Here is a 101,826-nt window from a genome sequence, read left to right as displayed (position 1 = left end):
GCCGCCTCGTCGAGCTCAACGTGATGGAGCAGGTGCGCAACCTGGCCAAGACCAATATCATCCAGAACGCCTTGCGCAGCGACAAGCCCCCGCGCCTGCACGGCCTCGTCTATGACATTGCCGACGGCGTGCTCAAAGACCTGCAAGTCAATGTCGAAGTCGTTATTCGGGACCTGGCGTATGTCTACGGCACCGAGGCCGAGCCAGTAGCCGACAGCACTCCGGCCTCGCCCACCCAGGAAGAAGCCACCAGCCACTACACTGGCCCCCAGCACGACCCTAGCCAGGAGCCAGCCTTTGAGGCAGTTACGGCGTAAACACAGCTTCGTGCTAGCCCATCAAAAAGGCCCGGCTGCTTCGGTAGCCGGGCTTTTTGATAGGATGGCTACTGCCCGGCGGCACTCGTAGCGGGGGCTGGCTTTAAGTTTTTGTACCAGCGGGCGTGCAAACGGTCGCGGCGAGCGGCCGCCCGCAGCAGCGGCGGCAACAGCTGCTGGCACAGGCGGTTCACGGTCAGGTCTTCGCTGGTATAAGTGGGCAGCTTAATAGCCTCTTGCAGCATGGCAATAGCCTTGCGCCGGTGGCCCTGGTACTTATACATACGGGCCAGGTCGTAGCAGTACTGCACCCGGCCGGGGTCGAGCTGGTGCGCTTTTTCGAGAGCATCAATGGCTTTCTTCGAGCTGGCACCGTGCGGAAACCCACCTAAAAAAATGCGCGAAAAGGTCTTTTCCAGCACGTTATAATGCGCCACGCGGTAGTACCAGCGGCCCAGTAGCTGCCAAGCTTCGGGCAGGTCGGGCCGACGCTCGGCAGCCAGAAACACGTGCGACCGCAGCTGCTTGAATAGGCGCAGCCGGTCGCGGGCACTTATCAGCCCGGCCTCGCTGAAGAGGGCGAGCGCCATCGCATAATTGCTTTCGCCGCCTTCGGGCTGGAGGGCTAGCGCGCGGTCGGCATACTGGTGGGCAGCGTCGAAATAGGCCTTTTTGCGGGTTTCGTCCGAGTAGCGGTTGCCGATGGTTACGCTCAGCACCGCGGCGCGCCACAGGCTTTCGTAGTGCTGGGCGTTGAGCTTGAGCACAGCCTGGTATTCGGCCAGCGCCTCCGAGTCTTTGTACTTGGTTTGCAGGCTAGCGGCCTGCCGCAGGTGCTGGCGCAAGGCCACCGAATCGGGTGCGGGCGAGGCGTTAGCCTTGGTTTTCGGCTTAGTGCCCAGCTCGGCGGCCTCGGGCCTGGCGGGCGGCGAAGGTTGGGCAGTGGTCGTTTTCTGTGCCCGGGCCACGGGCAGGCCCGCTAGCCCGGTCAGGCTCAGCAAGGCTACTACCAATGTCGGGCGAACCACAGCCATAGTATTTGGCGATTATTGCGTGGAACAAATTGCTGGTTTAGAAACAAAGCAGCAATTTGCTTCACGCAATAAGCAGGTTAAAACAGGCCTAGCTGCGCCTTGGGCCGCCGCAGCAGCGCTTGGGATTGCGCTACTTCTTCATCTGTTACTTCCACATTGGCGGGCGCGGCCGCCGGCAGCGGCTCGGCACCGGCCTCGCTCCCACCGTCAGCCTTGGCCGCGCCGCGCCGCTTGGCTTCGCGGCGGGCGGGCTCGGGGCCCTCATCGGTGAGCAGTGTGAGGCCGTGGATTTTGAAGTAGTTGAGCTTGTTGCCCATCGCCTTCCAACCCTTCACCTCGATAAACTGGTCGAGGCGGACTTTCTCAGTTTCCTTATCGGCCTTTTTATCGCGCTGCAGCTTCACCTCTATCTCGGGCTCGGCAAAGGTGCTCACCGCCAGCAGCTTTGAGCCTTTGCTTTCAGAAATAAAAGTAAATGGCTTGTCCATAGTCGTCGTTTCGATATGGAAACGCTTGACATAGTGAATTTTAGTTTCACCATCCACGTACACCGCGTTCACCACGGTGTCGGGCTCCAGCTTGCGCAAAATCAAGATATTCGGCACGTCGAAGTGCAGCGTCGGGCTGGGCGATTTCAGCTCGTACGAGCCGTCCTTGTACACCACCAGCACCACATGCTCGGTGTCGAACGCGCCCAGGTAGCGGCCGTGGCCGGCGTGGTTGAGGCGGCCCACCACCGGGTCGAAGAACACGTCGCGCCCCCCTAGCGTGCTGTCGCCCACCGACTTCTGCGTGATTTTCTTTATCGGCTGCTTGGTTACGATGTTGCCCATCGAGCCCTTGCCTTTGATGGCCAGCTCGGCAAAATCAAACTCAAACTGCTTCACCCGAGCCGGCGCCTTGTCCGAAAGCTGAATGGCAACCGTTTCGCTTTCTGAATTGGGGTTAGCCGTGAGGTACAACGTTTTCGTGCCCTTCGTACCCTTGGTGAGGTCGTAGGTTTTGTCGCGCGTGATGCCCGTAACGAGGAAGCGCTTCGCGAAGCTGATGCCGCTCGCCCCATCTACGTACACCATATTGTACACAAGGCGGTCATCATTTTTATTATAAACGCCCACGTGCAGAATGTCCTTGCCCACGAAGGTTTTCTCTGCGATTTTAGTCACCATAAAGGTGCCGTCGCGCTTGATGGCGATGATATCGTCGAGGTCCGAGCAGTCGCATACAAACTCGTCTTTCTTCAGCCCGTAGCCTACGAAACCGTCTTGGCGGTTCACGTAGAGCTTTTGGTTGGCTATCGCAACCTTCTGTGCCGCAACTACATCAAACGTACGGAGCTGAGTTTTGCGCTCGCGTCCCGTGCCATATTTTTTCAGTAGGTTTTCGAAGTACGCAATGGCGTAGCGCGTGAGGTGCGCCAGGTTGTCGGCCACTTCGGCCAGCTCGGCATCGAGGCGCTGAATGTATTCCTCGGCCTTGAAACCGTCATATTTTGAAATACGCTTGATGCGAATCTCGGTTAGGCGCGTCAGGTCATCTTCGCTCACCGGGCGGCGCAGCACGATGCGCGCGTCGTTCGCCTTCATTTTCTCGCCCTCTACCCGCACAAACTTTTTCAAGCCCGCGTCGATGGTTTCGAGAATCTGCTCCCAGGTTTCGCACTCTTCTATTTTGCGGTAGATGCGGTTTTCGATGAAAATCTTTTCCAGCGAAGCCGAATGCCACTTCTCCTGCAGTTCCTGCTGCCTGATTTCGAGCTCGCGCTCCAGCAGCCGCACGGTTTTGCCGGTGCTCAGGCGCAGCATGTCCTCCACACTCACGAAGCGCGGCTTGTCGTCGATGATGACGCAGGTGTTGGGCGAAAGCGAGATTTCGCAATCGGTGAAGGCGTAGAGCGCGTCAATGGTGAGGTCGGGGCTGATGCCGGGGGGCAGTTGCACCTGTATCTCTACATCCTTGGCCGTGTTGTCGACTACCTTCTTAATCTTGATTTTATTGGCCTCGCTCGCCTTCACGATGCTCTCCATGAGCGCCGTAGTAGTAGTGCCATACGGAATGTCGCGGATGACGAGCAGCGTTTTATCGACCTTCTCAATCGTGGCCCGCAGGCGGATTTTGCCGCCGCGCTGCCCACTCTGGTAGTTGCTGATATCGGCCAGGCCCCCAGTCGGAAAGTCGGGGTACAGCTGAAACTCGCGGCCCCGCAGCACAGCCACACTAGCCTGGCACAACTCGCGAAAGTTGTGCGGCATAATCTTGGTGCTCAGGCCCACGGCGATGCCTTCTACGCCCTGCGCCAGCAGCAGCGGAAACTTGACGGGCAGCGTAGTCGGCTCGCGCTTGCGGCCGTCGTAGCTCATCTGCCACTCCGTGATGTCGGGGTTGAACACCACTTCGAGGGCAAACTTGCTGAGACGCGCCTCAATGTAGCGCGGCGCGGCGGCCGAGTCGCCGGTGCGCACATCGCCCCAGTTGCCCTGCGTTTCGATGAGCAGGTCTTTCTGGCCCAGGTTCACCATTGCGTCGCCGATGCTGGCATCGCCGTGCGGATGGTACTGCATGGTTTGGCCGATAACGTTGGCCACTTTGTTGAAGCGGCCATCGTCCATCTCCTTCATGGCGTGCAGGATGCGACGCTGCACGGGCTTCAGGCCATCTTCTACAGCCGGCACGGCACGCTCCAAAATCACGTAGCTGGCGTAGTCCAGAAACCAATTCTGGTACATGCCACGCACGTTGTTGAGGTCGTGAATCACCTCGCCGGGAGCAAACTTGGTATCCGCGTCTTCGCTTTCCTCGGCGGCTTCCTGGGGCGAATCAGGCTCCGCCTCGGTGTCGGCAAACAGCTCGGGGCCAGCATCTTCTGCCCCGCCAAACAATACACCTGCTACTACCTGCGCAGCTTCCTGAGCCGCACCTTCTACTGCCGCAACAGTCGCTAGGTCGGCTGTAGCGCTCAGGTCAAAGTCGAGCGAGTCGCCCGTCTGCAAGTAGTCGGGTTCGGAAGCGTCGGGAGTAGAAGAATCGAAAATAGCCACTGGAGAAAACGTAAAATCGGCAAGCTGCCGTCAAAAGTACCGTAAAAATTGGCGCCAAGCACCAAATAAAAAAGGCAGGCTGGGGGCGCAAAGTTCCCAACAATATTAGTCACACTCCAAACCCCATCTACTAACTTGAGTAGCAAATAAAACCTGAGCACTACTACGCATAAAGCCCTCGCTTGCCTACTCAAGCGAGGGCCTCACATACGTTGCTAACCTTATACCAATTCTATTTCGGCCACCGGCAGCACGTCGCTCGTCACAAGGTCTTTTTCGAGGCGCAGGTTGTCGATGATGAACTCCTGGCGGGCGGGCGTATTCTTGCCCATATAGTAGGCCAGCACTTGCTGGATAGAGCGGTCCGACTGCAAGATAACCGGCTCTAGCTTAATATTTTCGCCGATAAACTTACCAAATTCATCCGGCGAAATCTCCCCTAGCCCCTTAAAGCGCGTCACCTCGGGGTTGCGGCCCAGCTTGCGCATGGCGTCCTGCTTTTCCTGCTCGTTGTAGCAGTAAATGGTTTCTTTCTTGTTGCGCACCCGGAAGAGCGGCGTTTCTAGAATATACACGTGCCCGTTGCGCACCAAGTCGGGGAAGAACTGGAGGAAGAACGTGAGCAACAGCAGCCGAATGTGCATGCCGTCGACGTCGGCGTCGGTGGCTACCACCACGCGGTTGTAGCGCAGGCCTTCGAGGCCTTCTTCGATGTTGAGCGCGTGTTGCAGGAGATTAAACTCCTCGTTCTCGTACACAATTTTCTTCTTGAGGCCGAAGCAGTTGAGCGGCTTGCCGCGCAGGCTGAACACGGCCTCCAGTTCCACATTGCGGCTCTTGGTAATACTGCCGCTGGCCGAGTCGCCTTCGGTGATGAAGAGCGTGGTGAGTTGCTCTTTTTCGGCGCTGTCCTTCACGTTTTCACCCAGGTGAAAGCGGCAGTCGCGCAGCTTGCGGTTGTGCAGGTTGGCCTTTTTAGCGCGCTGGTTGGCTAGCTTTTTCACGCCGGCCATATCCTTGCGCTCGCGCTCGCTTTGCTCGATGCGCTTGCGTAGCGCCTCGGCCGCTAGGGGGTTTTTGTGCAGGTAATTGTCGAGGTGCTCCTTCACGAAGTCCACGATGAAGCCGCGCACGGTGCGGCTGCCCTCGGGCTCCATGTTGATGCTGCCGAGCTTGGTTTTGGTCTGGCTCTCAAACACCGGCTCCTGCACGCGCACCGAGATGGCGCCGATAATGCTAGCCCGAATGTCGGAGGCGTCGTATTCCTTCTTGTAGTGCTCGCGCACCGTCTTCACCACTGCTTCGCGAAATGCAGCTAAGTGCGTGCCACCCTGCGTGGTATACTGGCCATTGACGAAAGAATAGTACTCTTCGCCGTAGTCGTTGCCGTGGGTGAGAGCTAGCTCAATGTCCTCGCCTTTGAGGTGGATAATGTCGTAGCGGCGGCTTTCGGCGTCGGTTTTATCCTTCAGCAAATCAAGCAGTCCGTGCTCCGACACGTACTTCTGGCCGTTGAAATAAATGGTCAGGCCCGCGTTGAGGTAGCAGTAATAGCGAATCTGATTTTCGAGAAACTCCGGGATAAAGCGGTAGTTCTTGAAAATGGTATCGTCGGGCTGGAAGGTGATAAGCGTGCCGTTGCGCTGGCTGGTCTTAACGGGAGCCGGGTCATTCAGGAGCTGCCCCTGCGAAAATTCAGCAGATTTAAGCTGGCCTTCGCGCACGCTCTGCACCACGAAGTTGCTGCTGAGCGCGTTCACAGCCTTGGTGCCCACCCCGTTGAGGCCCACCGACTTTTGAAACACCTTGCTGTCGTACTTGCCGCCGGTGTTGATTTTGCTCACCACATCAACCACCTTGCCCAGCGGAATGCCGCGGCCGTAGTCGCGCACCTGCACCCGGCTTTCCGATATTTTAATCTCGATGGTGCGCCCGTAGCCCATCACGTGCTCGTCGATGCAGTTATCAATTACTTCTTTAACAAGCACATAAATACCATCGTCGTAGGCCGAGCCGTCGCCGAGCTTGCCAATGTACATGCCCGGCCGCAGGCGAATGTGCTCGCGCCAGTCGAGCGAGCGAATGCTGTCTTCGTTATAGTTGTGGGCGGGGGCGGCAGGTAGGGTAGCACTCATGAGTAATAATCCGTAGAAGGCACAATGGCTGGGTAAAATAACGCCAGAAAACGCGGTCAGCCAGCATAGCGCCAGCCAGAAAATTTAGTTTTTTCAGCCAATTTAGTTAGCTAACACTGCCTGACGGCTCACAGTTCGACTCCATTCAGGCTTCAACGCGCCCAGCCAATTTGCGTAAGCGGGCCAACCTTTCGCACCCCAATCAGCACCTCCGTTTATTCTCCTAATGTTACCTCCTGCTAATCAGTTTAATGCGCCGCGCAATGTGCCGTCGCCTACCCTCAACCACACGCCGGCGCAGGTCAAGCAGTCGCCGGTGGTGCACTACACGTTTCTGCTGATTGGCTTCTCGCTGCTGGTGTTTGTGCTGCACAAGCTCCACGACCTCTTTTTGCCCCTCATCTACGCCGTGCTGCTCTCCTTGCTGCTTATGCCGCTCGTGACCCGCCTCGAAGCCTGGAAGTGGCCCCGAATGCTGGCTATTGCCACGTCCATCTTACTGGTTATCATCGGACTAGGATTACTCTTCGGTTTTTTTGGTATGCAGATAGTGGACTTGCGCAGCGAGCTGCCGCTCATCCAGGAAAAGCTAGGGGTGCTTTTTGACCAAACGCAGCAGCAACTGGCCTTGAAGTTTCACTTTAAGCCCATGAACCACGAGCAAGTCATTGATAATACGCTCGATACGTTGCAAAAGCAGGGTAGCAAATACGTAACCTCGACGCTAAGCACGACGCTAGGGGTGCTTAGCGTCGTGACGCTGGTGCCCATCTACATCTTCTGCTTTCTGTATTACCGCGACCACCTGCGGCAGTTTATGTTTCGGTTTGTGGAGCCCGACAAGCGCACGACGGTGCTCCATACCGTAGATAACATCCAGAGCGTGGTACAGGGCTACATGATTGGCTTGCTGACGGTTATTGCCGTGGTATCCGTCATGAACGCCGTTGGACTGCTACTGCTGGGCGTTAAGTATGCGCTATTCTTTGCCGTTTTTGCTTCGGTGCTTGCCGTCATTCCTTATATCGGCATCACGGTGGGCTCCATCATTCCGGCACTTATCACGTTTGTGGAGACCGGCTCAGTGGCGCACGGGCTGGGGGTGATTGGCGTATTTATGTTCGTGCAGGTTATTTCCGACAATATCCTGGCGCCCCTCATCACGGCTTCCAAAGTGAGCCTGAACCCGCTCACGGCCATCATCGCCCTTATTCTGGGAGCGCAGCTGTGGGGCACGCCGGGCATGATTTTGAGCGTGCCGCTGTCGGCCGTCATTAAAGTAGTGCTCGATGCCAACAAGGGCACCGAGGCCTGGGGCTTTCTGCTCGGCGACGTGGGCGATGGCGAAGCCACCAAAAAAGACCCTAGCGACGACCGCGGTTTTATGGCTCGGCTCTGGGACCAGCTGCGCGGCAAGCGCCCGCCGGTGGCCCCCGAGCCGCACCTGCCGCCCATCCCGGGCACCCGCTAGCCCCAAATCTTATACGAACCCTAGCTTGGCTATTGCCCGTATAGACCCAACACCTGCTGCTAGTTGAGCAGCAGCTTCCTTTTCCACACAACCAGCTACCCATACTAACCATGGCTAACGAAACCATCTCCCGCGCCCTCACCGACATCCTGAACCTAAACCGCACCTCGGTAAAAGGCTACCAGGAAGCTGCCGAAGAAGTAAAAAGCGCCGACCTGAAAGCCAAGCTGAGCGAGTTTTCGCAGCAGCGCGCTCACTTTGTATCGGACCTCGAAGGCTATGCCCGTCAGTACGGCATTAATGCGAAAGAAGAAAACACCCTCGAAAGCGTAGCAACCCACGCCGCCGCCGCTGTGCACCGTGGCTGGATTGACATCAAGTCGGCCATTACGGGCCAAAGCGACTCGGCCGTGCTCGAAGCCGCCGAAACCGGCGAGGCTACGGCTTTGAAAGCTTATGAAACGGTGCTGTCATCGAACGACGTGCCGGCCGGTGCCAAAACCGTATTCCAGCAGCAGCACGATGCCATTTTGCAAGCCAAAAACTGGCTGGCAATGAACAAGAACAAGTAATTGCTAGCCCCTTACTAGCAAGGAAGGCCCGCCAGAATCGTCTGGCGGGCCTTTTTGCGTGCTAGCGGCAACTAACCTCCACCCTAACTTTGTTAGCATTGCTCGTCCTCCTATTCTAGCGCCTTTGTACGCCATCATTGACCTTGAAACCACCGGCGGCCAGCCGGCCAACGACCGCATCACGGAGCTCGCCATTTTCGTGCACGACGGCCAGCGGGTGGTTGACTCTTATACGACGCTAGTAAACCCCGGCCGCGCCATTCCGCCGTTTATCACCCAGCTCACAGGCATCACCAACGACATGGTGGCCGATGCACCGCGCTTTCACGAGGTAGCCCGCAAGGTGGTCGAAATGACCGAAGGCTGCGTGTTTGTGGCCCACAATGTGCGATTTGACTATTCCTTTTTGAAAAAGGAATTCGCGGACCTGGGCTATAACTACTCGCGCAAAACGCTGTGCACCGTGCGCCTTTCGCGCTCGCTGATTCCGGGGCAGCCTAGCTACAGCTTGGGCAAGCTGTGCCAGAATATCGGCATCCCGCTGGAAGGCCGGCACCGCGCCGCCGGCGACGCCGAAGCCACGGCCATCCTCTTCGACCGCCTGCTGAAAATAACCCAGGCTAGCGATGCCCAGGAAGCCAGCGCCGCCGACGCCCTGGCCCGGGTAGATGCCCTGGCGCCCGCCGGCCGCAGCGCCACGGCCGAGAAGAAGCCCAGCCCGCGCCGTGTGGCGGCCATGGCCCAGGCCATTAAAACCGCGCTGCTGCCGCCGCTTATCACGCCCGAAAAAGTGGCTTCGCTGCCTCAGGAAACGGGGGTGTATTACTTCCACAACGAAGCGGGCGAGGTCATCTACGTGGGCAAAAGCATTAACATCTACAAGCGCATTCAGCAGCACTTCGCGGTAGATGTGAAATCGCGCAAGAGTCTGGATTTCAAAAACTCTATTGCCGATATTACCTGGGAGCTGACCGGTTCGGAGCTGGTGGCGCTGCTCTACGAGTCGCACCTCATCAAGCTGCTTAAGCCGGCCTACAACCGGGCGCAGCGGCGCTCGGTGTTTCCGGCCGGCATTTACCTCAAGACCGATGAAAACGGCTACAAGTGCCTGTACTACGGCCGCGCCGATGCCCGCAATTCCGAGATTCCTATCATCGCGCTAGGCAACCAGTATAAGGCGCAAGGCTTTCTGTACCATAAGGTTGCGAAATACAACCTGTGTCAGAAGCTCTGCGGCCTCTACAAAACCCAGGGTGCGTGCTTCGATTATCAGGTGCACCGCTGCCAAGGCGCCTGCGTGGGCCAGGAGCCGCCCGAGAGCTACAACCAGCGCGTAGACGAGGCCATCGACAGCATCACCTACGAGCACGAGTCGTTTGTGGTAATAGGCCCCGGCCGGCAAGCCGATGAAAAGTCCCTAGTCGTGATTGAGAATGGGCGCTACGTAGGCTTTGGCTACGTCGATGGGACGTTCTCGGCGCGCAAGCTGCGCGACTTCCGCGACGCCGTACAGCCCTACGCCGATAACAAAGACGTGCAGCAGATTATTCGCAACCACGTGCGCACCAAGCGCAAGGGGGAGCAAGTGAAAGTATTCGGCTGAGCGTAGGGCGAAAGCAGAAGCCTCGCGCTACTTCGCCTGCCAGCTTGCGCATACCCCTAGCCCACCGCCGGGCAGCATGGTGGGGCTCAGCTGCCATTCGCCTTTAGTGGGCTTAGGTAGGGCTAGCCCCACGCCGGGGCGGTCGGCGGGGTGGCGGCCCCAGCGGTGGCGGTGGCTGAGGTAAGCCAGGTGGGCCGAGAGAATGCCGTAGCCAGCGCCCGCCAACACGTCCGACTCCCAGTGCTTGTTGTTGAGCATGCGGAAGGCGCCCACGGTGGTAGCCACCGCGTAGGCGCCCACGCCATACCACTGGCTTTTATCGCGCAGCTCGGTGTGCACGATGCTGGCAGCCAAAAACGCCTGTGAGGTGTGGCCCGACGGAAATGAGCGGTAGTCGGAGCCATCGGGTCGCAGGTGGTGGGTGGCCCGCTTCGTTATTTCGACCAGGCCCAGCATCAGCAGCTCTGACTTGGCCACGATGAGCGCCAGGTTTACGCGGTCGTTGCGACCATCTACGCCGAAGGCCAGCACGGCCCCCAGCTCGAGGTAGGGCGCATACTGGCCGTAGTCGTCGAGGTGGCTGCTGAAGGTGGGAAAATTGCGCTGCAAGTCGGCCTGCGCCCGCCGCGAGGAGTAAAATCCGTGGTCGTCATATACACTCACCCCGTAGCCAATGAGCAGCGCCGGCACGATGCTGGCCCGCACCAGCTTGCCCCGGTACCAGGGCTGACGCGCTGCGCCAAGCGGCGTTTGGAACTTGTGCAGCGTGGTATCAGCTGGGCTGGCGGGCACAGTTTGGGCCCGAGCCGTACTGGCCAACAAACTGAGGGCTAGCAAGAAATTTCGTATCTGAGCTACCATTGATAATTGCAAAAAAGAACGTCATGCTGAGCGGGAGGTTGTGCAGCAGCTGCTTTTATTTGCTGCCGTTGTCAGCCAACGCCTCTTTACTGAGGCTAGCGGCGTCTTTCACGACCACATAGGCCCCATCTTTCAGCGTTTTCGACACGGCGCGGAAGGGGCCACTCGCCACCTGCGTGCCCGCCGTGATGCCGCTCACAATTTCAATATTCTGAAAATCACTAATGCCGGTTTTAACGGGCGTCAGCACCGCTTTGCCGTTCTTCACCACGAACACTACCTCTTGAATAGCAGCCTTGGGCGCGGGCTTGCTGTCATCAACCACCTGGGCCGAGCCGGTGGCCCGGCCGCCGGGGCCACTCCGGCCACTAGCGACATCCTTCTTCGTAGCGGCCGAGTCGGAGCGCGTCGTCACGGCCGCTAGGGGCACGCTCAGCACGCCCGCCTTGCGGTCGGCAATAATGTCGACGGAGGCCGTCATGCCCGGCCGGAAGGGTACCGTGCTGTGGCCGCTGGCGTTGGTTTTGATGAGGTGCTTGTAGCTCTCCGGTAGCAGCCGCACGCGCACTTCAAACTCGGTTATGGCTTCGGCCGTGAGAGCGTCTTTAGCGGTGTTGGCGATGGCCGTTACGATGCCCTTAAATTTCTCATTCTGCGTGGTGTAAGAGTCAACCTCCACGTCGGCCGAGTCGCCGAGCGTTACCCGGATGATGTCGTTCTCGTTCACGCTCACCCGCACCTCCATATTGTTAAGGTTGGCAATACGCATAATCTCGGTGCCGGCCATCTGGCTGGTGCCCACCACGCGCTCGCCCTTCTTCACGTTGAGCTTACTCACCGTGCCACTTACCGGCGCGTAGATGGTGGTTTTGTTGAGGTTTTTCTGAGCTTCCTGCAAGCCGGCCTGGGCCGAGCGCACAGTGCTTTGGGCGGCCGTTATCTGGGCCCGAATGGCTTTAAGCTGCTCCTGCGAGGCATTGTAGGCGGCCTGGGCAGCTTCGTAGTCGGCCTGCGAAATCACCTTTTGCTTGTACAGGGAAGCCTGACGGCGGTAGGTTAGCTCGGTTTGCTTGGCATTGGCCGTTTGCTGCTCCAGCTGGGCCTGGGCCTGGCCCACGTTGGCGCGCTGGGTACCCACAGCAGCGCTTTGCTGGCTCACCATGGCCAGGTAGTTATCGGGCCGAATGCGCAGCAGCAGTTGGCCTTTCTTTACCGAATCGCCCTCCTGCACATAGAGTTCAATGATTTCGCCCGATACGTCGGGCGAGATTTTCACTTCCGTCTCGGGCTGCACCTTGCCCGAGGCGCTCACCTTCTCCACAATGGTAGCCGGGCCCGCCGTAGCGGCCGTGATTTCGGTGCCGGTGGGCTTGCCTACCCAGCCTTTCTTTTTGGCGAGGGCGTAGCCACCGATGAGCACCACCACAGCAACTGCCAGAATAATAAGTAAACGGTTGTTCTTCATTTTTTCAGCTGTTAGCTGCTAGCTAGTAGCTCTTTAATTGATTATTTCCTAGTTGCACATGTGCTACCAGCCAGTAGCTAGTAGCCAACAGCCCAACATTACAGCGCCAGCGGCTTGCCCTGGTAAAAATCCAGCACTTTGCGGCGGAAAATAAAGGTGTACTTGGCCTGCAACTGATTGGAAACAGCGTAGTTGAGGTTGTTTTTGGCGATGTTGAACTCAGTGCCGTTGAGCAGGCCGTTGTTGAAGCGGATTTCCGAGTTGCGCTGCGTGAGCGTTAGGGCCGCTACCTGGCGCGTGGCCGCGGCGTATTGCAGCTGAGCGGCGCGGGCATCGGCGTAGGCTTGCTCGATGCTCTGGCGCAGCGTGAGGCGAGCCTGCTCGGCGCGCACGCTCTGGGCCTGCTCATTTATGATGGCGCGCTGCACGGCCGTGCGCACCTGCAAGCCGTTGAGAATGGGTACCGACAGGCCGAACTGGAGCGACTTACCCAGGTTGTTGTTCAGCTGGTCGAAGTACTTAACGGGCAGCACATCGTAGGTAGGCTGGCCGGGTAGTATCACGTTGTAGCCCGTGTTTACGGTGGCGCCGGTGGGGTCGATAACGGTGAGCGGGAAGTTGGTACCAGCCGAGGTGCCGGTGAGCACCCGCGACACCGACGATGACGAGTAACCCGTGAAAACCGACCCCGTGAGGGCTAGCCGCGGGTAGTAGTTGCCACGCGCCAGGTCGATGCTGCGGCGGGCACTCACCACGCGCAGCTCGGCCGCCTTGATTTCGGGCAGCGTGCCGGCGGCCGTTTGGTAGGTCTGGTTCAGGTCGATAACGTAGGCTTCCTCCTGGTCGGGGTCAGGCAGGTTGGGCACCTCAATCTGAAAATCCCGCACCGTGGCCGGGTCGATGTTGAGCAGCTGGAGCAGGGCTAGCTGGGCCAGGTTGGCTTGGTTTTGGGCCGTTATCACGTTCAGCTCGTCGGTGGCGAGCTGGCTCTGGCTGTCGAGCAGGGTACTTTCGGGAATACTGCCGGCTTTGAGCAAAATCTTAGAGCGCTCAATCTGGGCGTTGTCGCTGGCCACGCGCGTTTGGTTGGCGCGCACCAGCTCCTGGGCCAGCACCAGCTGCAAAAACTGCGAGGCCACGTTCAGGCTCAGGTCGTTTTTGGCCTTCTCAACATCCAGCACGCTAGCCCGGTAGTCGAGGTCGTTGCGCTTGATGGTATTGCGCAGCGTGAAGCCCTGGAACAGCACCAGCTGCGACACCGCCGAGAAGTTGTTCGAGCGAACCGTCTGGCTCTGAAACTCATACGTGAGCGGGTTTACGCTCGTACCGAAGTTCCAGGCCTGGGTGCCATTCAGGTTGGCAGTGGGCAGCAGCGCGGCCTTGCTCTGACGCAGCACTTGCGCGTTGCTACTGGCCTGGAGCTGATTGAGGCGCACGCCAAGGTTATGCTCCAGGGCATAATCGACGGCGCGCTGCAGGCTCCAGGGGCCAGTGGGCGCAGCAGCGGGGCTAGCCAGCGCGGCCGCCGGGGCCGAGGCCGGGCGGGCAGCCTGGTTGGTTTGGGCGGCCAGCGGCCCGGCCGCCAGCAGGCCCGCCAGCCCCATCGAGGCCCGTAGCAGGCGAGTACTTTGTGCAGTCATAGGAAAGAATGATAGGGCTAGCAGGTGTAGTCAGCAGAGGCCGCCTGGCTGGAAAACGTGGCAGGCCAGCCAATATTTTAGTGAAGCCACCCGGCCAGACCGGCCGCGCTGGGCGTAGCTATCGCCAGCCAGCCCAGCGCATTACGGACTTTCACCAGGTTTTCACCAAAATCGACGGGCGAAAGTAGTGCGCCTTACTCCAAGGTGGGAATATAGGTGATGCGCTGCACCCAGCTCAATTGACGCAAATACTCCATTGTCAGGGGCTTAATCGCAGTATCCATTTCGATAAACTGCCGCGCCGCCTCGTTTTTACCCTTGCGCGATACGAACATGGTAGCGATGTTGCAGTCGTCGTGCGCAATAACCGAGGCAATGAACGCGATGGAGCCCGGCACATCTTTGGCATCGACGATGAGCGTGTGCAAGGAGCCCGAGAAGTCGCAGCCAAAGCCATCGACTTCCACAATGCGAATGACGCCGCCGCCCCGGCTCTGGCCAATTACCTCAACTTGGTGGCCGTCGGGGCCAGTCAGATTCAGCTTGATGGTGTTGGGGTGCAGGGTCGAGGCATTGCCCACGCTCTGAAACGTGTAGTGCAGCCCGGCCTCGGCAGCGTGCTCGAAGGCAGTGCGGATGCGCGTATCGTCGGGGGCATAGCCTAGTAGGCCCGCCACAATGGCGCGGTCGGAGCCGTGGCCCTCGTAGGTGCGCGCAAACGAGTTGTAAAACGTGATAACGGCCTCCGTAGGCAGCGCGCCCAGAATGCGGATGGCCGCCCGCGCAATGCGCACCACGCCGGCCGTGTGCGACGAGCTGGGACCTATCATCACGGGCCCTATCATGTCAAAAATGCTGGATTTTTCGGCCACGTTTTTACTAAGCTTAATGCACTTAAATCGGTTGTCGTTGCGAGCCTGCAAAGCAATCACATCAGAACGAGTCGTGCTAGCCTCGTTCGAGTATCGTGCCGGTGCGAGTGCTTCGCTATGCTCGCAAGGACAAGTAGTTTGTTATTCGGTGGTTCGCAACGCCCCAAAAGTAGCGGCCGATGCGCCTTCGCCCCGCGCCTGGCTAGCCCTGCCGATATTTGCGGCGCACCCCACCCCCCTGCCGATGGCTACTTCGCCCAATCTGCCTACCTCGCCCGAGGCCGAGTTCTCTCCCGCCGTGCTAGACCAGCTGCGGCGGCTGCAAGCCCGCTACACTCAGGATGGCCAGGACCTGGCGGCCTACCTCGAAGGCTTGTACCACGCTGATTACGTGCACTATTGGGACTACATTGAGCTCGACACGCTGCTGAGTTTGCAGCGCCCGCTCACCAAGTTTCCCGACGAGAAAATCTTCATCATCTACCATCAGATTACGGAGCTGTACTTCAAGCTTTGCCTCGAAGAATATGAGCAGCTAGGGGCCCTGAAAGAGCCCACGCTGGGCGAAGTGGTGCTGCGCCTGGGCCGCGTAAACCGCTACTTCGAGGCGCTCATCACCTCGTTCGACGTGATGGTGGACGGAATGGACAAGCAGCAGTTTCTGCAGTTTCGGATGAGCCTGATGCCGGCCTCGGGCTTTCAGAGCGTGCAGTACCGCTTTATCGAGCTAGCCAGCACGGCCCTCGAAAACCTGGTGCCCGAGGAGAAGCGCCGCCTGCTCGGCGACGCGCCCACCCACGAGGAGTTTATGGGCTGCATCTACTGGCAGGCCGGCGCCACCATCGAAGAAACTGGCGCTAAAGCTCTGACCCTGGTGGAGTTTGAGCGCAAATACACCGGGCAGCTGGTGGCCCACGCTCGGCACTACGAGCACCGCAATGCCTGGGCCGTGGTGCAGCGCCTGCCCGAGGCCGACCGCCGCCACCCGCGCCTGGTGCGCGCCCTCAAGCAGCTCGATGTAAACGTGAACGTGAACTGGCCGCTGATGCACTACAAGTCGGCGGTGCGCTACCTGCAGCGCGACCCCACCGACGTGCCCGCCACCGGTGGCACCAACTGGCGCAACTACCTGCCGCCCAAGTTTCAGCGCCGCATCTTCTACCCGCAGCTATGGAGCGCCCAGGAGCTCGAAGACTGGGGCAAAGGCTGGGTAGAGAAGGTGCTGGAGGAAGTAAGATAGGCTTTCTATTCTCTTGACAATATATGGGGAAACGTATTTCTACTATCGGATTTTTGGACGGGATACCGCCATTTCCTGAAGTCCAAGCTATTTTTTTCAAGCAGACTGGCTTACACTTAAGCCTACAAGCCAGTTTGCATATTTCCTCCTTAACTACGGACACCGCCGATATAGCCCGACTGTTGCAAAAGGATGCTGACGAAGTTGAACGATTGGAGAAAGTCTTTAGGAACTTTGTTAAAGAGAACCCTGAGAACTACGAGGGAATTGCTTCATTTGCTAGTACTAACTACACTAATAAACTGAATCAACTAAATCACGTCGATTTTCTTTGTTTTCATATTGGTGGCTTGTACGAAGTATTTTTTCAGACTGAGGGTAACAAAATAGAACTGCATTCTTTTATCGGCCAATACTACGGCATCGCAGCCCTCGAAAACACACTTATAGAGTTAGGCGGCAAATTTGAGCCATTTAATGATTTACCGACCGTAGGCATTCAAAAAGGCTCACAAAGGCTCAAGCAGTGGCATCAATACAAATGGTATAATCGCCCAAGAAGGTAGCGGTCTTTAAGGCCCGAATGCCATCAGTTTGATAACTCGTTAGCTTTGCTTTATAGCCTCCACGGCCGGCTCCCAGTTGTCCACACCGCATTTAGGGCAGGCGGTGGCGGGCGCCTGCGGAGCCTCGGCCACCCAGCCGCAGCTACAGCAGGCAAATCGGCCAGCAGCCGTAGGTTGCAGCTTCCGGAAATCTTCGTCCCAGCCTGGCACCAGCGAGAGGCCAGGCGGCGGGTTTTCTTCCACCTCTACCAGGCTGAAAGTACCGTTAGCCTCCATGTAGAGGCGGCGCACCTGGCCCAGGTGCTCGAGGTTTTCGCCGCGCAGCTGGGCGTAGAGGCGCTCATGCGAGAGCACGGCGTGCTCGAGCGCGTCCAGCTTCAGCACGCCATCGGCCACCAGCGTGATAACATTGGCTTGCAAAACGTGCTCTACCTGAGGGTGGCGGGCCGCCCAGTGCACTACCAGCCGCTGCATCAGCACAATTATCGCCGCAATGAGCAAGGGCGCCACCAGGCCGCGGTCGGGCGAAAGAATGGGCAGGCCCACCGTAGCGGCCAACGATACTAGGGCCGCCTGCTCGGTGCGGCTCAGCTGCCCGGCCATGCGCTTGCCCATGAGGCGCTGGCCCGTAAAGAGCACCAGATACAGGATGACCATACGGATGGCGACCTCCAGCAGGAAGCTCCACGGGGTATCGCCCATCAGCAGGCGCGGGAGCTCAATAATAGACGACATAGCTTGCGAGAAACGAATAATAAGGAGCCCTAGCCAAGCGCGCACAAGTGGCTACCAACGGCGGCCGAGGTGCGGGCTTACTGTGTGGCGGGCAGCCAGTTATCGGCCGAGCAGCGGGGGCAGCGCGTGCCGGCATGGTCGGTGGCCGAGGCCAGGTGGCCGCAGGTGGCGCACACGCGGCGGCCGTGGGCGGGGCCGTCGGGGGCGGGCGGCGGAGCATCGGCGCGGGGCAGCACGCTCAGGCCGGGGCGGGGCTCGGGCAGCTTATAAAAGCTGAGGCGACCGTTGGCTTCGAGGTATACCCGGCGCAGCTCGCCCAGGTGCGCAATCTTCTTATTACGCAGTAAACCAAATAGCTGCTCCTGCGACAGCGCGTGCTGCTGCATGGTGGCCAGCTCCAGCAAGCCATCGCGTACTATCAGCGACATATCGCCTTGCTCCAGCAGCTCGACCGGCCGGTATTTGAAGGCTAGCCAATTCACCATGCGGTGCATGAATAGAATAACGGCCAGCGCTACCAGGCTGGGCAGCAGGCCCATAGCCGGGTTTTGGAGGCCACCTCCGATAATAGCCCCTAGCGTGAGTATCACCGCTAGCTCGCCAATAGAGAGCTGGCCTTTCATGCGGCGGCCTAGCAGGCGCATCATCAGCAGCATGCAGGCAAACAGGAGGATAGCCCGCACCGCTACTTCGCCCGTAAACGCAGGTGGGGCCGTGCCAAACAGCCAGCGATGCCAATCGCTGAAAATGATGTCTTCTTTCTTCATAACCCGCTGGCAAGTGCCCTGCGCTAGCTCAACGGCCGCCCCGAAGCCAGGGTTGCGCTTGATACTGAAGCCGTAACAGCTGCTTTTGAGTACGCCTGCGCAACCTCGACCGGCTTTTTGCCGAACAGGCTGAACCGCTGACAGGCCCGGCCTGCCCGGCGCCACCTCATTTTTGTTCTGATGATTTTTCGAAAGCCCACACTGCTTCTTGCGCTGCTAGCCCCCACCCTTTCCCTGGCTCAGGCCGTCACGCCCGATTCGCCGCTGCCGCGCCTGCTGGCCGAGCGCAAGGTGCTCACCCGCCAGTATGCCGAGGCCAATGCGCAGCGTCACGGTTTGCTTGGCCTCAGCAACAAGCCGAGTAAGAAGGACTTGCAAGATGTAGTGGACGCCCTGCAAGGTATTGTAAATAAGGATGAGGAAATTGTGGCGGCGCTCAACCAAACCGCTCAGCAGGCTCAGACTACCGCCGCGCAGCTTCAAACCACGACCACCACGCTCCAAAATACCAGCCGCGACGACCGCAACCTGACCGCCGAGCGCCTCAACGAGCTGCAAAATGAGGAGCAGAACCTGCAGGAGCGCCTGCGCCAGGCCACCGAAAAACAGCGCACCCTCGAAGCCGACCTGCACGAGGCCCAGCAGGGCCGCACCGTGCGCGATGGCCTGCTGGTGGCCCTGGCACTGGCTTGCGCCGGGCTGGTTTTCTGGCGCCGCCGGCGCTAGGCCAGCCGGATGCCGGCCCTAACTTAGGCGGCCAAGTACGCTCCCTGGTTGCCTTGCATGATTACCTTTTCTGAAGACCAAGCCACGGCCCTCGTCGCCGACCCCGGCACCCTGAAGCGCGGCCAGGAGCTGGCTAGCCCCTCTAAATGGGCCAACCTGGGCCGCACCGACACGGCGGCCTGGGGCGAGTGCGCGGGCAGCGGCAGCCGGCCCTACCTCACGGGCATCGACCTCACGGAGCCGGCTTTCAAGTGCTCGTGCCCGAGCCGGGTATTTCCGTGCAAGCACGGGGCCGGGCTGCTACTGCTGCTAGCCCGGCAGCCCGCGCTGCTGGCACCGGGCGCCCCACCCGCCTGGCTGGCCGAGTGGCTAGCCAAGCGCCAGAGCAAGGGCGAAGAGCAAGCCAGCAAGGTCGCCGCCAAGGCTGCCAGGCAGCCTGCCGCCGAGGTTCCCGGCACGCCTGATATCTCTCAACCCACCGCGGCCGCCGCTAGCCCTACCAATGCCGCCCAGCAAAAGCGTGAGGCCCAGCGCCTGGTCCGCATGCAGGCCGGCGCCGAAGACCTCGAAACCTGGCTGCTTGACCTGCTGCGCGCCGGCCTGGCCGACCTGGCCAGCAAGCCCGGCAGCTTGTGGGAAAGCCAGGCAGCTCGCCTCGTTGATAATCAGCTACCGGGGCTAGCTGCCATATTGCGCGAGTTGGCCGACTACCCTACCGCCGGCCCCACCTGGGTCGACCGCCTGCTGGGCCGCCTCGGCGAGCTCTACCTGCTGCTGCGCGCCTTTCTGAACCGTGAAAACCTGGCGCCGGCTGCCTGGCAAGAAGTAGCGCTGCAAGTAGGCCTCACGCTTAAAAAAGACACGCTGCTAGCCGACGCAAGCGCCCTGGCCATTGCCGATACCTGGCTGGTGCTGGGCCAGCACACCTGGCCCGAAGAGCGCCTGACCGGCCGCCGCACCTGGCTCTACGGCCAGCACTCGGGCCGCTTGGCGCTGCTGTTGGAGTTTGCGTTTGGCAGCCTGCCCTTTGCTACGACGCTCGTGCCGCAGGCGCGGTATGCGGGCGAACTGGTGTTTTACCCCGGCTTGCTACGGCTGCGGGCAGTGCCCAGCAATGGCCTCGCGCGCCGGGGCGATGCCGCCGGGGGCTCGCCGGCACCCCGCACCCTCACCAGCCTGCTCGATGCCTACGCGGCCTCGCTGGCCCGCCAGCCGTGGCTGCGCGAGCTGCCGGCCACCATGTGGGCCGTGGTGGGCCGCAACGCAGCGGGTACCTGGCTGCTGCACGACCCCGACTCGGGCGCGGCCCTGCCCCTACGCCTGCCCGACGAGCAGCGCGGCTGGCACCTACTGGCCCTGAGCGGCGGGCAGCCCCTGGCCCTGTTTGGCGAGTGGGATGGCCAGGCGTTTCGCGCGCTGAGCCATTGGCAAGTAGCTGCTACTGAGGCATTGGTACCCGCCGCTAGCCACGCCCCGAGGGCCCAGTGCCAGCCAGCGCCCGCCCCGCCGCCCGCCAACCCCTGGGCTCCGCTGCTGCGGGTGGCGCTGCTGGGCACCCGGCAGGGCACCGAGGCCCTACCCAACCTGGACTTAGGTGATTTCCCGAAGGCCGACAGCCGCGAGCAGCAGCTGTTGCTGAGCGCCGGCACGCTGGCGCTACTGCGTAAAGCCGGCTTTCAGCTAGTGGCTAGCCCCCTCCCGGCCCCGGCTCGGCCCGAAGCCCGGACGCTGCTAAGCCCCTCGGGCCACGCCCTGCTGCACCAGCTGCTGAGCCGCCCGCATTACCGCTCGCTGCTTAGCGACTATTTGCAGGCTATGAGCCAGCACCAGCGACTAGTGCCCCCGGCGCTGCTGGTCAAGGTACTGCGCTGGGTAAAAGAGCAGCCCTGGGCAGCCCCCTTTGTGGAGGAAGCTTTGGGCGAGCGCGGCCGCTGGCTGGCAGCTCAAAACCCCGATTGGCAGCTTGCCGTGGATGCTGCAGCCCGGCACCAGCTTACCGAGGCCGATTGGCTAACCGGCACGCCAGCGCACCGCCGGCTTTTCCTCGAACAGCAGCTACTCGCTGGCCCCGCCCGCGCTGCTCAGCTGCTCGCCGAAGCCCTGCCCCAGGAGCCCGGCGCCGCACAAGTGGCCCTGCTAGGGGCCTTTGAGGTATTGCCGCTGGCTGCGCCCTTGCCCGCCGAGCTTGGCCCCGTATTGGAGCCGCTGCTCGCCAGCCGGGCTAAGGAGGTGCGCCAAACGGCCGCCCGCTGGCTGGCCCGCACCGCCGATAATACCCTGCTGCCGCGCCTATGGGCGCGGGCCGAGCCGTTGCTGCACGTCAAGCGCAAGGTGCTTGGCCGCAATACCTTGGAAGTAACCCTGCCCAATTGGTCGGCCGAGTGGCAGCGCGAAGGCATCGAGCAAAAAAGCGCCGACTACTCCGGGGGCGAAAAAGCCGCGCAGCTCGGGCAGCTGCTAGCCCTGCTGCCGCCAGGCCGCTGGGCTGCTGCCTGGGGCGTATCGGCCGCCGAGGCAGTGGCCCTGGCGGCAGCCACCGAGTGGGCAGCGGTACTGCTGCCCGCCTGGCTGCGCGCCGCGCGCCTGCACCACGATGCTGAGTTTGCGCTGGCCCTGCTGCTGCACGAGGCTGGCCGGCCCACCCTGCCGCCCAAGTCGCGGCTGCTCGTCGAAGCCTCGTGGGTGCTAACGCCCGCCCAGCAGGAAACCTGGCTGCTGGCGGCCCTGCCTGCCTCGGCCGCTACGCTGCCCGCCGGCAATGGCTGGGCCCACTGGATGCCGCTGGCCGCGCAGCCCTGGTCCGAAATCCTGTGGCAGCGGGCGCTGCCGCTGCTGCGCGCCGCTCTGCGCCAGCCGGCCTCGTGGGCGCCCGAGCAAACCGACCTCGACCAGGCCGTGCGTAGCCTGTTATTCGCGCTAGGGGCTAGTGCCGAGCCCGGCCTGCTGGCCCGGCTCACCGCCGGCCTGGGCGAGCTTTCCGACGTGCAGCCGCGCTTTGCCGAGGAAGTGACGCAAATGCTGGAGTTGCTGGAGCTGCGGCCCCGGCTGGCGGCTAGCCTGCTGGAATAATTTACTGTTTGGTTTTACTATACCTTTCTTGGTAATCTCTCCTAGCCTGCATAGAACGTCCTGCTGACGTAGGAAGCATCTCGCCCGAAGCGTTGGGCTAGCAACCCTGGCAGCGCAATCGAGATGCTTCCTGCGTCAGCAGGATGTTCTTTTTTTGCCCCTCACCTCGTCCTTTACCTGCTCACTGTTAACTATTAACTGTTCACTAATAAAATGACCGCCCTCCGCCCCCACGCCGAAGACCTGTATGCCGAAGAGCTGGCCGCCCTGCGCGCCGCCGATGACCGCCCCAAGCCGCCGGGCTGGCAGCTGTCGCCCTGGGCCGTGGTCACGTATCTGCTGGGCGGCCAGCTCGACAATGGCTTTGAAATCGAGCCCAAGTACATTGGCCAGCGGCGGCTCATCGAAATTGCGGTGGCTACCCTGGCCACCGACCGCGCCCTGCTGCTGCTAGGGGTGCCCGGCACGGCCAAAAGCTGGGTGAGCGAGCACCTGGCGGCCGCCATCAGCGGGCACACCAACCTGCTGGTTCAGGGCACCGCCGGCACCGCCGAAGACAGCCTGCGCTACTCCTGGAACTACGCCCGCCTGCTGGCCGAGGGCCCCTCGCTGGCTGCGCTGGTGCCCAGCCCGCTCTACCGGGGCATGCAGGATGGCCAGCTCGTGCGCATCGAGGAGCTGACCCGCATCCCCAGCGATGTGCAGGATACGCTGCTCACCATGCTATCCGAAAAAGTGCTGCCTATACCCGAGCTGAGCACCGAGATTCAAGCCACCCAGGGCTTCAATATAATTGCTACGGCCAACGACCGCGACCGCGGCGTGAACGAGCTGAGCAGCGCCCTGCGCCGCCGCTTCAATGCCGTGGTGCTGCCCCTGCCCGCTAGCCTCGACGAGGAGGTGCGCATTGTGCAAACCCGCGTCGAGAAGCAGGGCCGCTCCCTGCAGCTGCCCGCCGAGGCGCCGGCCCTGGCCCAGATTCAGCGGCTCGTCACGGTGTTTCGGGAGCTGCGCCAGGGCCGCACCGACAACGGCAAAACCAAGCTCAAGAGCCCCAGCGGCACGCTCAGCACCGGCGAGGCTATTTCGGTGATGAACGCCGGCCAGGCCCTAGCGGCCTACTTTGGCGATGGTACCCTGCGCGCCGCCGACCTGGCCGCCGGCCTCACCGGCGCCGTCATCAAAGACCCCGCCCCCGACCGCGTGGTATGGCTCGAATACCTCGAAACCGTGGTGAAAGAGCGTGAGGGTTGGCAGGATTTGTACCGGGCGTGCCGGGAGGTGGTGGAGTGAAACTTATGCAATTAGTGCAGGCTCGGCATCAGGGAGGCGGGTATGGTGCCCGTTCAGTAGTCATTCCCACATGCCATCCATGAAACCAAGTTTACACTACCTGGCGCGTTGCCTAGCATTCATCTTGCTGGTTGTAGCATTACCCTGGCTGCCGGGCTGCGCTATGGCCTCTACGCCGGAAAAAAGCTATCGTGAATTGCTCGTCGTCAAGCACTTTGCCTGGCTTTTAACATCTACCGGCAAAATTGAGGTATACAATGCGCAGGGCACCCTACAGCAGTTACCCTTGGTCGCCGCAGTTACTGCCCAGCATTTAGCCAATGATGGTGATAACGTCCTGGCTCAAATTGGCAGTCGGCTGGAACGCTGGAACGTGGCCAAATCGGGCTGGGAAACAATAGGCAAGATGCCAGCTGTCACTTTTGGCATCGCGGCCAACCGCCAGCACCACGTGTTTGCCATCACTGGCAAGGGAGTACTTGATGTTGAAACGGGCAAAAGCTACCTGCCAGCTTCTTCACCCAATAGCCAACTGCGGCAGCTGACCGGATTTGGCCAGCCCGCTACCTACTTTATGGATAGCGAAGACCGGCTATGGATAGGCTTTGGCTATGGCGAGTGGGGCGGCAATATCTTTACCTTCGACACGAATAAACACGAATACATCAATCTGCGATTCAACAAGTTCAACATAGAGCTAAACCCAATTAAGTCGTTCTTTCAGCTTCGAGATGGAGTAGGAGTTTCGTCGGGCCTACAGCATATGATGACCTCTGGCACACTAGCTGAATTCACTAACACCGGGGCCCGTATTATCTACAATACCTGGGCCGACCGCGACACGATACCGACCAAGCAGCCAACCTTTACGGAGCAACCCTACATTGGACCTGCCACCTACGATGCTGCCACGAACCAGCTTTATTTTTATTCGCAGCTAGGGGTGTATGCAGCCACCTACGGGGGCTCGCTTGCCAAGCTGGCTAGCTGGCACAAGGTATTTGAGCCTAAGCTTCATTGGCGCTATGGCCAGCCCGATGCAGTTGGGTCGCCCATGAACGTCCTAGCCATGCTGCCGCTTGGCGAGGGCAAGCTGGTTTTACTGACGCAGAACGATGGCGCGGGCATTTGGAACGGGCAGTCATTTGAGCTGCTACAGCCTTAGTGTGTGCCAGGCTAGCTACAATTTCACAAACTCGACGCGCCGGTTTTGGGCTTTGGCAGCGGGCGTGTTGCTGGGGTCAAGCGGCTTGGTTTCGCCCAGGCCCCTAGCGGTGAGGCGGTCGGCGGCGATGCCACTTTTGAGCAGGGCGGCGCGCACGGCCTCGGCCCTGGCCTGCGAGAGCTTGAGGTTGGCGGCGGCGTCGCCATCGCTGTCGGTGTGGCCTTCTACGCTGAAGCGGAGCGTGGGCTGGCTCTGCAGGAGGCTGGCCAGCTGGTCGAGGGCGGGCTGCGAGGCGGGTTTGATGACAGCCTGGCCAGGGTCAAATAAAATGTCGTGGCTTACGATGCGGCCATCGGTCATGAGGCGGGCGTAGAGGTCTTTGCCACCCTCAGCCAGCCGCACATTGCGAATGAGCAGCGGCTTGGTTTCGCCATACGTGGGCCGGGCCCCTAGCGTGAGCGAGGTAGGGCGGCCGTTTACATCGGGCACGTTGAGGGTGCGGTTCTGGTCGAGGTAGCCCTTGAGGCTGCGCTGGTTGAAGGCCAGCGCCACGTGGTGCCAGTGGCCCTCCGTGCTGGTGGGCTCGGGTAGCTCCTGGCCCAGCTGGCGGTCGGGCATCGTGATGCCGCGCTCCGTCACTTCCAGCGCGGCCAGGTCGCCGTTGGTGGGCTGGTGGTGCTGGCGCTCATCCCAGAAAAACACATCCATGTGCTGGTGAGGCACTAAAAACACGTCCATTTCGAGCGTAAAAACTGCCGGCAGATAATTAGTCTGCTTGATGAGCGGACTGATACGAGTGTCTTTTTGCAGCGCAATGGCCAGCTGCCCGCTGGTGCTCACCAGCTCGGCGCTGCCCTGCTGTAACTGCCAGCGCGCCGGAAACTCACCCACCGGCTCGCCCGCCAGCTTATCCTCAAACAGCACCTTGGTGCCGGGCACAAAGTCGTAGCGCGTGCCGGTGCGCTCGCCCCCGGCTGGGTCCGTGCCGGGGCTAGCGGGGCTGTTGGCGCTGGGGGCAGTGCCCGCGGCGTTTTTGGCGGCGCCCTCTGTTTTATCGAGGGCCTTATTGATGGCCTGGTCGGTGCGCTGGTTCAGGCGGTTATTTACCGCGTTTTTGGCGCGATTGCCGAGCTCCGATAAGTTGAATTGGGCGTGGGCGCTGGTGGCGCCGAGCAGCAGCGCGAACAGCAAAGCGTAGTAGGTTTTCATCAGAAAAGTGTCGTAATAAGGGTGAGAGCCGCGTAGCGCGGCAGGAAAAAGCAGTAGCAAAGACCTTCGCCATCAAGCTGTAGCATCGCCACCTGGCGTGGTGGCGCAACAATGGCCCTGGCAGCACGGCCGCCCGAACGCCAGGAGGCGCTGCTGCACGCGCTTGTACAGGGGCTTAGTTGATATCGGGGAGGCGGGGCAGGTCGAAGCTGCCGTTGCGCACCGTCACTTCTTCGCCACTGTCGGTGATGAGGGTGCCGGCAAACGTGCCGCGCAGGCGGCCCTTGGGCGCGGGCAGAAAGTGCGCGCTCAGCGTGCCCCGCTTCAGGGGCGGAAGAAATAGCTGCCCAAAAAACGCCTGCTGCTTCGGCTCACCGCCATTATACACCAGGGCCGGCTCGGCGCTGGCGATGCGCAGGCTAGCCGACTCTGGCGAGCCTTCGAGCAGCAGCTTCATACTCCACAGCTTGGGGCCTTGCTTTTCGGTGCGCAGCTCCACCAGTGGGCCCGGCACACCCTGCATCATGCCTTCGTGGTAGAAGACGGCATGGGGGGCGGGCACTTCCGGATATATATCGCGCAGGTGCACCTGCTCATTGGTATGCCCGGCGCCTGAGAAAGTAAAATCGACCTTGGTAGCCGGGTCGCCTTTGTAGGGAGGAGCCGGCCGGCTGGCTGCCGGCCCCAGCGCCGCTAGCAGCAGCGCCGCACCAGCCACCGGCCGCAGGATGGTCAAAAGTGAGCCAAGAGAGGCGGGCAGCTGTTTCATAGCGAACGAGTTAAGTACGCTGCAAACCTAGCTATTTGCCCCAGGGGCTGTCAATAGAACAAACGTTAGGGGGTAGGCCCTAGCGGTCGAAGAATTTGTTGAGCGCTTCGGTACGGTTTTGCACGTGAAGCTTCTGGTAAATGCGATGAATGTGCTGGCGCACGGTGTGCACACTTATGCCCAGCTTGGCGCCAATCTCCTTGTAAAGCAGGCCTTTGGCGAGGGCCGCCAGCACGTCGTGCTCGCGGGGCGAAAGCTCGCCGGGTGTCTCGGCGGGCGCGGGCGCCGGCTGAAACGTGGCCACCAGCTTGCGGGCAATGCTGGCGCTCATGGGCGAGCCACCGTCGCGCAGCTCTACCAGGGCGTCGACCAGCTTGTGGGGTGGCGTGCGCTTGAGCAGGTAGCCGCTGGCCCCGGCCGCCAGGGCCGCAAATACTTGCTCGCTGTCCTCAAACACGGTGAACACCACAAACTCGACGGCCGGAAAGCGCCGCTTGGCCTGCCGGATGCATTCGATGCCGCTCAGCCCCGGCAGGCTGATATCCATGATAACCAGCTCGGGCAGGCAACCGGGGCGCAGGTCGGCCAAGGCCTCTTCGGCCGAGGCGTAGGCGGCCAGGCAGGTAAACTCGGTGGTTTGATTGAGCAAGAACCGCAGGCCCTCCCGAATGTCGGGTAAATCCTCGACCACGCTGATGCGGGTTTTTTCCATGCCGTGAAGTTGAGACGTTTACGCGGGTCCGGCAATAGCACGAACGTTGGATGGGAATAAAGCAGGGAGCAGGGCCGGCCCCCGCCCGGCGGGTGACTAATGCGGGATGAAGCGGTTCACTCGCCTACAGTATCGGAACCGACAGGCACACCTGCGTGCCCGCATTGCTCGTGTCGAAGCGCAGCCGGCCACCGAGCTGCGCCACGCGCTGGCGCATGTTGGCTAGCCCATTGCCGAAGGGCCTAGCCGCCGGGCCGTCGTCGCCAACGGGCAAGCCGCGACCATCGTCGCGCACGCATACTTCCAGCTCACTGCCTTGCATGTGCATGCTGATGGCCACGCACCGGCCGCCGGCGTGCTTTATAGCATTGTGCACGGCCTCGCGCACCACCAGGTACACATTGCGGCGCAGTTCCTTGGGCACGTGCATGGCGGGCAGGTCGTCGTCGGTTTCAAACTGATAGTCGAGGCCGGCGTTGTCGAGCAGCTCGGCCATCTGCAGGCGCAGGTACTGCACCAGCGACTCCAGGGTATCGTGCGCGTCGTTCAGGGTCCAGATAACTTCGTTCATCTTGGCCGAAAGCTGGCTAGCCGCCTCGCCAATGCGTGCCGCCGCCGGGGCAGCCTGCGCCGGCGGCCCCTGCAAGGCGTGGCTCAGGTACATGATGCCGGTGAGGCCGGCGCCGAGGTCGTCGTGCATTTCCTGGCTGATGCGCTGGCGCTCCTGCGTTTGGCCGTCGAGCAGGGCCTGCAGGCGCTGGGCTTCGGCCTCGGCGTGCAGGGTTTGCAGGCGTTGGGCATCGAGCTTGTGGCGCTGCCGGAAGTAGCGGTAGGTAGTAAAAAGCAGCAGCCCGAGCAGCCCCACGCCCGCGCCCGTGGCCAGCAGCCAGCGGCGCTGCTGGGCCAGGGCCTGCTGCTGCCGGGCCACCACGGCGCGCTGCTGCTGCACGCGGTAGCGGGTTTCTACCTCTTGGGCGCTGCGCACCACGGCTGTATTCAACATGCTGTCGCCGAGCGCGTCGGCCCGGCGGCGCAGCTGGCGCCCGGTGGGTAGCTGGCCCTGGGCCACGGCCACGTCGGCCAGCAGGTCGTAGCAGTCGAGGACCACTTTATTAGCCCCTAGCTGCCGCGCCGCAGCCAGGGCCCGATACCCATACTGCCGGGCCGGGCCCAGCTGCCGCAGCTCAAAGTAGGCCCGGCCCAGGCCCTTCCAGGCGTCGGCCTGGCCTTCGGCATCGTGGAGCGAATCGGCCAGCTGCTCGGCGGTTTGGTACAGCGGCACCGCCTGCGCAGGCCGGCCCTGCTGCACCTCAATATCGGCCAGGTTAATGGCAGCACTTTTTTGCGCATCCACATAATGCAGGCGCTGGCCCAGCGCGTAGCTGCGCCGCAGCGCTTGGGTAGCTTCGGCCAGGCGCCCCAAGCCTTTGTAGGCATTGCCCAGGCTGTTATTAATCATGGCCAGCGTCAAGTCGTTGTGCAAGGGCCGGGCCAGCGCGAGGGCCTGCTGGCCGTAGCGCAGGGCAGCAGCATCCTGGTGCAGGTACTGGTAGCACACGCTGATATTATTGGTGAGCATAGCCAGCGAGGCGGTGTCGTGAATGGCCTCAAAGGCGGGCAGCGCCTTGAGCTGGGTGGCAATGGCCAGCGGATACTTTTCCTGCCGCAGGTACACATTGGCCAGGTTGCCATATGACACGGCCAGGTAGCGTCGGAAATGGTGCTGCATGCTCAGCGCAATACCTTGCTTGTTAAGCTGCTCCGACTCGGCAAACCGCCCCTCCGTGTTCAGTACGCTCGTGTAGTTGGCAATATATTTTACCACACCCAGCGGGTAGTGCAGCTGCTCGCTGAGGCGGCCGGCTCGCCGGTACAGCGCCTTGGCCGAATCGTGCTGACTGGCCTCGTACTGCTGGCCTAGCTGAATGAGCAGCAGCACCCGGTTGGTATCGGCGGGCAAGGTGCGTAGCTGGGCGCGCAGGCTGGCGCGCTGGTCGGTGGCGGGCAGCTGGGCCCGGCCACTCAGCGGCAGCAGCCCCAGCAGCAGAACTCCCCAAAGCAGGCGGCTAGCGAATGATACGTACATAGGCGAAAGCTACTGACTAGCCCCCGATTTTCCGCGTAGGTACTGCCAAATCAATCTTTTACCTACCGCGCGCCCCACCGCAGGCAGGGCCTGGGCTCTTTCGGTGCCTACCTCTGCCCTAGCCAGGCATTGGCTGCGCCCTCATCTACGAAGCGCGCGAACTGCACTGGGCTGCCGGGCGGGGCCGCAGTGGCGGCGGTGGGTAGGCTGGCCAGGTAGTCGGGCAGCACCAGAAAGCACACCCGCAGCGGCTGGCCCAGCGCCTGCTGCGCCTGAGGCAAAAACTGGGTAGTCACCCACTCGGGGCCGTTGAGGCGGCGGTTGGTTCGCCGGCGCGAGTCGATAAGCCAGCGGCCGCACTGGTAGTGCAGGGCCGCGCGGCGCAAGGCCGTGTAGCCATCGCGCAGCTCAGCCTCTGACACCGAGCGCAGCCAGCGGGCAGTAAGCTGGCCAAGGTCGGGCCGGTAGGCAATGTGTAAGGATTCAGTAGAAAATAAAGGTATCTCCATTACATAAGTGGAACCAGCAGCCTTATAAAGCCGGACGCCGACAGGCAGCCTACTGCCTAAATTTAGCGCAAAACCACACTAAACCTGCCACCTGCTACGCATGTCTTCGGAAAATACCTCCTACCGGGCAGCCGTTGCCAATAGTATCCCCGAGCGGCCCTACGGCCCCGGTGGCACCGAAACCCGCTATGGCACTAAGCATTTTGCGCCCGGCGCCAAGGTTTATATAATCGACTGGTACGCTGGCACGTGCGAACGCATCATCGTTGTATGCCAGCAGCGTAAATCCAAGCAGTTCATCACGCTGGTAATCGATGTAAAGCTGGCAGAAAATCTCCGGGCTACTCAATTCACCTCCAACTCCTCCCTTCTTTAACAGGATTCTACAAGGCATTCGTTTTTTATTAAAAGCTGACAAATAGCCTTTTGGTCAACCGGCCACCCAGGTATGCCCACCGATTTTCGTCTTTTTGGTATTCGCCACCACGGCCCCGGCAGCGCCGCCAGCCTCGTAGCCGCGCTCGATGCCTACCGGCCCGACATCGTACTGCTCGAATGCCCGGCCGATGGCGAGGCCGCGCTAGCCACCCTTGCCGACCCCGAGCTGCTGCCTCCGGTGGCGTTGCTACTATACAACCCCAAACAGCAGGGCCAGGCGTCGTTTCTGCCGTTCGCCGAGTTTTCGCCCGAGTGGCAGGCCGTGCGCTGGTGCCAGCGCACGGGCGCGCACGTGCGCTGCTTCGACCTGCCGCTAGGGCTGCGGCAGCCGAAGGAAGCGCTTTCAGTACCCTTGGAAGAACAAGCGAAAACCGAGCCTACAGATTCTTCGCCTGACAATGCCACGGCATCAGAAGCCTTTGACTCAGAAGCAGAAGCGACTGCCAACACTGGGGCTGGCCTTCTTATTCCTGATTCGCCGCTTGCGACGGACCCCGTGGCCTACCTGGCGGGGCTAGCCGGCTACACCGACCCCGAGCAGTGGTGGGAAACCTACCTCGAACACGCGCCTGGCAATGCCGACACGTTTGCCCTGGTGCTGGAGCTGATGACTGCCCTGCGGGAAGAGTCGCAGCGCCCCGAAACTGCCGAAACCCTGCTGCGCGAGGCCTACATGCGCGAAACCCTGCGCGCCACCCTGGCTCAGGGCTACGCGCGGGTGGCCGTGGTGTGCGGCGCCTGGCACGCGCCGGTGCTCACCAACCCCGATTTTCAAAAGAAAGAAGACAAGGCCCTGCTAAAAGGCCTGAAGAAAACGCCCATCGCCGCTACCTGGATACCCTGGACCTACGAGCGCCTGTCGGTGAGCTCGGGCTATGGGGCAGGCGTGCTCTCGCCGGCCTGGTACGAGCTGCTCTTTACCGAGCCGCGCGCCACGGTCGTGACGCAGTGGATGGTGCGCGCCGCCCGCCTGCTGCGCGGCCAGGACCTCGACGCCTCGTCGGCCCACGCCATCGAGGCCGTGCGCCTGGCCGATACGCTGGCCACCGTGCGCGGGCTAGCCCTGCCGGGCATCGCCGAGCTGCAAGAGGCGGCCGTGGCGCTGCTAGGCGGTGGCTACGCCGAAGGCTTAGCTGTGGTGCAAAAGGAGTTGGTAATCGGCGAAAAGCTGGGCGCCGTGCCGGCCGGCCAGCCCGCCACGCCCTTACAGCAAGACCTGGCTCAGCAGCAGAAAACGCTGCGCCTTAAGTCCGAGCCCGACCGCAAGCCGCTAGCCCTCGACCTGCGTCAGGAAACGCACTTGCTGCGCAGCCACCTGCTGCACCGCCTGCGCCTGCTCGACATCAGGTGGGGTAAGCCGCAGACCGTGGCGGGCGGCAAAGCCGGCACCTTTCACGAAGAATGGGAGCTGGCCTGGCCGCCCGAAATGACGCTGGCCGTGCTCGACGCCGGCCGCTGGGGCAATACCGTGCTGGCCGCCGCTGCCGCCCGTGCCACCGCCCGCGCCGCCGAGGCCCCCACCCTGGATGCCGTGAGCAGCCTGCTCGAAGAAGCCCTGCGCGCCGACCTCGGCCCGGCCATCGGGGCGCTGGTGGCCCGCCTCGAAACCCTGGCCGCCGACACCCGCGACGTGACGCACTTGCTCACCGCCCTGCCCCCGCTGGCTCAGGTGCTGCGCTACGGCAACGTGCGCCGCACCGACACCGCCCAGGTAGCCCAGGTGGTGCAGCAGCTAGTGCCGCGCCTGGCCATCGGCCTGCCCGCCGCCTGCACCGGGCTAGACCTCGATGCCGCCCGGCCCCTGCTCGAAAAGATAGAGGCTAGCCACGAGGCCATCCGGCTGCTGCAAGACGCTGGCCACGAAGCCGATTGGTACGCGGCACTGGCGGCCGTGCAGCACAGTGCCGCCAGCCAGGGCCTGCTGGCCGGGGCCGCCGCCCGCCTGCTCTTCAATGCCCGGCGGGCCGATGCCGAGGCCACGGCCACCACCCTGGGCCTGGCGCTAGCCTCCGCCCAGCCCACGGCCTACGCCACGGCCTGGATAGAGGGCTTTTTGCGCGGCTCGGGGTTGGTGCTCATCCATCACCGCGCCCTCTTCGACCTGCTCGATACCTGGCTGGGCAGCCTCACCGAAGACACTTTCCGCGAAACTGTGCCGCTGCTGCGTCGGGCTTTCGCCGAGTTTTCGCCGCCCGAGCGCCGGCAAATTATGGACCTTGCCGCGGCTGGCCCCACGGCGCCCCTAGCGGCGGCCGAGGCCTTGGATTTTGACTGGGAGCGCGGTGCCCGGGTGCTGCCGGTGCTGCGCATGCTGCTGGGCGCGCCGGCTGGGTAGTAGCGTGGACTTTCAGTCCGCGAGTAACAAATGCGCTCGTTCGCGGACTGAAAATCCGCGTTACTATCCCCATCTACTTACCTTACCGCATGTCCCCGACCTACCCTTTCAAAGTGGCGGCCGCCAAAGCCCCAGCCGATACTGCCCGCCAGTTCGTCATTCTGGCCGATTTAAGCGAGTTGGATGACTATTGCCACGTATTCGAAAACCACGGCTACGGCGGCAACGGCCCCAGCTGGCGCGAGCATATTGAAACCATTATCGAAGAATTTCAACCTGAGCTGCTTGACCACTTAGAATTCGACGAGGAAGGCGCCGCCTTTCTCGCCTACGCCGACAGCTTGGTTGCCGTGCGCCAGTTTATGGCTTTGGTGCTGCCGCAGTTCGGCGATTTAGGCAAACTGCACAAGTACCTCAGCCAGACCGACCCCGGCGATTTTTTCGCCTAGCATCGAACATGTATCAATTTCTTGCGCAGTTGAAATATTTTCTCGGTGGTCAAACTCGCATTCAGCCGCTCCCCATGCATCAACTAACTGAGCAGTTAAAGCTAGTCTCAATAACTGGCCGAATGGCTTATGCCATTACCTGCTTAGAAATAATAATCCGGGATGAAAAACTCAATGAAGTAGAGTTTCAGCCGCTACTTGATGCGCTTTGGGACTTCACGAGTAACCCTGATTTGAGTGATTGGGAAGAGCTTATTATGCCTTTCATACCCGATTCGGAAATTCCTGGTCAGAAATATGATTATAAACCTTACCAACACTTATCGCAGGAGTTGCTGGCCTGCATAGATGAGATAATTGAAGTTGGTCGGGGTAATCTGTATGCTGGGGTGAGAACCCACAGTCCCGCAACGCTCGAATCAACGCTGCAAGTGGTTCGCTATATGCTAGCGAATAATCACCCGTTGCCCTTGATTGAAAATTTCCAGCGTTCTCCCTTCACGCTACAAGACCAGCATGGGTGGGGGAAGCGGCTAAACCGCGATTTCTTCCAGTAAGCTATTACCCATGCCCGACAACCCCACTGCCGCCCGCTGGAAATTGGTGCTCGGCGCCGCGGCCGATGCTGAAAACGCGGTGGAGATGCCCGCCGACTACGGCGCCCTCGACCAGGTACTCACCGCCCTCTACGATGGCGAGCGCAAAGGCGGCCTTGGTGCCTCGGCCCCGCGCGTGAGCCGCTGGCTGGGCGACATCCGCCAGTATTTCCCTACGGAGGTAGTGGCGGTGATGCAGCAGGACGCCATGGACCGTCTGGGCCTCAACCAGTTGCTACTGGAGCCCGAAATCTTGCGCACCGTGCAGGCCGATGTGCACCTCGTGGCCACCCTGCTCTCGCTAGGCCGCGTAATGCCCGCCAAGGCTAAGGCCACCGCCCGCGAGGTAGTGGCCAAGGTGGTGCGCGAGCTGGAACAAAAGCTGGCCCAGCCGCTGCGCCAGGCGGTGCAGGGCGCGCTGAGCCGCGCCGTGCGCAACCCCCGCCCGCGCTACCACGAAATTAACTGGGGCGCAACTATCAAGGCCAATCTCAAGCACTACCAGGCCAGCCACCGCACGATTATTCCGGAGCGGCTGGTGGGCCACGGCCGGCGCGGGCAGGCCCTCAAGGAAATCGTGCTCTGCCTCGACCAAAGCGGCTCGATGGCCGCCTCGGTGGTATACGCGGGCGTGTTTGGGGCGGTGCTAGCCTCCTTGCGAGCCGTGAAAACGCACATGGTGGTCTTCGACACGGCGGTGGTAAACCTTACCGAAGAGTTGCGCGACCCGGTAGACCTACTCTTCGGCGTGCAGCTAGGGGGTGGCACCGATATCAACTTGGCGCTCAGCTACTGCCAGCAGCTCATTACGCGGCCCACCGATACGATTCTGGTGCTCGTGACCGACCTCTACGAAGGCGGTGATGCCCGCGAAATGCTCAAGCGGGCCGCCGCCCTCAAGGCTAGCGGCGTGAACCTGGTGGTGCTGCTAGCCCTCTCCGACGAGGGCGCCCCGAGCTTCGACCGCCGCCTGGCCGAGCAGCTGGCGGCGCTGGGAATCTCCAGCTTTGCCTGCTCCCCGGCTAAGTTTCCAGAGCTGATGGCAGCCGCCATTCAGGGCCAGAAATTAACTGAATAGCAACCAAACTCGCCTGTCTTTGCGAGCCTGCGAAGCAATCGCCCCAGAACGACCCTAGCCGAACGATTGGCGCGGGTATCATTCGGATGCGATTGCCACGCTGCGCTCGCAAGGACAAACGATTTTTAGCATCGCTAGCCTTGCCTAACTAGTCGCGCAACGGCTGGGCCCCGATGGGCATTTTAAACAAGTGCACCGGGAAGGCCACCGTTTCGACGCCCTTCTGGAAGCCGGCGGTGCGGTTCATCTGCGGCACCGGAATCCAGAGGTTGCCGCCGTGGTCTATCCAGAGCGCATCGGCCCAGATGAGGCGCGGGTCCTGCACCAGCACGCTGCTTTTGGCATCGGGCGTCACTTTCAGGATGCGCTTTTCGTTGGCGTCGGCCACGTAGAGGTTGCCGGCCGAGTCGATGGTGGTGCCGCCACAGGTGGGCGAGTTGAAGAAGTATTGCACCTGCTTGGCCAGGTCGGCTGAGGTGGTTTTGGGGTCGTCTAAGTATTTCGTTTCGACGCGGTACATAGGGCCGGCGGCGGTTTGGAAATAGTAGTACTGGCCATCGGGCGATACCTCCATCTGGTCGGCGTGCAGCTTCACGTCACTGCCGTCGGGCTTCACCATTTTCTTGCCCTCGCCCAGCATGGGGCGGCGGGCGGTGGTGGTACTATCATCGTCGAGCAGGCGGCGGCCCTGGCCGGTTTTCTGGTTGAGAATGATAAGGCCCGGCGCGCCGGCATCGGTCACGTAAATCATGTCGCCGTGAAAGCGCAGGTCGTCCACAAAGCTCTTGCGCTTCACCAGCTTATCGAGCCCTATCGTCTTCACCAGCTGGCCTTTGGCAATATCGAAGGCCAGCAGCTTGGGCCCGTCGGTGATGGGCGGTGCATCGCTTTTGGGTGTGCCGGTGTCGACAATCCACAGCAGGCCGTCGGGGCCGAAGCGCAGCGAGTTGGCGCGGACAAAGGCTTGCTTAGCAGGGTCGCCTTCTTTCTTCCAGGTATTCCAGGCGCGGGTGGGCCAGGGCGTCACCTTACCGTCCTTCAGCTCGCCGATGCGCGTGCCGGGGCTGCCCTCGTTGTGCGGAAACAACACGAACACCCGGTCGTTGTCACTCACGGCCACGCCGTTCCAGATGGTATCGGAGGTGGCCACCGACACAAGCTGCTTGGCGCTTTCGGAAGTGGGCACGGGCGGCGGAGTGGCTACGCTGGTCGATTTTTCGGTGCCGGGGCCGCCCGTGCAGGCGGCCAGCAGCGCCAGCCCGGCGGGCAGTACAAAGCGAATAAAATGCATGAGTTCAGGAGGAAAAGGATTGCGCTGCTTACGCGCCAACCTCGGCAGCAGGTTACTGTTTGCCGGGCCGGCGAGTCAGCCTCGGTCTGTAGGCAACGACCAAAGGAGCGTTTGAAGCTTCTTAACTCCCTCTTTTCCTGCAAAAAACAAAAAATAGTACGCAACGCCCTTGTTTTTTAAGCGCAATAACCGGTGGAGGGTAGCTGCCCTGGCTGGCTGCTCCGACTTGGTGCTTGCCACACCTTGGGCGGGCTGGTGGTGAAGTAAGCGCCCCGGCCGTGCGCCTTAACCGTTAAGGCGTTCAAAATATGGGACTTGCGAGCTTCCAAACAAGTTTTTTTGCCTGAGCAGGACCGCTACATTTGCCCGCTGCCGCTTGCTTTTGGGCCCTTGCCGGGGCTAGCAAACGGTGGCAGCTCTGGCCAGGGCACGATTGAGAATTCCGGGTTTTGCGCAGGTAGCCGCGAGGCTGCCGGGGTTAGCTGCGCGCAGCTGGCCGGGCCGGGTTCTGCATTTCATACCATTCCCACCCAACTCCTTTTCCATGAGAAAACCTTCACTCTTTGCCCTGCTAGGGCTGCTTTTACTGAGTATACTGCTGCCGCAGCGCAGCCAGGCCCAGGGCAACGGCAACCTGCCGTTCACGATTAACAACAACTCGACCACCGCCGACGCGGACCTCTACGTGGCCATCGTGGGCATCGACCCCAACAACAACCACGTGTGGGTGAACGCGGCCAACAGCCAGGTGCTGCCCATGAGCAGCAGCTACAACACCGTGACCGGCCCTACCATCAACGGCAATACCGGGCCGGGCGCCAACTCGAAGTATGCCGCCTGCTTTACCAAGCTCAGCAACATTCCGAATCACACCTTCAACCTGCCGTTTATTGCGGGCTGCCGGGTGTACATCTCGCGGGGGCAGCAGCTGTATTTCTATTTTTTCGGGGCTAGCGGCTCGCCCTCGGGCTACACGGCACCCAATCCGCAAAACTCGACCGACCCCAACACGGGCATCATCTACGAAACCATTGAGCTGACCAACAACTCGGGTGGCTTCTTTGGCAATACCACCCGCGTCGATGCCTTCAACTTCCCGATGGGCCTGGAGCTGACCGGCAATGGCTACTATAAGAAAACGGGCGAGCTGAAATCGGCCGCCGATATTGTGAGCGCTTACAAGGCCAACGTGCCCACCGAGTTTCAGGGCACGGTGAACAGCACGACCGGCGTAATCTCGTTTCCGAGCAAGACGCCCGATTTTCAGGATGGTACCAACGGCACCACGGCCGGCGCCTACGGCAACTACTTTAAGGGGTACCTCGACGCCATCTGGGCCAAGTACAAGAACGAGGACTTGATTTTCAATGCGGGCAATGCCGGCGTATTTAAGGGTCGCGTGGGGGCCGACAACCGCCTCGTGGTGGTAGGCCAGTCGGGCGCCTACAATGGCCGCACCGGCATCATCACCCGCGAGCCCACCACGCAGGAAGCCTTCGAGGGTAAGGGCGTGCTAGCCACCCGCAATAGCGACGGCGACTGCGACCTCGTGGTGCAGGCTCAGCTTACGGCGGCCGTTAACCGTCACGCCATCAGCGTGGCTAGCGCCGTGGCCGGGCAGCAGGATTTTTACAACGTGGCAGGCTTTTACCAGACGGCGCCCATGAACTACTATGCCCGCTTCTGGCACCTGCCCGGCATCAGCGTCGATAACCTGAGCTATGGCTTCGCCTACGACGACGTGGCCGACCAGTCGAGCACGCTCCAAACGCCGCAGCCCACCAAGGTGGTAGCTACCTGGGGCGGCTTCGTGGGGCAGTCTACCAGCCCAACGGGCACGGGCGTGGCCACGTTCTACAAGGACTGCAACTATGGGGGTACGGCCGTGGCCTTGCCCGTGGGCGACTACACCTTGAGCGCCTTGCAAGCCAAGGGCATCCTCAACGATGACATCTCCTCGCTGCAAATCAACAGCGGCTACCAGGTGGTGCTGTATGAGAACGATAACTACAGCGGCGGGGTGCTCACGCTCACGGCCAGCAACAGCTGCCTGGTAAACAACGTCCTGGGCACGGGCAACTGGAACGATAAAACCTCTTCGCTGCGCGTGCAGGCCCTTGCCTCGGCCTTCAGCAAGCAGCTCGAAGCCGAGGCGGCTAATGTCAACAACGGCATGGTACTCGAAACCTGCTCAGAAGGCGGTCAGGATATGGGCTATATCGACCCGGGTGACTACCTAGTGTGGAACAGTATTGCCATTCCTACTACTGGTACCTACCTCATCGAGTACCGGGTGGCCAGCGGGGCTAGCGGCGGCACTATCTCGTCGGACCTGAACGCGGGTGCCATTCAGCTGGGCAATACGACCGTTCCGGCCACCGGCGGCTGGCAAAACTGGACTACCGTATCGAATACCGTAACTATCAACGCGGGCACCTACAACTTCGGGGTGTATGCCCAGACGGGGGGCTACAACCTCAACTGGGTGCGCATTACCAAGCAGGGCACCGCCCGGATGGCTGCGCCCACCGCCGCGGCCGCTAGCCCCCAAAACGACGACCCGCTCGGCCTATACCCCAACCCTGTGGCCGACCAGCTGCGCTTGGCTACTGCGCCAGCGCTGGCCGGCAGCAGCTACCGCGTGCTGAACTCGGTGGGCCAGGCGGTGCGCACCGGCGCGCTGGGCACCAGCCTCGACGTGGCCGCGCTGCCCGCCGGCCTCTACCTGCTCGTTGTCACGACTCCTGACCAGCAGACGCTGAGTCGCCGCTTCACCAAGCAGTAGTATCGGGTGGTATTACTGCACCTTTCGAAAGGCTGCCCGGCGTCCGGGCAGCCTTTTTTCCTGGTGTTTGCTAAAAGATTTTAGCGCATCTTTGCCCACTCCTACCCAATTGCTTTTTCTTATGCATCGCCGCTCGTTTGTGCGGGGCGCGAGCCTGCTGGCCGCTAGCCCACTGCTGCCATTTTCGTCTTTAGAAGCCCTAGCGGCCCCGGTTTTTCCGGTGGTGCGGCCGGCGGCCGGCCAGCGGCACTTTCGCAGCAAGGCCGTGGAGGCAGCCATCACCGAGTTTCAGCGCCAGGTAAAGGACCCCGAGCTAGGGTGGCTGTTTAATAACTGCTTCCCGAACACCCTCGACACGACCGTGACACACAGCACGCGCGGCGGGCGGCCCGATACCTACGTCATTACGGGCGACATCGACGCCATGTGGCTGCGCGACTCGTCGGCCCAGGTGTGGCCCTACCTGGCGCTCGCCCCGCAGGATGCGGCCCTGCGCCAGCTCATCGCGGGCGTCATCAACCGGCAGACGCAGTGCATCTTGCAAGACCCCTACGCCAATGCGTTTTACGGCGACAAAACCAAGGTGGGCGAGTGGAAAACCGACCTCACCGACATGCAGCCCGGCGTGCACGAGCGGAAGTGGGAAATCGATTCGCTCTGCTACCCCATCCGGCTAGGGTACCACTACTGGAAAGCCACTGGCGACCAGCAGCCCTTCGATGCGCAGTGGCGCAAAGCTATTGACCTGATTGTAAAAACCTTCCGCGAGCAGCAGCGCAAGACTGGCCTGGGCCCCTACCACTTTCAGCGCGAAACCGCCAAGGCCACCGATACCCAGCCTATGGCCGGCTACGGCTACCCGGTGCGGCCCTGCGGGCTCATTGCCTCGGCTTTCCGGCCCAGCGATGATGCCACGGTGCTCCAGTTTCTGGTGCCCAGCAATTTCTTTGCCGTGGCTAGCCTGCGCCAGGCCGCGCTCATGCTCTACGACATTCACCACGAGCAGCAGGGCTACAACGACCTCATGGCCTTTGCCGACGAAGTGGCCGCGGCCCTGCGCCAGCACGCCCTGGTGGCGCACCCCGAGTTTGGCCAAGTGTATGCGTATGAAGTAGATGGCTACGGCGGCCGCCTGTTCATGGATGATGCCAACGTGCCCAGCCTGCTAGCCCTCCCCTACCTGGGCGCGCTGCCCCTCAACGACCCGATTTACCAGAACACCCGCAAGCTGGTGCTCTCGGCGGCCAACCCGTTCTTCTACAAAGGCGCCGCGGCCGAAGGCATCGGCGGGCCGCACGTGGGGGCCGACATGATTTGGCCCATCGCCATTACCATGCGCGGCCTCACCAGCACCGACGACGCCGAAATCCGCAGCTGCATTCAAACCCTGAAGGCCACCCACGCCGGCACGGGTTTCATGCACGAGTCATTTCATAAGGACGACGCTAAGAAATTCACCCGCAGCTGGTTTGCCTGGGCCAACACGCTGTTTGGCGAGTTTTTGTGGAAGGTGTACAAGGAAAAGCCAGCGCTGCTGGCCTAGCGCGATTGGGGCGTGGTGGCCAAAGCCGGGGCTAGCTTTGTGCCACCATGCCCGAATCCTCCCGTTTTCAGTTGCCGCCCGTGCCGGCCGTTTTGTTGGCCATTATTAGTGTGCAAGGTGGGGCCGCCATTGCCAAAGGGTTGTTTCCGGTGGTGGGCGCGGCGGGCACAGCCAGCCTGCGCATCGGCCTGTCGGCCCTGATGCTGCTGGTGGCCGTGCGGCCCCGGCTAGGGCAATTGCGTGCCGCGCAGTGGCGGGCCGTAGTGCCCTACGGCCTAGCGCTGGGGGCCATGAACTTCCTGTTTTACTGTGCCTTGGCCAGGGTGCCGCTGGGCCTGGGCGTGACGCTTGAGTTCGTGGGGCCGCTGGTGGTGGCGCTGGCCGGCTCGCGCCGCTGGCTCGATGTGCTGTGGGCGGTGCTGGCCGGAGCGGGCATCGCACTCATCGCGCCCTGGGGCGGCCACGGCATCGATGTGGTCGGGATGCTGTTTGCCCTGGCGGCGGGCGGCTGCTGGGCGGTATACATTGTGCTGGGCAGCCGCGTGGCCGAGGTATTGCCCGGCAACGAGGCCGTGGCGGTGGGCGTGCTCTTTGCCACGCTGGCGGTGCTGCCCTTCGGCCTGGCGGCCGGGCAATTAGTCCATCTCACCCCGCGCCTGTTAGGGCTGGGCGCGGCACTGGCCCTGCTGTCTAGCGCCTTACCCTTCACCCTCGAAATGCAGGCCCTTAAGCGTCTGCCCACCCGCACGTTCAGCATCCTGATGAGCCTGGAGCCGGCCGCGGCTGCGCTCTGCGGCTGGCTTTTCCTGCGCGAGCAGCTCACGCCCAGTCAGTGGCTGGCCGTGATGCTGGTAATGGCTGCCAGCGCGGGCGCTACGCTCACGGCGCGGCGGGCGCAGGCGGCGGTGGGCGGCGAGTAGCCGGGCTAGCCGGCCGCGGCTAGGCGCCCGGCCAGGTCCTCAATGTCGGCGCGACGGGCTAGCCCGGCCAGCCACTCGGCTGGGATGCCGGCTTCGCCATAGGCTAGCCCAGCCAGGCCGCCGGCTACCGCGCCGGTGGTATCGGTGTCGTCGCCGAGGTTCACGGCAGCCAGCACCGTGGCAGCGTAGGTATCGTGCCGCAGCAGGCACCACAGGGCCGCTTCGAGGGTGTGCACCACGTAGCCCGAAGAACTTATGTCAGCTTCGGGCTGGTCGGCTAGGCTGCCGTCCAGCACGGCGCCATACTTGGACCATTCGTAAAAAACCTGGCCTTTTGCCTGCTTTTGCAGCCAGTGGTTGGCTAGGGTCTGCATTTGCTCATAAGCACTGGCAGGAGCTAGCCCGGCCGCTAGGCCGCGGGCTACCAATAGATATAAAAAGCAGCCCAGTGTGGAGCGCGGGTGGCCATGCGTGACACTCGCCACAGCCTCGGTGAGCGCCCAGGCGGCATTTAGGTCGAGCGGTTCGGCCTGCCAGGTTTGGTGAAAAACCAATGGCAGAATTCGCATCAGCGCGCCATTGCCATTATCAAATTCCGAGCGCGGGCCGGCTTGGCTAGGGGCCACGCCGCGCTTGAGGTTTTGGATGGCGGCCCGGGTAGCGCCGCCCACATCAAACCTCTGGTTGTGCGCGGTCCAGTAGCCGTTGTCCAGCCAGTTGATGGCGCGCCGGCCAAAGTCGGCCAGGTCGGGCGCGGTGGCTAGCCCGCCGGGCCGGGCCAGGGTTTCGGCCAGGCAAAAGGTGAGCGAGGCATCGTCGGACCAGGTGCCAGCCGGCTGGTGGTGAGAGCCGTAAGCGCGCAGGCCGGTCACGGGGTCGCGGCGGCGCACCGCGCGGCTGATAAACTCAACGGGCACGCCCAGGGCGTCGGCCACGGCTAGGCCCAGCAGGGCGGCGCGGGTAGTAGCAGCAGTCATGATAAGAGGCAGATAAGCGGGTTGTGCCGACAAACCTGGGGGATTGGCCGGAAATAGGGTGCAAGAAGCGCATTTAGCGGCACTATTCGCAGCCTCGTCGGCGTTTTTGACGTACTTAGGGTACTGGGCATGCGGCAAGCCGCCGCGCGGCCCCTACATTTGGCTTTCTTCCTAATTTTTTCCTGAATGTTCTCCCCCCGCCTCAAAATTGGCTCCTACGCTGGCCTGGTGGCCGCCGTATTTGGGTTGGCTTCTTACCGCTTTTATGAGCACAGTGGCCCGCAGGCTGCGCCCGGCAAAGAGCAAGTGCTGGTGGGTACCATCGTGCAAGGCTTGTCGCAGGCGCACTACCAGCCCGAGCGCATCGATGATGCGTTCAGCAAGCGTGTGTTTGACCTCGCGCTCAAGCGTTTAGACTACCGCAAGAAATTCCTGTTGCAGTCCGATATCGCGCAGCTGATGAAGTATCAGACGGACATTGACGACGAAACCAAGCGCGGCACGCACGAATTTCTCGACCTGAGCACCAAGCTCATGGCTGAGCGCACCAAGCAGATGCAGGCGCTGGCCCACGAGATTCTGGCCAAGCCCTTCACGTTTGACAACGAGGAGACTATCCAGACGGACTTCGAAAAATCCACCTTCCCGGCCAACGCCGCCGACCAGCGCGAGCAGTGGCGCAAGCTGCTCAAGTATGAGACGCTGACCCGCGTGGCCGAGATGATGGACGAGCAGGACAAGCGCCACGACCGTGCCCGCGTGGCTAGCCTGGCCAAGGAGCCCGCCACCGCCGAGCCCGACCGCACACCCGCCCAGATGGAAGTTGAAGCCCGCAAGCGCGTGCTGAAATACTACGACGAGCAGTTTGCCGACCAGCCCGACACCAACGAGGTGCTGGCCAACTATGCCAACGTCATTGCTAATACCTACGACCCGCACACCGAGTATTTTGCCCCCAAAGACAAGGCCGAGTTCGATGCCCAGCTCACCGGACAGTTTGAAGGTATTGGGGCGCAGCTACAGGAGAAAGACAACCTGATTTACGTTGCCGACATCATTCCGGGTTCGGCTTCATTTCGGCAGGGCGAACTCAAAAAAGGCGACGCCATCCTGCGGGTAGCGCAGGGCGCCGCCGAGCCCGTGAGCGTTGAAGGCTGGCACACGGCCAAGGCCGTGCCGCTCATCAAGGGCAAAAAAGGCTCGGAGGTGCGCCTGACGGTGCGCAAGGCTGACGGCTCAACCAAGATTATTCCCATTATCCGCGACGTGGTGGTGATGGAAGACACGTATGCGCATTCGGCCGTTGTGAACGACCCGAGCGGCATAAAAATCGGCTACCTCAAACTGCCCGCCTTCTACGCCGATTTCAACGACAACGGCGGCCGCTCGTCGGCCGAAGACGTGAAGAAAGAGCTCGCCAAGCTTACGGCCGAAGGTGTGAAAGGCGTCGTGTTTGACCTGCGCTACAACGGCGGTGGCTCGCTCAACGATGCCGTCGAGATGGCCGGGCTCTTTATGCCCAGCGGCCCCATGGTGCAGGTGCACGACAGCCGCGGCGTAACGCAGGTGCTCAACGACAAAGACCCGCGCGTGCAGTACAGCGGCCCGCTGGTGGTGCTTGTGAATAAGTACAGCGCCTCGGCCTCCGAGATTCTGGCCGCTGCTATCCAGGACTACAAGCGCGGCGTTATCATGGGCTCAACCAGCACCTACGGCAAGGGCACGGTGCAGCGCATTATCGACCTCGACGAAACCCTGCCTTCGGAGCTGGCTAGCCTCAAGCCCTTTGGCTCGCTCAAGTTCACGATGCAGAAGTTTTACCGCGTAACCGGTGGCTCGACTCAGTTCAAGGGTGTGGCCTCTGATATCGTGCTGCCCGACGTGCTGTCGTACCTCGACCAGGGCGAAAAGGAATCGGACTACCCGCTGAAGTGGGACGAGATAAAGCCGGCCAGCTATCGCCCCTGGGACGACCAGCCCAACTACGCCAAGCTCGAAGCCAACAGTAAGGCCCGCGTGGCCACTAACCCGGCTTTCCAGCAGATGAACGAGTTGGTGCAGAACCTGCGCAAGCGCAAGAACGAAACCCTTGTATCGCTGAATCTGACCAAGTATCGCGCTATGCAGCACCAGCTCAAGGCCGAATCTGATAAGTATGAGGCTATCCAGAAAACGGCTACCCCGCTAGCCCTAGCCCCGTTGGCTGCCGACCGCCAGGCCGTCGGAGGCGACTCGGTGAAAGTAAACCGCGCCATGCGCTTCACGCGTGGCCTCAATAAGGATATCACTTTAGGCGAAGCCGTAGCCGTTATCAAAGACGAGCAATAATCGCCTCGCTAAAGTAGCCGCTCAGCCAGCCTCATTGCTCGACTTACCGGCTCTTTAGTTATGTACAAAAAAGCCCCCTAGCTACCAGCCAGGGGGTTTTTTTATGCCCATTCAGCATAAGATGCCATGTTATTTTAATGACTTATGCTTCCACTAACATTTTTAGCAAATCGCCTTGATTTTTATTAGCAAATCTGCAACTAAAATCTTTGGCTAACGGTTTACTAAGCATGACTACGAAACCAGAAGCCCGCATTATTCCGCTCATTCCGGCCGACACGTATCAGGCCCCGGTGATGAGCGTTTCGCCCGCCGAAGCGCTGCTCACGCCCGAGGAGCAGGAGCAGCAGCGCCTGGCCGACGAAACCTGGCGCCGCTCTATTCCGGCCCAGGTATTTCTCAACTATTTCTTTGCCCTGAGCTACCACATTCAGGAGGGCGAGAGCCCGCTGGGGGGCCTAGCGCATCTACCCTACTTCCGGCAGCACCAGGCTGAGCTGACCGAGGCCGACGTGACGGCGCTCACCAAGCTGCTGCACGCCTGCTGGAGCACCGAGTATGCGCTGCGCGCCACCGCTGAGCTCGGCGACGAGAACTTCTTGCGCAACGCCTTGCACTGGACATTCCCGCAAGCTTACCATACTATTCTGTCGGGCCTGCAAGCCTTCTTATATACTACCGGCGTGCGCTCGAACAACGCCCAGGTGATTCGCCGCGAGGTGGGCCGCTTGGTGGTGAAGAATGCGTATCCGCGGCCCGTATCGTTCTACGCTGCTGGTGCTTATGGCGACTTCAGCATTCACCGCCTGCCGCTAGCCAGCTACAAGGCCGGGTTGCACATTGCCTCGCAGGAGATTGACGCACAGGCCCAGATTGGGCAGTTCCTGCGCACTACGCGTAAGCAAACGGCTATCGGCGTGCGTCAGCAAGTGCAGGCTAACCCCAACACGGCCATCCGCAGCCAGAAGACTGGCAAGCCGCTCGATAAGTGGACAGCCGCCCACTGGCAGCAGATTACCTGGCGCCTGGGCTACACCACCATCTTCGACCTGCTCGGCCGCCTGCGCATCTCGCAGAGCAGCCGCGAGATTGAGCGCTACGTGGAGGCCGACATTGACTTCCGCTTGTTCCACAGCTCTCTGCTGAGCATTGTGAGCTACCTCAACGGCATCCACGAAACCTACGTGGCCAAGGCCCTGGGCCTGGAGCGCTACGAGCAATTGGTGCGCGAGCTGCCGACCCACCTGCAGCACAGCTTTGTGCAAGAGCGCCTGCGCACCCGCGTGCAGCCCACGCTGCTAGGCGTCGAGCCCGAGCCCGAGCTGAAGATGGCTGCTTAATCTGGACCACGGATTTTTCGGATTACGCGGATTTTGTGAACGATTACCGGCAAAGTAAGCCGCTCCTTTTAGGGGCGGCTTTTTTCGCGTTGTACTTTTGCGGCTCACTTTTTAAAAGCCACATTCTACCCGCTACGGCGGGTGGCTGTCAGGTTTTTCGCTCGGGGTGTCTACAAAATCCGCGTAATCCGAAAAATCCGTCCGAATCCGTGGCTCAGAAACCCTTATGCATCACCTGAGTGAGCAGGAAATCCTGCGCCGCCAAAAACTCGACGAGTTGAAGGCGCTTGGCATTGAGCCCTACCCGTCCGAACTGTTCGACGTCAACTTTTCGGCCCAGGAAATTCACGACAACTACCACCCTGAGCTCAACAACTTCCAGGAAGTGGCCCTAGCCGGCCGCCTTATGTCGGTGCGCGTGATGGGCAAGGCTTCGTTCGCGGAGCTCATGGACTCGTCGGGCCGCATTCAGCTCTACGTAAACCGCGACGAGATTTGCCCCGGCGAGGATAAGACGCTGTACAATACGGTTTTCAAAAAGCTGCTCGACCTCGGCGATTTTATCGGCGTGAAAGGCCACGTATTTAAGACGCAAGTGGGCGAAACGTCCATTCACGTAACCGAGCTGAAAGTGCTGGCCAAGGCCCTGCGCCCGCTGCCGGTAGTGAAGGAGCGTGTTGACGAGGCTACGGGTCAGAAAGTAGTGTATGACGCCTTCACCGACCCCGAGGTGCGCTACCGCCAGCGCTACGTAGACCTGGTGGTGAACCCGCAGGTGCGCGACACCTTCATCAAGCGGACGCAGTTGGTGCAAGCCATGCGCAACTACCTGAACGATAAGGGCTACCTGGAAGTTGAAACGCCGATTCTGCAGCCGCTCTATGGCGGCGCGGCGGCTAGGCCCTTCAAAACGCACCACAACACCCTGGACATGACGCTGTACCTGCGCATTGCCAACGAGTTGTACCTCAAGCGCCTCATCGTGGGCGGCTTCGATGGCGTGTACGAGTTCTCGAAGGACTTCCGCAACGAGGGCATGTCGCGCTTCCACAATCCCGAGTTCACCCAGATGGAGCTCTACGTGGCCTACAAGGACTACGCCTGGATGATGGACCTGGTGGAGGAAATGGTAGAGCGCGTGGCGCTAGCCCTGCACGGCAAAACCGAAGTGCAGGTGGGCGAAAACGTCATCAACTTCCAGCGCCCCTGGCAGCGCTACACCATGTTTGAGGCCATCGAGAAGTTTACCGGTGTGGCTATCGGCGAGATGGACGAGGCCGCGCTGCGCGAAACGGCTAAAACCCTGAAAGTGGGCCTCGACCCGAGCATGGGCAAGTCGAAAATCATTGACGAGATTTTTGGCGAGCACGTCGAGCCTAAGCTCATCCAGCCCACGTTTATTACCGACTACCCGGTAGAGATGTCGCCGCTGGCCAAGAAGCACCGCGACCACCCCGGCCTCGTGGAGCGCTTCGAAGCCATCTGCAACGGCAAGGAAATCTGCAACGCCTTCTCGGAGCTCAACGACCCCATCGACCAGCGCCAGCGCTTCGAGGACCAGCTGGAGCTCGGCAAGCGCGGCGACACCGAAGCCATGGTGCTCGACGAAGACTTCCTGCGTGCCCTCGAATATGGCATGCCGCCCACGGCGGGCCTGGGCATCGGCATCGACCGCCTGAGCATGATTATGACCAATTCGCACTCCATTCAGGACGTGCTCTTCTTCCCGCAGATGCGCCCCGAGGTGGTGGCTCAGGAAAAAACGGAGCCTAGCGCCTCGTAGCAAAGCCGCTAACAGACGCCACAAAAAAAGGCCCGCTCTCAACATAGGAGAGCGGGCCTTTTTACGAAGGGCTTGTACAAACTGCTGCAACTACCAGAAGCTTGCGATGGACCGGCTGATTTTACTAGCAGTATGTTAAATCAACACTCCTAGAATCTCCTACGACCGGCAATTTTACTGATGATTCTCAACAGGCTTCGTTTAAGCCATTTGTATCATGTTTAACGCGGCCAGTGCGCCTGGGTTACGCAAGCCCACAAATTTTTCAAAAAAGTGGCTAGGCTCCCACGCCGGTGCGGTAGCGGCCTTCGCCGGCATCGCCATCGTAGTCGAGGTCGTCGCGGTGGTGCGAGCCGTAGTCGCCCTCGCCCGATACCGACTGCCGGTTGCCGGCCCCCGCTGGCGTGGCCAGGTCGCCGGGCTCGGCATTGTCCATGGAGTTGAAGAGCCGGTCGGCGGCGTCTTTGTCTTCACTCACAGCGGCATCGGGGTTGATGTCAGGGCCCTGGAATTTGGCTATCGCATCCTTTACTTGCTTGCCCAGGTCGCCATTCAGCCATTTTTGGGCCGATGCGCGCAGGCCCTTGCGGGCCTCTTCGCCCGTTTCGGGGGCTAGCAGCAGGCCAGCTACAATGCCGGCCGTGGCGCCGGCTAGCAGCGAAACAATAACTTTTCCGTTGTCTTTTGGCATGAGTGAAAAGTGCGTTAGAAAGTAGATAGAAGGAACAGTTGCTAAAGCTAACGGGGAAGGCAGCCAAGTGGTTAGCCTTCAAACGCAAAAAAGCCCCGCGCCGGGTGGCGTGGGGCTTTTTTAGTAGCTAGCGGGCTAGCTTATTTAGCGGCATCCTTGGCAGCATCGGCGCCTTTGTTTACGGCGTCTTTGGCTTTGTCGGCTACGCTGTCACCTTTGCCGGTGAGGTCGTTGATGATTTTGGTCACTTCCGACTTGCCCTTGCCGAGCTTGTCTTGCAGGCGGCCGAGCAGTTCGTCGCCTTTGCCTTCGGTGTAGGTCAGGTCCTCATCGGTGAGCTGTGCATACTGCTGCTTCAACTTGCCTTTAATTTCGTCCCAGTTGCCTTTGATGTTGAGGCTGCCACCGGCGCCCAGTACACCCAGGTCTTCGAGCTTATCGCTCAGGCCTTTGAATTTGGTTTCGAGGTCAGCGCTGTATTTGTTGAATTGCTCGCCCAGCTGGCCGCCATATTGCTTGGCAGCGCCTTTCCAGTTTTCGAGGGTAGCCGAGCCTTTGTCGGGAGCCAGCAAAATGCCGGCGATAATGCCAGCGCTAGCGCCAGCAAGGGCGGCGAGGAGAATTTTGCCTGCGTTGTTATCTTCTTCGCGGTACGACATGAGAAGGAAAAGAAAAAGGGTAAGGTGAATTGGCCGGGGCCGGCTCGGTACTGGCCGTCAGCCCGGGTTTTGGCAGCTATACGCGCGGCACGGCGAGGGGTTGGGCCAGGGCCTTTTTTTCTTGCGTAGAAGGGCTAGCCGGCGCCCTTTGCCGGCCCATTGCCCGTATAAGCTGGACTTATGCCTCGTTTCTTCCTTCTGCTAGCGCTAGTGTTGGGAACAGCCAGCGCGTGCCAGCGCCAGCCCAGCGCGCCAGCCACTACTGCTTCCGATTGCATCGACCCAAGCCGCGTAAATCCCAGCGGCATCTGCACCATGGAGTACGACCCGGTGTGTGGCTGCAACGGCCTCACCTACGCCAATGCCTGCGTGGCGCGCAATGCGGGCCTGCGCTCCTTTAAGCCCGGCCCCTGCCCTGGCCGGCCGTAATTTCGCGGCCCCGCATTTTCTACCTGCCTTATGTCTGCCGAAAAAAATTACTTCCGCAATACGCAGCCCTTCCGCGTGCCCACCACCGATGGCAAGCTCATCGAAGAGCACGTGGGGCTAGCCAGCTCGCACACTGCCCAGTATAGCGTGGCGCACATGGTGGCGCCGCCGCAATGGAGCGAGCCGCACCAGCGCCCCGAGTTCGACGAAATCACCATCGTAGTGCGTGGCCGCAAGCGCTTCGAGATAGACGGCGACGTGGTGGAGCTGGCAGCCGGCGAGTCGCTGCTCATAAAAGCGGGTGCGCGGGTGCGCTATTCCAACCCTTTTGATGCTGAGTGCGAGTATTGGTCGGTGTGCGTGCCCGCTTTCAGCCCGGCCACCGTACACCGCGAAGAATAAGCCCGGCTTTACTGCATACATGACCACTACCATCATTGCTTCCTTTCCGTTTCTAAACCTGGTGCTGCACAGCGGTGGCCCGCACAACGTGCTCGAAACCGAGTGGCTGGGCTTTGCCGGCAGCACCGCGTTTCGGGCGGCGCTGGTTGAGGCGCTGCGCTTTGCCCGGCTGCACCACGTCACGGGCTGGGTGGCCGACGACCGCCGCCTGGGCGCCGTGCGCCCCAAAGACCTGGAGTGGACGCACACCGAGGTGCTGGTGCCGCTGGGCGAGCTGGGCGTGGAGCGCTTTGCGCACCTCGAATCGGAAGAAGTAATGAATCGCATTACCATCGACGGCATGTATCAGCGCAGCGTGCCGGGCTTGCCATATGAGTTTCGGCACTTTACCTCGCTGCCAGCGGCCAGGGCCTGGGCGGTGGGGCTAGTGGAATAGGTATTATGGAAGAAGTTTGGGTATTTCACGGCGCAGGCGGCCGGTTTACTAGTGGCGTATTTGCTTCACAAGTACAAGCTGAGGAATTTATAACGCGCTACCGCCTAACGGGCTGCCTCACTAAGTACCCGCTGGGCATCAGTGCCTACGACTGGGCCATTGAGCAGCAGCTCTTCAAGCCAACAAAGCCTCAGCATTACGAAGCTGGCTTTATTCAACGCTTTACCGACGCTAGCCAAGAGCATTATCATTACGACCCCGATGATTTAGGCTGATTTAATTGCTACGTTTATTGGGTCCATCGGCCACTCATTTCCCGTTTTCGTTGTTATCACTCCAACGAAATCAACTACTTCGCTTTTGTCAACCGAAACTATTCTCCCCTACGCCGAGCCCTACGCCATTGAGCAGGAGCTGCGCCGCGTGCAGGGCTTGCTCAAGCTAGAGCAACAAGAAGACTTAGAGCAGTTTAAGCTCAAGAATGCCAAGGCTACTATTCAGGAGCGTCAGCAGCGCGGGCTGACCTGGTACCCCGTCACCATTACGCAGGAAGACGTGGGCTTTGGCGGTAAAGTGGTGTTGGAGCTGGAGCGCCCGGCCGGGCAGCAGGGCCTGCATTTGTTCCAGGTGGGTAAGAACGCGGCCTTGTTTGGTAATATGCCAGGTCGCTCGGCTACCGACCGGCCCACGCTCAGTGGCGTTATCACCAGCGTGCGGCGCAACAAACTGACCCTGGCCACTGCCAAGGAAGACCTGCCCGACTGGATACACGAAGGCGGCAAGCTGGGCATCGACCTCACCTTCGACGAGGTGAGCTACCGCGAGATGGACTACGCCCTGGGCAAGGTAATGGGCGCCTACGGCGACCGCCTGGCCGAGCTGCGCGACATCTTGCTAGGGGCCAAACCCGCCCGCTTCCGCCAAGAGAAAGCCGACGACCTCTTCTACCCCAGCCCGCTCAACGAGAGCCAGCTGGCGGCCGTGCGCCACGTGCAGGCTGCCCAGGATGTGGCCATCATCCACGGCCCGCCCGGCACGGGCAAGACGACCACGCTGGTGCAGGCCATTCTGGAAACCATCCGGCGCGAGCGCCGGGTGCTGGTGTGCGCCCCAAGCAATACGGCTGTGGATTTGCTCACCGAAAAGCTGGCTGAGCGCGGCGTCAACGTCATTCGCATGGGTAACCCGAGCCGGGTGAGCGACCTGCTTTTAGAGCATACGCTCGACGCCCAGGTGATGGCCCACAAGCGCTACGGCGAGCTGCGCTCGATGCGCCAGACGGCCGAGCAGTACCGCGAGGAAGCCGGCAAGCACGTGCGCCACTTTGGCTGGGAAGAGCGCGAGCAGCGCCGCTTGCTAAAGGAAGAAGCCCGCGCCCTGCACCAGGAAGCCGATGGCCTAGAGCGCTACATTACCGAAGACCTGCTGGAGCAGGTACAGGTGATTACCTGCACGCTTGTGGGGGCCAGCAATCGTAATATCCGCCACCTCACCTACGAGACGGTGTTTATCGACGAGGCGGCCCAGGCCCTGGAGCCCGGCTGCTGGATTCCGATTGCCAAGGCGGGCCGCGTGGTGCTGGCCGGCGACCACCAGCAGCTGCCACCCACCGTGAAAAGTGAGAAAGCTGGTGCCCTGCGCGAAACGCTGTTTGAGAAAGCCATCAAGCGCCAACCCGAGGCTAGCCGCATGCTGGAAGTGCAGTACCGCATGCACGAGCAGATTATGCAGTTTTCGTCGGAGCAGTTTTATGACGGCCGCCTGGTGGCTGCGCCTACCGTGGCCCACGCTGGCCTGGAGGCCTATGACCTGCGCTTTGCGCCCGACCTGCCGGTCGAGTTTCTGGACACGGCTGGCTTTGGCATGCAGGAAATCACCATCCCGGAAAGCCGCTCTACGGCCAACCCCGAGGAGGCCGACCTGCTGCTGAAGCGGCTAGCCCAGCTACTGGAGCCCTACGACCAGGTAGACCACGAAGCCGACCCACTCAGCATCGGCGTCATTGCCCCCTACCGCGCCCAGATTAACTACCTAAAGGATGCCGTGGAGGAAAACGACGAGCTCAGTGGCCTGCTGCTGCACCGGCAGCTGACTATTGGCACCGTCGATGCCTTTCAGGGCCAGGAGCGCGATATCATCGCTATCAGCCTCACGCGCAGTAACGGACACGGCGAAATCGGCTTCCTATCCGACATCCGCCGCATGAACGTGGGCATGACCCGCGCCCGCAAAAAGCTGCTGCTCATTGGCGATTCGTCTACGCTAGGGGCCCATCCGTTTTACAAAGCGTTTCTTGACTACGTAGAGCGCATAGGAGGCTACCGCACTGCGTGGGAATTGCAGGAGTAGCGCTAGCGGGTACCTCATCCCCGGCCCCTCTCCTTGGGGAGAGCCTAGCGATTTTAAAACGCATAATTAAAAAAGCTCGCAGCTAGTGCTGCGAGCTTTTTTAATGACCTGATATTCTAGCGCCGCCGTGGCTCCCCTCTCCTCAAGGAGAGGGGCCGGGGGTGAGGTACCCCTCCAAGACGAGGCTAACGCTAATACACTTCCTTCGGCCGGTTGGCCGGGGACGTGCCGAAGGCGCGGTTGGGCTGCGGGCCCATGGTGAGTTGCAGGGTGCCGCCCGCCACGATGTCGCGGTGCAGCAGGTAGCTGTTGGCATAGGGCTTACCATTGAGGCTAGCCGATTGAATATAAATATTTTGTGGACTGTTGTTCACCGCTGTTACGACGAAGGTTTTGCCTTGGGGCAGGCGAATGGTAGCCTTATCGACTAGCGGGCTGCCTAGCACGTAGGCCCCGCTGCTGGGGCTGACGGGGTAGAAACCCATCGCCGACATGATGTACCAGGCCGACATCTGGCCGCAGTCCTCGTTGCCGCTGATGCCGTCGGGCTTATCCTTGTACATCTCGCGCAGCACCTGGCGCACTTTCTCGGCGGTTTTCCACTGCTGGCCGGCGTAGGCGTAGAGGTAAGTGGTGGCGTGGCTAGGCTCATTGCCGTGGGCATACATGCCGATGAGGCCCGAAATATCGGGCGAGGCCTGGGTACCCAGGTTGCCCTTCACAATAAACAAACTGTCAAGCTTTTCGACAAACGACGCCTCGGTGCCAAACAGCTTTATCAGCCCTGGCACATCGTGCGGCACCAGCCAGGTGTATTGCCAGGCGTTGCCTTCGGTATAAGGGTTTTGTCGGTGAATAGACTGAAAGGCATCGAACGGCAGCTGAAACTTGCCATCGGCCGTGACGCCGCGCATGAAGCGGGTCTTTGGGTCGAAATACTTCTGGTAGTACTTGGCGCGCTTGGTGTAGGCATCGTAGGCCTCCTTGTCGCCTACCTTCTTGGCTACCTGCGCAATGCTCCAGTCGTCGATGGCGTATTCCATGGCTTTGGCTACCGACTCGTTTTCCTTATCGGCCGGAATGAAGCCCAGCGTTTTCACATACTCCACGCCTTCGTCGTCGCGGGTGCTGGCTTGCTTGAGGGCGGCGAGCACCTGGCGGCCATCGAGGCCAGGCGTACCCTTGAGGTAGGCCTCGGCTAGGGCCGGCACGGCGCTGTAGCCCACCATGGTGTTGGTTTCGTTGCCCATGAGGTGCCAGATGGGCAGCTTGCCCTGCTGCCGACCGATGGCCAGCATAGCCTGCATCATATCAGGCACCCGCTCGGGCTGGGCCAGCGTAAACAGCGACTGCTCAGTACGATACGTATCCCAGAGCGAGAAGATGGTGTAGTTCTGAAACGGCGCCTTGGGGTACACCTTGCCATCGGTGCCGCGGTAGTCGTGGTTGGCATCATTGAACAGCGCCGGCGCAAACCAGGCGTGGTAGAGCGCCGTGTAGAAGGTGCGGCGCACCACCGGGTCCTTGCTCTCGATGGTGACCTTGGCTAGCTCCTTATTCCACTTGGCTTCAGCGGCTTTTTGCACGACGCCAAAGTCCCAGCCCGGAATCTCCGCCTGGATGTTGGCCAGCGCATTTTGCGGGCTCACCGGCGAAATGCCCACTTTGAGCACCAGCGTTCCCGGCGCCTTGGCGAAGCTGAGCACGCCCTTCACTGCTGCGCCCTTGCCCGATTTGCCGGCTAGGGCCTGCGCCTCATTATACAAGGCGAATGCAGGCACCGGCGCCGAAGTCTTGATAGCGAAGAACAGCTGCTGGTGGTCGGCCCAGCCGTGCGAAAAGCGATGGCCGATAAACGTTTGCGCATCAACTTGTTCGAGGTAGGTATCGGTGGCCTTGTCGTCGTTGCCTTCCTTCAAATCAATGATGACGTGGGCCGGCTTGCCATTGGCCGGGAAAGTGTAGCGGTGCATGCCTACGCGCTCAGTACTCGTGAGCTCGGCCCGGATGCCGTAGTCGTCGAGGGTCACGGCGTAGTAGCCAGGCTTGGCCACTTCGCGCTGGTGCGAGAAGCGCGAGAGGTAGCCCTGGTGCGGCGCCTTCTGCTGGCCCTTGTCGGTCTTGATAGCCCCGGTGTAGGGCATAATGAGCACGTCGCCGAGGTCGGAGCCACCGGTGCCGCTGAGGTGCGTGTGCGAAAAGCCGGTGAGCAGGCTATCGGAATAATGGTAGCCCGAGCACCAGTCCCAGCCCTTGAAAATATTCTGCGGCCCTAGCTGCACCGCCCCAAACGGCACGTTGGCGCCCACAAACACGTGCCCATGCCCACCCGAGCCAATAAGCGGGTCCACGTAAGAGGTCAGCTGCTGAGCCTGGGCCGGGCGAGGCCCTAGCAGCAGGCCCGCGCCTACCAGGCATCCTGTCAGCCAATGAGTTACCTTATAAGTGCACGACGCAGACACTGAACGCATAAAGCAGTCAAAAGAAAGGTGGGAAAACAACGAACCTGAAACGATTTAGCCCGGCTAGCCACACCAGGGCCAGCGCATGGCACAAAAGCCGAAGCCTATGCAGCAACAAATGTGAGCCAGAAAATACGCACGGCGAACTCGCTGGCCTACACAACGCTGGCTAGACCCTCGAAAAGCCCGCTGCCGGTCGGCGCTAGTCGGCAGCTGTCATCATCTTTGTGACGTCATGCAGCAAGAGAAAAGAACAGTATCGTTTACCCAAAATGAGTCCTCAAGGCAGCTCGAAATCTGCGCCGGCTCACTAGCCTCGGCCCTGGCCGCGCAGGCCGGCGGCGCGCACCGCATCGAGCTGTGCCAAAACCTGGAGCAAGGCGGTATAACGCCTTCTTACGGCCTGATTCAGCAGGTGCTCCGGCGGCTTACCATTCCGGTAATGGTGCTGATTCGGCCCCGGCCGGGCAACTTCTGCTACAGCCCCGACGAGCAGGCCATTATGCTGGCCGACATTGCCCAGTGCCGGGCGCTAGGGTGCGCCGGCGTGGTAGTAGGCGCCCTCGACGAGGCCGGCCGCATCGACCTGCCCAGCTGCCGCGCTTTGATTGAAGCCGCTGGCCCCCTGCAAGTTACTTTCCACCGCGCCTTCGATGCCTGCCCCGACCAAGCGCAGGCCCTGACCGACATCATCGGCCTGGGCTGCCACCGGGTGCTGACCTCGGGTGGGCAGGCTAGCGCGCTGGCCGGGCAGGCACAGCTGGCGGCGCTGGTGCGGCAGGCGGCCGGGCGCATCAGCATTATGCCGGGCGCGGGCATTACGCCGGCCACGCTGCCGGCCCTGCTGGCGGCTACGGGGGCCCACGAGTTTCATGGCAGCGCCCGGCGGCTGGTGGCTAGCCCTGCGGCCGCCAAAGCCACCGCGTTTGACGTGCCGCGCTGGGAAACGGATGCAGCTATCGTTGCCGAACTGGCGGCGCAGTTGGCGTCTTAAACCCGCTGATTTACAACTGTAAGTTCACTGCTTAAAAGACGCATCCAAGTACTAACCGGTCAGACGGATGTAAGCCCTTCGACTAGTTGGTATCTGGGCAAATGGACGAATAAGGCTGAATGGCTGACTTACAAATAAAAAGACTCAGCCGGAAACCAGTCGGACGGCGTGCAGGAGTCGGACTAGGGCACAAAAAAGCGCGGCGTGCCAGTATAGCACGCCGCGCTTTTTTGTGAGCTTATTCCCTTACGGCAGGTCGATTACCGACTCGGTATGCGGGGCATCCGACTTCGTATTCACGAATTTTTTGTCGGGCTTGTCGTAGTCTGAAATGAGTAGCTGCTTGCCTTTGAGCAGCACTTCGGCAGGCTGGTCGAGCTTGCCGCCGGCGCCGTTGGTGTCGCCGTTGCGAGCCAGAATAGTGTGGGCGCCGGTCTTCAAATCAACCACGTCAATCGAGTTGAGGCGCGACACGCAGATATAGGCTTTATCAGTGGCGCGGTCGATGACCAAGCCGTCGATGCACGGAATTTTGGGGCTAGCCACCTGCACGGCTTCCTGGCTGGCAAAGGTGCCGTCGGGCTTGAGCGTGACGCGGTAGAGCGTGCCGTCGCCATAGGAGCCGGTGTAGACACGGCCCTGGCTGTCGTAGTCGATGCCATCGGCGCCGTTGTCAATGCCCGTTTCGTTCACCGTGGTCGTGAACATGGCCAGCACGTGCGGGTCCTTGGTTTTGGGCTTGAGGTGGAGGGTGGTGCCGGGCTTCAAGTCGCTCAGCTTGAAGTGCATAATGGCGCTGCCCTTGTCGTTGTCGGGCAGGTCCCACTGGCTGTCGGTTACGTATAGGTCTTTGCCCTTCCATACTATCCCATTGGCCAGAGCAAAGCCATCGACGGCCGTTTCAATCTTGCCGGGCTTGCCGCCACTCATCAGCACCCGCATCAGGCGCGACTTGTAGTCCTTGCTGTTTTCGTACTGGTTTTCAGCGTAATACAAATTGCCGTCGGGCCCTATGGCCAGGTCCATCGGGGTGGCGTGCTTGGTGGTGGGCTCGGGCGGCAGGTTGTTGATGAACGGCTTGTAGCCATTGGCCGTCAGCTCTACAATGCGGGCCGGGTACTTGTTGTCGGCCAGGTTGGGCACCGACAAAAATACCCGCCCATCGGGGGCTAGCGCCAGGCCGTCGGGCGTGTTGAGCGAGTCGGGGAAGGTGGCCAGCAGGCGCGGCGTGGCGCCTTGGGTGGCACTGTCGGTTTTGGCTTGGGTTTCGGCCGACTTGTCGGTGGCATCGGCCGTGGCCTGCTTCTCGGCCGATTGCTGTGGGCCGCAGCCAGCCAGCAGGCCAGCTCCTAGCAGGGCAGCTGCCCAGCCGTAATATGAGAGTCGCATGAACAAAAATTTGATTATGAATAACTAAGCAGCCGTACGCGTTGGGCTAGCCTGAGGTTATCACATCGGCATTTCTGGCGCTGGCTCAGCTTTTTTTAACGAAATCATAGACTCGACTTTTTCCCTCGGTAGTGGTTTGGCGTTCAAGGCTTCAGTGGGCTAGGCGGCAGCGCAACCGCGACTGTTGCCTTATGCCTGAGGTTTTTTGCCTCAACCCTGCCCCTGCTGGCTCGTTTAGGCAAGCAGTTTTTCCGACTCTATTCCTTTTCCACATGCCCGATAAACCCCTCGCCAAGCAGACCCACGAAGACGTGGTTGGCAACCCGAAAACCGATGAAATGGCCATGAACCGCGAAGACGGCTACGGCACTTTCCTGACCACCAACCAGGGCCTGCGCGTCAACGACGACCAGAACCAGCTCAAGGCCGGCGAGCGCGGCCCCTCGCTGCTCGAAGACTTCATCTACCGCGAAAAGATGACGCACTTCGACCACGAGCGCATTCCGGAGCGCGTGGTGCACGCCCGCGGGGTGGCCGCTCACGGCTACTTTCAGGCCTACGATGACAATGCCAACCTGAGCCGCGCCGCGTTTTTGCAGCCCGGCGCCGTCACGCCGGTGTTTACCCGTTTTTCGACCGTGGCCGGCTCGCGGGGGTCTAGCGACCTGGCGCGCGACGTGCGCGGCTTTGCCGTGAAATTCTACACCGAGGAAGGCGTGTATGATTTGGTCGGCAATAACATGCCGGTGTTTTTCATTCAGGACGCCATCAAATTTCCCGACTTCGTGCACGCCGTGAAGCCCGAGCCGCACAACGAGATTCCGCAGGCGGCGTCGGCCCACGACACGTTCTACGACTTCATTTCCATCAACCCCGAAACCACGCACATGCTGCTGTGGGTGATGAGCGACCGCTCGCTGCCGCGCAGCCTGCGCATGATGGAGGGCTTCGGCGTACACACTTTCCGGCTGGTGAATGCCGAAGGAAAGGCCCGCTTCGTGAAGTTTCACTGGAAGCCGCTGCTCGGCACCCACTCCATAGCCTGGGAAGAAGCGCAGCAGATTTCGGGCAAAGACCCCGACTTCCACCGCCGCGACCTCTGGAATAACATCGAAGGCGGCAACTACCCCGAGTGGGAGCTGGGCGTGCAGGTGGTAGAAGAGGAAGACGAGCGCAAGTTCGATTTCGATATTCTGGACGCGACCAAGCTCATCCCGGAGGAGCAGGTGCCGGTTATCAAGCTGGGCAAGATGGTGCTCAACCGTAACGTAGACAACTACTTTGCCGAAACCGAGCAGGTGGCGTTCTGCCTGAGCCACATCGTGCCGGGCGTCGACTTCTCGAATGACCCGCTGCTGCAAGGCCGCTTGTTTTCGTACCTCGACACCCAGCTCAAGCGTCTGGGCGGCCCCAATTTCCACGAGATTCCGATTAACCGCTCGCTAGCCCCCATCCACAACAACCAGCGCGATGGGCACATGCGCCAGACCATCAATAAGGGCAACGTGGCCTACGGCGTGAATAAGCTCAACCACGGCTACCCCCAGCAGGCCAAGGCGAGCGAAGGCGGCTTTACGTCGACCTACGAGCGCGTAGAAGGCCACAAAATCCGGCTGCGCAGCAAGAGCTTCGTAGACCACTACAGCCAGGCGCGCCTATTCTGGAACAGCCAGACCGACGTGGAGAAGATGCACATTGTGAAAGCCTTGCGCTTCGAGCTCAGCCACGTGCAGCACGACGAAATACGCGAGCGCACTGTGCTGCAGCTATCCCAGGTAGCCCATGACCTGGCCAGCCGCGTGGCCGAAGGCCTGGGTATGGCCGTGCCCTCGGCTAATGGGGTGCAGCTGAACCTGGCCGTGCCGGCCGATGGCAACGTGGCCCACTACCAGTCGGGCCCGGTGAAAAACGCCGACGCCAGCTCGGCGGCGCTCAGTATAGCCGCCGATAGCCCCATCAATAAAGGCAAAGGCAGCATTAAAACCCGCCAGATTGCTATTCTGGCCACCGATGGCGCCGACGTAGCTGCCATTGGCGAGCTGATGAAGACGCTGATGGAACAAGGCGCCCAAACGGCCATCGTGGCCACGCACCTAGGCACGCTGAAAGGCAAAGACGGCCAGGAAATCCTGATTAACTGGACGTTCCAGAACACGGCCTCGGTGCTGTTTGATGCCGTGTACGTGGCTGGGGGGGCTAGCAGCGTGCAAAAGCTGACCCAGGATGCTGACGCCGTGCGCTTCGTCAACGAGGCGTTTCGCCACTGCAAGCCCATCGCGGCTTCGGCCGAGGGCGTCGAGCTGCTTAAGGCGGCTGCCTACCCCGGCGCCACCGATATCCTGAGTGCCGATGGCGTGGTGACGAGCACCGACAACAAGGTGGCCAGCTTGGCCAAAGACTTCAGCAAGGCCATTGCGCACCACCGCTTCTGGAGCCGCGAGCTGAAGGCCATGCCTGCCTAGTAAGCTGCGCCGTAGCAAACAAATTCCCTCGCCGCCCGTTGGGTAAGGCGAGGGAATTTTCATTTACCCCTCACGTCCGCAGCGGCAAAAGATGGCCTGGCGGCTTTTTAACCAACTATTGCCGCCCAGCTTCCCCTACCTTTGTCCCTACACCAACCCACCCCTATCCTTATGGCCGCCATTGCCCAGAATTCCGTCGTGACGCTGACCTACGACCTCTCCGTAACCGACGAAAACCAACAGAAAGTATTAGTAGAGCAGGCCGAGGCCGACGAGCCAATGGTGTTCCTTTTCGGCCACAGCGGCCTGCCCGAAGAGTTTGAGCGCCAGCTCGACGGCAAAAACGCCGGCGACAGCTTCAGCTTCTCGCTGACCCCTGACCAGGCTTATGGCGACTATGACCAGCAGGCCGTTGTGAAGATTCCGAAGCAGGTATTTGAAATCGACGGCCAGATTGACGACCAGATGCTGCAAGTAGGCAACTACCTGCCTATGGCCGACAACGAGGGCAACCACATGCAAGCCAAAGTAGTCGAAATCGGCGACGAGCAGGTGACCATGGACTTCAACCACCCCCTAGCCGGCATGGTGATGCACTTCGACGGCAAGGTGCAGGATGTGCGCCCCGCCACCGCCGAAGAGCTGGCCCACGGCCACGTGCACGGCGAAGGCGGCCACCACCACTAGGCCCGGCGCTAGCGTTTATCGGCTACCTTGCAGGCCGGAAGTGGCTCACCAATTGGCGAGTGACTTCCGGCTTTCGCTTTTCCGCCCGCTCCCGCACGCCCTATGACTACTGTTACGATTATCGGCAGCCTAGCTGCATTTCTGACCACCATCGCTTACGTGCCCCAGGCCTACCAAACCATAAAAACCCGCGACACGAGCGCCCTTTCGCTGCCTACGTTTCTGATTCTGTTTCTCGGCACCTGCCTCTGGGGCACCTACGCCGTGCTCATTCACGACATCCCGATTTTGATGACCAACCTCATTTCGGGGGGCCTAGCCACCATTATTCTCTACCTCAAGCTCACGGCCAAGCCCGGCGAAGAAAAGCCCGTAGCGCGGACTTTGTAATCCGCGCCAGCGCCGCAAGCCATGACACTCAGCCGGCCAAGCCCGCGCTACAGCCCGGCCACGTAGGCTTGCAGCGCTGGGAAAAACTCCCGAAAATCAGCCTCATAAGCCGGATAGTTACGAGCCAGCTCCTCGGCGGCCAGGTCCATGCCGGAGCCAGGCGAGGCCCGGCGGCTCAGCCCTAGCAGCGCCCGCGCAATGCCTTCGATTTCGGCGTAGTTCAGCAGCCAGTTGTGCTGCACCATGTGCGGAAAAAACCGCTGCACCGGCGCCGGAAAGCCTGCCTGCTGGCTAGCCAGCGCCGCATACACGCGCCCGGTAAAATCGGCCAGGCTCTCAGCCGAAAACTCGGCGAAGTAACGGGCCAGGAAGTGGTCCATAAACACATCGGCCACCACGCCGGCGTACTTGCCGGCGCCGGCCTGGCGCAGGCGGGCCGTGGTGCGCCGCACCACGGGGTGCTGGTCGGTGAAGGTGTCGATGGCGCGGTGCGCGCGAATGCCGGCCTGCACGGAAGCGGGGTAGTTTTCGAACTGGCGGCCGGGCACCGAGTCAGCGATAAACTGGCCCGTAAGTTGGCCCAGGTAGCCAGGTGCGGCGGGCGAGCCAGCCAGGTAAAGGTGGGCCAAAAAATTCATGTGGGGCTAGCGAAAAGGGTCACGCAAGGCGGCCACCTTCTCCAAACCAGGAAACCAGAACCTGGTTCGGCCGTAAGCTAAAGACCACAAGCCGCTACGGCCACCCGCGCCCCGGCGTTTCTCTCCCCAACGTTTCCTTTCCCATGTCTGATACCAAAACCCCGGTCACCCACGACCTGAGCAAGCTTTTTGAAAAGATTAAGGATGTGCGCATTGCCATGCTCACCACCTTCGACGAGCAGCACACCCTTCACAGCCGCCCCATGGCCACCATCAAGCCCGATGCCGACGGCTCGCTCTTGTTTCTGACCGATAAGGACTCGGCCAAGGTGTACGAAGTAAAAAAAGACAGCCAGGTAAATCTGAGCTACGCCAACCCCAGCAACAACGTGTACGCTTCCGTATCGGGCCGGGCCAATGCCTTCCGCGACGAGGCCAAAATTGCCGAGCTTTGGAGCGAGGATATGCGGGCCTGGTTTCCCAAAGGCAAAGAAGACCCGAGCATCATGATTCTGAAAGTTACCGTCGACAAAGGTGAGTACTGGGATTCGCCGAGTGGCGTTTTGTCGCGGGCCTACGGCTACGTGCGCGCCGTGGTAACGGGCGAAGGCAGCAAGGACGATGACGTAAACCAGCACGCGCAGGTGCAGCGCTAACTACTGATAACGAATGGCTAGTGCCTACTAAGAGACTCTGTCCATAAGCACCTGTCGTTAGTTACTGAAAAAGGCCGGACGTTATTCCGGCCTTTTTTTGCGTCTGCTTGTTGCCTATTTCATGTTCACAACCCTTACGATACTGACGCTAAAGCCCGGAGCGGGCATCGCCCGTTGGGCGCTGGCCCAAATGGCAACGGCCCCACGCCAGCTGAAGCAAGTAGCGGGGCTGCATTTTTTTCAGCTGCTAGGTAGTGGCGCCGACAATGGCTTTGGCTTCTGGCCCAACCTGCGGCGCTACGGCTTTCTGGCCACCTGGGCCAGCCCCGAGGCTGCCGCCACGTTTTTTGCCGGCCACGCCGTATGGGCCGCCTACGCCCAGCGCAGCCTCGAAACCTGGACCGCCGAGCTAGCCCCCCTGCAAGCCCACGGCGCCTGGAATGGCGTGCAGCCTTTTGGCGAAGTGCCGGCGAAGCCGAGCCGGGCCGAGGGGCCGGTAGCGGTGCTCACGCGGGCCAGCATCCGGTTGCGGCGAGCGCCGCGCTTCTGGCGCTTTGTGGAGCCCACGAGCCGGGCGCTGGCCGGGGCCGAGGGCCTGCGGCTGGCCATCGGGCTTGGCGAGCTGCCGCTGGTGCGGCAGGCTACCTTCAGCGTGTGGGAGTCGGCCGAGGCCATGCAGCAGTACGCCTACCGCGATGCCAAGCACCGCGAAGTCATTCAGCTGACGCGCCGCGAAGGCTGGTACTCAGAAGAGCTATTCGCCCGCTTTCGGGTGGTGAAAACTACCGGCACGGTCGATGGGATGAATCCGCTGGGAATGCCCTAGCGGCAGCTAGGAACTGACGAGTTCTGGCCAGACCTCGCCTGGAGCCGGTCAGGGGTCTTTCGCCACCGGCCTAGTCATGGAGAACTACCCAGACACCCCCGGGCGACAACCGGCCGGACGGGTTTTAGTCGTCTAGCCGGTTCGAGACGCCGGTTCTGGCTGAACTTTTGGAAGCTTTTTCCAGCAGCTTTATAGCTAGGGTGTTTCCTGCTCACTCCGCTCCCCTAGCCGCAGGCGATACTGGCTGGCCACCCACGCAGCGGCAGTAGCCGGGGCCGTAGTGCCGAGCACTACCCGCACAGTGTGGCTGACTTGCACCAGGTCGTCGGCGGAGCCGGGGTAAATGCTAATGCCAGGGCCAGCCGCTTGCAGGATATCGCCCTGCAAAAACACGTTGCGCCCGGCTCCACCGTAGAGGTGCACGCCAAAGCCGGGGGCTAGCCGGCCATTGAGGTTGAACTCATCTTTGCCCCCAAGCCCGTAGATGCTGAGGCGCGTGGTGCGGCGCACATCATACACCTGCTCGCCAAGTAGGCTGTCGGGGCGGGTGGCACGGCGGGCAAACACGCGTAGCCGCAGCCGCTCGGGCCCCAGGCCGGTGAGCTCGAAGCGCTCGGCGGCATCGGTGCCGGTAATGACGGCCTGCTCTTGCAGCACCTGGTAGTAGCGGCTGGCAGCGGCCGGCAAGGCATCGCGGCGGGCGCGCAGGGCGGGTAGCAGCTCATGGGCCATGCGGGCGCGCACCTCGGGCGGCACGGCTTGCAGAGCCTGCACCAGCACAGCATCGGGTAGGCGACGGCGCAGCGAGTCGGCCTCGGCCCGAAAGTCAGCCTCTGAGAGTAGCGCCAGCGCGGTGTGGTCGAGGGCCCGGGCCGTGGCGGTGAGCGGCCCTACATCGGCGGGCACTAAATGCGGGTTAAACGTCTGATAGCGTGGATGCACCCACGACACCAGGCGCGTAAGCCAGCCGTCATCAAACCGAAAAAACGCCTGGTCGCGGTCGCGCGGAATGGGTCGAAACGCCGTGCCGCCAGCCTCCTCAAAGGCTGCCCAGCGCCACTGGTCGGCGCGGCGGCTCCAGTCGCCCACCAGCAGGTCGAGCAGGCGGGCGCGCAGGTAGGCCCGGGGCGCCAGGTGGCTGACGGGGCCGCGCAGTACCCGCGTGAGCATACTGTCGGAGCCCACCACCCGGCGAGCCCGCCCAAAGCTGGCGGCGTGGCTCTGGTCGTTAGCTGGGCGCTCTTCAAGCAAATAAAGTGTTGGCCGAAAGCGACTAGCCCAGTTGCCGAGCGTGGTATCGGGCAACAGGTACACCAGACGCGGGTTGGTATGAAAAACGCCCGCCGCCCGGGCCAGCACCGTGGCCACGTAAGCGCCGTAGGGCGGCGCGGCGCAGGTTTGGTCGCGCAGCACGGGGCCGACCAGGCGGCCCAGCCAGCCCGAAGCCATGCCCCGGCTCAAATCTTTATCGACCGAGCGCAGCACGAAAAGGCGGCCGTCGGGGGTGCGCAGGCGCAGGGTATTGGTTTGAAAGCTGCCGCCTGCCCGCAGCGGGGTGAAGCCCTGCTGGCCCAGACGCAGTACCGGTGCACTCACCGGCGTGGCCCACAGCGCGCGGTAGTGCCGGCCCCACAGGCGCTGCCACAGCCAGCCACGCTGGGCGTAGTGTGCGCCGGCCGCCACTTGTACCCGGCTCGAATCGGTAGTGAATACCGGGCCGGCCTCGCCGGGCGCGGGGCGGGTGGGCTCGGCACAGCCCCCTAGCAGCAGTCCGGCGGCGCCCAGGCAGGCTAGCCAGCCGCCGCTTCTGGCACCAAACATCGATAGTAGTACTGGCACCTGCACGAGGAAACCGGTCGGCACCGGCTTTTCAACTAAAAGCGTACGCAGCAGGGCCGCCCCTACTTGCCCTCGTATAGCGTAGGGCAGCCCCCTGGGGTTGCCTGCCCTGGCTGCTGGCGTAGGGCTATCCTTTCCTGTTGAGCTACGTTAGAAGGCCCGGAGCGGCCCTTGCCGCCTTGCACCCGTTATTTCGGCCCGTTTTGCGCTCTGTTACCTTTTTATTATTATCGGGAGGGCTGGTGCTGGCTACCAGCTGCGCCCGGCGCCATTATTTTCAGCCCGATGCCCGGCTCGACGCCGCGGCGGCCCCAGCTAGCCCCCGGTCCGGCGCCGACAGCGTGTGGGCCGTGGCGGGCCGCCAGTACAATCGCCACAGCAAGGCCTACCACCTGCTGATGGGCCCGCACCACCGCGCCGTGTGGGCGGCGCCCGTGCGCGTGCCGGTGCTAAAGCTAGCCAGCTCCGTGCCACAGGCCGGGCCGCTCACGCCTACCAAGCTGGGCGGCGGGTTTCAGAGCACCAGCCTCACGCTGACCAGCGCCGATGGCCGGCTCTACGTCATTCGCTCGCTCGACAAAGACCCGGCGAAGATTATGCCGGAGTGGATGCAGAAGACGTTCTTAGCCAATGTTATGCGCGATGGCACCTCGGCCGGCAACCCCTACGGCGCGCTGGTGGTGCCCACGCTCTCGCAAAAGCTGGGGGTGCCGCACACCCACCCGCGCATTTTCTACGTGCCGCTCGATGCCGATAATCTGGGCACGGCCGAGGCCAATGCGCGCCTGCGCGGCAAGCTGGTGCTGCTGGAAGAAAAATATGACGGCCCCAAGGTTCATTCGCCGCTGCTGCCGGAGGCGCGCAAGTATGTCAGCGACGAAACCATGCGCAGGCACCTCTACGCCGACCCGCGCAACCGCCCCGACCAGCCGGCGCTGCTGCGCGCCCGCCTGCTCGATGTGCTCATCGGCGACTGGGACCGCCACTCGGGCCAGTGGCAGTGGGGCGAGCTGCCCAACCCTGCCGAGCCTGGCGGCACGCTGTTCGTGGCCGTGCCAAAGGACCGCGACCAAGCGTTTTTTCGCATGTCGGACGGGGCCGTGCCGTGGCTGATGACCCGCAAGTTTTTGGTGCGCCACCTCGTCACGTTCAAGCACGACTATCACGACCTGGTGGCCCTTACCGGCCAGGGCCGCTACGTTGACCAGCGCGGGCTGAACGCCCTCACGCGGCGCGACTTTGCCGACGCCGCCCGCTACGTGCAGGCCCAGCTGCCTGACTCGACCCTGGCCCGCGCCGTGCGCCAGCTGCCGCCCGCCGTGTATGCCCTCGAAGGCCCGCGCCTGCTCAGCGACTTGCAGAACCGCCGCGACCATTTGCCCCAGCTGGCCCAGGCGTATTATGCGCTGAAGGCGGAGCGCCCCGTGGTGGCCGGCACCGAGCTGCCCGACCACTTTGTGGTGGCCCGCACCCCCGACTCGACGACCGTGCGCGTGTATAACCGCACGCTGGGGGCCGACTCGCTCTTCTACCAGCGCACCTTTTACACCCGCGAAACCAAGCGCCTGACGCTCGAAGGGCTGGGCGGCGACGACGTATTTGACCTGACCGGCTACGGGCTTAAAATTGTCGTTCATGCCGGCGCCGGCCAGGACGTGCTGCACACTACCTCGCACCGCCGCCTGCGCTACGAGCCCGAGTCTAACGGCACACTCAACACCCCCGCGCCCACCAAAAAGAAGCAGCGCTTCGATAACTACGACCGTCTTACCGACGAGTAGCCTAGCAGCTATTGCTGGCCCGCCTTGCCCCGTTGAGCAGGGCTAGCCGCGCTTATTTAGTGCTTTCGCCGAATACCTCACGTTGCTTTCACCAGCCAAGAACTATTTTTATAAAGTAACTTAACAAAGCGACTTTATAAATGTCGGATTTGCCCGATACCCAGCACCTGGCGGCCGAGCTGCGCACGGTGGTGAGCCGGTTTATTAAAAAGCTGCGGGCGCACTCGTCGCTGCACGCCACGCTATCGCTCACCGAGCGGGCCGTTATCAAACAGCTAACCCAGCAGCAGCCACTGCTGCCGAGCGAGCTGGCCGCCCGCGAGCGAGTGACCACGCAGGCCATGTCGCAGATACTCAATCACCTGGCCGAGCTAGGCTATATCACGCGCCAGCCCTCGCCTACGGATAAGCGCAAGGTGCTTGTCAGCTTATCGGAAGCCGGCCAAGCTGAAATGACTTCCGTGAAGCAGGAGCTCAATGACTGGCTAGGCCAAGCCCTGGCCCAAACCTGCTCGGCCGCCGAGCTACGAACGTTGCACCAGAGCCTGGCCGTGTTAGCCAAGCTCGTTGACTTTGACTAGCTGCTATCCACTGATATGAATTCTGACGCTGTTCGGGCTTTTCGCAGCCGCAACTACCGCCTGTTTTTCACGGGGCAGGCGCTGTCGCTGCTGGGTACCTGGATGCAAAAAACGGCGGTGAGCTGGGTGATTTATACCCAAACGCAATCCAAGTTTATGCTGGGCGTGAGCGTGTTTGCCACGCTTTTTCCATCGGCGCTGTTTTCGCTGCTGGGCGGCGTGGTGGCCGACCGCTACAACCGCTACCGGGTGCTGCTGCTCACGCAGGTGCTCTCGATGGCGCAGGCCGCCCTGCTCACGCTAGCCGTGTATTGGAAAGCCAATGCGGTATGGGAAATCCTGGCCCTGAGCGCGGTGCTAGGGGTCATCAATGCCTTCGACGTGCCGGCGCGCCAGTCGCTGGTCTATGAGCTGGTAGACGACAAGCAGGACGTGCCCAACGCCGTAGCCCTAAACTCAACTATGCTCAATCTCAGCAAGCTGCTGGGCCCGGCGCTGGCGGGTCTGGCCATCGAGCGGCTAGGGGCGGCTACCTGCTTTGGCCTGAATACGCTCAGCTTCGTGCCCGTTGTCTGGTCGCTGCTGGCCATGCGCCTGCCCGCTTTCGTGCCCCGGCCCGTCACCAAAAACCTGCTGAGCGAGCTGGTAGAAGGCTTCCACTACGTGTACACTACCGCCGATATCCGGTTCATTATCAGCACGCTAGGACTCTCTGGCCTACTGGTACTGCCCTTCACGGCGCTCATGCCGGTATATGCCAAGGATATTTTTGGCGGCACGGCTACCACCTTCGGGCTGCTCGATGGGGCCATTGGGCTGGGCGGCCTCATCGGGGCGCTGTACCTGACCTCGCTCAAGCCGGAGCATAGCTTGTACAAGGTATTAGCCACTAGTACCTTTATCATGGGCGCGGGCCTGCTGCTGTTTGCCTACACGCCGTGGGTAAGCCTAGCGCTGGCCTTTCTGGTAATCGGCGCCTTCGGCATGATGACCCAAACCACGGTCAACGTAACGCTGGTGCAAACGCTGGTGCTGCCGGCCATGCGCGGGCGGGTCATCAGCCTCTACGTGCTGGTGTACACGACCGCGGTGCCGCTAGGCAGCGTGCTGGTAGGCGCGGCCTCGCAACGCGTAGGGGTGCAGCCCACCGTGCTGGTCGAAGGGCTGCTATCACTGGGGATTGGTCTGCTCTACCTACGCAACTTGCGCCAGCCGCCCCAGGCCAGGCCAGCCATCCCCTCTACTCCCCAGCCAGCCACTGCCGAGGCCGTGACGTAAGCAGCCTAGCCCAGCGGCAAAGGCGACGAGGGCTATACCTCGGCCAGCATCTCCAGCACCAGGTGCTCAGTGGGTGAAAGCTCATCACGGTCTTGCAGGTCAGCGTCGTGGCGGCGCAGGTACTCGATGAGGCGGCCCGACTTGAAGAGCTCCGTTACCTGGGGGTGGATGTAGTATTTGGAGCACACCGTGGGTGTGTTGCCGAGGTTGCTGGCTACTTCCTTGGTAGCCTGCCGAATGGCTTTTTCGGGGGCTAGCTCCACGTCGCCGTTCAAAACTTTTTCGAGGCATTCCACCATTTTCACGGTGCCACCCCAGGTGCGAAAGTCTTTGGCCGACAATGCAATGCCGGTATGCTGGTGCAGGTAGTCGTTGACGTGGCCCGACTCCAGGGGGTGGCGCTGGCCATCAGGGCCGTAGAACTGAAACAAGTGCTGGCCCGGAATGTCCTTGCACTTGCGCACCAGGCTAGCCAGCTTGCGGTCGTGAATGGTCACGTCGTGGTCTACACCTTTTTTGCCCACAAAGGCAAAGCGTACATCGGCTCCGTCAATGGTGGCGTGCTCGTCGAGCAGCGTGGTGAGGCCGTAGCTCTTATTTTTCTTGGCGTATTCCTCGTTGCCGATGCGGATAAATGACTGGTCCATGAGCGTGAGCACCAGGGCCACCACTTTGTCGCGGTCAAGACCGGGGCGCGCCAGGTCTTTGCGCAGCTGGCGGCGCAATTCGCCCAGTTTTTGGCCAAATGCGAGTAGGCGCGAAAACTTGGTGAGCGAACGCGCCGCATCCCAGGCCGGGTGGTAGCGGTACTGCTTGCGGCCGGCCGCGTCGTGGCCCGTTACCTGGAGGTGAAAATTGGGATTGGGCGCAATCCACACATCGGTCCAGGCCGGCGGAATCACGAAGCTTTGGATGCGCGCCAGGGTCTTCTCATCCTCCACCTTCTCCCCTTTCGCGTTGAAATACACAAACTCGTGTTCGCCGTGCGGCTCGCGGCGCAGGCCAGGGCCTGCATCGGTAGCGTAGCGCAGACCCGCCAGCTCGGCCTGGCGGGCGGGGTCTTTGTAGAGTTCATGGGCCGCCAGCTCGTGCACGGGCGGCAGGTGCTTTTTGCGGGTTTTGGGGCGGGGCTGGGTGGGGGCAGTGGGCATAGAAGCTGGGCGTAAAGCCGGGTTCTACGCAATTCGGTAAAGAAGGGCGAGGCTACCCGAATCGCCGGCTGGCCGTAGGTTTGCCAGATGGAGTTTGGTCAATGGCTAGCCGATGGGTGGGAATGGGTTGATGCGTCGATAACGCGCGTAGCGGCGCGGCTAGGCCGCCTGCGCCCGTTGCACCTTGATGTGTATCGCAGCTACGGCACGCCGCACCGCTTCTATGTGAAGGGCCGCCTGCTCGCCGACCGCGGCCTCACGCCTCAGACCAATGCTGACTCGCCCTGGCGCAATTTCCAGGCCATGTACCGGCGCTTTAACAGCCGCGAAATACCGGGCGCTGAAGTTGTTATCTCGCTGCCCGAGCACCTGGAGCTGCCCGTGACCACGGGCCCTACCGGCTACTTTACCCTGCGCCTCGACCCACCTGCGCTGCCGCCCTCGGTCGATTACTTGTGGCACCCGGTGCCGGTGCGGCTCACCAAGCTGCCCAAGCGGTTTCGGGGCCTGCTTGGGCAGGTAGCGGGCACGGCGCAAGTACTTATTCCGCCCCCCACGGCTGAGTTCGGGATTATTTCCGACCTCGACGACACAGTAATCGTGACGCGCGCCACGCATATTTTGCGCATGCTGCGCACGGTGCTGCTGCGCAATGCCCATTCGCACGAGACCCTAGCGGGCGTGGCTGCCTTTTACCAGGCCCTGCTGCACGGCCAGAGCGGCCGGCCCGATAACCCGTTTTTCTACGTCAGCTCGTCGCCCTGGAATTTGTACGATGTGCTCGATGATTTTTTGCGCCTGCAGGGGGTGCCGCCCGGCCCGCTGCTGCTGCGCGAAACCCTGCTAGGCCGCACGCCCGGCTCGGAGGCCCGCACCGCCGGCGATTCGCCCCACCACGGCCACAAGCTTAAGGAAATCAACCAGATACTCGATACCTATCCCGAGCTCACGTTTATTCTGCTCGGCGATAGCGGTCAGCAAGACCCCGACATCTATGCCGAGGTGGTGCGCCGATACCCCGGCCGCATCCGGGTGGTGTATATACGCGACGTGGGCGTGCCGGGCCGCGCCACTCGCGTGGCCCCCCTAGCCGAGGCCCTGCGCCGCGACACGGGCGTGGAGCTGCTACTGGTGCCCGACTACGTGGCCGCCGCCACCCACGCCGAGGCCCACGGCTTCATCACACCCGAGGGGCTGGCCCGCGTGCGCCAGGAGCACGGCTAGCCTTATTTTTGCCCCGTGGCGCAATCTATTCAAACTCTTTTACCGTCGTGGCGCACAGTTTTTCGCGTGGCCCTTCAAACCGTGACGGCGCTGTTTCTGCTGTCGGTGACCTGGGTGCTGCTCTACCGCTGGCTGGCCCCGCCCGCTACCTGGCTCATGCTCGACCGCCGCGCCCACGCGCCGGTGGGCCTGGGCTACACCGGCATTCAGGCCGACCCGCGCCACGCCCGCTACAACTTTACCTCGCTCGATGAAGTAGCCCCCAGCGTGCCCCTGGCGGTGGTAGCGGCTGAGGACCAACGCTTCCTCATTCACCACGGCTTCGATGTAGATGGTATGTGGAAGGCGGCCCAATACAACTGGCACCGTGCCGAGGGCAAGCCCGTGCGCGGCGGCTCCACTATTTCGCAGCAGGTGGCCAAAAACGTGTTTCTCTGGCAGGGCCGCTCTTACGTGCGCAAGGCCGCGGAGGCCTATTTCACGGTGCTTATCGAGCTGCTCTGGAGCAAGCGCCGCATCATGGAAATGTACCTCAGCGTGGCCGAGATGGGCGACTGCACCTTCGGGGTGGAGGCGGCCAGCCAGCGCTATTTCCATAAACCGGCCCGCGACCTGAGCGCCCCCGAGGCCGCGCTGCTGGCTGGCGTACTGCCCAATCCGCTGCGCTTTCGGGCCGGGCAGCCGGGGCCGCAGGCGCGGGCCAAGCAGCTGCGCGTGCTGCGCAACATGCGGGCGCTGGGCGGAACTGCCTACGTGGCTACCTTGCTGAACCGCTAGCCTCTTTTTTCTTGTCCTTGCGAGCGCAGCGCGGCAATCTTTCCTTGTCGTTCGCTCCGTTGGGTTTACTACCCCTAGCGTGAAGGAAAGATTGCCGGGCTGCGCTCGCAAGAACAAACGAGTTTTACCTAACTCACTTTCCAGCCCCTGATTCTATGCTCCTCACCCTAGCGCTCAGCTGCGCCCTAGCCAGCCCACCTACGCCTCGCCAAGCTATTGCCCAGGTACTCGCCACCCAGGCCGCCGCCTGGAACCGGGGCGATATCCCCACCTTCATGGCCGGCTATTGGCACTCCGACTCGCTGGTGTTCATCGGCAAAAGCGGCGTTACCTACGGCTGGCAGCCCACCCTCGACAACTATAAAAAGAACTACCCCGGCGCCGCCCAGATGGGCAAACTCGACTTCAGCCGGCTGCGCATTACGCTGCTAGGGGCCGACGTGGCGCAGGTAGTCGGCCACTTTCACCTGGCCAGGCCCAACGCCGCAGCCGGCGATGCGCAGGGGCAATTCCTGCTGATTTTCCGCAAGCTGAATAGCAAGTGGGTTATCGTGGCCGACCATTCGAGCTAACGCGGGCTAGCCGGCGGCCGTGCCGCGAATCATAATTGTACCCGGCGGGTGGGGCGTCGGCGGCATGGGCTGGTTTACAAGCTGCACATCCAGTAGGAAGCCGGCTGGCTCCCGGGTAAAATGGATAGCGCCGATGGCCTCCCTGGCAATGCGCAAGTCCGGCGTGGCTACTGGCCGGCCGTTAATCCGATAGCTGACCGGCCCCTTTATTCGCAAGTGATTCCCTAGCTGAGCCAACGACCAGCTTTTTAGCTTCACGCTTCGCTTCGTAGTAATGCTTACTATACCGTCGGTCAACAGGCTGCGCCACTGCGGAGGCGCAGCCGCCGCCTCTTTGTAAATATCGATTTTCTCTATAGCGTTTGGGTCAATTTTACACAAAACGCTGTTTGTGGCAATCAGCTTATTAATTAAATACAACGGTTCAGCAAGTGCGGGCCGGGCAACGGCCGCCGGAATTGGCGTCGGCGGTGTTGTAGATTGGGCTTGCGCATAGTGGGTCATCACGCAAGCGGCAGCTACTAGCAAAAGGCGGGGGTAGCCGGAAAGAAACATAGTGAGCTTGCCTTACGAAGTGGAAAATACGGATTCAACTACTTTCATTGTCAAGGTATACGAACTATCCCTATTTAAAGCAGCACGTAGCTCAGAACTACTCGGCATGCCTAACGTTTTGAACTAACCTTCGTATCTTTGCCCCACACTTTTATCATCTAACCAACCAGTTCTCATGAAAAAGACTACTGCCCTATCCTCGTTGCTGCTGCTAGGTGGCCTGGGCTCGCTCCGCTACCTGAGTGCGCAGCTGGCTAGCCTCAATCTGACCTTTCACCTGCATGGCGAAGAGGACCACTACTACCTCTAAGCCATCAGGTTTCCCACCATACTTGACCGATTAGCCCCGCCCCTGGCGGGGCTTTTTGCGTAAGAAGCCGGCAGTAGTGCCGACCTTCGCGGCCTCGTTTTCTATTTCTCACACTTGCCGGCTCTGGCGAGCCGGTGCGCTTATCCTCCTTTTACCCGTGACCCTCGACACCAATCAGCAGCAGGTCAGCTACATCATTGGCCGCGACCTGGCCCGCAATTTTGCCCAGCAAGGCCTGGAGCTGGACATCGATACCCTGGCTGCCGCTCTCAAAGAGGGGCTAGCCGGCCAGCCCAGCCGCCTCACCCAAGAGCAGATGCAAGCCGCCATGCAGCAGCTGCAAGAGCAGCTGGGCGGTGGCCAGGACGACGATGACGACGACACCCCAAACCCTAACTCCATGAACAACAAAGCCGAAGGCGAAGCCTTCCTCGCCGAAAACAAAAACAAGCCGGGCGTAACGACCCTGCCCAGCGGCCTGCAATACGAAGTGCTGACCGAAGGCAGCGGCAAAAAGCCTACCCTGCGCTCGTCGGTAACCACGCACTACCACGGCACCCTCATCAATGGCAACGTATTCGACAGCAGCTACCAGCGCGGCCAGCCCGCTACCTTCCCGGTAAACGGTGTTATCGCGGGCTGGACCGAGGCCCTGCAGCTCATGCCCGAAGGCTCGAAGTGGCGCCTCTACATTCCGTCGGAGCTGGCCTACGGCAAGCGCGGCGCCGGCCGCGACATTGGCCCCGACTCGACGTTGATTTTCGACGTGGAGCTGTTGAAAGTAAATAACTAAGCTGCGGTGCCAGACGGGGACGTACCGGACGAGGCGCCGCTGACGCCCGCCCCCCTAGCGGGTGCCACGGCCACCGCTGCTACCGCACCCACCTGGGTACGGCACAGCACAGCTATGCCCGCTAGCCCCGCTCAGCCCCCGCTTGCTGCCCCTACCCCGCCACCGGCTGCCCCAGCACCGGTGGCGGCTTTGGTTGCGGCCGGGTCAGCGCCGCTTGCTACTCCGACGGCAGAATCTGCCGCCTCAGCCGAACCGGCCCTGGCACAAGCCCAGGCCGAGGAAGCCACCACCCCGCCCGCGCCTACCATCAATAGCCCCGACGGCCGCCTGACCCTCACGGCCACTTCGCTCACGGTGCTGGGCCAGACCTTTGGCCTGCGCGAGCTAGAGCGGGCCGAGGTGCAGCCGGTGCGCTGGCTGCTGTGGTATTTGCTGGGTGGAATGGGGCTGGCCATCGTGCTCATTTTGTTTTTAAATAACTGGCTGCGCACGCTGCCTACTATGGCGGGCCTGCTAGCCACGGCCCTGATGCTGCTCTACGGCCACCGGGGCACCAACCGGCTGCGGCTATGGCTGCTAGGGCGCGAGGCGGCGCATTTTGCCCTACCTGGCGACGCCGATGCCTGGCGGCGCCTGGTGGGCGAAGCCAACCGCCGCATCTACCGTGCCCACGACCAGGCGGCGGCCGAAGCAGCGGCCGCGCTAGCCGCCCTGGAGGCCGCGCATAATGCCGAAGTTGCCGCCGCGATAGAGGCCGTCGGCGAGCCGCCAGGCCCCGAACCAGCCGTTTCTCACCCGCCTGCGTAAAGCCCGCCTCAGTGCCTGCTTATTTTTACCGCGCCACTGGTTTTCTCCCTCCGCTGTTTTTTGACTAAGTAATTACTCCTGTCACATGAGTTCTAAACACTCGCACACCGCCATTTCCGGGGCGGGACTGCTTATCGCGCTGGGCATCATCTATGGCGATATCGGCACGTCGCCGCTCTACGTGATGTCGTCCATTCTGAAGAGCGGCCACACACCCGGCCTCATTGACGAGGCCCTGGTGCTGGGCGGCATCTCGTGCGTTATCTGGACGCTCACCCTGCAAACCACCGTTAAGTACGTGCTGCTCACCCTCAACGCTGACAACAACGGCGAGGGCGGCATCTTTTCGCTCTACGCCCTGGTGCGCCGGCGCGGGGCCTGGCTGTCGGCCGTGGCCATTATTGGTGGGGCCGCGCTGCTGGCCGATGGTGTTATTACGCCGCCCATTTCGGTGGCATCGGCGGTCGAAGGTCTGCGGGCTATTTACCCTACCATTCCTACGGTGCCCATTGTTATCGGCATTATCGCAGGCTTGTTCCTGCTGCAAAGCTTTGGCACTCAGATAGTAGGCAAGGCCTTCGGGCCGATTATGCTGCTGTGGTTTACGATGCTGGGCGTGCTGGGGGCAGTTTGGATTGCGCACAACCCCACCATTCTGCGGGCCATCAACCCCTACTACGCTTACCAGCTGCTGGTTAATTACCCCGGCGGCTTCTGGCTGCTAGGGTCGGTTTTTCTGTGTACCACGGGAGCAGAGGCACTTTACTCCGACCTGGGCCACTGCGGCAAGGGTAACATCCGCATTAGCTGGGCTTTTGTAAAAACTACATTACTGCTCAACTACCTAGGCCAGGGCGCCTGGCTGCTGGCGCATAAGGGCCAGATGATAGGCGAGCAAAACCCATTTTATGCACTCATGCCGTCGTGGTTTCTGCTGTTCGGCATCGGGCTGGCCACGGTAGCGGCGGTTATTGCCTCGCAGGCGCTCATCACGGGCTCGTTTACGCTGGTGGCCGAGGCTATTCGCCTCAACATGTGGCCCAAAGTGCGCCTCAACTACCCCACCGACGTGAAGGGCCAGCTCTACGTGCCGAGCATGAACCGGCTGCTGCTCATCGGCTGCATTGGCGTGGTGCTGTTTTTCCGCGAAAGCTCCAATATGGAAGCGGCCTATGGCCTGGCCATCACGCTTACCATGCTTATGACCACGGTGCTGCTGACCGTGTGGCTGCGCAAAATAAAGCGGGTGGCACTGCCGCTGGTAGCCTTGTTTGTGGCGGTGTATGGGCTGATTGAGGGCTCCTTTATGGTGGCCAACCTCATCAAGTTTCCGCACGGCGGCTGGGTATCGCTGGCCATTGGCTCGGCGCTGATGAGCGTGATGTACGTGTGGCTGCGGGCTTTCTACATCAAGCGCCGCCTCACCGACTTCGTGAAGATGGAGCCCTACATCGAGCCGCTCAAGCAGCTCAGCAACGATGAGTCTATCTCGAAGTATGCTACCCACCTGGTGTTCCTTACCTCGGCCGAGCGGGCTAGCGAGATTGAGCAAAAGATTATTTACTCCATTTTCCAAAAGCGACCTAAGCGAGCAGACATCTACTGGTTTATCCACGTCGATACCACCGATGAGCCCTACACCATGGAGTATAAGGTGACCGAATTGGCGCCCGACGACGTGTTCCGCATCAATTTTAAGCTGGGCTTCCGGGTGCAGCAGCGCATCAATCTGTTCTTCCGCAAAGTGGTAGAGGACCTGGTGCGCAATAAGGAGGTGGACATTACCTCGCGCTACGCCTCGCTCAGCAAGCAGCACGTCACCGGCGACTTCCGCTTTGTGGTGCTGGAGAAGTACTTATCTATCGAAAACGACTTCCCCACTATCGAGAAGCTCGTGATGCAGGCTTACTTCTATATCAAGCAGTTTATCTCGGGCGAGGCCCAGTATTTTGGCCTCGATACCTCGTCGGTGAAGATGGAGAAGGTACCGATGGTGATTGCGCCGGTGCGCGAAGTAGCCCTGACGCGGGTGAAGTAATCCGCAATATATCCATAAAAAAACGCCTGCTGAGCATTCAGCAGGCGTTTTTTTATGGACTGGCGCGGCGCAAACTTTATTTTATTCACCAGACACGCCACTTACGGGTAGGGCTAGCACGGCAAGGACACTTCTAACGCCCGTTTGGCGCGTTGGCCGTTACTTTTAGCCCATGAAAGCTGCTTTATACTGTTGTCTTTGCGCCCTACCAACAGTGGGGCTCGCCCAAAAAATTCAGGCTACCAAACCTCCCATTTCCTACCATATTGGCCTGACCAAGGCGCCTCTTTATAATAGCGCCGACACCCTACACCGCCCTAACCGCTACCTGCCCAGCCAGGCCGAGGCAGTGGTAGTGGGCCCTTTTTCACCGGGATGGGTGGTGGTCAGGCAAGACGGCTTTCTCTACATCACCCCTATTGCAAAGCTCCGCGATTATGACCCGGAGGATGCCACGCCACCCCCCATTAGCCCTGCCAGCCAGCTCATTACCTATGAAGGCGTAGTGCAGGTGCCGGGCGCCAGCCAGGCCGTGCTGTTTGAGCGGGCCCGCGCCTGGGTAAGCCAGGCTTACAACTTACAAAATGCGGAGATAACGCAGCAGGACGCCGCTACGGGCCAAATCGTGCTACGCGGCGCCCGCTTGGTAGCCCTCCGTAATACCTATGACAACGTGCCGCGCAGCTCCTACGCGGGTGTGGTGCGCCACACGCTTAGCATCTACGTCAAAGACGGACGCTACAAATACGTACTCAGCAATTTGACGCACGATGCGCTCAAAACCCCGCATCTCAACTCGGGCGGGCCGCTTGAGCAAGACCACGCCAATCTGTTTGGCTACGTGGGCCTGGGTAGCCGCAAGCCCTGGACCGACCTCAAAGTGGAGGCCCTGCGCGATGTGCGGCACCTGCTCGACGGCCTGCAAACCGCGATGACGCTGCAAAAGCCGCAGCGCCGCAAAGACCCTAGCGACTTCTAACCAGCCCGCCAGGGCCTGGCAAAACATCTGGGCACGGTAAGCGGTAGTTCGCCTACGCTTGGTGCGGCCAGCGGGTCATTCGGTGTGTGCCGGCCGCTAGCCTGCCCGTGCGCGAATGGCCGGGATAAAACAGGCACTACCTTTGTTTTAGCGTTTCTACGGGGCCGCTTAATTGCCCCTTGCACTCATGAAAAAACTACTGCTCGCAGGCATGGCCCTGCTTGGTGCCTCGCAGGCCAAGGCCCAGATTCTGGCGCCCGTACACTGGAGCTACGCTGCCAAAAAAATCAGCCCCACCGAAGCCGTTGTCTTTCTGAAGGCTACCATCGACGCAGGCTGGCACGTGTATTCGCAAAACGTGAAGGACGGCGGGCCGGTAAAAACCACCATCAAGTTTGACCCTTCGAAAGCCTACACCCTGGTGGGCACGCCGCAGGAGCCCAAGCCGATTTCAAAGATGGAAAAGACCTTCAACATGCAGGTGAGCTACTTCACCAACTCGGTTATTTTTCAGCAAAAGGTGAAGCTGACCGGCAAGGGCCCGGTGACGGTGAAGGGCAACCTCGAATTTATGGCCTGCAACGACGAGAAATGCCTGCCACCCGATGAGGTAGCCTTCAGCATTCCCGTAAAATAACATCTTCTGTAATGCGCGTAACCACTTTAGCAGGAGCCACTAGGCTCCTGCGCTTGTTAAAGGCCCCTGCGGCCTGGCTGCTAGGTATATGGCTGCTGGTGGGGGCTTTTGCTGGCCTTCCGGCTCTGGCCCAGGATACCGTTTCGACGGCCGATATTCAGTTTACCCCCGTCGAAGAGGCGGCGCCCGCTGCTAAAGCGACCGATACAGCTACCGCACCGGCCGCCGCTAGCCGGGCGGCTACCTCGGCCACGGCCAGCCCCGCCGCACCCGCTACACCAGCTAGCCAGCCGGCGGCGCCTGCACCGGCCCAATCTTCCTTGTGGGTGACGTTCTTGGCGGGCCTGCTCGGCGGCTTTGCGGCCGTGATAATGCCCTGCATCTTCCCGCTGCTACCCATGACGGTGAGCTTCTTCACCAAGCGCTCGGGCACGCGGGCGCGGGGCATTCGCAATGCGCTCGTGTACGGGGCCAGCATCATCGTCATCTACGTGGCGCTGGGGCTGCTCATCACGGTGCTGTTTGGGGCCGATGCCTTGAATAACCTGGCTACCAACGGCATTTTCAACTTCTTCTTCTTTCTGCTGCTGGTCGTGTTTGGGGCTTCTTTTTTGGGTGCCTTTGAGATTATGCTGCCCACGGCCTGGGCCAATAAAATGGACGAGAAGGCCGATAAGGGCGGCCTGCTGGGCATTTTCTTTATGGCGGCTACGCTGGCGCTGGTGTCGTTTTCGTGCACTGGGCCCATCATCGGCACCCTGCTGGTGCAGGCGGCCAGCATGGGCCAGCTGCTAGGGCCGGCGGTAGGCATGTTCGGCTTTGCGCTGGCCCTGGCTATGCCGTTTACGCTGTTTTCGCTGTTTCCGGGCTGGATGACCTCGCTGCCCAAGTCGGGCGGCTGGCTCAACTCGGTGAAGGTGACGCTGGGCTTTTTGGAGTTGGCGCTAGCCCTCAAATTTCTATCAAATGTGGACCTGGCTTACCACTGGCAGTGGTTCGACCGCGAGGTATACCTGACGCTGTGGGTAGTTATTTTCGGGATGATGGGCCTGTATCTGCTCGGCAAGCTGCGCTTCTCGCACGACAGCGAGCTGCCGTTTATCACGCTGCCGCGCCTGTTTTTGTCCATCATCGTCTTGGCGTTTACGCTCTACCTGGTGCCGGGCCTGTGGGGCGCGCCGCTGCGGGCCGTGTCGGCCTTTCTGCCTCCGCAGGATACCCAGGATTTTGACCTGTATACCCCCACTCTGCTCGCCCCGGCTGGTGGCAGCGCGGCTCCGGCCGCCAGCACTGCGCCGCACAAATACGCCGAGCTGTTTCACGCGCCGCTAGGCCTGCCCGCATTCTTCGACTACGACGAAGGCATGGCCTATGCCCGCCAGGTGGGCAAGCCGGTGCTCATCGACTTCACGGGCCACGCCTGCGTGAACTGCCGCAAGATGGAAGCCAACGTGTGGCCCGACAAGCGGGTGCTCCCGCTTATCCGCGATAAGTACGTGCTCATTCAGCTCTACGTGGACGACAAGACCGAGCTACCCGCCGCCGAGCAAACCGTGTCGAAATTCAGCGGCAAAATCATCCGCACTATCGGCAACAAGTATAGCGACCTGCAAGCCAGCCGCTTCAACACCAACTCGCAGCCCTACTACGTGCTGCTGGGTCGCGAGGGCCAAGTGCTGGTGCCGCCGCAGGGTGCTGATTATGAGCCGGCCAACTTCGTCAGCTATTTGGAGAGCGGCCTTAAAGCCTACCACTAACCTTGGTTACCTAAAATGAAAGCGCCCCGGCCGAATGGCCGGGGCACTTTCTTTTTTAAGTCTCATCGGGTTTACTTGCCCAGCCACTTGGCCAGCAGGCGCTGCTGGTCGGGGGTGGGGCTAGCCACGGGCTGAATCTGGTAGGTGCGGTCGGGGTCGGGCTGCAGGGTTAGGCTCAGCTCGTGGGTGAGCGCGCCATGCTTTACCTGCATTTTTAGGGCCGTGCCGGGCGCGGTGTTGAACAGCGCCTGCTTCACCGACTCGTCGGTGGGGGCGGCGCCGTTGAGCTGCAGCACCTCATCGTTCACGTTGAGGCCGCCGTTCCAGGCGGTGCCATCGCGCTTCACGAAGGTTACTACGTAGTGGCCGTTGCGGTTTGCAATGTTGGCCCCGAGGCTGCCGTTGGGGCTAGCGGGGGTGCTGGTCAGGGTCAGGCCTACGTAGCCGAGGGCAGTGTTATAGTCGAGGGTGCGGGCGTTGTAGACGTAGTTCTGGAAGAAGTCGTCGAAGCGCCGGCCGGCCACCTGCGCCACAGCATCCTGGTATTCCTGGTCGGTAAAGCCGCGCTTCAGGCCCTTGTAGTACTTGTCGTAGAGCAGGCGGAACACGTCGTCGATGTGTTTCTGGCCATTGGTAGCCTGCACTATCATCAGGTCGAGCACCATGCCCACCATCTCGCCCTTGTCGTAGTAGCTGATTTCGGAGTTGCGCGAGTTTTCGTCGGGGCGGTAGCCGCGAATCCAGGCGTCGAAGCTCGACATGGCCACCGGCTGAAGCTTGTTGCCGGGCTGGTTTTCCACGCCCCCTAGCACGGCGGCCAGCTGGTCGTAGTACTGCTGAGCCGTGTAGAAGCCCGCGCGCTGGGCAATCTGGTTGGCCATGTACTCGGTCTGGCCTTCGCTCACCCAGAGCATGTGCGTGTAGTTTTCGTGGTCGTAGTCGAACGGCCCGAGCGCCACCGGCCGGATTCGCTTCACGTTCCAGAGGTGGAAATACTCGTGCGCGACCAGGCGCAAGAAGTTCTTGTAGCCGGCTTCCGACGAGTACGTGCCCGGCCGGGCCCCTAGCGTGGTCGAGTAGAGGTGCTCCAGGCCGCCCCCACCCGCTTCGAGGTGGTGCACAATAAAGAGGTAGTGGTCGATGGGGTTCTGGCCCACCACGCGCTGGGCTTCCTCGGTTATCTTCTTCATATCGCCCAGGAAGCGGGACTCGTCGGCCAGCTGATACGGGCCGTACATAGCCATCTGGTGCGGCGTGTTATTAGCTGTGAAATTCAGCACCTTCTGGTTGCCGATTTCGATGGGCGAGTCGGCCAGTTCGTCGTAGTTAGCCGACTGATACACGAACTTCTGCATACCCGGTGCGGCGCGCAGGGCGGTGCTCACCGTGGCCCAGCCGGCGGCGGGCTGCACCGTTACCTGGCTCGCCATATTCTTGGCCAGCGCCGGGTACATAAAGATGCTGCTGCCCAGCGCAAAGCCGTGGTCGGCATCGATAAAGCTGGTGCGAACGCTGATTTCGTATGCATACACCCCATAATCGACCCGGAACGTGCCCTGGCCGGCATGGTGTACGCGCCAGGTATTCTTGTCGAGCTTCTCCACGGCTAGGGCCTGGCCATTGGCACCCTGCGCCTTAAAGCGCTCGACGTGCCGCGCAAACTCGCGCACCAGGTACGAGCCGGGCGCCCACACGGGCATCTTCAGGTCGGTATATTCCTGGCCAAAGCCCTGCATATCCATCCGCACCTCGAAGTAGTGCGTTTGGGGGGCCGGCATGGCCAGCGTATAGCGCAGGCTGCCACCCGCAGGAGCAGCATCTACGGCGGCCTTGGCCGGCGCGGCACTGGCCGAGCCGGGCTTTACTTTAGTTTTGATTTTGGTTTGGGCGGCGGCGGGAACGGCCGCCAGCAGGCCGGCCACGGCGGCCAGGCGGCAAAAGGCAGAGGTAGATGCGAACATGCCTGCAAAGTAACGCCCCCGGCCGTGCCTGCCCGTGAATCTTTTTGGCCCCGTGCTAGTCAACTTCCTGCCCGGCCCGGACGTTAAGCGAGCACAGCCGCTGAGGCGGCTCCTCTGTTATGCGTAGTATCTGGTTGATTTTTGGCTGCTTACTGCTGGTCCTGTTGGGGCTAGGGTACTTTTTGCGCCGGCCCACCCCGACACCGCAGGTGGCCGCCCGCCAGGAGGCTGCCCCACCTATCGTGCTGGTGTCGGGGCGCGCGGCCGGCCCGGCGGCGCCCGGCGCCGGGCCGCGCGACAGCATCGTGCGCTTTGCGTTGCGCCAGTTGGGTACGCCCTACGTGTGGGCGGGCACCAGCCCGGCCACGGGCTTCGACTGCTCGGGCTTTATCACCTATGTATTTGGGCGTTTTGGGGTAGCTACGCCCCACGCTACGGCCCAGCTCATTAATGCTGGTCGGCCTGTGGCGCGGGCGCAGGCGCAGCCCGGCGACATCGTGGTTTTCACCGGCACGGCCGAGGGCAGCACCACGCCCGGCCACGCAGGCATCGTCATCTCGGCTTTGGGCGAAACACCGCTGCGCTTTGTGCACGCCTCGTCGGCCCGGCGCGAGTCGGGCGTAAAAATCAGCCAAGTAGAAAACTCCGGCTACGAACGCCGCTTTATGCAGGTGCGGCGCGTGCTCGACGGTGAAGGGACTAGCACGGGTGTTTTCGCGGCTAGCCGGCCCGCTGCTCGCCCAGCCGGCGCCGTGGCTACACTGCCCACCGCAACCCCCGAGGTGGCCTCAGCGCCCACTGCCGCCCTACCCACCAAGCTAGCGGCCCTACCTATGCGGCGCCAACCTCGGCCGGTTACCACCAAAACCACTGTTTCGGCCCGGCGACACTTGGCTACAAAGGCCACAGCAGCCCGGAGGCCAGCCGCCACGAGCCATAAAGTGCCAGTCAAAAAGGCACCTTCACTAAGCCGCAGGGCCAAGCTAGCTACCCGCCACCGGCCGGCCGCTAGCCCTGTCAAGACTAAGAAGCACTAAAAAAACGATGCCCGGCTGGCCCCGGCGCGCTACTGTGCGCCATCGGGCCAAGCCGGGCATCTAATCCTTCAAATCTTACCGAGCGGCAACGCTGGGGTACAGCGCCGGCGTCTCACAGTAAGACCTGTCCAACGAAAGGGGGCCACAACACTGCAGCGCCCTCCGCCGAGCTGTGTGTTTAGGCGAGTACGGCGGTGAGGCGTACTACATTGGACAGGCTCGGCAGGATTTGGTTGGGACTACTAGACATTTTGTACCTCCTTTCTTTATGGTTCCACATAACCCAGGGCGCGCTTCCCAGCAACTTAGGGCGGCTTGCCAAGGGCCGTAGCACTCGCTACTGAGTGTTAAAGTTAATTGCCGGCGCGGAGGTTCAAAACTTTCCCAGATATTTTAGGGCTTCGGGCCTAGTGTTTTTAGCATCCTGCTGAAAGTCAAGCCTATTCTTTTTTACTTATTCCGAGTTTTAGGCGCTGCTTCCCAAGCCCACTCATTTGAAGCGCCAGCCTTGCCAGCGGCTGGTTCTGGCCGTATTCTTGCCTTTCTCCGATTATCACACTTTTTTCCCGTAGATTTCCTTTCTCTTCCACCCTTCACTACTTCTTCACACGCGCAAGATGTATAAGTCTCTCCTCTTTTTGCTAGCCCTCTGGCTGGGCGTAGCCGCTCATTCGGCACAGGCCCAAACGCTGTCGCCGCTAGGCATCTGGACCAACGCCGAGAAAAAAGCCACCTTCGAGATTTACAAGTGCGGCGACAAGCTGTGTGGTAAAATCGTGACCCTGACCGTGCCCAACGACCCGGCCACCGGCAAGCCCAAAACCGACACCCAAAACCCCGACCCCAAGCTGCGCAGCCGCCCGCGCCTGGGCATGGTATTCATGCAAGGCTTTAGCTATGACGATGATAACAAGTGGGATAACGGGAAAATATACGACCCCGAGAGCGGCAAAACGTACTCGTGCTACATGAAGATGGAATCGGCGAATACGATGGAAGTGAAAGGCTATATCGGCTTCTCGCTCATTGGCAAGTCGCAGACCTGGACGCGGGTGAAATAGGTAGCCCAACCTGTTTTAGCAGCGGCTCTTTTACAAAAGGAGCCGCTGTTTTTTTGCCTTTTTTCGGGGCCGCTAGCCCCACCTGGGCCGAAACTATTTGCCGAAGCTGATGTTTTTTATTTGTTCAGGTTGCTTTTATCGCTAGTGGTTCAGTTCATCCAACAGCTTTTTCAGCGGCGCCGCGGCGGCGCGGGCCCCAACTGGGAGCCCGCCGCCGAGCCCACGCCCGCCCAGGCCCAGCGCCATGCGGCCTGGGTGGCAGAGCGCGTGTACCGCAACTGGCTAGGCCCCTATTTCAAGGCTTACCACTTGAAGAAGGGCGGGGCCGCCGGGCGGCGCGGCCTGCGCGTAGAGCTGCTGCACGAAAATGGCCGCCAGGGCGCGCTATTTTTTTATGACTCGAGCATCGGGCCCGGCAATTTTGAGCACCTTTACCAGCTACTCGGCGAGCGCATTGTGGGCCTGGGCTACCACCGCAGCTGCCACGACTGCCGCCAGCGCCGCCACGAGCAGTTGCGCGAACACACCATCAAGCAGCTTTTTAAGCCCAACCCTACTGACTGCGCCGAGAGTGGCCGCTGCAACCAGCGCTACGGCCTGATTACCCTCGACCTGGTGGTTCTGAATGGTCAGCCTCTCTTTATTCGCCTCAGTACCAACCCGGTACACGAGGCCTGCTTCACGCCGCCCCAATCATTTGAGGCGCTGCTGAAAACGGTATTCGACGAGCCCGTGGCCGATGCGGCCATTGTGGCGCGCATCGCCGAGTACCAGAAGGGCTAGCCCCTATTCTTTTGTAAAGCGCCCCTGCCCCAGCGTTTCGCCCGCGGGGCCTAGCAGGCGCAGCAGGTACAGGCCCGGGGCCAGGGCTTGGGTACTTACTACGGGCCGGGCCAGCGCCAGCGACTGGCGCTGCACCACGCGGCCGGTAGCATCGCATAGCTCGGCGGTAGCAGCCGTGGCCAGGCCACTGATGGTGAGCAAGTCGTGCGCGGGGTTGGGATACAGGCCTAGCACGGGCCGGCCGGCCGAGTGGGCAGCCAGCACCAGGGAGTTGTCGCGCTGCACAGTGCCGGGCAGGTCGGGCAGCCAGCCATTGGGGTCCACTGCCACGGCCACCACTGGGCTACTGATGGGCACGGCAAAGCCCTGGCTCGCCTGCGTTTGGCTGAGGCGTACGAGGCGGGTGCTGCCGTCCTGCAGGGTGAGCTGGTACTCGATTTCGGTTTGGAAAAACGGCGTGCTGGCGGGCACCGAGGCCGTTTCGTTGACTTGCAGGTAGAGCGTGCCGCCAGCCTGGTTCCAGCGCACGTTGAAGGCAGGAAAGCCCTCGCCCCGGTACCACTGCTGAAAAAAATAATCGAGCGGCTGGCCTAGCTCGGCCTCGAACCGGCGCTGCAGCTCGGGGGTGCGGGCCGTGCGCCCGCTCAGTTGGCTTTGGTAGGTGCGCAGCACGCCAAAGAAGCGGGCATCGTCGTGGCAGAGGTAGCGCAGCATATGCACCACGGCAGCGCCTTTTTTATACGTCAGGTTGTAGTTGAAAATGCGGCCAACGTCGGTGGTATCGGGCACGCGCACGGTACCCGTTCGGTTGTTTTGGGCGCGGGTCTGGGCGTCGTCCATCCAGGCGCGGGCATTGGCGGGGGTGTCGAAAGCCTGTAGCGATAAGTACTCGCCGTAGGAGGCAAACGACTCGTTGAGCCAGATATCTTCCCACGAGGCACAGGTCACGTTGTCGCCAAACCACTGGTGGCACAGCTCGTGGGCAACTAGCGTGAAGCTAAAATCCTGAAGCGTAGTCATGGTCTGGTGCTCCATGCCGCCCCCGATGGGCGCCATCGAATGGCCGTATTTCTCATTAGCAAAGTAATACGTACCAAATAGTTGAGCGTAATTCTCCAGAAAGCCCGGCGTACGGTCGATGTCGGCCTGGTAGCGCGTAAGCGAAGCCTGGTCGTAGACATAGTTGACGATGGGCACCCGCGGCCCGCCAGCGGGGTTGGCATAGTTCACGTACTCGATGTAGGGCGCCACGGCCACCGAAATAAGGTAGTAGTCGATGGGGTGGTTTTCGTGCCACTCGTAGCGCACGCGGCCGCCCGGCAGCAGCACCGTGCGGGCCAGCACGCCATTAGAGCCCACCTTGTTGGGTAAGGTGGTAGTCACGAACACCGCCGACGAGTCGGCCTTATCGGTGAGTACCTGCTTGCACGGAAACCACTCGTGGGCCGAAAACGGCTCCGACAAGCTCCAGGTCACATTATAGGGGTAGTCGATGCCATCGCGGCGGTAGCTGGTGGCCGTATTAAAGGCATTGCCAATGGCATTGGTATTGCCATTGGGAGCAGTGCCGTGGTAGTAGATGCGGGCATTGAGCACGGTGCCGGCCGGCGCTGGCTGCGCCAGCGCGGCCGTGGCCGCCTGCCCCTGCCGCAGCACACCCGGCGAGCGCCGCCCGCCGACTACCACCGAGTCGATAACCAAAGTAGCCGTGCCGGCTGGTGAGCCCGCGGGCGCCTGGTACAGCTCAAAAGCCAGTGAATCGAGCGGCTGCGTGCCCACCCGCACCCGCAGCAGCGCCGAGCCGGCCAGGTCGCGCGAGGTGTTGGTAAGGGTGAGGTCGAGGCGGTAAAACTGCACATCGTAGCGGTCCATCTTGAGGCGATGGCGCACCGATACGCCGGCGGCAGCAGCTGTGCGCGCTGCCGCGCCCAGGCGCACCTGCTGGCAGGCTAGCGAGGCATCGGGGCTAGCCGCAGCGAGTTGAGCATGGGGAGCAGTCGGCCGCAACCCCAGCAAGCAAGTCAGCCCCAATAACACACGTAAACTTTTGCGCATAACCAAGCACTTAGGGCCTGGCCTTTCGCATTGGGCCAGGTAGTTTCCCGAAGATAACAAGCCGCCGCCAAGTACCTGCTTGGGCTTATCTTCGGGAAGCAGTTAGGCTTAGTTGGCCCAGGTTATTTAATCTGGCTTAGTTATCTGTTTTATATGACAAGACTTTACGCTGCGCTTTTATTGCTCGGAGCCTTGGCCCGCTGGGCTAGCCCACGCCGGGCCGGCCGGGGGCTGGCACTGCTCGGGCTGGTGCTGCTGAGTGCCCCGGCAGCGCGCGCCACTCACATTGTAGGCGGTGAGATGGACCTGCAATACCTGCGCGGCGACACCTATCAGCTTACCCTGAACCTGTATTTTGACGCCGTGAATGGCAGTCCCGGCGCGCTCGATACCGACCTCACGGCCGGTATTTTCGACAAGGCCACCAACCGCCGCCTGGCCAATGTGCTGCTGCCCCTCATCAGCACCTCTTTCGTGAGCTATACCAACCCGGCGTGCACGGTGGGCTCGCTCAGCACCAAGGCGCTGGTGTATCGGAGCATCGTGGAGTTGCCGGCGGGCACCTACAACGGCGCGCAGGGCTACTACGCGGCCGTGGAGCGCTGCTGCCGCAACGTCACCATCAGCAATATCATCGCGCCGGCCAACGCGGCTCAGACGTTTTACCTGGAGTTTCCGGCCGTGACGCGGGGTGGTAAAACCTTCCGCGACTCGACGCCCCGCGTGTTTCCGCCGCTGGCCGACTACGCCTGCCTGGGCGAGGTATTTACCTATGATTTTGCCGGGCAGGACCCCGACGGCGACTCGCTGGTGTACGATATGGTGACACCGCTCAACGGCCACTCGACGCCCACCGACCCCAAGCCCGCCCAGGCCGTGAGCGCACCTTATACGGAGGTAATCTGGGCGGCCGGCCGCAGCCAGTCTAACCAGATTCCGGGCGCGCCCGCCCTCACTATTGGGGCGCGCACCGGGCGGCTGTCGGTGCGGCCCACCGCCACGGGGCTGTTTGTGTTTGGGGTGCGCTGCACCGAATATCGCCAGGGTCAGAAAATTGGCGAAACGCGGCGCGACTTTCAGCTGCAAGTGCTCACCTGCCCCAAAAATATAGCTCCTAGCTTGCAGCTGCTGCCCGGCACCAGTGGCAGCGCGGTGTACCGGCCGGGCCGCGATACGCTGCGTATTGTGGCGGGTGGCCTGCACTGCGTGCGCCTGCGCTTCACCGACCCCGACCCGCGCTCGCAGCTCTCGCTGAGCTTGCGGCCCGTGAGCTACAGCGGGCCGCTGCCCACCTTCACCACGGCCACCTCCGGCATGGTGCGCGCCGCCGGCCTGCCCGATACCCTGGTGGCTTCGCTCTGCTTTTCGGACTGCACCGATACCAAGGGCCAGGTGGGCTACCTCGATGTGCTGGTGGCCGACAACGGCTGCTCGCTGCCCAAGCACGACACGGTGCACGTGGCCTTTATCGGGGTGCCGCCACCCAATGCGCCGCCCACGCTCACCAGCACGGCCGGCCCCACCCTGCCGCTGCACGTGCGCCCCGGTCAAACCCTGGCTTTTGACCTGATAGCCACCGATGCCGACAGTGACCCCATCCTGTTTACGCTCACCGGCAGCCCGAGCAGCTTTGTGCCCAGCGCGCTAGGGGCCACTATTGTGCCGCAGGGGCAGGTAGGCACCACGCGCCGGGCGCGCTTCACCTGGCCCATCGATTGCCGGGCCATCGCCGACCCGCCGGGCACGGTGCGGCAGCTGGTCTTCACGGCTACTTCTACCACGCCTTGCGGCACGCAGCTGGCTTCGGCGCCGCTCAGCATTCCGGTTATTGTCGATTATAGCAATGTGCCGCCGGTGCTCACCAGCACGCTGCCTCCCGCTAGCCCCGCTCCGGCCGACCCACCGCTCATTCGGCTGCCGCTGGGCCAGCCCTACACCGCCACCCTCACCGGCTTCGACGCCGATACCGACGTACTGACGCTGAGCGCGGCCGGACAGGGGTTCGACCTGGCCAGCGCGGGCATGCGCTTTACTACTACGCCGAGCCCGGCGGGGCAGGCCAGCGGCAGGTTTGAGTGGCTGCCGGGCTGCGATGCCGCAAGCGTGCTCAATGGCAAGCCGCAGACGCTCACCGTTACGTTTCAGCTACAGGAAGCTACCTGCCGGCCCCAGCCCCAGACGCGCACCGTGCGCTTTCAGGTAATAGACCCCGATACCGCCGCCTTCACGCCGCCCAATATCATTCTGCCCACCGGCCCCAACCTAGCCAACCGCGTGTTCACGATGAGCAACCTGCCGCCCGACTTCTGCGACACACGCTTTGCGGGCATCAAGATTTTCTCACGCTGGGGCCGGCTCGTGTACGAGTCGGGCGACCGCAACTTTCACTGGGCGGGCGAGAACGCGGCCGGTATATACTACTACCTGCTCACCTTCACTACCGGGCGCCGGTTCAAAGGCTGGGTCGAAGTGGTGCAGTAGGCCTGAACCACGGATTCGAGCGGATTTTTCGGAGTAGTCGGCTTTTGTGGACGAGTATTTCTCAATTGATTTCGTTGTCCCAACGCCTAAATTATTAAGCAGAAAAGCCACCCGCTTGGGTGGCTTTTCTTATTCCAAAGAGTACGTCCACAAAAGCCGACTACTCCGAAAAATCCGCTCGAATCCGTGGTTCAGACATTAATACAAAAACAGAAACATCCCGAAAAGCGCTAACCATAGCACATCGATGAAGTGCCAATAGGTGAGCAGCGCCCGCAGCTGGCGCAAATGGTAGGGGTTGCGGATGAAGACGAGCGTGCGCACGGCATCGCGGCTGGCGTGCAGCGTGCGCAGCAGGTGCACCAGCAAAAAAATGAGCCCCGCCAGTACGTGGGCCACGTGCAGCCCCGAGATAACGTAGACAAACGTGCCGCTGCGCTCACCCGAAAACAGCACGCCCTGCTGCAACAGCTCGCGCCAGCCCTGCACCTGCAAGCCGCTAAAAATGCACCCTAGCAGCAGCGTAGCCCCGAGGCAGCGCACCAGCGCGTGGAGGTCGTCGGTGCGGTAGAGGCGCGGCGCCTGCGCCAGCGTGTAAGACGACACCAGCAGCACCACCGTGCTCAGCGAAAAGTAGCGCGGAAACGGGTGCAGCCCGCGCGGCACCCCGCTCTGCGCCCGCGAGACGATGTACATGGCTACCAGCGTCACAAACAGCATCGTGCTGCCCAGCAGTGCCAGGTAGAGCAGCATCAAGAGGGGGGGCACGCGCTCGATGCGGCTGAACGCCGAACTGCCAGCGGGCCGGCGGCCGGTGCCTAAGGGGGTATTACGGTCGTCGCGGGGGGCTTGCACGATGGCTAAGTTACGGCAAAAAGAAACTCCTCTCTGTAAGGCAAAAAGGCGGTTTTTTGTTCGGTATTCCGTGTGCTCTATTAGCGCAATCGGGTGTAAAAACGCATGCTTGCCTCTGCCTTTTGTGCCGCCAGGTCCCTTGCCGTTCAATGCAGGGACTGGCGCAAGGATACCTCTCTACACCCAATCGCGCTGACGGCTCTCCCTGGCAATTTCACTTAAAAAACGAGCCTATCTTGCCCAGCACCGCGTTTAGCGTAATCTTGGGTCCGTTGCGGTCGGGCAGGCCAAACGTGGCGTAGGTTTTGCCGGCCACGCGCAGGTCGAGCACCAGGCCCAGGCGGCGCGCCAGCCAGTGTAGCTGCTCCAGGGGGTCGGCGCCGGGCTTTTTGGGGGGCTTGGGGGTGCCCGGCGGCTGGGGCGGGCCGCTCGTGATGAGGTCGAGCACCTGCTGGCTAGGCACGTTGAGAATGAGGTAGGAGCCCGAGGCCGCCAGCTGAATATCGTGCCCGCCCGGCCAGGTGAGCACCAGCCGGGCTTCTACGTCGAGGGCCCTAGCCACGCGGCGCGTTGGCGTCGGGAGCCGGCGAAATGAGCGGGGCGCTGGCCGCCGGGGCCTCGCCCCTGGTGCGGATGCGCAGGGCCCCATTGAGCTTCCAGGTGGCCGGCACGCCGGCGGGGTTGGCCGAGTTGGGCACTTGCAGCTCTACTTGGTCGAAGTTCAGGTTGAGCTCGACGCCGCCCGAGAGCTTGGTGAGCAGCGAGGCGGCCGTTTCGGCCCAGGAAGTGGCGGATTGGTCAGGCATGGAGTAAGAAGTAAAAGAAACGAAGGTGCGTCGGCTATCGCCGCGCGGGGCTGCAAAGCAAGCTTGCCCGCTCGTAAAGCCCAAACGCAACCGCCGGGCTAGGGTTGTCGTTGCACGAAGCAGTGTATTTTTGCCCCACATCTGGTTTTGCCGTTTTTTCTACGCCCATGAAATTCTTTGCCTGGTTCGCCGTCGCTACCATCGCCTTCCTGCTCCTTGCCCGCTTCAAGCCTCAGGCTCCGGCCGAGCCCATTATCCCGACCGAGGCGAAGGAAGCCCAGGGCCACCCCGGCGAGGAAAATGCCCCGCCCGCCCGCACCGAGGAGCAAGGCGAGCGCGATGCCCAGAAGGGCGGCAGCACGTACTTCGTGGTGCCCGGCCACGCGCTGTCGAACGCCGCGTAAGCGCCTTTGGCCCACCTACCAGAACGTCATGCTGAGCTTGTCAAAGCCCCTCTACCGCGCCAGTCGCACTGTTCGGTAGAGAGGCTTCGACAAGCGCAGCATGACGTTCTTTTGTTGAATTGCCGCCCGTTTACGCTAGCCCCCTACCCCGCCCTATGGACCCGCAAGCCCGCATTCAGGAGCTGACCCAGCGCCTGCACTACCTCAACACGCAGTACTACCAGCACGACATCTCCGAAGTGTCGGACCAGGAGTTTGACCAGATGCTGGCCGAGCTCAACCAGCTCGAAAAAGCCCACCCGGAGCTGGCGCAGCCCAACTCGCCCACCCAGCGCGTGGGCGGCACCATCACCAAGCAGTTTGAAACCGCCCGGCACCGCTACCCCATGCTGAGCCTGGGTAATACGTACTCGGAAGACGACCTGCGCGAGTTTGACGAGCGGGTGCAGCGCGGACTCGAGGGTGCTCCGTACACCTATGTATGCGAGCAGAAATTCGACGGCGTGGCCATGAGCCTGAGCTACCAGAGCGGCGAGCTGAGCCAGGGCGTGACGCGCGGCGATGGCACCCGCGGCGACGTAGTTACGGCCAATGTGCGCACTATTCGCACCTTGCCACTACACCTGCACGGCAGCTTCCCAGCCGATGTCGAAGTGCGCGGCGAGGTTTTTATGCCCAACCAGGTCTTCAACGACCTCAACCAGGAGCGCGAGCAAAACGGCGAAGCCCTGCTGGCCAACCCCCGCAATGCCGCCAGTGGCACGCTCAAGCTGCAAGACTCGGCCCAGGTAGCGGCGCGGCGCCTGCGCTTCTACGCCTACTCGGTGCTCACGCCGGGCCGGCACTTCGCCAGCCATAGCGAAAGCCTGGAGGCCGCCGCGGCCTGGGGCCTGCCGGTGTCGCCCACCTGGCGGCGCTGCGCCAACTTGCAGGAGGTACTCGACTACATCCACGAGTGGCAGCAAAAGCGTTTCTCCCTGCCCGTGAACACCGATGGCATCGTGATTAAGGTCGATGACCTGCGCCAGCAAGACCAGCTAGGCCTCACGGCCAAGAGCCCGCGTTGGGCCATCGCCTACAAATACCCCACGGCCGCGGCCCGCACCCGCCTCAATGAGATTATCTACAACGTGGGCCGCACCGGCGCCGTGACGCCCGTTGCGCTGCTCGACCCCGTGCCCCTAGCGGGCACCACCGTGAAGCGCGCCAGCGTCCACAACGCCAACCAGATAGCTCTGCTCGACCTACGCCTCGGCGACATGGTTTTCGTAGAGAAAGGCGGCGAGATTATCCCGAAAATCACCGGCGTAGACCTGGCCGCTAGGCCCGCCGAAGCCGTGCCCGTGCGCTTTCCTACTGAGTGCCCGGCCTGCGGCACGCCGCTGGTGCGCCCCGAGGGCGAGGCCCACTTTCGCTGCCCCAACGAGCGCGGCTGCCCGCCCCAGCTCAAGGCCCGGCTAGAGCACTATGTGAGCCGCAAAGCCTTGAACATCGACGGCTTGGGGGCCGAAACCGTGGGCCGCTTCTTCGACCTGGGAATGGTTATGACGCCCGCCGACATCTACGACCTGCCCCAGCGTCGCCCCGAACTCATAAACCTGGAGCGCCTGGGTGAAAAGTCGATTGACAACCTCATCGCGGGCATCGAGAAGAGTAAAACTGTGCCCTTCGAGCGGGTGCTCTTCGGCCTAGGCATCCGCTACGTGGGCGAAACCGTGGCCCAGAAGCTGGCCCAGCACTACCGTACCATCGGCGCCATGCTGGCCGCCTCGGCCGAGGAGCTGGCGGCCGTGCCCGAAGTAGGCGGCGTCATTGCCGACTCGCTGGCCCTCTGGAGCCAACAGCCCGAAAACCAGGCCCTAGTGGCCCGCCTGGCGGCCGCCGGTGTGCAGCTCGAAGTAACGGGCGAGCCGCCCAAGGCCGTGAGCGACCGCCTGGCCGGCCTCACCTTCGTGCTCTCGGGTGTGTTTGAAAACTACAGCCGCGAACAGCTGCAAAGCCTCATTCAGCAGCACGGCGGCAAAATCACGAGCTCTATCTCGAAGAAGCTGAGCTACCTGGTAGCCGGCGACAACATGGGTCCCGCCAAGCTCGAAAAGGCTACCACGCTCAAGGTGCCGATTATTTCGGAAACCGAGCTATTAGCCCTGTTGCCGCTGGCCGAATAGCGCGCAAGGTGTCGCGGAGTAAAAAGAGGTTTCGCAAGGGTTGGCAGAACGTCAACCTTGCGAAACCTCTTTTTACTCCGCGACACCTTGCGCTTTTATTTGGTAAAGTCGGGCACCACCTCCACAAACATGGGCGTGGGTACGCGCACCGATTTGCCAGAGGGCGTAAGCTTACCGGTCTGCTTGTCAACCATATAAGTAAATACATCTTCCGACTTCTGATTGGCTACCAGCAGCACGCGCCCGCTAGGGTCAAGGGCGAAGTTGCGGGGCCAGTTGCCCTGCGTGCTCACGTGCTGCACTAGGGTCAGGTGCCCGTCGGCGGGCGCAATGCTAAACACGGCCAAGCTATTATCGCCCCGGTTGGAGGTATAAACAAACCGGCCGTCGGGGCTCACGTGCACGTCGGCGCCCGCGTTTTCGCCGCTGAAGCCAGCCGGCAGCGTGCTCAGCGTCTCCATTTCCTGAAACGTGCCAGCCTTGGCATCGTAGGTTAGCGCCACTAGGGTCGAGTTGAGCTCGTTTTCGAGGTAAGCCCAGCGGCCATTGGGGTGAAACGTGAGGTGGCGCGGCCCCGAGCCGGGCTTGCCCGTGAACGCTGGCGCGGGCTGCAAGCGCAGTTGCCCGGTAGCAGCATCGAGCTGATAGCCATACACTTTGTCCGTGCCCAGGTCGGCGGAGAAAACGTAGCGATTGTCAGGCGCGGGCAGGAAGCTGTGGGCGTGCGGCTTGTCCTGATTTTTGTGCGGGCCAGTGGGCGGCTGGTGCTGGTCGGTAGCACTGGGTGGGGCTAGCTGGCCGTCGGGGCGCACGGGCAGCACCGCCACGTTGCCACTCGAATAGTTGGCTACCAAGGCATTCTTACCCGTGCGGTCGAGGCTGATGTAGCAGGGCGAGGCGCCCGTGGAGGGCTGCTGACTGAGCATGGTCAGCATGGCGGTGCGCGGGTCAATAGCCAATGCGCTCACGCCCCCGCCAGGTGCTCCCTGAAAGGTCTGGGTTTCACTCACCGCGTAAAGGTGGCGGTGCGCGGCGTCCATGGTCAGGTAGGTGGGCTGCGCCCCGCCCTTCATGGCCCCTAGCGACTGCAGCTCGCCGGTGGCCGGACTGAGGCGATAAAGATAAATGGTATTCTCTTGTGGATTAGCTACGTTGGTACCGATATACACCAGGTAACCGCCGTTGCTGGCGGTGGTGGGCACGGTGCGGGCGCAGCTAGCTAGCCCGGCAGCGGCCAGGCCAGCGGCTAGCACGCGCCAGCCGCTGGCCGAAAAAAGAGCGGAAGGAAACATTAGGAAATGTCGAAAAGGAGAGCTGCAAAGATGCGGCCGTCACTCGCGTTTCGCACTGCGGCCTTCGTAGTATCCACTCTTCACAAGCCTTGGTGGCTTGGCGCATCGCCCGGGCGTGGCCAATGCGTTAGCTCATCGTGGAGCTTAGTCCAGCGCTACGCGTGCTCCGGTCAGCTGCAAGTCAGTTTTCAGAACGCGGCCCGCCGATACATCCGCCGCCAGGGGCTGCCCGCCGCCTATAAATAGCTGCACCTTCCCGGCCAGCTCGGCACGCCGGGCCAGGGCGTCGAGCCGCGAAAGCTGGCGGGGCGTGAGCGTAAACTGCACCGTCTTTTTCTCGCCGGCTTGCAGGCTGATGCGCCGAAAGCCCTCCAGGGCGTGCCTAGCCACGCGCCCGGTAGCACCGGGGTGGCGCACGTAGAGCTGCACCACCTCCTCGCCGGCGCGCGGGCCGGTGTTCTGCACCTGCACGCTTACCCGGACGGGCTGGCCGGTTACGGGCTTACTCAGTACCTGCAAGCCGCTGTATTTGAAGGTGGTATAACTCAGGCCAAAACCAAACGGAAACAGCGGCTCGCCACTGAAGTAGCGGTAGGTGCGGCCGGCCATGCTGTAATTGTCGAAGGCCGGCAACTGCGTTTCTGACTTGTAGAATGTCACCGGCAGGCGGCCAGCGGGGTTGTAGTCACCAAAAAGCACGTCGGCCAGGGCTGTGCCGGCAGCCTGCCCGCCATACCAGGTATTGAGGATGGCCGGCAGGTGCGCGGCCTCCCAGGGCGTGGCGAGGGCGCTGCCCGTCATCAGGGCCAGCACCACGGGCTTGCCGGTGCTGTGCAGCACTTTCAGCAGGTCGGTTTGCACCTGCGGCAGGCCGATGGTGGTGCGGTCGCCGCCGCTGAAGCCGGGCACGTCCACCTTCATTTCCTCGCCTTCGAGCCGGGGCGAAATGCCGCCCACGAAAATGAGCGCGTCGGCGTCCTGCACCTTAGCCAGAATATTGGCCGCATTCATGGGCACCACTTTCGCGCCCGTAAACTTGAGGATGGTGCGGCGGTCGGTTTGGAAATACTCCAGCCGCAGGTCCAGCGGCAGGCCTTTGGTCACCGTCAGCACGTGCTGGCGGGTCGATACGCCGCGGCTAGCCCAGGCGTCGAGCACTTGTTTGCCATTAACAAAAAGGCGGTAACCGTCATCTCCCGTGATTTGCAGGGCTAGCTCTCCGCTGGTTTCCGGGGTGAAGGTGGTTTGGTAGCGGGCCGAAAAATTTTCGGCGGGCAGGCCGGGTGCCACCTCCATTTTCACGTTGGCGAGGTAGCGGTCGAGGCTAGCTTCCTGGCGCGTAGCCACGGCGGGGCCTTCCAGACCGGTACCTTTAAAATACTCGGCGTGAAAGCCCGGCTGGCCATTATAGGCCAGCTGCTTGCTGAGGTCGAGCGGCTCGTACACTGTGTTGCTGGCGTAGTCTACCCCCTGCACATACACCACTTCGGTACCCGGCCCCACCTTGGCCCGAATGCCCGCGAGCGGCGTCACGATGCGGGTCGGAAAGCCGTTGTAGTTGCCAAGCTGCACGTTCTCGTTGTCGGCGTTGGGGCCTAGCACCACGATTTTCTTCAGGTTTTTGCGCAGCGGCAGCGTGTTCTTCTCATTTTTAAGGAGCACCACCGATTCGCGCGCCATTTTCAACGCGTGGGCCTGGTGCGGCGCGCTCTCCACCACACTCAGCGGAATCTGGGCGTACTTCACGCGCTCCACCGGGTCGAACATGCCGAGCTGAAACCGGATTTTATACAGCCGCTTCACCGACACGTCGAGCTGCTGCTCACTGATGAGCTTTTTTTGCACCGATTCGAGCAGCGAGTTATAGGTAAACAGCTTGCCTGTAGCGCACTCAATATCAGTGCCGTGTAGCACGGCGTTGGCAGCGGCGGTGGCGGCGTCGGGGTCGGTTTTGTGGTGCTGCCAGAAGTCGTTGAGCCCGTCGCAGTCGGAGGTGACGTAGCCCTTGAACTGCCACTTCTTGTATAAGATGTTGGTCATCAAGATGTCGCTGCCGCAGCACGGCTGGCCGGCGTAGGCGTTGTAGGCGCACATCACGCCGGCCACCTTGGCGTCCACTATCAGGTCGCGGAAGGCCGGCAGGTAGGTGTCCCACAGGTCGTAGTCGCTGATTTTGGCGTTGAACTCGTGGCGCAGCTGCTCGGGGCCGCTGTGCACGGCAAAATGCTTGGCGCAAGCCGTAATTTTCAAGTATTTGGGGTCATCGCCCTGAAAGCCTTTCACCAGCGCCGAACCCATCTGGCCGGTCAGGTACGGGTCTTCGCCATACGTTTCCTGGCCTCTCCCCCAGCGTGGGTCGCGGAAGATGTTGATGTTGGGCGTCCAAAACGTAAGCCCCTGATAAATACCCCGCTCGCCGCGCCGCACGTACTCCTGGTGCACCGCCCGGGCCTCGTCGGAGGTGATGGTGGCCATCTGCAGCATGGCGTCCTTATCAAACGTCGCCGCTAGCCCGATGGCCTGCGGAAACACCGTGGTTTTCATGCTGGTGCGGGCCACGCCGTGCAGCGCCTCATTCCACCAGTTATAGGCCGGAATGCCCAGCCGGTCGATGGCCGGCGAGGCATTTAGCATCTGCGACACCTTTTCGGGCAGCGTGAGGCGGCCCACCAGGTCATCCACCCGCTGGTCAATGGGCAAATCGGGGTTTTGAAAGGGGTACTCGGCGGCAGGCGCGGACGGGCGCTGGGCGCCGCTAGCAGCCAGTAGTACCAAGCCGAAAAGCAGGTGCGATAACTTCATGGGTGGGATATAAAAATGAGTGTAGAACGCGGGCGACAACTCAGCCCTGGCCTCTCTGTGGGAGAGGAGCCAGGGCTGAGGTTACCGTTGGCCCAGACTGCCAGCCGCCCCCTGGTCTTTGGCTGGGGCAGTGGCAGGCGGCCCCAGGTAGCTGGTGGGCACCGTTCCCTGGCTCACCACCAGCTTTTCGAGCACCACGCCGGGGTCCACGCGCCAGAATTTGAGTACGTGCGCGCCCGCGGCGGCCACAGTGTGCTGCGACGTTTTCAGGATAATGTTTTCGGCCACCGCCCTTTCCCAGGGTCTGTTGCCATTATCGGGAGTAAGGCCGGTGTGCAGGTTGATAAGCTGCGGCGCCTCGTCGTCAATCGATACGGCGTAGCGCAGGCCGGTGGTGTTGGTGAAGTCCAGGGTTGGCGCCAGGTAGGCGCTCACCGTCACGGGCCCGGCCTGCGCCAGGTTGAGGCGGTATTCCAGGTGCGGGCTAGCCCCGCCCGGCGCGGCTGTGGGGGCCGCCGTGACCGGAAACGTGGTGACCGCCCCGGCCGTGCGGCCCAGGTCGGGCAGCCGCTGCCAGGTAATAGGACCCGCATTCACAGCCTGGGTGTAGTGCTCGGCATCGAGCGACACGTAGTCGGCCTTGCCGGGGGCGGCCGGGCTAGTGGGCGCGGCAATAGCAGTGGCACCGGCGGGCAGCGTCACTACCTCGGGCATTACGTCTTTGGGCTCGTCGTGCCAGGCTTTGTAGCCAATGTGCATCTGGTCCATCATGTGGTGCCACTTGCCGCCCGCGATGTCGTTGTAGCGGCGCGAAATCTCGGCGTCTTCCGCAAATAGACGTTGGGCCTGAGCCGCAAAGTCATTGGTAGCGGGCTGATTAGTTTTGGCAGCCTCGTGGTTGCGGGCCACCATGTAGTACAACAGATTAAGGTTATCACAGGCCAGCACCGGGTGCAGCACCAGTTCGAAGTACGCGTCTTGGTCGGCAGCGGGAAGTTTTGCCCCGATAGCCTCAGCGCGGGCGGCCAGCGCGTCGTAGTCTCGCACCACGCTAGCCCACTCGCCGGTGGCCAGGCTGTAGGTGTTGGCATCGAGCAGTTCGGGCTTGCGGCGGCCGTTGTACTTCGCATATTTGGCCAGGATGTCGGCAATATCAGCCGCGTACTTCGGGCCAAACTGCTGGCTGGCCCAGCGCTGGGTATAGGCCGCTACGCCGCTGGCGGGCAGCGCGTCGGGGTTCCAGGCGTAGTCGAGGAAGAAGCTAATAGGCAGCTCCATCGGCTTGAGGTCGCCCACGTTCACCACCCAAATCTGGTTGGCGCCGTACTCGTGGGCCAGGTGCATCTGTTCCCACACGCGCGGCAGCGGGTTCGTGTTCAGCCACTTGTAGTTGCGCGGCCCACCCACGTAGTCGAAGTGGTAGTAGATGCCGTAGCCGCCCTTGCGGGGCTTGTCGCCGAGCTTGGGCAGTTTGCGTAGGTTACCCCAGTTGTCGTCGCACAGCAGCAGGGTCACGTCGTCGGGCACGCGCATGCCCTTGTCGTAGTACTCCTGCACTTCCTTGTAAAGGGCCCACACCTGGGGCGTCTGGTCGGCGGGCTTGTGAGTTTCTTCGGCTATAATCTGGCGCTGGTCGGCCACTATCTTTTCGAGCAGCGCCGTGTTGCTTTCGCGGCTCATGGGCTCGTCGCCGTCGCCGCGCATGCCGATGGTCACCAGGGTTTCTTTGGTGCCCATGTTGCGGATACCCTGGCGCCAAAACTCCTGCAGCACCGGCGCGTTGGTTTGGTAATTCCATGCGCCCGTGCCGTAGCGCTTCCACTCCTGCTGGGCGCGGTCCATGGGCTCGTGATGCGAGGTGCCCATCACAATACCGTAGGTATCAGCCAGCACAGGGTCGGTTTTATCGTCGTCGCTGAAGGCATTGCCCCACATGGCCGGCCAGAGGTAATTGCCTTTGAGCCGGAGAATCAGCTCAAACATGTGCTCGTAGGCGCCGTGGTTCACGCCCCCAAACTTCTCCTTGGCCCAACCTGAAAAGGCCGGCGCTTCGTCGTTGATGAAAATGCCGCGGTACTTCACCTTGGGCTCGCCCTGCGTATGCCGGCCGGCGGCCACGTAGAGGCTGCTTTGGTGCGGCGTGGGCACGTCGGCCCACCAGTACCACGGCGACACGCCCATCTGCTGCGACAAGTCGTAGAGGCCGTAGATGGTGCCGCGCTTGTCGCTACCCGCCACTACCAGCGCGCTGGCCACGCCCGGCATGGGGTTGGCTACGGTTTGTACAATAAACTTCTCCCACTTGCCGCGCAGCTCGCTAGGGTTGAGTTTGCCGGCATGCACCAGCTTGTCAATCAAGGGGCTGTGCCCGAGCGTGCCGACGAGCACGACCGGCCGCGCCCCGCTAGGGGCATCGGTGCGCAGAGCGGGCTCCAGCCCGGTCACGCGCTTCACATCGGCCTGCACATCGTGGAGGGTCCGCAACACGCCCGGCCAGTCGCTGGCGCTGGCATACAGCGTGGCAGCCTTGCCATCGGCGACCAGCGGAAAGCTGCCGGTCATTTTCTTGGTCGAGATATAGTGCTCGGCGAGCGGCGCAGCGGGTTGCTGAGCCACTGCCAGGGCGGGCAGCAACAAGAGCAGCGCGCCGTGGCGAAGGGTAGTTAGGGTGGCTTTCATACTGGTAGTAAGCAATGGCTACCCCGCCACATGTGGGCTGGGGCAACCGCTAGGGCCTTAAAACTTGACAACCTCGTAGTAAGCCGGCTTGGGCTTGAAATTCTCGTCGAACAGCAGCGGGTGGTTTTTGCGCCCCACCACCGGATAGGTATCGAGCCAGGAGTAGTGGTCGGAGATGTTCCAGAACGTGACACCCGTGAGGCGACCCGCCTTAGCTTCGTCACGGAAAACCTTGAAAAACATAGCGTATTGCGCGCTTTGCTTGGCCTGCATGTCGGGGGTGTAGGCGTCCGACTCGTCGGGGCGCTTGGCGCGGCGGTCCTTCTCCCAGGGGTACACCGACACGTCGAGCTCGGTCACCTGCACTTTGAGCCCTAGCGAGGCGAAGCGCTCGATGGTGGTGCGCAGCTCCTGCTCGGTGGGCTCGACCAGCGACCAGTGCCCTTGCAGCCCCACGGCGTCGATGGGCACCTTGGCGTCTTTCAGCTTCTTCAACAGCTTGTAAACGCGCTCCATCTTCTCGGGCCGCTCGGTATTGTAGTCGTTGTAGAAAAGCACCGCGCTAGGGTCGGCCGCGTGCGCGTAGCGGAAGGCCTCGGCAATGAAGTCCTCGCCGCAGATTTTATACCAGTCCGAGTTGCGGAGGAACTCGTTGGGGTTGTCAGCAATGGCCTCGTTTACCACATCCCAGGCGTAGATTTTGCCCTTGTAGCGCTTCACCACCGCGTCGATGTGGTCGTGCAGGCGCTTGAGCAGGTGCGCTTTACTCACCTGGCTGCCGTCGGGGTTCTTGAAAATCCACCGGGGCGTTTGCTCGTGCCAGCAGAGGTTGTGGCCGCGCACCTTTAGGTGGTGCGCCTGCGCAAAGTCCACGATGGCATCGGCGGGGCCCCAGTTCCAGCGGGTTGAATCAGGGTGAATGGGTCCCATCTTCATGTCGTTCTCCGGCGTGAGGCTGTTGAACTGCTGCAAGATGAGCGCCACCTCGGCCGGATTTTGCAGGGCGCGTGGCGACACCGCCACGCCCACCGGAAAGTAGCTTTTGTAGTAGTCTTTGAGGCCTTTCTCAGCGGGTGGGCGCTGGCTGGCCGTGAGGCCCGCGACCCCGAGCAGGCTAGCCAGAGCTAGCGCGTAAGCGTTGATTTTCATGTACGTATCGAATTAGCGGAAAAGAAA

84 protein-coding genes are annotated in these 101,826 nt (G+C 61.7%); 51 read left to right on the top strand and 33 right to left on the bottom strand.

Annotated features, from left to right (window positions below; all coding sequences use genetic code 11):
* Positions 1 to 317: carbonic anhydrase (locus tag J4D99_RS17245; RefSeq protein ID WP_304607918.1), on the top strand; the 317-nt coding region annotated here is incomplete at its 5' end.
* A 68-nt stretch (positions 318 to 385) separates the two neighbouring features.
* Here J4D99_RS17245 and J4D99_RS17240 read toward each other — a convergent pair.
* The 3 genes from J4D99_RS17240 to J4D99_RS17230 form a co-directional block, all read right to left on the bottom strand.
* Positions 386 to 1,351, bottom strand: a complete 966-nt coding sequence (locus J4D99_RS17240; protein ID WP_208132975.1) for a tetratricopeptide repeat protein — start codon at positions 1,349 to 1,351, stop codon at positions 386 to 388.
* A 77-nt stretch (positions 1,352 to 1,428) separates the two neighbouring features.
* Positions 1,429 to 4,197: a DNA gyrase/topoisomerase IV subunit A gene (locus tag J4D99_RS17235; protein ID WP_208132986.1), complete on the bottom strand. Its 2,769-nt coding sequence runs from the start codon at positions 4,195 to 4,197 to the stop codon at positions 1,429 to 1,431.
* A 413-nt stretch (positions 4,198 to 4,610) separates the two neighbouring features.
* The gene (locus J4D99_RS17230; protein WP_208132974.1) at positions 4,611 to 6,524 is read right to left on the bottom strand and encodes a DNA topoisomerase IV subunit B; all 1,914 of its coding nucleotides are present in this window, start codon (positions 6,522 to 6,524) and stop codon (positions 4,611 to 4,613) included.
* A 226-nt stretch (positions 6,525 to 6,750) separates the two neighbouring features.
* Between J4D99_RS17230 and J4D99_RS17225 the strand changes: the two genes are divergently transcribed.
* From J4D99_RS17225 to J4D99_RS17215, 3 genes are all read left to right on the top strand, one after another.
* A complete protein-coding gene (locus tag J4D99_RS17225; protein ID WP_208132973.1) occupies positions 6,751 to 7,995 on the top strand; it encodes an AI-2E family transporter in 1,245 nt (414 codons plus the stop codon).
* Positions 7,996 to 8,105: 110 nt separating this feature from the next.
* The gene (locus tag J4D99_RS17220) at positions 8,106 to 8,567 is read left to right on the top strand and encodes a ferritin-like domain-containing protein (protein ID WP_208132972.1); all 462 of its coding nucleotides are present in this window, start codon (positions 8,106 to 8,108) and stop codon (positions 8,565 to 8,567) included.
* Positions 8,568 to 8,691: 124 nt separating this feature from the next.
* Positions 8,692 to 10,170 carry an exonuclease domain-containing protein gene (locus J4D99_RS17215; RefSeq protein WP_208132971.1) on the top strand — a complete coding sequence of 493 codons (1,479 nt, stop codon included), beginning with the start codon at positions 8,692 to 8,694 and terminating at the stop codon, positions 10,168 to 10,170.
* Between the two features lie 27 nt (positions 10,171 to 10,197).
* Here the strand turns inward: J4D99_RS17215 and J4D99_RS22240 are convergent, their stop codons facing one another.
* The 4 genes from J4D99_RS22240 to sdaAB form a co-directional block, all read right to left on the bottom strand.
* A complete protein-coding gene (locus tag J4D99_RS22240; protein WP_208132970.1) occupies positions 10,198 to 10,962 on the bottom strand; it encodes a phosphatase PAP2 family protein in 765 nt (254 codons plus the stop codon).
* A gap of 124 nt (positions 10,963 to 11,086) precedes the next feature.
* Positions 11,087 to 12,496 carry an efflux RND transporter periplasmic adaptor subunit gene (locus tag J4D99_RS17205; protein WP_208132969.1) on the bottom strand — a complete coding sequence of 470 codons (1,410 nt, stop codon included), beginning with the start codon at positions 12,494 to 12,496 and terminating at the stop codon, positions 11,087 to 11,089.
* Positions 12,497 to 12,594: 98 nt separating this feature from the next.
* Positions 12,595 to 14,136 (bottom strand): TolC family protein, encoded by a 1,542-nt coding sequence (locus J4D99_RS17200; RefSeq protein WP_208132968.1) that lies wholly within the window; start codon positions 14,134 to 14,136, stop codon positions 12,595 to 12,597.
* Positions 14,137 to 14,330: 194 nt separating this feature from the next.
* The gene (sdaAB, locus tag J4D99_RS17195; protein WP_208132967.1) at positions 14,331 to 15,008 is read right to left on the bottom strand and encodes an L-serine ammonia-lyase, iron-sulfur-dependent subunit beta; all 678 of its coding nucleotides are present in this window, start codon (positions 15,006 to 15,008) and stop codon (positions 14,331 to 14,333) included.
* Positions 15,009 to 15,156: 148 nt separating this feature from the next.
* Here sdaAB and J4D99_RS17190 point away from each other — a divergent pair, with 148 nt between their 5' ends.
* Positions 15,157 to 16,248, top strand: coding sequence for a tryptophan 2,3-dioxygenase family protein (locus tag J4D99_RS17190; RefSeq protein WP_309509565.1), 1,092 nt, complete (start codon positions 15,157 to 15,159; stop codon positions 16,246 to 16,248).
* A gap of 23 nt (positions 16,249 to 16,271) precedes the next feature.
* Entirely contained in the window at positions 16,272 to 16,814 is a 543-nt protein-coding gene (locus tag J4D99_RS17185) for a hypothetical protein (RefSeq protein ID WP_208132966.1), read from the top strand.
* A gap of 39 nt (positions 16,815 to 16,853) precedes the next feature.
* On the opposite strand, the gene J4D99_RS17180 is transcribed toward J4D99_RS17185, so the two are convergent.
* The gene (locus tag J4D99_RS17180; protein WP_208132965.1) at positions 16,854 to 17,549 is read right to left on the bottom strand and encodes a DUF421 domain-containing protein; all 696 of its coding nucleotides are present in this window, start codon (positions 17,547 to 17,549) and stop codon (positions 16,854 to 16,856) included.
* Positions 17,550 to 17,626: 77 nt separating this feature from the next.
* A complete protein-coding gene (locus J4D99_RS17175; RefSeq protein WP_208132964.1) occupies positions 17,627 to 18,316 on the bottom strand; it encodes a DUF421 domain-containing protein in 690 nt (229 codons plus the stop codon).
* Between the two features lie 180 nt (positions 18,317 to 18,496).
* Here J4D99_RS17175 and J4D99_RS17170 point away from each other — a divergent pair, with 180 nt between their 5' ends.
* The 4 genes from J4D99_RS17170 (at position 18,497) to J4D99_RS17155 (ending at position 24,569) form a co-directional block, all read left to right on the top strand.
* Positions 18,497 to 19,042 (top strand): hypothetical protein, encoded by a 546-nt coding sequence (locus J4D99_RS17170; protein ID WP_208132963.1) that lies wholly within the window; start codon positions 18,497 to 18,499, stop codon positions 19,040 to 19,042.
* Between the two features lie 57 nt (positions 19,043 to 19,099).
* Entirely contained in the window at positions 19,100 to 22,111 is a 3,012-nt protein-coding gene (locus tag J4D99_RS17165) for a DUF5691 domain-containing protein (protein ID WP_208132962.1), read from the top strand.
* Between the two features lie 213 nt (positions 22,112 to 22,324).
* On the top strand, positions 22,325 to 23,404 hold the full coding sequence (locus tag J4D99_RS17160) for an ATP-binding protein (RefSeq protein WP_208132961.1): 1,080 nt from the start codon (positions 22,325 to 22,327) through the stop codon (positions 23,402 to 23,404).
* 406 nt (positions 23,405 to 23,810) lie between these two features.
* Positions 23,811 to 24,569 carry a ligand-binding sensor domain-containing protein gene (locus tag J4D99_RS17155; protein WP_208132960.1) on the top strand — a complete coding sequence of 253 codons (759 nt, stop codon included), beginning with the start codon at positions 23,811 to 23,813 and terminating at the stop codon, positions 24,567 to 24,569.
* 15 nt (positions 24,570 to 24,584) lie between these two features.
* Here the strand turns inward: J4D99_RS17155 and J4D99_RS17150 are convergent, their stop codons facing one another.
* The 5 genes from J4D99_RS17150 to J4D99_RS17130 all read right to left on the bottom strand — a co-directional run bounded on the left by J4D99_RS17150 (position 24,585) and on the right by J4D99_RS17130 (position 29,854).
* Positions 24,585 to 25,778 carry an OmpA family protein gene (locus J4D99_RS17150; protein ID WP_208132959.1) on the bottom strand — a complete coding sequence of 398 codons (1,194 nt, stop codon included), beginning with the start codon at positions 25,776 to 25,778 and terminating at the stop codon, positions 24,585 to 24,587.
* Between the two features lie 175 nt (positions 25,779 to 25,953).
* The gene (locus tag J4D99_RS17145; protein ID WP_208132958.1) at positions 25,954 to 26,547 is read right to left on the bottom strand and encodes a hypothetical protein; all 594 of its coding nucleotides are present in this window, start codon (positions 26,545 to 26,547) and stop codon (positions 25,954 to 25,956) included.
* Between the two features lie 79 nt (positions 26,548 to 26,626).
* Entirely contained in the window at positions 26,627 to 27,259 is a 633-nt protein-coding gene (locus J4D99_RS17140; RefSeq protein ID WP_208132957.1) for a response regulator transcription factor, read from the bottom strand.
* 124 nt (positions 27,260 to 27,383) lie between these two features.
* Complete coding sequence (locus J4D99_RS17135) at positions 27,384 to 29,345, bottom strand: tetratricopeptide repeat protein (protein ID WP_208132956.1); 1,962 nt, start codon at positions 29,343 to 29,345, stop codon at positions 27,384 to 27,386.
* A 107-nt stretch (positions 29,346 to 29,452) separates the two neighbouring features.
* Positions 29,453 to 29,854 (bottom strand): hypothetical protein, encoded by a 402-nt coding sequence (locus J4D99_RS17130; RefSeq protein WP_208132955.1) that lies wholly within the window; start codon positions 29,852 to 29,854, stop codon positions 29,453 to 29,455.
* Positions 29,855 to 29,954: 100 nt separating this feature from the next.
* On the opposite strand from J4D99_RS17130, the gene J4D99_RS17125 reads away from it, so the two are divergent.
* From J4D99_RS17125 to J4D99_RS17105, 5 genes are all read left to right on the top strand, one after another.
* Positions 29,955 to 30,230 carry a hypothetical protein gene (locus J4D99_RS17125; protein WP_208132954.1) on the top strand — a complete coding sequence of 92 codons (276 nt, stop codon included), beginning with the start codon at positions 29,955 to 29,957 and terminating at the stop codon, positions 30,228 to 30,230.
* 72 nt (positions 30,231 to 30,302) lie between these two features.
* A complete protein-coding gene (locus J4D99_RS17120; RefSeq protein ID WP_208132953.1) occupies positions 30,303 to 32,627 on the top strand; it encodes a DUF5682 family protein in 2,325 nt (774 codons plus the stop codon).
* Between the two features lie 89 nt (positions 32,628 to 32,716).
* Positions 32,717 to 33,076, top strand: coding sequence for an Imm51 family immunity protein (locus J4D99_RS17115; protein ID WP_208132952.1), 360 nt, complete (start codon positions 32,717 to 32,719; stop codon positions 33,074 to 33,076).
* A gap of 8 nt (positions 33,077 to 33,084) precedes the next feature.
* Positions 33,085 to 33,633, top strand: coding sequence for a hypothetical protein (locus J4D99_RS17110; protein ID WP_208132951.1), 549 nt, complete (start codon positions 33,085 to 33,087; stop codon positions 33,631 to 33,633).
* A 10-nt stretch (positions 33,634 to 33,643) separates the two neighbouring features.
* The gene (locus tag J4D99_RS17105; protein WP_208132950.1) at positions 33,644 to 34,750 is read left to right on the top strand and encodes a VWA domain-containing protein; all 1,107 of its coding nucleotides are present in this window, start codon (positions 33,644 to 33,646) and stop codon (positions 34,748 to 34,750) included.
* A 148-nt stretch (positions 34,751 to 34,898) separates the two neighbouring features.
* Here J4D99_RS17105 and J4D99_RS17100 read toward each other — a convergent pair whose 3' ends face one another.
* Entirely contained in the window at positions 34,899 to 36,041 is a 1,143-nt protein-coding gene (locus J4D99_RS17100; RefSeq protein ID WP_208132949.1) for an L-dopachrome tautomerase-related protein, read from the bottom strand.
* Positions 36,042 to 36,585: 544 nt separating this feature from the next.
* Here J4D99_RS17100 and J4D99_RS17095 point away from each other — a divergent pair.
* From J4D99_RS17095 to J4D99_RS17085, 3 genes are all read left to right on the top strand, one after another.
* Positions 36,586 to 38,826 (top strand): beta-1,3-glucanase family protein, encoded by a 2,241-nt coding sequence (locus J4D99_RS17095; RefSeq protein ID WP_208132948.1) that lies wholly within the window; start codon positions 36,586 to 36,588, stop codon positions 38,824 to 38,826.
* A gap of 121 nt (positions 38,827 to 38,947) precedes the next feature.
* Positions 38,948 to 40,369: a glycoside hydrolase family 125 protein gene (locus J4D99_RS17090; protein WP_208132947.1), complete on the top strand. Its 1,422-nt coding sequence runs from the start codon at positions 38,948 to 38,950 to the stop codon at positions 40,367 to 40,369.
* Between the two features lie 47 nt (positions 40,370 to 40,416).
* Positions 40,417 to 41,289 carry an EamA family transporter gene (locus J4D99_RS17085; protein WP_208132946.1) on the top strand — a complete coding sequence of 291 codons (873 nt, stop codon included), beginning with the start codon at positions 40,417 to 40,419 and terminating at the stop codon, positions 41,287 to 41,289.
* Between the two features lie 5 nt (positions 41,290 to 41,294).
* On the opposite strand, the gene J4D99_RS17080 is transcribed toward J4D99_RS17085, so the two are convergent.
* Positions 41,295 to 42,266, bottom strand: a complete 972-nt coding sequence (locus J4D99_RS17080) for an ADP-ribosylglycohydrolase family protein (protein WP_208132945.1) — start codon at positions 42,264 to 42,266, stop codon at positions 41,295 to 41,297.
* 186 nt (positions 42,267 to 42,452) lie between these two features.
* Here J4D99_RS17080 and J4D99_RS17075 point away from each other — a divergent pair, with 186 nt between their 5' ends.
* The 3 genes from J4D99_RS17075 to lysS all read left to right on the top strand — a co-directional run bounded on the left by J4D99_RS17075 (position 42,453) and on the right by lysS (position 47,717).
* Positions 42,453 to 44,594, top strand: a complete 2,142-nt coding sequence (locus tag J4D99_RS17075) for a carboxy terminal-processing peptidase (RefSeq protein ID WP_208132944.1) — start codon at positions 42,453 to 42,455, stop codon at positions 44,592 to 44,594.
* Between the two features lie 230 nt (positions 44,595 to 44,824).
* Positions 44,825 to 45,934: a hypothetical protein gene (locus J4D99_RS17070; protein ID WP_236018719.1), complete on the top strand. Its 1,110-nt coding sequence runs from the start codon at positions 44,825 to 44,827 to the stop codon at positions 45,932 to 45,934.
* Positions 45,935 to 46,160: 226 nt separating this feature from the next.
* On the top strand, positions 46,161 to 47,717 hold the full coding sequence (lysS, locus tag J4D99_RS17065) for a lysine--tRNA ligase (RefSeq protein WP_208132943.1): 1,557 nt from the start codon (positions 46,161 to 46,163) through the stop codon (positions 47,715 to 47,717).
* Between the two features lie 277 nt (positions 47,718 to 47,994).
* Here the strand turns inward: lysS and J4D99_RS17060 are convergent, their stop codons facing one another.
* Positions 47,995 to 48,408, bottom strand: a complete 414-nt coding sequence (locus J4D99_RS17060; RefSeq protein ID WP_208132942.1) for a YtxH domain-containing protein — start codon at positions 48,406 to 48,408, stop codon at positions 47,995 to 47,997.
* A 140-nt stretch (positions 48,409 to 48,548) separates the two neighbouring features.
* A complete protein-coding gene (locus J4D99_RS22235; RefSeq protein ID WP_208132941.1) occupies positions 48,549 to 49,067 on the bottom strand; it encodes a CsbD family protein in 519 nt (172 codons plus the stop codon).
* Positions 49,068 to 49,247: 180 nt separating this feature from the next.
* Here J4D99_RS22235 and J4D99_RS17050 point away from each other — a divergent pair, with 180 nt between their 5' ends.
* From J4D99_RS17050 to J4D99_RS17030, 5 genes are all read left to right on the top strand, one after another.
* On the top strand, positions 49,248 to 49,496 hold the full coding sequence (locus J4D99_RS17050) for a Kazal-type serine protease inhibitor domain-containing protein (RefSeq protein ID WP_208132940.1): 249 nt from the start codon (positions 49,248 to 49,250) through the stop codon (positions 49,494 to 49,496).
* A 30-nt stretch (positions 49,497 to 49,526) separates the two neighbouring features.
* Positions 49,527 to 49,898: a cupin domain-containing protein gene (locus tag J4D99_RS17045; protein ID WP_208132939.1), complete on the top strand. Its 372-nt coding sequence runs from the start codon at positions 49,527 to 49,529 to the stop codon at positions 49,896 to 49,898.
* A 19-nt stretch (positions 49,899 to 49,917) separates the two neighbouring features.
* The gene (locus J4D99_RS17040) at positions 49,918 to 50,334 is read left to right on the top strand and encodes a hypothetical protein (RefSeq protein ID WP_208132938.1); all 417 of its coding nucleotides are present in this window, start codon (positions 49,918 to 49,920) and stop codon (positions 50,332 to 50,334) included.
* A gap of 5 nt (positions 50,335 to 50,339) precedes the next feature.
* Positions 50,340 to 50,609: a DUF7710 domain-containing protein gene (locus tag J4D99_RS17035; protein ID WP_208132937.1), complete on the top strand. Its 270-nt coding sequence runs from the start codon at positions 50,340 to 50,342 to the stop codon at positions 50,607 to 50,609.
* An 85-nt stretch (positions 50,610 to 50,694) separates the two neighbouring features.
* The gene (locus J4D99_RS17030) at positions 50,695 to 52,683 is read left to right on the top strand and encodes an AAA domain-containing protein (protein WP_213019581.1); all 1,989 of its coding nucleotides are present in this window, start codon (positions 50,695 to 50,697) and stop codon (positions 52,681 to 52,683) included.
* Between the two features lie 191 nt (positions 52,684 to 52,874).
* On the opposite strand, the gene J4D99_RS17025 is transcribed toward J4D99_RS17030, so the two are convergent.
* Positions 52,875 to 55,154 (bottom strand): GH92 family glycosyl hydrolase, encoded by a 2,280-nt coding sequence (locus J4D99_RS17025; protein WP_208132936.1) that lies wholly within the window; start codon positions 55,152 to 55,154, stop codon positions 52,875 to 52,877.
* Positions 55,155 to 55,380: 226 nt separating this feature from the next.
* On the opposite strand from J4D99_RS17025, the gene J4D99_RS17020 reads away from it, so the two are divergent.
* Entirely contained in the window at positions 55,381 to 56,139 is a 759-nt protein-coding gene (locus tag J4D99_RS17020) for a copper homeostasis protein CutC (RefSeq protein ID WP_208132935.1), read from the top strand.
* Positions 56,140 to 56,385: 246 nt separating this feature from the next.
* On the opposite strand, the gene J4D99_RS17015 is transcribed toward J4D99_RS17020, so the two are convergent.
* Positions 56,386 to 57,528: an SMP-30/gluconolactonase/LRE family protein gene (locus tag J4D99_RS17015; RefSeq protein WP_208132934.1), complete on the bottom strand. Its 1,143-nt coding sequence runs from the start codon at positions 57,526 to 57,528 to the stop codon at positions 56,386 to 56,388.
* 272 nt (positions 57,529 to 57,800) lie between these two features.
* On the opposite strand from J4D99_RS17015, the gene J4D99_RS17010 reads away from it, so the two are divergent.
* The 3 genes from J4D99_RS17010 to J4D99_RS17000 all read left to right on the top strand — a co-directional run bounded on the left by J4D99_RS17010 (position 57,801) and on the right by J4D99_RS17000 (position 61,067).
* Complete coding sequence (locus J4D99_RS17010; protein ID WP_208132933.1) at positions 57,801 to 59,990, top strand: catalase; 2,190 nt, start codon at positions 57,801 to 57,803, stop codon at positions 59,988 to 59,990.
* A 171-nt stretch (positions 59,991 to 60,161) separates the two neighbouring features.
* The gene (locus J4D99_RS17005; RefSeq protein ID WP_208132932.1) at positions 60,162 to 60,677 is read left to right on the top strand and encodes an FKBP-type peptidyl-prolyl cis-trans isomerase; all 516 of its coding nucleotides are present in this window, start codon (positions 60,162 to 60,164) and stop codon (positions 60,675 to 60,677) included.
* A 102-nt stretch (positions 60,678 to 60,779) separates the two neighbouring features.
* Positions 60,780 to 61,067 carry a SemiSWEET family sugar transporter gene (locus J4D99_RS17000; RefSeq protein ID WP_208132931.1) on the top strand — a complete coding sequence of 96 codons (288 nt, stop codon included), beginning with the start codon at positions 60,780 to 60,782 and terminating at the stop codon, positions 61,065 to 61,067.
* Between the two features lie 47 nt (positions 61,068 to 61,114).
* Here the strand turns inward: J4D99_RS17000 and J4D99_RS16995 are convergent, their stop codons facing one another.
* Positions 61,115 to 61,705: an acyl carrier protein phosphodiesterase gene (locus tag J4D99_RS16995; RefSeq protein WP_208132930.1), complete on the bottom strand. Its 591-nt coding sequence runs from the start codon at positions 61,703 to 61,705 to the stop codon at positions 61,115 to 61,117.
* A 143-nt stretch (positions 61,706 to 61,848) separates the two neighbouring features.
* Between J4D99_RS16995 and J4D99_RS16990 the strand changes: the two genes are divergently transcribed.
* Positions 61,849 to 62,361: a pyridoxamine 5'-phosphate oxidase family protein gene (locus tag J4D99_RS16990; protein WP_208132929.1), complete on the top strand. Its 513-nt coding sequence runs from the start codon at positions 61,849 to 61,851 to the stop codon at positions 62,359 to 62,361.
* 121 nt (positions 62,362 to 62,482) lie between these two features.
* The gene (locus tag J4D99_RS16985) at positions 62,483 to 63,187 is read left to right on the top strand and encodes a spheroidene monooxygenase (RefSeq protein ID WP_236018718.1); all 705 of its coding nucleotides are present in this window, start codon (positions 62,483 to 62,485) and stop codon (positions 63,185 to 63,187) included.
* A gap of 195 nt (positions 63,188 to 63,382) precedes the next feature.
* On the opposite strand, the gene J4D99_RS16980 is transcribed toward J4D99_RS16985, so the two are convergent.
* Positions 63,383 to 65,050 (bottom strand): hypothetical protein, encoded by a 1,668-nt coding sequence (locus J4D99_RS16980; protein WP_208132928.1) that lies wholly within the window; start codon positions 65,048 to 65,050, stop codon positions 63,383 to 63,385.
* 179 nt (positions 65,051 to 65,229) lie between these two features.
* Between J4D99_RS16980 and J4D99_RS16975 the strand changes: the two genes are divergently transcribed.
* From J4D99_RS16975 to J4D99_RS16965, 3 genes are all read left to right on the top strand, one after another.
* The gene (locus J4D99_RS16975) at positions 65,230 to 66,807 is read left to right on the top strand and encodes a hypothetical protein (RefSeq protein ID WP_208132927.1); all 1,578 of its coding nucleotides are present in this window, start codon (positions 65,230 to 65,232) and stop codon (positions 66,805 to 66,807) included.
* Between the two features lie 140 nt (positions 66,808 to 66,947).
* Positions 66,948 to 67,388 (top strand): MarR family winged helix-turn-helix transcriptional regulator, encoded by a 441-nt coding sequence (locus J4D99_RS16970; RefSeq protein WP_208132926.1) that lies wholly within the window; start codon positions 66,948 to 66,950, stop codon positions 67,386 to 67,388.
* Between the two features lie 15 nt (positions 67,389 to 67,403).
* Positions 67,404 to 68,666 carry an MFS transporter gene (locus J4D99_RS16965; protein ID WP_208132925.1) on the top strand — a complete coding sequence of 421 codons (1,263 nt, stop codon included), beginning with the start codon at positions 67,404 to 67,406 and terminating at the stop codon, positions 68,664 to 68,666.
* Positions 68,667 to 68,698: 32 nt separating this feature from the next.
* On the opposite strand, the gene J4D99_RS16960 is transcribed toward J4D99_RS16965, so the two are convergent.
* The gene (locus J4D99_RS16960) at positions 68,699 to 69,817 is read right to left on the bottom strand and encodes a DNA topoisomerase IB (protein ID WP_208132924.1); all 1,119 of its coding nucleotides are present in this window, start codon (positions 69,815 to 69,817) and stop codon (positions 68,699 to 68,701) included.
* A gap of 87 nt (positions 69,818 to 69,904) precedes the next feature.
* On the opposite strand from J4D99_RS16960, the gene J4D99_RS16955 reads away from it, so the two are divergent.
* The 3 genes from J4D99_RS16955 to J4D99_RS16945 all read left to right on the top strand — a co-directional run bounded on the left by J4D99_RS16955 (position 69,905) and on the right by J4D99_RS16945 (position 72,390).
* Positions 69,905 to 71,041 (top strand): App1 family protein phosphatidate phosphatase, encoded by a 1,137-nt coding sequence (locus J4D99_RS16955; protein ID WP_208132923.1) that lies wholly within the window; start codon positions 69,905 to 69,907, stop codon positions 71,039 to 71,041.
* Positions 71,042 to 71,056: 15 nt separating this feature from the next.
* Positions 71,057 to 71,818 (top strand): monofunctional biosynthetic peptidoglycan transglycosylase, encoded by a 762-nt coding sequence (gene mtgA, locus J4D99_RS16950; RefSeq protein WP_370551459.1) that lies wholly within the window; start codon positions 71,057 to 71,059, stop codon positions 71,816 to 71,818.
* Positions 71,819 to 71,973: 155 nt separating this feature from the next.
* A complete protein-coding gene (locus tag J4D99_RS16945) occupies positions 71,974 to 72,390 on the top strand; it encodes a YybH family protein (protein WP_208132922.1) in 417 nt (138 codons plus the stop codon).
* Between the two features lie 6 nt (positions 72,391 to 72,396).
* On the opposite strand, the gene J4D99_RS16940 is transcribed toward J4D99_RS16945, so the two are convergent.
* Entirely contained in the window at positions 72,397 to 72,945 is a 549-nt protein-coding gene (locus J4D99_RS16940; RefSeq protein WP_208132921.1) for a hypothetical protein, read from the bottom strand.
* A 175-nt stretch (positions 72,946 to 73,120) separates the two neighbouring features.
* On the opposite strand from J4D99_RS16940, the gene J4D99_RS22030 reads away from it, so the two are divergent.
* From J4D99_RS22030 to J4D99_RS16910, 7 genes are all read left to right on the top strand, one after another.
* On the top strand, positions 73,121 to 73,255 hold the full coding sequence (locus tag J4D99_RS22030; RefSeq protein WP_255555132.1) for a hypothetical protein: 135 nt from the start codon (positions 73,121 to 73,123) through the stop codon (positions 73,253 to 73,255).
* Between the two features lie 157 nt (positions 73,256 to 73,412).
* The gene (bamJ, locus tag J4D99_RS16935; RefSeq protein ID WP_220235642.1) at positions 73,413 to 74,048 is read left to right on the top strand and encodes a BamJ family beta-barrel-assembly machinery protein; all 636 of its coding nucleotides are present in this window, start codon (positions 73,413 to 73,415) and stop codon (positions 74,046 to 74,048) included.
* A gap of 6 nt (positions 74,049 to 74,054) precedes the next feature.
* Complete coding sequence (locus J4D99_RS16930) at positions 74,055 to 74,855, top strand: hypothetical protein (protein ID WP_208132920.1); 801 nt, start codon at positions 74,055 to 74,057, stop codon at positions 74,853 to 74,855.
* An 85-nt stretch (positions 74,856 to 74,940) separates the two neighbouring features.
* On the top strand, positions 74,941 to 76,893 hold the full coding sequence (locus J4D99_RS16925; RefSeq protein WP_208132919.1) for a KUP/HAK/KT family potassium transporter: 1,953 nt from the start codon (positions 74,941 to 74,943) through the stop codon (positions 76,891 to 76,893).
* Between the two features lie 214 nt (positions 76,894 to 77,107).
* Entirely contained in the window at positions 77,108 to 77,872 is a 765-nt protein-coding gene (locus J4D99_RS16920) for a DUF4468 domain-containing protein (protein WP_208132918.1), read from the top strand.
* Between the two features lie 187 nt (positions 77,873 to 78,059).
* The gene (locus J4D99_RS16915; protein ID WP_208132917.1) at positions 78,060 to 78,509 is read left to right on the top strand and encodes a protein-disulfide reductase DsbD domain-containing protein; all 450 of its coding nucleotides are present in this window, start codon (positions 78,060 to 78,062) and stop codon (positions 78,507 to 78,509) included.
* 53 nt (positions 78,510 to 78,562) lie between these two features.
* Entirely contained in the window at positions 78,563 to 80,266 is a 1,704-nt protein-coding gene (locus J4D99_RS16910) for a protein-disulfide reductase DsbD family protein (RefSeq protein WP_236018716.1), read from the top strand.
* Positions 80,267 to 80,337: 71 nt separating this feature from the next.
* Here J4D99_RS16910 and J4D99_RS16905 read toward each other — a convergent pair whose 3' ends face one another.
* The gene (locus tag J4D99_RS16905) at positions 80,338 to 82,227 is read right to left on the bottom strand and encodes a M61 family metallopeptidase (RefSeq protein WP_208132915.1); all 1,890 of its coding nucleotides are present in this window, start codon (positions 82,225 to 82,227) and stop codon (positions 80,338 to 80,340) included.
* Between the two features lie 119 nt (positions 82,228 to 82,346).
* On the opposite strand from J4D99_RS16905, the gene J4D99_RS16900 reads away from it, so the two are divergent.
* The 3 genes from J4D99_RS16900 (at position 82,347) to J4D99_RS16890 (ending at position 85,108) form a co-directional block, all read left to right on the top strand.
* Entirely contained in the window at positions 82,347 to 83,264 is a 918-nt protein-coding gene (locus tag J4D99_RS16900; RefSeq protein ID WP_208132914.1) for a C40 family peptidase, read from the top strand.
* Between the two features lie 617 nt (positions 83,265 to 83,881).
* Positions 83,882 to 84,325 (top strand): DUF2147 domain-containing protein, encoded by a 444-nt coding sequence (locus J4D99_RS16895; protein ID WP_208132913.1) that lies wholly within the window; start codon positions 83,882 to 83,884, stop codon positions 84,323 to 84,325.
* Positions 84,326 to 84,469: 144 nt separating this feature from the next.
* On the top strand, positions 84,470 to 85,108 hold the full coding sequence (locus J4D99_RS16890) for a hypothetical protein (protein WP_208132912.1): 639 nt from the start codon (positions 84,470 to 84,472) through the stop codon (positions 85,106 to 85,108).
* A 3-nt stretch (positions 85,109 to 85,111) separates the two neighbouring features.
* Here the strand turns inward: J4D99_RS16890 and J4D99_RS16885 are convergent, their stop codons facing one another.
* Positions 85,112 to 87,163 (bottom strand): M1 family metallopeptidase, encoded by a 2,052-nt coding sequence (locus J4D99_RS16885; protein ID WP_208132911.1) that lies wholly within the window; start codon positions 87,161 to 87,163, stop codon positions 85,112 to 85,114.
* 153 nt (positions 87,164 to 87,316) lie between these two features.
* On the opposite strand from J4D99_RS16885, the gene J4D99_RS16880 reads away from it, so the two are divergent.
* Positions 87,317 to 89,644 (top strand): T9SS type B sorting domain-containing protein, encoded by a 2,328-nt coding sequence (locus J4D99_RS16880; protein WP_208132910.1) that lies wholly within the window; start codon positions 87,317 to 87,319, stop codon positions 89,642 to 89,644.
* Between the two features lie 198 nt (positions 89,645 to 89,842).
* Here the strand turns inward: J4D99_RS16880 and J4D99_RS16875 are convergent, their stop codons facing one another.
* The 3 genes from J4D99_RS16875 to J4D99_RS16865 all read right to left on the bottom strand — a co-directional run bounded on the left by J4D99_RS16875 (position 89,843) and on the right by J4D99_RS16865 (position 91,305).
* Positions 89,843 to 90,499 (bottom strand): cytochrome c oxidase subunit 3, encoded by a 657-nt coding sequence (locus J4D99_RS16875; RefSeq protein WP_309509563.1) that lies wholly within the window; start codon positions 90,497 to 90,499, stop codon positions 89,843 to 89,845.
* Between the two features lie 214 nt (positions 90,500 to 90,713).
* Positions 90,714 to 91,061, bottom strand: a complete 348-nt coding sequence (locus J4D99_RS16870) for a hypothetical protein (RefSeq protein WP_208132909.1) — start codon at positions 91,059 to 91,061, stop codon at positions 90,714 to 90,716.
* Positions 91,054 to 91,305, bottom strand: a complete 252-nt coding sequence (locus tag J4D99_RS16865; RefSeq protein WP_208132908.1) for a hypothetical protein — start codon at positions 91,303 to 91,305, stop codon at positions 91,054 to 91,056. Before J4D99_RS16865 ends, J4D99_RS16870 begins: the two co-directional genes overlap by 8 nt.
* Positions 91,306 to 91,472: 167 nt before the next feature.
* On the opposite strand from J4D99_RS16865, the gene J4D99_RS16860 reads away from it, so the two are divergent.
* Both J4D99_RS16860 and ligA read left to right on the top strand, forming a co-directional pair.
* Positions 91,473 to 91,709 (top strand): hypothetical protein, encoded by a 237-nt coding sequence (locus tag J4D99_RS16860; protein ID WP_208132907.1) that lies wholly within the window; start codon positions 91,473 to 91,475, stop codon positions 91,707 to 91,709.
* A gap of 155 nt (positions 91,710 to 91,864) precedes the next feature.
* The gene (gene ligA / locus J4D99_RS16855; RefSeq protein ID WP_208132906.1) at positions 91,865 to 93,877 is read left to right on the top strand and encodes an NAD-dependent DNA ligase LigA; all 2,013 of its coding nucleotides are present in this window, start codon (positions 91,865 to 91,867) and stop codon (positions 93,875 to 93,877) included.
* Between the two features lie 95 nt (positions 93,878 to 93,972).
* On the opposite strand, the gene J4D99_RS16850 is transcribed toward ligA, so the two are convergent.
* From J4D99_RS16850 to J4D99_RS16835, 4 genes are all read right to left on the bottom strand, one after another.
* Entirely contained in the window at positions 93,973 to 95,169 is a 1,197-nt protein-coding gene (locus J4D99_RS16850; RefSeq protein WP_208132905.1) for a lactonase family protein, read from the bottom strand.
* Positions 95,170 to 95,313: 144 nt separating this feature from the next.
* Positions 95,314 to 97,971, bottom strand: coding sequence for a glycoside hydrolase family 3 C-terminal domain-containing protein (locus tag J4D99_RS16845; protein WP_208132904.1), 2,658 nt, complete (start codon positions 97,969 to 97,971; stop codon positions 95,314 to 95,316).
* Between the two features lie 81 nt (positions 97,972 to 98,052).
* Positions 98,053 to 100,650, bottom strand: a complete 2,598-nt coding sequence (locus tag J4D99_RS16840) for a glycosyl hydrolase 115 family protein (RefSeq protein ID WP_208132903.1) — start codon at positions 100,648 to 100,650, stop codon at positions 98,053 to 98,055.
* Between the two features lie 57 nt (positions 100,651 to 100,707).
* A complete protein-coding gene (locus J4D99_RS16835) occupies positions 100,708 to 101,799 on the bottom strand; it encodes an endo-1,4-beta-xylanase (protein ID WP_208132902.1) in 1,092 nt (363 codons plus the stop codon).
* Positions 101,800 to 101,826: the final 27 nt, after the last annotated feature.

The sequence above is a fragment of the Hymenobacter sp. BT559 genome, assembly GCF_017571525.1.
GTDB lineage: Bacteria > Bacteroidota > Bacteroidia > Cytophagales > Hymenobacteraceae > Hymenobacter > Hymenobacter ginsengisoli.
This window is presented reverse-complemented; position numbering and strand designations above follow the sequence as displayed.

Bases quoted from the DNA above. Each gene is read 5' to 3' on its own strand.
- J4D99_RS17240 (WP_208132975.1), bottom strand. From the start codon at position 1,351: ATGGCTGTGGTTCGCCCGACATTGGTAGTAGCCTTGCTGAGCCTGACC.
- J4D99_RS17230 (WP_208132974.1), bottom strand. From the start codon at position 6,524: ATGAGTGCTACCCTACCTGCCGCCCCCGCCCACAACTATAACGAAGAC.
- J4D99_RS17225 (WP_208132973.1), top strand. From the start codon at position 6,751: ATGTTACCTCCTGCTAATCAGTTTAATGCGCCGCGCAATGTGCCGTCG.
- J4D99_RS17220 (WP_208132972.1), top strand. From the start codon at position 8,106: ATGGCTAACGAAACCATCTCCCGCGCCCTCACCGACATCCTGAACCTA.
- J4D99_RS17205 (WP_208132969.1), bottom strand. From the start codon at position 12,496: ATGAAGAACAACCGTTTACTTATTATTCTGGCAGTTGCTGTGGTGGTG.
- J4D99_RS17200 (WP_208132968.1), bottom strand. From the start codon at position 14,136: ATGACTGCACAAAGTACTCGCCTGCTACGGGCCTCGATGGGGCTGGCG.
- J4D99_RS17185 (WP_208132966.1), top strand. From the start codon at position 16,272: ATGGGGAAACGTATTTCTACTATCGGATTTTTGGACGGGATACCGCCA.
- J4D99_RS17180 (WP_208132965.1), bottom strand. From the start codon at position 17,549: ATGTCGTCTATTATTGAGCTCCCGCGCCTGCTGATGGGCGATACCCCG.
- J4D99_RS17175 (WP_208132964.1), bottom strand. From the start codon at position 18,316: ATGAAGAAAGAAGACATCATTTTCAGCGATTGGCATCGCTGGCTGTTT.
- J4D99_RS17170 (WP_208132963.1), top strand. From the start codon at position 18,497: ATGATTTTTCGAAAGCCCACACTGCTTCTTGCGCTGCTAGCCCCCACC.
- J4D99_RS17165 (WP_208132962.1), top strand. From the start codon at position 19,100: ATGATTACCTTTTCTGAAGACCAAGCCACGGCCCTCGTCGCCGACCCC.
- J4D99_RS17160 (WP_208132961.1), top strand. From the start codon at position 22,325: ATGACCGCCCTCCGCCCCCACGCCGAAGACCTGTATGCCGAAGAGCTG.
- J4D99_RS17155 (WP_208132960.1), top strand. From the start codon at position 23,811: ATGCCAGCTGTCACTTTTGGCATCGCGGCCAACCGCCAGCACCACGTG.
- J4D99_RS17150 (WP_208132959.1), bottom strand. From the start codon at position 25,778: ATGAAAACCTACTACGCTTTGCTGTTCGCGCTGCTGCTCGGCGCCACC.
- J4D99_RS17145 (WP_208132958.1), bottom strand. From the start codon at position 26,547: ATGAAACAGCTGCCCGCCTCTCTTGGCTCACTTTTGACCATCCTGCGG.
- J4D99_RS17140 (WP_208132957.1), bottom strand. From the start codon at position 27,259: ATGGAAAAAACCCGCATCAGCGTGGTCGAGGATTTACCCGACATTCGG.
- J4D99_RS17135 (WP_208132956.1), bottom strand. From the start codon at position 29,345: ATGTACGTATCATTCGCTAGCCGCCTGCTTTGGGGAGTTCTGCTGCTG.
- J4D99_RS17130 (WP_208132955.1), bottom strand. From the start codon at position 29,854: ATGGAGATACCTTTATTTTCTACTGAATCCTTACACATTGCCTACCGG.
- J4D99_RS17125 (WP_208132954.1), top strand. From the start codon at position 29,955: ATGTCTTCGGAAAATACCTCCTACCGGGCAGCCGTTGCCAATAGTATC.
- J4D99_RS17120 (WP_208132953.1), top strand. From the start codon at position 30,303: ATGCCCACCGATTTTCGTCTTTTTGGTATTCGCCACCACGGCCCCGGC.
- J4D99_RS17115 (WP_208132952.1), top strand. From the start codon at position 32,717: ATGTCCCCGACCTACCCTTTCAAAGTGGCGGCCGCCAAAGCCCCAGCC.
- J4D99_RS17110 (WP_208132951.1), top strand. From the start codon at position 33,085: ATGTATCAATTTCTTGCGCAGTTGAAATATTTTCTCGGTGGTCAAACT.
- J4D99_RS17105 (WP_208132950.1), top strand. From the start codon at position 33,644: ATGCCCGACAACCCCACTGCCGCCCGCTGGAAATTGGTGCTCGGCGCC.
- J4D99_RS17100 (WP_208132949.1), bottom strand. From the start codon at position 36,041: ATGCATTTTATTCGCTTTGTACTGCCCGCCGGGCTGGCGCTGCTGGCC.
- J4D99_RS17095 (WP_208132948.1), top strand. From the start codon at position 36,586: ATGAGAAAACCTTCACTCTTTGCCCTGCTAGGGCTGCTTTTACTGAGT.
- J4D99_RS17090 (WP_208132947.1), top strand. From the start codon at position 38,948: ATGCATCGCCGCTCGTTTGTGCGGGGCGCGAGCCTGCTGGCCGCTAGC.
- J4D99_RS17085 (WP_208132946.1), top strand. From the start codon at position 40,417: ATGCCCGAATCCTCCCGTTTTCAGTTGCCGCCCGTGCCGGCCGTTTTG.
- J4D99_RS17080 (WP_208132945.1), bottom strand. From the start codon at position 42,266: ATGACTGCTGCTACTACCCGCGCCGCCCTGCTGGGCCTAGCCGTGGCC.
- J4D99_RS17075 (WP_208132944.1), top strand. From the start codon at position 42,453: ATGTTCTCCCCCCGCCTCAAAATTGGCTCCTACGCTGGCCTGGTGGCC.
- J4D99_RS17070 (WP_236018719.1), top strand. From the start codon at position 44,825: ATGACTACGAAACCAGAAGCCCGCATTATTCCGCTCATTCCGGCCGAC.
- lysS (WP_208132943.1), top strand. From the start codon at position 46,161: ATGCATCACCTGAGTGAGCAGGAAATCCTGCGCCGCCAAAAACTCGAC.
- J4D99_RS17060 (WP_208132942.1), bottom strand. From the start codon at position 48,408: ATGCCAAAAGACAACGGAAAAGTTATTGTTTCGCTGCTAGCCGGCGCC.
- J4D99_RS22235 (WP_208132941.1), bottom strand. From the start codon at position 49,067: ATGTCGTACCGCGAAGAAGATAACAACGCAGGCAAAATTCTCCTCGCC.
- J4D99_RS17050 (WP_208132940.1), top strand. From the start codon at position 49,248: ATGCCTCGTTTCTTCCTTCTGCTAGCGCTAGTGTTGGGAACAGCCAGC.
- J4D99_RS17045 (WP_208132939.1), top strand. From the start codon at position 49,527: ATGTCTGCCGAAAAAAATTACTTCCGCAATACGCAGCCCTTCCGCGTG.
- J4D99_RS17040 (WP_208132938.1), top strand. From the start codon at position 49,918: ATGACCACTACCATCATTGCTTCCTTTCCGTTTCTAAACCTGGTGCTG.
- J4D99_RS17035 (WP_208132937.1), top strand. From the start codon at position 50,340: ATGGAAGAAGTTTGGGTATTTCACGGCGCAGGCGGCCGGTTTACTAGT.
- J4D99_RS17025 (WP_208132936.1), bottom strand. From the start codon at position 55,154: ATGCGTTCAGTGTCTGCGTCGTGCACTTATAAGGTAACTCATTGGCTG.
- J4D99_RS17020 (WP_208132935.1), top strand. From the start codon at position 55,381: ATGCAGCAAGAGAAAAGAACAGTATCGTTTACCCAAAATGAGTCCTCA.
- J4D99_RS17015 (WP_208132934.1), bottom strand. From the start codon at position 57,528: ATGCGACTCTCATATTACGGCTGGGCAGCTGCCCTGCTAGGAGCTGGC.
- J4D99_RS17010 (WP_208132933.1), top strand. From the start codon at position 57,801: ATGCCCGATAAACCCCTCGCCAAGCAGACCCACGAAGACGTGGTTGGC.
- J4D99_RS17005 (WP_208132932.1), top strand. From the start codon at position 60,162: ATGGCCGCCATTGCCCAGAATTCCGTCGTGACGCTGACCTACGACCTC.
- J4D99_RS17000 (WP_208132931.1), top strand. From the start codon at position 60,780: ATGACTACTGTTACGATTATCGGCAGCCTAGCTGCATTTCTGACCACC.
- J4D99_RS16995 (WP_208132930.1), bottom strand. From the start codon at position 61,705: ATGAATTTTTTGGCCCACCTTTACCTGGCTGGCTCGCCCGCCGCACCT.
- J4D99_RS16990 (WP_208132929.1), top strand. From the start codon at position 61,849: ATGTCTGATACCAAAACCCCGGTCACCCACGACCTGAGCAAGCTTTTT.
- J4D99_RS16985 (WP_236018718.1), top strand. From the start codon at position 62,483: ATGTTCACAACCCTTACGATACTGACGCTAAAGCCCGGAGCGGGCATC.
- J4D99_RS16970 (WP_208132926.1), top strand. From the start codon at position 66,948: ATGTCGGATTTGCCCGATACCCAGCACCTGGCGGCCGAGCTGCGCACG.
- J4D99_RS16965 (WP_208132925.1), top strand. From the start codon at position 67,404: ATGAATTCTGACGCTGTTCGGGCTTTTCGCAGCCGCAACTACCGCCTG.
- J4D99_RS16960 (WP_208132924.1), bottom strand. From the start codon at position 69,817: ATGCCCACTGCCCCCACCCAGCCCCGCCCCAAAACCCGCAAAAAGCAC.
- J4D99_RS16955 (WP_208132923.1), top strand. From the start codon at position 69,905: ATGGAGTTTGGTCAATGGCTAGCCGATGGGTGGGAATGGGTTGATGCG.
- J4D99_RS16945 (WP_208132922.1), top strand. From the start codon at position 71,974: ATGCTCCTCACCCTAGCGCTCAGCTGCGCCCTAGCCAGCCCACCTACG.
- J4D99_RS16940 (WP_208132921.1), bottom strand. From the start codon at position 72,945: ATGTTTCTTTCCGGCTACCCCCGCCTTTTGCTAGTAGCTGCCGCTTGC.
- J4D99_RS22030 (WP_255555132.1), top strand. From the start codon at position 73,121: ATGAAAAAGACTACTGCCCTATCCTCGTTGCTGCTGCTAGGTGGCCTG.
- J4D99_RS16925 (WP_208132919.1), top strand. From the start codon at position 74,941: ATGAGTTCTAAACACTCGCACACCGCCATTTCCGGGGCGGGACTGCTT.
- J4D99_RS16915 (WP_208132917.1), top strand. From the start codon at position 78,060: ATGAAAAAACTACTGCTCGCAGGCATGGCCCTGCTTGGTGCCTCGCAG.
- J4D99_RS16905 (WP_208132915.1), bottom strand. From the start codon at position 82,227: ATGTTCGCATCTACCTCTGCCTTTTGCCGCCTGGCCGCCGTGGCCGGC.
- J4D99_RS16900 (WP_208132914.1), top strand. From the start codon at position 82,347: ATGCGTAGTATCTGGTTGATTTTTGGCTGCTTACTGCTGGTCCTGTTG.
- J4D99_RS16895 (WP_208132913.1), top strand. From the start codon at position 83,882: ATGTATAAGTCTCTCCTCTTTTTGCTAGCCCTCTGGCTGGGCGTAGCC.
- J4D99_RS16885 (WP_208132911.1), bottom strand. From the start codon at position 87,163: ATGCGCAAAAGTTTACGTGTGTTATTGGGGCTGACTTGCTTGCTGGGG.
- J4D99_RS16880 (WP_208132910.1), top strand. From the start codon at position 87,317: ATGACAAGACTTTACGCTGCGCTTTTATTGCTCGGAGCCTTGGCCCGC.
- J4D99_RS16865 (WP_208132908.1), bottom strand. From the start codon at position 91,305: ATGCCTGACCAATCCGCCACTTCCTGGGCCGAAACGGCCGCCTCGCTG.
- J4D99_RS16860 (WP_208132907.1), top strand. From the start codon at position 91,473: ATGAAATTCTTTGCCTGGTTCGCCGTCGCTACCATCGCCTTCCTGCTC.
- ligA (WP_208132906.1), top strand. From the start codon at position 91,865: ATGGACCCGCAAGCCCGCATTCAGGAGCTGACCCAGCGCCTGCACTAC.
- J4D99_RS16850 (WP_208132905.1), bottom strand. From the start codon at position 95,169: ATGTTTCCTTCCGCTCTTTTTTCGGCCAGCGGCTGGCGCGTGCTAGCC.
- J4D99_RS16845 (WP_208132904.1), bottom strand. From the start codon at position 97,971: ATGAAGTTATCGCACCTGCTTTTCGGCTTGGTACTACTGGCTGCTAGC.
- J4D99_RS16840 (WP_208132903.1), bottom strand. From the start codon at position 100,650: ATGAAAGCCACCCTAACTACCCTTCGCCACGGCGCGCTGCTCTTGTTG.
- J4D99_RS16835 (WP_208132902.1), bottom strand. From the start codon at position 101,799: ATGAAAATCAACGCTTACGCGCTAGCTCTGGCTAGCCTGCTCGGGGTC.